This is a genomic window from Natrinema sp. 74, assembly GCF_046097095.1.
Lineage (GTDB): Archaea > Halobacteriota > Halobacteria > Halobacteriales > Natrialbaceae > Natrinema.
Genome location: NZ_CP175698.1, coordinates 447284 through 562626, shown reverse-complemented (window position 1 = coordinate 562626; position 115343 = coordinate 447284). Strand labels below are relative to the sequence as shown.

103 protein-coding genes and 1 tRNA gene (2 of these 104 running past the window's edge) are annotated in these 115343 nt (G+C 65.3%); 55 read left to right on the top strand and 49 right to left on the bottom strand.

The annotated features are described in order from the left end of the window. Window positions 1–164, bottom strand: the 5' portion of a protein-coding gene (locus tag ACJ70B_RS02735; protein WP_408958887.1) for a pyrroloquinoline quinone-dependent dehydrogenase. It extends 1546 nt beyond the left edge of the window; 164 of the gene's 1710 nt are visible here — the first part of the coding sequence; its start codon is at window positions 162–164; the stop codon falls past the left edge of the window. 6 nt (window positions 165–170) lie between these two features. Continuing rightward, complete coding sequence (locus ACJ70B_RS02730; protein WP_408958886.1) at window positions 171–1073, bottom strand: hypothetical protein; 903 nt, start codon at window positions 1071–1073, stop codon at window positions 171–173. A gap of 240 nt (window positions 1074–1313) precedes the next feature. Between ACJ70B_RS02730 and ACJ70B_RS02725 the strand changes: the two genes are divergently transcribed. Continuing rightward, window positions 1314–2171, top strand: a complete 858-nt coding sequence (locus tag ACJ70B_RS02725) for a hypothetical protein (RefSeq protein WP_408958885.1) — start codon at window positions 1314–1316, stop codon at window positions 2169–2171. Between the two features lie 15 nt (window positions 2172–2186). Here the strand turns inward: ACJ70B_RS02725 and fdhF are convergent, their stop codons facing one another. Next, window positions 2187–4334: a formate dehydrogenase subunit alpha gene (gene fdhF, locus ACJ70B_RS02720; protein WP_408958884.1), complete on the bottom strand. Its 2148-nt coding sequence runs from the start codon at window positions 4332–4334 to the stop codon at window positions 2187–2189. Between the two features lie 190 nt (window positions 4335–4524). Here fdhF and ACJ70B_RS02715 point away from each other — a divergent pair, with 190 nt between their 5' ends. Continuing rightward, window positions 4525–5079 (top strand): hypothetical protein, encoded by a 555-nt coding sequence (locus ACJ70B_RS02715; protein ID WP_408958883.1) that lies wholly within the window; start codon window positions 4525–4527, stop codon window positions 5077–5079. Between the two features lie 71 nt (window positions 5080–5150). Next, window positions 5151–5789: a molybdenum cofactor guanylyltransferase gene (locus ACJ70B_RS02710; protein ID WP_408958882.1), complete on the top strand. Its 639-nt coding sequence runs from the start codon at window positions 5151–5153 to the stop codon at window positions 5787–5789. 9 nt (window positions 5790–5798) lie between these two features. Here the strand turns inward: ACJ70B_RS02710 and yqeC are convergent, their stop codons facing one another. The 3 genes from yqeC to ACJ70B_RS02695 all read right to left on the bottom strand — a co-directional run bounded on the left by yqeC (window position 5799) and on the right by ACJ70B_RS02695 (window position 7688). Continuing rightward, window positions 5799–6545, bottom strand: a complete 747-nt coding sequence (yqeC, locus tag ACJ70B_RS02705) for a selenium cofactor biosynthesis protein YqeC (RefSeq protein ID WP_408958881.1) — start codon at window positions 6543–6545, stop codon at window positions 5799–5801. Between the two features lie 67 nt (window positions 6546–6612). Continuing rightward, complete coding sequence (locus ACJ70B_RS02700) at window positions 6613–7455, bottom strand: 3-keto-5-aminohexanoate cleavage protein (RefSeq protein ID WP_408958880.1); 843 nt, start codon at window positions 7453–7455, stop codon at window positions 6613–6615. Then, window positions 7452–7688, bottom strand: coding sequence for a hypothetical protein (locus tag ACJ70B_RS02695; RefSeq protein ID WP_408958879.1), 237 nt, complete (start codon window positions 7686–7688; stop codon window positions 7452–7454). The genes ACJ70B_RS02700 and ACJ70B_RS02695 overlap by 4 nt, the downstream gene beginning before the upstream one ends. 165 nt (window positions 7689–7853) lie before the next feature. On the opposite strand from ACJ70B_RS02695, the gene ACJ70B_RS02690 reads away from it, so the two are divergent. From ACJ70B_RS02690 to ACJ70B_RS02675, 4 genes are all read left to right on the top strand, one after another. After that, window positions 7854–8813 (top strand): ring-cleaving dioxygenase, encoded by a 960-nt coding sequence (locus tag ACJ70B_RS02690; protein WP_408958878.1) that lies wholly within the window; start codon window positions 7854–7856, stop codon window positions 8811–8813. Window positions 8814–8963: 150 nt separating this feature from the next. Beyond that, window positions 8964–12002 (top strand): PAS domain S-box protein, encoded by a 3039-nt coding sequence (locus ACJ70B_RS02685; protein ID WP_408958877.1) that lies wholly within the window; start codon window positions 8964–8966, stop codon window positions 12000–12002. A gap of 53 nt (window positions 12003–12055) precedes the next feature. Next, entirely contained in the window at window positions 12056–13282 is a 1227-nt protein-coding gene (locus tag ACJ70B_RS02680) for an iron-containing alcohol dehydrogenase family protein (RefSeq protein WP_408958876.1), read from the top strand. 188 nt (window positions 13283–13470) lie between these two features. Continuing rightward, the gene (locus ACJ70B_RS02675; protein WP_408958875.1) at window positions 13471–14832 is read left to right on the top strand and encodes a PQQ-binding-like beta-propeller repeat protein; all 1362 of its coding nucleotides are present in this window, start codon (window positions 13471–13473) and stop codon (window positions 14830–14832) included. Window positions 14833–14963: 131 nt separating this feature from the next. Here ACJ70B_RS02675 and queC read toward each other — a convergent pair whose 3' ends face one another. From queC to ACJ70B_RS02660, 3 genes are read right to left on the bottom strand one after another with little or no spacing between them, the layout of a single operon-like run. Beyond that, entirely contained in the window at window positions 14964–15710 is a 747-nt protein-coding gene (queC, locus tag ACJ70B_RS02670) for a 7-cyano-7-deazaguanine synthase QueC (protein ID WP_408958874.1), read from the bottom strand. A gap of 14 nt (window positions 15711–15724) precedes the next feature. Continuing rightward, on the bottom strand, window positions 15725–16507 hold the full coding sequence (locus tag ACJ70B_RS02665; RefSeq protein WP_408958873.1) for a 7-carboxy-7-deazaguanine synthase QueE: 783 nt from the start codon (window positions 16505–16507) through the stop codon (window positions 15725–15727). Continuing rightward, a complete protein-coding gene (locus tag ACJ70B_RS02660) occupies window positions 16507–16995 on the bottom strand; it encodes a 6-pyruvoyl trahydropterin synthase family protein (RefSeq protein ID WP_408958872.1) in 489 nt (162 codons plus the stop codon). The genes ACJ70B_RS02665 and ACJ70B_RS02660 overlap by 1 nt, the downstream gene beginning before the upstream one ends. Before the next feature lie 116 nt (window positions 16996–17111). Here ACJ70B_RS02660 and ACJ70B_RS02655 point away from each other — a divergent pair, with 116 nt between their 5' ends. Beyond that, window positions 17112–18011 (top strand): hypothetical protein, encoded by a 900-nt coding sequence (locus ACJ70B_RS02655; RefSeq protein WP_408958871.1) that lies wholly within the window; start codon window positions 17112–17114, stop codon window positions 18009–18011. A 30-nt stretch (window positions 18012–18041) separates the two neighbouring features. On the opposite strand, the gene ACJ70B_RS02650 is transcribed toward ACJ70B_RS02655, so the two are convergent. Continuing rightward, window positions 18042–19160: a WD40/YVTN/BNR-like repeat-containing protein gene (locus ACJ70B_RS02650; RefSeq protein ID WP_408958870.1), complete on the bottom strand. Its 1119-nt coding sequence runs from the start codon at window positions 19158–19160 to the stop codon at window positions 18042–18044. Window positions 19161–19280: 120 nt separating this feature from the next. Continuing rightward, on the bottom strand, window positions 19281–19637 hold the full coding sequence (locus tag ACJ70B_RS02645) for a helix-turn-helix domain-containing protein (protein WP_408958869.1): 357 nt from the start codon (window positions 19635–19637) through the stop codon (window positions 19281–19283). 388 nt (window positions 19638–20025) lie between these two features. Between ACJ70B_RS02645 and ACJ70B_RS02640 the strand changes: the two genes are divergently transcribed. After that, on the top strand, window positions 20026–20721 hold the full coding sequence (locus ACJ70B_RS02640; protein WP_408958868.1) for a competence/damage-inducible protein A: 696 nt from the start codon (window positions 20026–20028) through the stop codon (window positions 20719–20721). On the opposite strand, the gene ACJ70B_RS02635 is transcribed toward ACJ70B_RS02640, so the two are convergent. After that, window positions 20718–20843, bottom strand: coding sequence for a hypothetical protein (locus ACJ70B_RS02635; protein ID WP_408958867.1), 126 nt, complete (start codon window positions 20841–20843; stop codon window positions 20718–20720). The genes ACJ70B_RS02640 and ACJ70B_RS02635 overlap by 4 nt on opposite strands. Window positions 20844–21042: 199 nt before the next feature. On the opposite strand from ACJ70B_RS02635, the gene ACJ70B_RS02630 reads away from it, so the two are divergent. From ACJ70B_RS02630 to ACJ70B_RS02605, 6 genes are all read left to right on the top strand, one after another. Further along, window positions 21043–22242, top strand: a complete 1200-nt coding sequence (locus ACJ70B_RS02630) for an ATP-NAD kinase family protein (RefSeq protein ID WP_408958866.1) — start codon at window positions 21043–21045, stop codon at window positions 22240–22242. Window positions 22243–22372: 130 nt separating this feature from the next. Then, window positions 22373–23404, top strand: coding sequence for a PhoU domain-containing protein (locus ACJ70B_RS02625; RefSeq protein WP_408958865.1), 1032 nt, complete (start codon window positions 22373–22375; stop codon window positions 23402–23404). A gap of 130 nt (window positions 23405–23534) precedes the next feature. Continuing rightward, window positions 23535–23720 (top strand): hypothetical protein, encoded by a 186-nt coding sequence (locus ACJ70B_RS02620; protein WP_408958864.1) that lies wholly within the window; start codon window positions 23535–23537, stop codon window positions 23718–23720. A gap of 107 nt (window positions 23721–23827) precedes the next feature. Then, entirely contained in the window at window positions 23828–24052 is a 225-nt protein-coding gene (locus ACJ70B_RS02615; protein WP_408958863.1) for a hypothetical protein, read from the top strand. Between the two features lie 72 nt (window positions 24053–24124). Then, window positions 24125–24559, top strand: a complete 435-nt coding sequence (locus ACJ70B_RS02610) for an SRPBCC family protein (RefSeq protein WP_408958862.1) — start codon at window positions 24125–24127, stop codon at window positions 24557–24559. A 27-nt stretch (window positions 24560–24586) separates the two neighbouring features. After that, entirely contained in the window at window positions 24587–25447 is an 861-nt protein-coding gene (locus ACJ70B_RS02605; RefSeq protein ID WP_408958861.1) for a carbon-nitrogen family hydrolase, read from the top strand. 321 nt (window positions 25448–25768) lie between these two features. Here the strand turns inward: ACJ70B_RS02605 and glmU are convergent, their stop codons facing one another. Together glmU and ACJ70B_RS02595 are read right to left on the bottom strand one after the other, a co-directional pair. Continuing rightward, a complete protein-coding gene (gene glmU / locus ACJ70B_RS02600; RefSeq protein ID WP_408958860.1) occupies window positions 25769–26968 on the bottom strand; it encodes a bifunctional sugar-1-phosphate nucleotidylyltransferase/acetyltransferase in 1200 nt (399 codons plus the stop codon). Between the two features lie 108 nt (window positions 26969–27076). Further along, window positions 27077–31300, bottom strand: a complete 4224-nt coding sequence (locus tag ACJ70B_RS02595) for a sister chromatid cohesion protein PDS5 (RefSeq protein WP_408958859.1) — start codon at window positions 31298–31300, stop codon at window positions 27077–27079. A gap of 237 nt (window positions 31301–31537) precedes the next feature. On the opposite strand from ACJ70B_RS02595, the gene ACJ70B_RS02590 reads away from it, so the two are divergent. Next, window positions 31538–33133, top strand: a complete 1596-nt coding sequence (locus ACJ70B_RS02590; RefSeq protein WP_408958858.1) for an ABC transporter substrate-binding protein — start codon at window positions 31538–31540, stop codon at window positions 33131–33133. Then, entirely contained in the window at window positions 33130–34518 is a 1389-nt protein-coding gene (locus tag ACJ70B_RS02585) for an APC family permease (protein WP_408958857.1), read from the top strand. The genes ACJ70B_RS02590 and ACJ70B_RS02585 overlap by 4 nt, the downstream gene beginning before the upstream one ends. 21 nt (window positions 34519–34539) lie before the next feature. Here ACJ70B_RS02585 and ACJ70B_RS02580 read toward each other — a convergent pair whose 3' ends face one another. The 4 genes from ACJ70B_RS02580 to ACJ70B_RS02565 all read right to left on the bottom strand — a co-directional run bounded on the left by ACJ70B_RS02580 (window position 34540) and on the right by ACJ70B_RS02565 (window position 39258). Then, a complete protein-coding gene (locus ACJ70B_RS02580) occupies window positions 34540–37020 on the bottom strand; it encodes a DNA topoisomerase I (RefSeq protein ID WP_408958856.1) in 2481 nt (826 codons plus the stop codon). Between the two features lie 418 nt (window positions 37021–37438). Continuing rightward, window positions 37439–37636, bottom strand: coding sequence for a hypothetical protein (locus ACJ70B_RS02575; RefSeq protein WP_408958855.1), 198 nt, complete (start codon window positions 37634–37636; stop codon window positions 37439–37441). Beyond that, a complete protein-coding gene (locus ACJ70B_RS02570) occupies window positions 37633–38244 on the bottom strand; it encodes a hypothetical protein (RefSeq protein WP_408958854.1) in 612 nt (203 codons plus the stop codon). The genes ACJ70B_RS02575 and ACJ70B_RS02570 overlap by 4 nt, the downstream gene beginning before the upstream one ends. Window positions 38245–38322: 78 nt before the next feature. Continuing rightward, window positions 38323–39258 (bottom strand): hypothetical protein, encoded by a 936-nt coding sequence (locus ACJ70B_RS02565; protein ID WP_408958853.1) that lies wholly within the window; start codon window positions 39256–39258, stop codon window positions 38323–38325. Between the two features lie 324 nt (window positions 39259–39582). On the opposite strand from ACJ70B_RS02565, the gene ACJ70B_RS02560 reads away from it, so the two are divergent. After that, window positions 39583–40512, top strand: coding sequence for a sulfide-dependent adenosine diphosphate thiazole synthase (locus tag ACJ70B_RS02560; protein WP_408958852.1), 930 nt, complete (start codon window positions 39583–39585; stop codon window positions 40510–40512). A 40-nt stretch (window positions 40513–40552) separates the two neighbouring features. On the opposite strand, the gene ACJ70B_RS02555 is transcribed toward ACJ70B_RS02560, so the two are convergent. Continuing rightward, the gene (locus ACJ70B_RS02555) at window positions 40553–42301 is read right to left on the bottom strand and encodes a histidine kinase N-terminal 7TM domain-containing protein (protein WP_408958851.1); all 1749 of its coding nucleotides are present in this window, start codon (window positions 42299–42301) and stop codon (window positions 40553–40555) included. Between the two features lie 152 nt (window positions 42302–42453). Here ACJ70B_RS02555 and ACJ70B_RS02550 point away from each other — a divergent pair, with 152 nt between their 5' ends. The 3 genes from ACJ70B_RS02550 to ACJ70B_RS02540 all read left to right on the top strand — a co-directional run bounded on the left by ACJ70B_RS02550 (window position 42454) and on the right by ACJ70B_RS02540 (window position 45331). Then, window positions 42454–43218, top strand: coding sequence for a DUF7001 family protein (locus tag ACJ70B_RS02550; protein ID WP_408958850.1), 765 nt, complete (start codon window positions 42454–42456; stop codon window positions 43216–43218). A 160-nt stretch (window positions 43219–43378) separates the two neighbouring features. Next, window positions 43379–44722, top strand: coding sequence for a Trk system potassium transporter TrkA (gene trkA / locus ACJ70B_RS02545; RefSeq protein WP_408958849.1), 1344 nt, complete (start codon window positions 43379–43381; stop codon window positions 44720–44722). A gap of 198 nt (window positions 44723–44920) precedes the next feature. Continuing rightward, entirely contained in the window at window positions 44921–45331 is a 411-nt protein-coding gene (locus tag ACJ70B_RS02540; protein WP_408958848.1) for an acyl-CoA thioesterase, read from the top strand. A 28-nt stretch (window positions 45332–45359) separates the two neighbouring features. On the opposite strand, the gene ACJ70B_RS02535 is transcribed toward ACJ70B_RS02540, so the two are convergent. The 6 genes from ACJ70B_RS02535 to leuS all read right to left on the bottom strand — a co-directional run bounded on the left by ACJ70B_RS02535 (window position 45360) and on the right by leuS (window position 51739). Continuing rightward, window positions 45360–46064 (bottom strand): class I SAM-dependent methyltransferase, encoded by a 705-nt coding sequence (locus tag ACJ70B_RS02535; RefSeq protein ID WP_408958847.1) that lies wholly within the window; start codon window positions 46062–46064, stop codon window positions 45360–45362. Window positions 46065–46076: 12 nt separating this feature from the next. Next, window positions 46077–46976: a thiamine-phosphate synthase family protein gene (locus ACJ70B_RS02530; protein ID WP_408958846.1), complete on the bottom strand. Its 900-nt coding sequence runs from the start codon at window positions 46974–46976 to the stop codon at window positions 46077–46079. Window positions 46977–47022: 46 nt separating this feature from the next. Next, window positions 47023–47625, bottom strand: a complete 603-nt coding sequence (locus ACJ70B_RS02525) for a DUF420 domain-containing protein (protein WP_408958845.1) — start codon at window positions 47623–47625, stop codon at window positions 47023–47025. 119 nt (window positions 47626–47744) lie between these two features. Then, window positions 47745–48497 carry a DnaJ domain-containing protein gene (locus tag ACJ70B_RS02520; protein WP_408958844.1) on the bottom strand — a complete coding sequence of 251 codons (753 nt, stop codon included), beginning with the start codon at window positions 48495–48497 and terminating at the stop codon, window positions 47745–47747. Between the two features lie 58 nt (window positions 48498–48555). Beyond that, window positions 48556–48849, bottom strand: a complete 294-nt coding sequence (locus ACJ70B_RS02515; RefSeq protein ID WP_408958843.1) for a HalOD1 output domain-containing protein — start codon at window positions 48847–48849, stop codon at window positions 48556–48558. A 115-nt stretch (window positions 48850–48964) separates the two neighbouring features. Beyond that, on the bottom strand, window positions 48965–51739 hold the full coding sequence (gene leuS / locus ACJ70B_RS02510) for a leucine--tRNA ligase (protein WP_408958842.1): 2775 nt from the start codon (window positions 51737–51739) through the stop codon (window positions 48965–48967). 119 nt (window positions 51740–51858) lie between these two features. Here leuS and ACJ70B_RS02505 point away from each other — a divergent pair, with 119 nt between their 5' ends. After that, a complete protein-coding gene (locus ACJ70B_RS02505) occupies window positions 51859–52473 on the top strand; it encodes a hypothetical protein (RefSeq protein ID WP_408958841.1) in 615 nt (204 codons plus the stop codon). 99 nt (window positions 52474–52572) lie between these two features. Further along, window positions 52573–53544 carry an SDR family NAD(P)-dependent oxidoreductase gene (locus ACJ70B_RS02500; protein ID WP_408958840.1) on the top strand — a complete coding sequence of 324 codons (972 nt, stop codon included), beginning with the start codon at window positions 52573–52575 and terminating at the stop codon, window positions 53542–53544. Between the two features lie 32 nt (window positions 53545–53576). Here ACJ70B_RS02500 and ACJ70B_RS02495 read toward each other — a convergent pair whose 3' ends face one another. Beyond that, on the bottom strand, window positions 53577–54035 hold the full coding sequence (locus tag ACJ70B_RS02495) for an SPW repeat protein (protein ID WP_408958839.1): 459 nt from the start codon (window positions 54033–54035) through the stop codon (window positions 53577–53579). A 684-nt stretch (window positions 54036–54719) separates the two neighbouring features. Between ACJ70B_RS02495 and ACJ70B_RS02490 the strand changes: the two genes are divergently transcribed. Continuing rightward, a complete protein-coding gene (locus tag ACJ70B_RS02490) occupies window positions 54720–55661 on the top strand; it encodes a carboxypeptidase-like regulatory domain-containing protein (protein WP_408958838.1) in 942 nt (313 codons plus the stop codon). 515 nt (window positions 55662–56176) lie between these two features. Here the strand turns inward: ACJ70B_RS02490 and glmS are convergent. Both glmS and ACJ70B_RS02480 read right to left on the bottom strand, forming a co-directional pair. Further along, window positions 56177–57985 (bottom strand): glutamine--fructose-6-phosphate transaminase (isomerizing), encoded by a 1809-nt coding sequence (gene glmS / locus ACJ70B_RS02485; protein WP_408958837.1) that lies wholly within the window; start codon window positions 57983–57985, stop codon window positions 56177–56179. Window positions 57986–58549: 564 nt separating this feature from the next. Next, window positions 58550–59053, bottom strand: coding sequence for a helix-turn-helix transcriptional regulator (locus ACJ70B_RS02480; protein WP_408958836.1), 504 nt, complete (start codon window positions 59051–59053; stop codon window positions 58550–58552). 504 nt (window positions 59054–59557) lie between these two features. Here ACJ70B_RS02480 and ACJ70B_RS02475 point away from each other — a divergent pair. From ACJ70B_RS02475 to ACJ70B_RS02455, 5 genes are read left to right on the top strand one after another with little or no spacing between them, the layout of a single operon-like run. Next, a complete protein-coding gene (locus ACJ70B_RS02475; RefSeq protein WP_408958835.1) occupies window positions 59558–60955 on the top strand; it encodes a nucleotide sugar dehydrogenase in 1398 nt (465 codons plus the stop codon). Next, window positions 60955–62001 carry a glycosyltransferase family 2 protein gene (locus tag ACJ70B_RS02470; RefSeq protein WP_408958834.1) on the top strand — a complete coding sequence of 349 codons (1047 nt, stop codon included), beginning with the start codon at window positions 60955–60957 and terminating at the stop codon, window positions 61999–62001. The genes ACJ70B_RS02475 and ACJ70B_RS02470 overlap by 1 nt, the downstream gene beginning before the upstream one ends. Further along, window positions 62001–63071 carry a DUF354 domain-containing protein gene (locus ACJ70B_RS02465; protein ID WP_408958833.1) on the top strand — a complete coding sequence of 357 codons (1071 nt, stop codon included), beginning with the start codon at window positions 62001–62003 and terminating at the stop codon, window positions 63069–63071. Before ACJ70B_RS02470 ends, ACJ70B_RS02465 begins: the two co-directional genes overlap by 1 nt. Window positions 63072–63073: 2 nt before the next feature. Further along, complete coding sequence (locus ACJ70B_RS02460; RefSeq protein ID WP_408958832.1) at window positions 63074–64036, top strand: glycosyltransferase; 963 nt, start codon at window positions 63074–63076, stop codon at window positions 64034–64036. Beyond that, window positions 64026–66014, top strand: coding sequence for a hypothetical protein (locus ACJ70B_RS02455; RefSeq protein WP_408958831.1), 1989 nt, complete (start codon window positions 64026–64028; stop codon window positions 66012–66014). Before ACJ70B_RS02460 ends, ACJ70B_RS02455 begins: the two co-directional genes overlap by 11 nt. Before the next feature lie 399 nt (window positions 66015–66413). Here the strand turns inward: ACJ70B_RS02455 and ACJ70B_RS02450 are convergent, their stop codons facing one another. Together ACJ70B_RS02450 and ACJ70B_RS02445 are read right to left on the bottom strand one after the other, a co-directional pair. Next, window positions 66414–66992: a metal-dependent hydrolase gene (locus tag ACJ70B_RS02450; protein ID WP_408958830.1), complete on the bottom strand. Its 579-nt coding sequence runs from the start codon at window positions 66990–66992 to the stop codon at window positions 66414–66416. Between the two features lie 4 nt (window positions 66993–66996). Further along, window positions 66997–67986 carry a DUF1616 domain-containing protein gene (locus tag ACJ70B_RS02445; RefSeq protein ID WP_408958829.1) on the bottom strand — a complete coding sequence of 330 codons (990 nt, stop codon included), beginning with the start codon at window positions 67984–67986 and terminating at the stop codon, window positions 66997–66999. 390 nt (window positions 67987–68376) lie between these two features. Between ACJ70B_RS02445 and ACJ70B_RS02440 the strand changes: the two genes are divergently transcribed. Next, window positions 68377–68988: a hypothetical protein gene (locus ACJ70B_RS02440; protein ID WP_408958828.1), complete on the top strand. Its 612-nt coding sequence runs from the start codon at window positions 68377–68379 to the stop codon at window positions 68986–68988. Between the two features lie 81 nt (window positions 68989–69069). Here the strand turns inward: ACJ70B_RS02440 and ACJ70B_RS02435 are convergent, their stop codons facing one another. Then, window positions 69070–69468 (bottom strand): hypothetical protein, encoded by a 399-nt coding sequence (locus ACJ70B_RS02435; RefSeq protein WP_408958827.1) that lies wholly within the window; start codon window positions 69466–69468, stop codon window positions 69070–69072. A 196-nt stretch (window positions 69469–69664) separates the two neighbouring features. Continuing rightward, window positions 69665–71398: a hypothetical protein gene (locus ACJ70B_RS02430; protein WP_408958826.1), complete on the bottom strand. Its 1734-nt coding sequence runs from the start codon at window positions 71396–71398 to the stop codon at window positions 69665–69667. A gap of 225 nt (window positions 71399–71623) precedes the next feature. Here ACJ70B_RS02430 and ACJ70B_RS02425 point away from each other — a divergent pair, with 225 nt between their 5' ends. Next, a complete protein-coding gene (locus tag ACJ70B_RS02425) occupies window positions 71624–72967 on the top strand; it encodes a polysaccharide deacetylase family protein (RefSeq protein ID WP_408958825.1) in 1344 nt (447 codons plus the stop codon). Between the two features lie 61 nt (window positions 72968–73028). Here the strand turns inward: ACJ70B_RS02425 and ACJ70B_RS02420 are convergent, their stop codons facing one another. Beyond that, entirely contained in the window at window positions 73029–74237 is a 1209-nt protein-coding gene (locus ACJ70B_RS02420) for a succinylglutamate desuccinylase/aspartoacylase family protein (protein ID WP_408958824.1), read from the bottom strand. A gap of 152 nt (window positions 74238–74389) precedes the next feature. After that, window positions 74390–75364 carry a glycosyltransferase family 2 protein gene (locus ACJ70B_RS02415; RefSeq protein ID WP_408958823.1) on the bottom strand — a complete coding sequence of 325 codons (975 nt, stop codon included), beginning with the start codon at window positions 75362–75364 and terminating at the stop codon, window positions 74390–74392. A 177-nt stretch (window positions 75365–75541) separates the two neighbouring features. On the opposite strand from ACJ70B_RS02415, the gene ACJ70B_RS02410 reads away from it, so the two are divergent. After that, window positions 75542–76816, top strand: coding sequence for a polysaccharide deacetylase family protein (locus ACJ70B_RS02410; RefSeq protein WP_408958822.1), 1275 nt, complete (start codon window positions 75542–75544; stop codon window positions 76814–76816). A 65-nt stretch (window positions 76817–76881) separates the two neighbouring features. Here the strand turns inward: ACJ70B_RS02410 and ACJ70B_RS02405 are convergent, their stop codons facing one another. The 5 genes from ACJ70B_RS02405 to glmM form a co-directional block, all read right to left on the bottom strand. Then, the gene (locus ACJ70B_RS02405) at window positions 76882–78519 is read right to left on the bottom strand and encodes a flippase (RefSeq protein ID WP_408958821.1); all 1638 of its coding nucleotides are present in this window, start codon (window positions 78517–78519) and stop codon (window positions 76882–76884) included. 197 nt (window positions 78520–78716) lie between these two features. After that, complete coding sequence (locus tag ACJ70B_RS02400; protein WP_408958820.1) at window positions 78717–80204, bottom strand: right-handed parallel beta-helix repeat-containing protein; 1488 nt, start codon at window positions 80202–80204, stop codon at window positions 78717–78719. A 451-nt stretch (window positions 80205–80655) separates the two neighbouring features. Further along, complete coding sequence (locus tag ACJ70B_RS02395; protein WP_408958819.1) at window positions 80656–81318, bottom strand: helix-turn-helix domain-containing protein; 663 nt, start codon at window positions 81316–81318, stop codon at window positions 80656–80658. A gap of 99 nt (window positions 81319–81417) precedes the next feature. Next, complete coding sequence (locus ACJ70B_RS02390) at window positions 81418–83100, bottom strand: alkaline phosphatase family protein (RefSeq protein WP_408958818.1); 1683 nt, start codon at window positions 83098–83100, stop codon at window positions 81418–81420. Between the two features lie 215 nt (window positions 83101–83315). Next, window positions 83316–84707 (bottom strand): phosphoglucosamine mutase, encoded by a 1392-nt coding sequence (gene glmM / locus ACJ70B_RS02385; RefSeq protein WP_408958817.1) that lies wholly within the window; start codon window positions 84705–84707, stop codon window positions 83316–83318. A gap of 243 nt (window positions 84708–84950) precedes the next feature. Here glmM and ACJ70B_RS02380 point away from each other — a divergent pair, with 243 nt between their 5' ends. Both ACJ70B_RS02380 and ACJ70B_RS02375 read left to right on the top strand, forming a co-directional pair. Continuing rightward, on the top strand, window positions 84951–85088 hold the full coding sequence (locus ACJ70B_RS02380) for a hypothetical protein (protein WP_408958816.1): 138 nt from the start codon (window positions 84951–84953) through the stop codon (window positions 85086–85088). 99 nt (window positions 85089–85187) lie between these two features. Further along, a complete protein-coding gene (locus ACJ70B_RS02375; RefSeq protein ID WP_408958815.1) occupies window positions 85188–85748 on the top strand; it encodes a hypothetical protein in 561 nt (186 codons plus the stop codon). A gap of 50 nt (window positions 85749–85798) precedes the next feature. Here the strand turns inward: ACJ70B_RS02375 and ACJ70B_RS02370 are convergent, their stop codons facing one another. Next, a complete protein-coding gene (locus tag ACJ70B_RS02370) occupies window positions 85799–86248 on the bottom strand; it encodes an acyl-CoA thioesterase (RefSeq protein WP_408958814.1) in 450 nt (149 codons plus the stop codon). Between the two features lie 175 nt (window positions 86249–86423). On the opposite strand from ACJ70B_RS02370, the gene ACJ70B_RS02365 reads away from it, so the two are divergent. From ACJ70B_RS02365 to purM, 3 genes are read left to right on the top strand one after another with little or no spacing between them, the layout of a single operon-like run. Continuing rightward, window positions 86424–88193: a TraB/GumN family protein gene (locus ACJ70B_RS02365; protein ID WP_408958813.1), complete on the top strand. Its 1770-nt coding sequence runs from the start codon at window positions 86424–86426 to the stop codon at window positions 88191–88193. Continuing rightward, entirely contained in the window at window positions 88190–88822 is a 633-nt protein-coding gene (locus tag ACJ70B_RS02360) for a metalloprotease (RefSeq protein ID WP_408958812.1), read from the top strand. Before ACJ70B_RS02365 ends, ACJ70B_RS02360 begins: the two co-directional genes overlap by 4 nt. A gap of 55 nt (window positions 88823–88877) precedes the next feature. Beyond that, window positions 88878–89858, top strand: a complete 981-nt coding sequence (purM, locus tag ACJ70B_RS02355; protein ID WP_408958811.1) for a phosphoribosylformylglycinamidine cyclo-ligase — start codon at window positions 88878–88880, stop codon at window positions 89856–89858. Between the two features lie 210 nt (window positions 89859–90068). Here the strand turns inward: purM and ACJ70B_RS02350 are convergent, their stop codons facing one another. Continuing rightward, window positions 90069–90395 (bottom strand): hypothetical protein, encoded by a 327-nt coding sequence (locus tag ACJ70B_RS02350; RefSeq protein ID WP_408958810.1) that lies wholly within the window; start codon window positions 90393–90395, stop codon window positions 90069–90071. A gap of 227 nt (window positions 90396–90622) precedes the next feature. Here ACJ70B_RS02350 and ACJ70B_RS02345 point away from each other — a divergent pair, with 227 nt between their 5' ends. Then, the gene (locus ACJ70B_RS02345) at window positions 90623–90790 is read left to right on the top strand and encodes a hypothetical protein (protein WP_408958809.1); all 168 of its coding nucleotides are present in this window, start codon (window positions 90623–90625) and stop codon (window positions 90788–90790) included. Window positions 90791–90940: 150 nt separating this feature from the next. Here ACJ70B_RS02345 and dpsA read toward each other — a convergent pair whose 3' ends face one another. After that, window positions 90941–91486, bottom strand: coding sequence for a DNA starvation/stationary phase protection protein DpsA (gene dpsA, locus ACJ70B_RS02340; protein ID WP_408958808.1), 546 nt, complete (start codon window positions 91484–91486; stop codon window positions 90941–90943). Between the two features lie 204 nt (window positions 91487–91690). Here dpsA and ACJ70B_RS02335 point away from each other — a divergent pair, with 204 nt between their 5' ends. After that, entirely contained in the window at window positions 91691–93160 is a 1470-nt protein-coding gene (locus ACJ70B_RS02335; protein ID WP_408958807.1) for an aldehyde dehydrogenase family protein, read from the top strand. 6 nt (window positions 93161–93166) lie between these two features. Here the strand turns inward: ACJ70B_RS02335 and ACJ70B_RS02330 are convergent, their stop codons facing one another. Next, window positions 93167–94318 (bottom strand): hypothetical protein, encoded by a 1152-nt coding sequence (locus tag ACJ70B_RS02330; RefSeq protein ID WP_408958806.1) that lies wholly within the window; start codon window positions 94316–94318, stop codon window positions 93167–93169. Between the two features lie 112 nt (window positions 94319–94430). On the opposite strand from ACJ70B_RS02330, the gene ACJ70B_RS02325 reads away from it, so the two are divergent. From ACJ70B_RS02325 to ACJ70B_RS02285, 9 genes are all read left to right on the top strand, one after another. After that, entirely contained in the window at window positions 94431–95399 is a 969-nt protein-coding gene (locus ACJ70B_RS02325) for a carbohydrate kinase family protein (RefSeq protein ID WP_408958805.1), read from the top strand. A gap of 53 nt (window positions 95400–95452) precedes the next feature. Next, the gene (locus ACJ70B_RS02320; RefSeq protein WP_408958804.1) at window positions 95453–96625 is read left to right on the top strand and encodes a YhjD/YihY/BrkB family envelope integrity protein; all 1173 of its coding nucleotides are present in this window, start codon (window positions 95453–95455) and stop codon (window positions 96623–96625) included. A 45-nt stretch (window positions 96626–96670) separates the two neighbouring features. Then, the gene (locus tag ACJ70B_RS02315; RefSeq protein ID WP_408958803.1) at window positions 96671–97099 is read left to right on the top strand and encodes a hypothetical protein; all 429 of its coding nucleotides are present in this window, start codon (window positions 96671–96673) and stop codon (window positions 97097–97099) included. 123 nt (window positions 97100–97222) lie between these two features. Then, window positions 97223–98254: a metal ABC transporter substrate-binding protein gene (locus tag ACJ70B_RS02310; protein WP_408958802.1), complete on the top strand. Its 1032-nt coding sequence runs from the start codon at window positions 97223–97225 to the stop codon at window positions 98252–98254. Next, window positions 98251–98988, top strand: coding sequence for a metal ABC transporter ATP-binding protein (locus ACJ70B_RS02305; protein ID WP_408958801.1), 738 nt, complete (start codon window positions 98251–98253; stop codon window positions 98986–98988). The genes ACJ70B_RS02310 and ACJ70B_RS02305 overlap by 4 nt, the downstream gene beginning before the upstream one ends. Before the next feature lie 3 nt (window positions 98989–98991). Continuing rightward, window positions 98992–100011: a metal ABC transporter permease gene (locus tag ACJ70B_RS02300; protein ID WP_408958800.1), complete on the top strand. Its 1020-nt coding sequence runs from the start codon at window positions 98992–98994 to the stop codon at window positions 100009–100011. A 91-nt stretch (window positions 100012–100102) separates the two neighbouring features. Further along, window positions 100103–102214 carry an acetate--CoA ligase family protein gene (locus ACJ70B_RS02295; protein ID WP_408958799.1) on the top strand — a complete coding sequence of 704 codons (2112 nt, stop codon included), beginning with the start codon at window positions 100103–100105 and terminating at the stop codon, window positions 102212–102214. Next, window positions 102211–103347, top strand: coding sequence for a phosphotransacetylase family protein (locus ACJ70B_RS02290; RefSeq protein ID WP_408958798.1), 1137 nt, complete (start codon window positions 102211–102213; stop codon window positions 103345–103347). Before ACJ70B_RS02295 ends, ACJ70B_RS02290 begins: the two co-directional genes overlap by 4 nt. Window positions 103348–103643: 296 nt before the next feature. Continuing rightward, window positions 103644–103937 carry a PRC-barrel domain-containing protein gene (locus tag ACJ70B_RS02285; protein ID WP_408958797.1) on the top strand — a complete coding sequence of 98 codons (294 nt, stop codon included), beginning with the start codon at window positions 103644–103646 and terminating at the stop codon, window positions 103935–103937. A gap of 6 nt (window positions 103938–103943) precedes the next feature. On the opposite strand, the gene ACJ70B_RS02280 is transcribed toward ACJ70B_RS02285, so the two are convergent. Next, a complete protein-coding gene (locus tag ACJ70B_RS02280) occupies window positions 103944–105401 on the bottom strand; it encodes a DHH family phosphoesterase (protein ID WP_408958796.1) in 1458 nt (485 codons plus the stop codon). Window positions 105402–105565: 164 nt separating this feature from the next. Here ACJ70B_RS02280 and ACJ70B_RS02275 point away from each other — a divergent pair. From ACJ70B_RS02275 to ACJ70B_RS02250, 6 genes are all read left to right on the top strand, one after another. Then, window positions 105566–105639, top strand: a tRNA-Lys gene (locus ACJ70B_RS02275). A gap of 153 nt (window positions 105640–105792) precedes the next feature. Further along, window positions 105793–106458 carry an MBL fold metallo-hydrolase gene (locus ACJ70B_RS02270; RefSeq protein ID WP_408958795.1) on the top strand — a complete coding sequence of 222 codons (666 nt, stop codon included), beginning with the start codon at window positions 105793–105795 and terminating at the stop codon, window positions 106456–106458. Window positions 106459–106581: 123 nt separating this feature from the next. After that, window positions 106582–107535 carry an extracellular solute-binding protein gene (locus ACJ70B_RS02265; protein ID WP_408958794.1) on the top strand — a complete coding sequence of 318 codons (954 nt, stop codon included), beginning with the start codon at window positions 106582–106584 and terminating at the stop codon, window positions 107533–107535. Further along, complete coding sequence (locus ACJ70B_RS02260) at window positions 107532–108410, top strand: ABC transporter permease (protein WP_408958793.1); 879 nt, start codon at window positions 107532–107534, stop codon at window positions 108408–108410. Before ACJ70B_RS02265 ends, ACJ70B_RS02260 begins: the two co-directional genes overlap by 4 nt. 159 nt (window positions 108411–108569) lie before the next feature. Continuing rightward, entirely contained in the window at window positions 108570–109238 is a 669-nt protein-coding gene (locus ACJ70B_RS02255; protein ID WP_408958792.1) for a helix-turn-helix domain-containing protein, read from the top strand. Window positions 109239–109271: 33 nt separating this feature from the next. Next, the gene (locus tag ACJ70B_RS02250; protein ID WP_408958791.1) at window positions 109272–109940 is read left to right on the top strand and encodes a hypothetical protein; all 669 of its coding nucleotides are present in this window, start codon (window positions 109272–109274) and stop codon (window positions 109938–109940) included. 140 nt (window positions 109941–110080) lie between these two features. On the opposite strand, the gene ACJ70B_RS02245 is transcribed toward ACJ70B_RS02250, so the two are convergent. The 4 genes from ACJ70B_RS02245 to pyrB form a co-directional block, all read right to left on the bottom strand. Further along, window positions 110081–111268, bottom strand: a complete 1188-nt coding sequence (locus ACJ70B_RS02245; RefSeq protein WP_408958790.1) for a hypothetical protein — start codon at window positions 111266–111268, stop codon at window positions 110081–110083. A gap of 264 nt (window positions 111269–111532) precedes the next feature. Beyond that, entirely contained in the window at window positions 111533–112378 is an 846-nt protein-coding gene (locus tag ACJ70B_RS02240) for a hypothetical protein (RefSeq protein WP_408958789.1), read from the bottom strand. Between the two features lie 241 nt (window positions 112379–112619). Further along, window positions 112620–113108, bottom strand: coding sequence for an aspartate carbamoyltransferase regulatory subunit (gene pyrI, locus ACJ70B_RS02235; RefSeq protein ID WP_408958788.1), 489 nt, complete (start codon window positions 113106–113108; stop codon window positions 112620–112622). Continuing rightward, window positions 113101–114045 (bottom strand): aspartate carbamoyltransferase, encoded by a 945-nt coding sequence (gene pyrB / locus ACJ70B_RS02230; RefSeq protein ID WP_408958787.1) that lies wholly within the window; start codon window positions 114043–114045, stop codon window positions 113101–113103. The genes pyrI and pyrB overlap by 8 nt, the downstream gene beginning before the upstream one ends. A gap of 157 nt (window positions 114046–114202) precedes the next feature. On the opposite strand from pyrB, the gene ACJ70B_RS02225 reads away from it, so the two are divergent. Then, window positions 114203–114826 carry an RAD55 family ATPase gene (locus tag ACJ70B_RS02225; RefSeq protein WP_408958786.1) on the top strand — a complete coding sequence of 208 codons (624 nt, stop codon included), beginning with the start codon at window positions 114203–114205 and terminating at the stop codon, window positions 114824–114826. A 267-nt stretch (window positions 114827–115093) separates the two neighbouring features. Here ACJ70B_RS02225 and ACJ70B_RS02220 read toward each other — a convergent pair whose 3' ends face one another. Then, a protein-coding gene (locus ACJ70B_RS02220) for a peptidylprolyl isomerase (protein WP_408958785.1) crosses the window boundary here: on the bottom strand, window positions 115094–115343 show its 3' portion. 707 nt of this gene lie beyond the right edge of the window; the window shows 250 of its 957 coding nt (coding positions 708–957); its start codon lies off the right edge, out of view; its stop codon occupies window positions 115094–115096.

Below are 115343 nucleotides of genomic sequence, written 5' to 3'. Positions count from 1 at the left end.
TTGCTCAGCATCTCCTGGGTCACGTCGTTGTCCTGAATGCGACCGATGTCGTGTTGTTCGGTCACCGAGTCTTCAGGCCCACCGACCAGCGTATAGCCGTCCTCGATCTCTCGGAGTTCGATATCGCGTGCGGCTCGTACCGCTCTGTCGTTGCGTAGTGCCATGCGTGATCACCTCAGTTCGCTCGGCGCGCGCACGTCGTCCATGATGTAGAAGACGTCGTGCAGAATGTCTTCCTGGCTGACGATCTGCACCGCCGTTCCTGCGGTGAGCGCGGCCGTCAGTTGTTCGTCCGTGAATCGGCCGTCCGCGGCCAGGTCGCAGGCCGCCGTCGCCGACACGAACAGCCCGCCCAGCATCGCCTTGACGTCCCTGACCGCGTCGTCGAGGAGCGCGTCGGTGAGCAACACCTCGTTCTGCCAGAGGTGTCTGTCGAGTCCCCGAATCCACAGCAGCGCTCCACCCATCGCGCGTCGGTGCAGCGGCGGGACGTTCTCGGTGTCGAACTCGACGCCGCCGGGGATCTGATTCGACGGCACCCACCGAGCGAGTCGCTCGTCGTTGTTCGCGACGTCGATCAGCAGCGCCGTCTTCTCTGATTCGTCGAACCCAACATCGTCGAGCGCCGACGACAGCGGCTCCGCCAGAACGAGTTCACGCGCCGTCTCCTCGATGTGTTCGGCCGTGAACCGGGGAAGGTTCTCGTCGAGGCTCTCGAAAAAGCCTACGTCGACCAGGTGGTCGTAGAGTCGCCACCCCGGTTCCGCGACCGCCGTGTACAGTCCGTGTGGCTCGTCCGGAACGCCCACAGCCCGTACGTCCGGCAATCGGTCGATCTGCTCCGCGACGTTCTCCCGTTCGCGCTCGAGCACCGTCGGATCGAGTCGTCCCTTGAGGTCGGCCCGAATCGCCTCGCCTCGAGAGGCGAACGACGAATCGGACCGCGGTTCGATCTGTCCCGCCAGTCGCGTCCATGTCACGTCCCCGTCCCCGGGGGCGTCGACACCGAGCGCCGTCGCCAGATCGCGTCGTTCCGCGACCGTCGTGTCTACCGCAGTCGATATATGTGGCATGATACCACGGCACATAAAACGTCACCGAGAGTCGGGTTAATACTTCTCAATGGATGCTCGGAACTCGAGCGATGTGTGAATGAACATCAGTTAGTGAAGTAATACGCTATTACCTGGCTTCCGTGGCGTCACGGACGGAGTCGCATCCGGTCGGGCGTCGACACTGTCTCAGGACCGCCGGGCGATCGTCGCAGCGCGATTTTTGCTCGTCCGGGACGTACCATCCGAGAGTGATCGCCGGTGATCGATTTGCCCGACGCGCTCGCGCGACTCGAGCAACCGGAGTACACCGGTGCAAACCGGTGCTATCCGTGTACCGTGGTGAACGTCGCGCTCTCGATTGTGCTTGCGGCCGCAGTCGGTGCGGCAGCGTCCGTCGCAGTCGGCGCGCTTGCACTCGCCGTCTCGCTGGCTCTCGTCCGCTTCCGGGGCTATCTGGTGCCGGGGACGCCGACGCTTACCCGTCGGTACCTCCCCGAGCGCGTCCTCGAGCAATTTGGAAAACCGCCCGCGAGCGCGCCGACGGTCGAGACGGTGACGCCCGCCGAACTCGCGCGCGTCCTGACCGCCGCCGACATTGCGACCGACGGACCGGAGGGGCTCGGGCTGACCTCGTCGTTCCGCGCCCGGTGGGCCGACCGACTCTCGAGCGCCGACGCGACGGCACCGGGGAGGGACGCGGTGCGGTCCGCCCTCGGCGTCGAGGAGGTCGATCGACTCGGCGACGCGTCGTTCGAACTCGAGGGCCGGCGGCTCGTCCGGTGGGAATCGACCGCGGCGCTCGCAGCCGACGCTGCCGCGGCGGCCGAACTCGAGGGCCGGCTCGACGGCTGGGACCGCCTCGAGGCCGACGAGCGCCGCGACCTGCTGATTGGGCTTCGACTGCTCCGAGACCGCTGTCCGGTCTGTGGCGGGCCGGTGGCCGCGACGACGGAGCGCCTCGAACACTGCTGTCGGCGACCCCGGATCGCCGTTCGGGCCGGCTGCGACGCGTGCGACCGGCCGCTGGCCGAGCTCGTCGTCGCCGAGTCGAACGCGACACCGTGGCTCGAGCTGGCAGGGGCGGGGACTCCGGACGGCTCGAGCGCGGCCGGGTGAGAGCCGGGCCGGATCTCAGTCGTCGGCCGCCGGGTCGGCGCTCGTGTCGGCGAGTTCGATCCCGACGTCGATCTCCGCGGCGGCGGCCTTGTACTCGGGGATCTTCGCCCGCTCGTCGAGGACGTGGTTCGTGAGCCGGTTGGCCGAAGCGGCGGCGAAGTGCGGCGTCGTCCAGACGACGCCCTCCTTGGTGTCTTCGGTGACGTGGGCCTCGAGCGTGATCTCGCCACGTCTCGAGCGCAGCTGGACCGTCTCGCCGTCCTCGATGCCGTAGCGCTCGGCGTCGGCGGGGTGGACGTCGACGAAGTTCTCCGGGTGCTGGCGGTTGAGCGTCGGCGAGCGCGTGCTCATCGTCCCGGTGTTGTAGTGTTCCTCGAGGCGCGCGGTCGTGAGGATCAGCGGGTACTCATCGTCGGGGGTTTCCGCGGGCGGCGTATGCTGGACGCCCTCGATGTGACCCAGCCCGCTCTCGGTGTCGAACGACTCCTCGTAGAGGAACGGGTCGCCCTCGTCGCCGGGCTCGTAGCAGGGCCAGTGGAGTCCCTCCTCTCCCAGCAAGTCATAGGTCATCCCGTGGTAGCTCGGACAGACCTGCCGGAGTTCCTCGAAGACGGCTTCGGGATCGTCGAAACCGAACTGTTCGTCGCCATCGTCGAACAGCCGTCGTCCGACCTCTCCGACGATCTCGAGGTCGTGTTTCGTCTTCTCGTGGACGTTCTCGACGCCGCGCATGCGCTGGACGCGCCGGTCGGTGTTGGTGACGGTGCCGCCGCGCTCGGCCCAGGTCGTCGCTGGCAAGAGTACGTCGGCGAACTCCGCGGTCTCGGTCGGGAAGATGTCCTGCACGACCACGAACTCGAGGTCCGCGAGGCGCTCGGCGACGCTGTTGGCGTCGGGCTCGCTCATCACGGGGTTCTCGCCCATGACGTACAGCCCCTTGATCGAGTCGCCGGCCGCGTAGGAGATCTCGACGTTCGTCAGGCCCGGTTCGTCCGGAATCTCGAAACCCCATACGTCCTCGACGGACTCGCGAGCGTCGTCGTCGTCGACCAGTTGGTACCCCGGCAACACGTTCGGCATCGCGCCGACGTCGCAGGTCCCCTGGACGTTGTTCTGGCCGCGCAGCGGGTTGACGCCCGTTCCGGGCCGCCCGAGGTTGCCCGTGATCAGCGCCAGGTTGATCTCGTTTTGCACGTTGTCGACGCCGCAGGCATGCTGGCTCATCCCCATTCCGGTGAAGATAGCCGCGTTGTCGGCTTCCGCGTACTTCTCGGCCGCGAGTTCGATCGCCTCGAGTTCGAGTCCACACTCTTCAGCGGCCGCCTCCTTGTCGAAGTCCTCGAGCGTTTCCTTCAGGTGGTCGAACCCCTCCGTGCGCGCCTCGACGAACTCCTCGTCGATCCAGCCGTCCTCCGGGTGGTCCTCGTGGTGCTCGAGAATCGTCTTCAGGACGATGTTCAACAGCGGGATGTCGGTCCCCGGATTCAGTTGCAGGTGCTGATGGCGCTCGGTGTCGTCGATCTGGAACGACCGCGTCGTCTTGTTCGCGTGCGGGTCGACCTGGATGACCGTCGCGCCCTCGAGGACGGCCTGCCGGAAGTACTGGCTGTTGGCGATCGGGTGCTGTTCGCCCGGGTTCGCCCCCTGAATCCAGAAGAGGTCGGCCTCCTCGCGGAGATCCCGCATGCTGTTGGTCATCGCGCCCGCGCCGAGGCTGGTCCGTAACGCCCAGACCGTCGAGGCGTGGCACATCCGCGTGCAGTTGTCGACGTTATTCGTCCCGTACCGGCGGGCCAGCTTCTGGAGGAGATAGTTCTCCTCGTTCATCGTCTTCGAGGAACCGAAGAAACCCATCGCGTCTGGGCCGTGTTCCTCGCGGATGCGCTCGAGTTCGCCGACGACGTACTTGTAGGCCTCTTCCCAGGTGGCCTCGCGGAACTTCCCGTCTTCCTTGATCCGGGGCTCGGTGAGCCGGTCCTCGTGGTCGACGACCTCGGTCGCCGCCCCGCCTTTGATGCAGACGCGGCCCTCGTTGACCGGCGCGTCGCCCCAGGGCATGAATCGGACATCGCCTGGCTCTTCGCCCTGCCGTACCTGGATGCCACAGCCGACGCCGCAGTACGGACAGATCGTCTTGACTGGGTCTCGCTGATCACTGGACATTTTCCCGTCTCACCCGTTATCTCGAACCCACCACCTGACCGTGCATGAGGTTTTCTAACACACAAACGGTATGTGGGTGCGAGCGACGGGTCGGTTCTCAACTCGAGCCCGGCCGCAACGCCTCACAGCCGGCAGGCTGGACTCTCCGACGGGGAAACGCTGACGGTCGACCGTGTGAAACGGTTCCACGATGGAGCTCACTCGTTCGCTCGTCGAGTCCGAGGCCCGCGAGTACCGGGAGCGAGAGCCCCTCTACGGCGTCGAGCGGGAGAACCTCGAGACGCTCCCGACGGCGTTCGCGTCGGGCGAGTACGGCCGACGGGACGCGGCCTGGGTCGTCAGGTGGTACTACCGACGGTTCCTCGGCGACTACCCCGACGCCGAGCGGCGGGCCGCGGAGGAGGCCTTCTGGGACACCGACTTCGAGGCCGTCCGGAGCGCCATCGCCGACGCCGTCGTGGCGACCGACGCCGCCACGGGAATCGACCGGCTGACTGACCTCGAGGCCGTCGGCGTACCCGTCGCCTCGGGGGTCCTCATGTTCGTCGACCCTGACGCGTACGTCGTCGTCGGCCCCCGCGAGTGGGCGGCGCTCCGCGAGACGGGAGCGCTCTCCGAGCCGTACCCCGATCCCCCGTCGATCCGGGAGTACGAGACCTACCTCGAGCGGTGTCGCGCGCTTGCCGATCGATTCGACTGCGACCTGTGGACGCTGTACCGGGCGCTCTGGCGGCTGTCGAAGTAAACGCCCGCGGCCGGCGTCGTCCGCGGACGTGATCGGGTGTGCTTTTGTTCCCACTCGGCGAATGCCTGTCTATGTCCCCCGACTCTGATCGGGACGAACGCACGGGGCTCATCGTCGCCGGCGGCCACTCGACCCGCTTCGGCGAGGCCGACAAGGCCGTCGCCGACCTCGCCGGAACGCCGATGATCCGCCGCGTCGTCGACCGACTCGAGCCCGTCGTCGACGCATTCGTGATCAACTGCCGCGAGGAGCAGGTGCCGGTGATCCGCGAGGCGCTCGCGGGCGGGCCCGAGGCTTCGTTCGCCGTCGACCCCATACCCGACCGCGGCCCGATGGCGGGGATCATGACGGGACTGCGCGCGACCGAGACGGCCTATGCCGCCGTCGTCGCCTGCGACATGCCGTTCGTCGACTCCGAACTGGTCGCTCACCTCTTCGAGCGGGCCGCCGGTCGCGAAGCCGCGGTGCCGAAACTCGCCGACGGGTGGTTCCAGACCACGCAGGCAGTCTACCGCACTGTGCCGATGGCCGAGGCCTGCGAGCGCGCCATCGAGCGCGACGAACGGCGGATCGTCGAACCACTGCTGGAACTCGACCACGTCGTCGTCGACGAAGACGAGGCCCGCGACTACGCCTCCCTCGAGACCTTCGAGAACGTCAACACCCGCGAGGAGTTCGCGGCGGCCGAAGCACGTCTCGAGGGCGAGTGAGCCGCCGCGTTACCCCTCGAGGACGTCGACCACCGGCTCGTCGGCGATCATCCGCGCCAGCACGACGCGCTCGACGGCGGGCGCTCGCTCGAGCAGTTCCCGTCCGATCTCTTCGGCGACGGCCCGCCGCTCGGCGTCGTCGACCTTGTTGAGCAGCGGGACGGCCGTCGCTCCGTCCGGGATTCCCTTCAGTCCGCCGCGCTCGCTCGCGAGCACGCGAGCCACGTCGGTGGGTCGGATCGCGTCGCCGCGGTCGCGTCCGGTGATCGCCGCCACTCGTTCCGGCCGATGGACGTGCTCGCTCGAGAGCGGTTCGCCGACGGCTCCGACGCTCGCGATCGGGAGCACGGTGTCGGCACTCTGCGGGAGTTGGGGCTCGCGCTCGTTCGGGGCCTTGAGCTCCCGCGTCCGCGCGCCGTCGGCCTTGACGAGTACGAGATCGGCGATATCGGCCGCAGCGATATCGTCGATCACGGCGCGGTCGTAACCCAGATATCGGTCCCCCTCGCGCTCCGGGACGACCCCGACGGGCCACGAATCCGCTCGCTCGAGGGCCACGATCGGATCGTCGGTCACGGACACCGATTCGACCTCCCGATCGAAGACGGGAATTCGGACCGTCGCCGTTACGACCGCTCGTCGGGAGCGCTCGCGGGCGGCCCGCCGGGCCAGCGCGTACAGCGTCGTCTTCTTGCCGCCCGCGCCGACGACGGCGACGACGCCTGAGTCGGCTCGGAGCGCGTCGAAGATAGTCATACGGGCGCTTCTACCGGGAGGGGCTAACCGTTTGGGTCCGGAGTCCGGTCGTCTCCCGAGGGGACGGTCACAGCTCGAGTATCTCCCGCGCCTGCGACGGCGTCGCGACCTCACGGCCGAGTTCCTCTGCGACGCGGACGACGCGTTCGACTAACTGCGCGCTGCTCTGGGCGAGTTCGCCCTGCCGGTAGTAGATGTTGTCCTCGAGGCCGACGCGGACGTGGCCGCCAAAGAGCAGCCCCATCGTCGCGAACGGCAACTGGTGGCGGCCGAAGCCGAGCGTGTTGAACAGCGCCCCCTCGGGCAGGTTATCGATCGCGTTCAGGAAGTTCCGCGGCCGCGGCGGGGTCAGCGTGCCAGGACCGAAGATCAGCGTCGCGTAGACCGGTTCCGCGAGGTCGCGGCGCTCGAGCAACCCGTGGGTCTCGTTCAGGTGCCCATCGTTGAACACCTCGAGTTCGGGCTTGATACCGCGGTCAACCATCTCCGCGTGGAGCGAGTCGACCAGCCCGCGGGTGTTCTCGCTGGTGAGGTGCTCGTATCGGTTCAACGGACCCATGTCGAGCGAGGCCATCTCCGGCGGCGGGTCGGTCCGCAGGGGGAGGTGGCGATCTGCGTCCGGCGCGCCCGTCCCGCCGGTGGAGTGTTGGACGATCACGTCGTCGGCGTACCGGCGGATCGCATCGTCGATCTCCTGGAAGCGCTCGGTCGCGAAGGTGCGCTCGCCGTTGGGCCGGCGCGCGTGGACGTGGACGACCGACGCGCCCGCGGCCTCCGCTTTCGCCGCCGCTTTGCCGATCTCCTCGGGCGTCTCCGGAAGGTGCGGCGTCGCCTCCTTGCCCTGTACGCCGCCGGTCAGCGCCGCCGTAAGTATGACCGGCTCACCGGCGAGGAAGTCCGCGTAGGTCACGCGTCGTCACCTCCCGCCGCCTGCGCGCCGCCGTCCTCGCCCCGGTCGTCGGCGTGTGCGCGATAGATCTCGCAGTCTCGGTCGTGGACGAGGTCGTAGCGGTCGTTACAGATGTCGGCTCGCATCGGCTGGACGAACCGGTCCGCGGCCGTACAGTAGGCTCGCGGCTCGTCGAACGGCTCTCGGTCGGGGTCGGCCGACCCGTCGCGGTACTCGAGATATGGACAGCCCATGTCACGCTGTTCTATCTGCTAGCTGTTAACAATCGTTGCCGTATCGATGCCGGTCGAGGGGGCAAATCGGGCTCGAGCCAGACCGATCGATCCCGATAACACTCGTGTCTCCCGGTGACGCGGACGCGAGCAAACGATTCAAGCGCCGCGCCGCTAGCGACTGCAATGACACCGGACACGCCCGGACTCCACCACGTGACGGCGATCGCCGGCGACCCACAGGACAACGCCGACTTCTACGTCGGCACGCTCGGCCTGCGGTTCGTCAAGCAGACCGTCAACCACGACGATACCAGCACCTATCACTTCTACTTCGGCGACGGGGAGGGATCGCCCGGCACGAACATCACCTTCTTCCCGTGGACCGACCGGGGCCGGGAGGGCCGGTTCGGAGCCGGCCAGACGAAGACGACTGCCTACGCAATCCCTCCCGAGTCGGTCGATTACTGGCGCGACCGCCTCGAGTCCGAGGGTGTCGCCTTCGAGGCGGAAGACCGGTTCGACGAGCGCGTCCTCCGATTTTCGGATCCGGACGGGATCGGACTCGAGTTAGTGGCGACCGACGCGGAGACTGCTGCCACTCCCTGGGAGGACGGCCCGGTTCCGGCCGAACACCAGCTCCGGGGCTTCTATAGCGTGACGTTGGCGGTCGACGAGTTCGGCCCGACCGAGACGATCTTGACCGACGTGCTCGGCTACGAACTCGAGGCCGAGGCCGACGGGCGACGGCGCTATCGCAGCGCGACCGGTGGCCCCGGCTCGATCGTCGACCTCGTCGAGACCGACGCCGGCCGCGGGCAGCTGGGCGTCGGCACGGTCCACCACGTCGCGTTCGCGGCCGAGAGCGTCGAGGAGCAAGAGCGCTGGCGGCAGGCGTTCGCCGACGCGGGCCTGTCGCCCTCGGAGGTGATCGACCGGAAGTACTTCCAATCGATCTACGTTCGCGAGCCGGGCGGCGTCCGCTTCGAGTTGGCGACGACCGGTCCCGGGTTCACCGAAGACGAGCACCTCGACGAACTCGGCGAACGGCTGGCGCTGCCCGCGTGGCTCGAAGACGAACGCGAGGCGATCGAGGCACGGTTGCCCGACTTCGACGGGCCGACCGTCGGCTCGAGCGGAGACTGACGCGGGCCGCGATCCGCCGGTCGCCCGCCGGTCATGCGGCGGGGCGCTGCGACGGAGATGCCGCGGTGAGGGCTTGAGTCGTGCCGTCACCGCTTCCTTGCGATCGCGATTGCCGAGCGTTTTATCCCCTTCAGCGGCCACCACCAGAGTATGAGCACACGATCGGACGCCACCGACGAGGGGTTCTGGGGGGACGCCGACGACGAGGTGGCGCTCGAGCGATACCGGACGCTGGTCGAGACCATCGACGACGGGCTCTACCAGCTCGATGCGGACGGGAACTTTGTTGCGGTCAACGACGCGCTCGTCGAGCTGACGGGCTACGACCGGAGCGAGCTCCGCGGCGAACACGTTTCGCTCCTGTTGGACGCGAGCGATATCGAGTCGATCGAACGCGACCTCCGCGACCACGTCGCGGCGGAAACGGGCGAGAGTTTGGCCTTCGAACTCGGCGTCCGAACCGCCGACGGCGACACGGTCACCTGCGAACTTCGACTCTCGGCGCTCACGGATGACGACGAGTTGCGAGGGACCATCGGCGTCGTGCGTCCCCGCTCGAAGACGACGCAATCGACCGCGCTCGCGTCGGCGCGGCCGTCCGACGCGTCGATCGACAGCGTGCTTGACGAAGCGAACGTCGGCATCCTCGTCTTGGACGAGCATTTCGACGTCAGGTGGCTCGACGAGACGGTCGAGGAGTTCCTCGGGCTCGACCGCGAGGCGGTCGTCGGCCGGGACAAGCGGACGGTGATCGACGAATCGCTCCGAGAGACGTTCGTCGAGCCCGATTCGTTCGCCGATACCGTTCGCTCGGCGTACGAGCACGGCGAGTACATCGACCGTCTCGAGTGTCGAGTCACCGGCACGTCGGACGGCGACCGCGAGGGACGGTGGCTCGAGTATCAGAGTAAACCGATCAGCGAGGGACAGTACGCCGGGGGCCGGATCGAGATCTACTACGATATCACCGACCGAAAGCGATCGGAGGACGCCCTACAGGAGCGCCAGGAGGCGTTTCAGTCGCTGGTCGACGCCGTCGAGGAGTACGCGATCTTCCGATTGGACCCCGACGGACGCATCATCAGCTGGAACAAGGGTGCCGAGCGGATCAAAGGCTACGACCGCGAGGAGATTCTCGGAGAGCACTTCTCGACGTTCTACACCGACGAGGACCGACGTGACGGCGTCCCCGAACGAAACCTCGAGATGGCGACCGAGAACGGCTCCGTCGAAGACGAAGGGTGGCGCGTCCGGCAGGACGGTACCCGGTTCTGGGCGAACGTCACGATCACGTCGGTGTGGGACGACGACGGGATACACCGCGGCTATCTGAAGGTGACTCGCGACATGACCGACCGGCGGAAACGCGAGCGGGAACTCGAGACCGAACTTCAGCGCATCCTCGGGCGGATCTCCGACGCGTTCTACGCGGTCGACGATCAGTTCCGGTTCACCCACGTCAACGAACGCGCCGAGGAACTCCTCCAGCGCTCCGAGGAGGAACTGCTCGGGGAGAACATCTGGGACATGTTTCCCTCCGCGGCCGAGATCGACGAAGTCTGGGACGCCTTCCACACGGCCCTGGAAACGCAGGAGCCGACGAACTACGAACTGTACTATGACACGCTCGACTTCCGGGTCGAAGCGAACCTCTATCCCTCGGAGACCGGTATCTCGGTGTACTTCCGGGACGTGACCGAGCGACGGGAGCGTGAACGCGAACTCGAGCGGACCGAGCGGCGGTTCGAAGCGATTTTCGAGGATCCGAACATCCTCGTCGGCTTACTCGAGCCCGATGGGACGGTCATCGACATCAACCAGACGGCGATGGAGTACATCGACGCCGATCTCGATGCAGTGACTGGCGAGCCGTTCTGGGAAACGCCCTGGTGGGGTGCCGGTGAGGAGGTCCGCGTCGACGTCAGGAAGTGGACCGAGCGGGCGGCGGCCGGCGAGTACGTCGACTTCGAAGCCGATCTCACCCGACCCGACGGCGAGCGGTACACGCTAAACGGTGTCTTCAGACCGGTCACGAACGACGACGGTGACGTCGTCTCGATCGTCGTCTCCGATCGAGACATCACCCAGCGCAAGCGCCGCGAGCGCGAACTCGAGGAGTCCGAACAGCGCTACCGGGCCATCTCGGAGTACTTCCCGAACGGGATCGTCACGCTGTTCGATCACGACCTCACGTACACGTTGGCGGCGGGCCAAGGCTTCGATCGGCTTCCCGTCGAACCCGCCGATCTCGAGGGTCGTAGTTTCTACGACGTATGGCCCGACGAGGCGGTCGACGAACTCGAACCCGTGCTTCAGGCCGCACTCGACGGCGAGGAGCGATCGGTCGAACTCGCGTACGCCGATCGGGAGTGGGTCGTCCACGCAGTCCCGGTCACCGACAACCGAGGCGACGTCTTCGCCGGCGTGACGATGGCCCAGGACATCACCCAGCGCAAGGCAAATCAGCGCAAACTCGAGGAGACGATCGCCCAACTCGAGGAGTCCAACGAACGGCTTGAGCAGTTCGCGTACGCGGCCTCACACGACCTCCAGGAGCCCCTCCGGATGGTCTCGAGCTACCTGCAACTGATCGAGCGCCGCTACGCCGACGACCTCGACGAGGACGGCGAGGAGTTCCTCGACTACGCGGTCGACGGCGCGAATCGGATGCGCGATATGATCGACGGGCTGCTCGAGTACTCCCGCGTCGAAACCCGCGGACAGCCACTCGAGCCGGTCGACCTCGATGCCGTCCTCGACGACGTGATCGAGGACTTGCAGTTCCAGATTCGGGAAACGAACGCCGAGATCACAACCGAGCGGCTGCCCTACGTCGAGGGCGACGCCAGCCAACTCCGCCAGGTCCTCCAGAACCTGCTGTCGAACGCACTCGAGTACAGCGGCGACGAGCCACCACGGGTCCACGTCGACGCCGAGCGACGCGGCGACGAATACGTAGTGTCGGTCCGCGACGAGGGCATCGGCATCGCGCCCGAGAACCATGACAGCGTCTTCGACGTGTTCCAGCGGCTGCACAGCCGCGAGGCGTACGACGGCACCGGGATCGGCCTCGCGCTCTGTGAACGCATCATCGAACGCCACGGCGGGGAGATCTGGGTCGACGCCGCGCCCGGCGAGGGGTCGACGTTCTCCGTTACGGTACCCGCCGCAGCGCCCGACGACGAATAACGCGAGCAGGCGGCGGGCTCGCTTTTAACAGCGGGCCGGCCGTACGGGATTTCATGCCATCATCCCGACCGGGGGAACGCGACGCGGCGTTTCGGTTCGAGTACCACCCGTCGACGATCCGGTTCGGCCCGAACTGCGTCGACGACCTCGAGAGCGAACTCGAGCGCCGGGGCCTCGAGCGCGCGCTGATCGTCTGTGGCTCGACCGTCGGCACCACGCCCGAGGTGATCAATCCGGTCAAGGAGGGACTGGGCGACCGGCTGGCCGGCATCTTCGACGAGACGACGCCGAAGAAGCGGCTCACGACGGCGATCGACGGCCGCGAGCGACTCCGGATGGCGGACGCCGATGTCCTCGTGAGCCTCGGCGGCGGGAGCAGCCTCGACGTCGCGACGGTGAGCAGCGTCCTTGCAGCGAGCGACCGGACGGCCCAAGACGTCGCCGCGGAGTTCGCCGAGACCGGGACAATCACCGTCCCCGACGAAGGGCTGCTCCCGATCGTGACGATCCCCACGACGCTGGCGGGTGCCGACCTCTCGATGGTCGCCGGTATCACCGCCACACCCGACGCGGGGCTGGTCGACGAGGAGCGCGGCGGCGGCATCTCCGATCCGGGGCTGATGCCCGCGGCCGCGTTCTACGATCCGAAACTGGTCGCGACCACGCCCGACGCGATCCTCGCGGGATCGGCGATGAACGGCTTCGATAAGGGCCTCGAGACGCTTTACGCGGCCAACGCGACGCCGATCACCGACGCGACTGCCCGCCACGGCCTCGAGAAATTCGCGGACGGCTTTCGCGCGTTCGGCGACGGCGACCGCGACCTCGGGACGTTCGAGACGATCCTCGAGGGGCTCGTCCTCGTCCAGTACGGGATTTCCCGGCCCGGCGAGACGACGGCCTCGATCGTCCACGCCTTCGGTCACGGATTGACGCGGACCAGCGACCTCCAGCAGGGGACCGCCCACGCCATCGTCGTCCCTCACGTCCTCGAGTACCTGTTCGGGCAGGACGACGTGGACGCGCGAGTGGGGGTGCTCGCGGATGCGCTGGGCGTCGGCGAGGCCGCGGATCAGCCGGCCGCGGTCGTCGACGCGGTCACGGAGCTCCGGGACGCGCTCGGGCTTCCGTCGCGGCTTCGGGACGTCGACGGTCCCGACAAACCCGAGTTCGCCGATGTGGCGGACGCGATCCTGGCCGACTCGTTTATGGCGAACGCACCGCCGGGGCTGGACCCGACCGACGAGGAAATCGAGGGCATCCTCGAGGCGGCGTGGTGAACCGCCGCTGGTGTCAGTCCGATAGCATCATCTTCGACCGCTCGCATAGACAGGCAAACAACCGGCTGACGGCCCGGTTCTCGGATACCGTTTCACTCGGCGAACCGATCGTTCTCTCGCGTTTTCGAGCCGAGACAGTATTTATCGAATCGGTAATAACGGTGGTCGACGGCTATCGGTCGACGAGCATGAGCGAGTATGCGAGACGAAACGTACTGCGGAACGCCGGACTCACGGTTGCGGTCGGGATGGGTGCGGTGACTGGGGTGGGTGCGGTCGCCGAACGTGCGGCCGCGGAATCGGCGACGGCGGACGGCTCCGGGGGCTGGTCGTCAGTCCGCGGCGATTCGGGAAACACGGGCTTCGTTTCGGACGCGCCCGGCCCGGAGTCGCCGGTCGCTATCGCCTGGACGCACGACCACGGTGGCCGGTTTGCCGTCGTCGACGGGACGGTTTACCTCGCGACCGACGACGGGCCGGTACACGCGATCAACGCAACGGACGGGTCACTCGAGTGGGAAACCGAGCTCACGACGGCGGATCAGGGGAAGGCAGTGACCGTCACGGGATCACCGGCGGTGGCCCACGAGACGGTGTACGTCACGACGAAGGAGCCGGATCCGGATCTGATCGCGCTCGACGCCGCGACCGGAGATCCCCGCTGGCGGGTGAGCGATCTCGGCTACGCGACGAATCAGACGCCCATCGTCGCGAACGAACTGGTGTTCGTCGTCGCCGACAAGGTCCTGTACGCGCTCGACGCGCACAGCGGCGAGCGACGGTGGCAGTTCGATCCGAAGCCGATGACGACCGAGGACGGAGGGACTCGAGGCGCACCCCTGCAACGAGAGCCCGTCGCCGTCGCGAATGGGACCGTCTTCGCCGTGAGTAACAATCGGCTGTTCGCCCGCGCCGTCGATACGGGGGACAAACGGTGGACGGATGCGGTCGATGACTGGCGATCGAGCACGTTCTCTGGCCGCCCGATCGCCGCTGACGGTGTCGTCGCCACCGTCAAAGACGACACCGTGACTCTCTACGACGCCGAAACCGGCGAGCGCAGATCGACGGTTCCCGCTCGCTCGCTCGACGTCCTCACCGACGACCGCGTGTACGCCGTGAGCGAGGGCGGTGACGACTCCCGGTCGACCGTCACCGGCTACGGGCCGGCCGGTGATTCCGTCTGGCAGCCGTCGGACGATGTCGATTCGATCGCGTCCGTGGTCGTCGGCTCCGAATCCGTCTACGCGGGCCTCGAGAACGCCGGTGGAGCGGCCGGCGTGGCCGCCCTCGACCGAGCCGACGGGACGCGCAAGTGGCGCGTCGACACCGACGTGACGCCGCGTCAGCTGGCGGTCGTCGGCGAAACCGTCTACGCGAGCGGTGACTCCCTCTCTGCGATTCGGGCCGAAAGCGATACGCGAGGTGACGGCGGTGGCGACGACAGCGATGACGGCGACACGATTCCCGGGTTCACCGCCGGGACGAGCGTCGCGGGCGGCGCACTTCTCCTCGAGTGGCTCCGCCGACAAGGGACCACAAAAGAGTAATCGACGGGCACGGGTCTCCGTCCCCGAACGCGATCGTCACCGGCTACTGTGCGCGTCCGTCGTCGTCTCGAAACCAGTATTACATCAGGAGTGGACCGTCGTCCGGTCGACGTATCGCCCCGCGAAGATCGCTATGACTCGCCGTCGGCGTACGACGGCCGCTCGGCGTACTCGATTGGGTCCCGGACGCCGACGTTCCGGAACGCCTGCAGCCGGAACGCACAGGCGTCGCAGGTACCGCAGGCGGGTTCGTTCTCGCGGTAGCAACTCCAGGTGTGCTCGTAGGGCACCTCGAGTTCGACGCCGCGCTCGGCGATATCGGTCTTCGACCAGTCGACGAACGGCGCTTCGATCGAAATCTCGGTCTCGGGTTTCGTCCCGACGTCGACGACCTGTTCGAAGGCCTCGAAGAATTCAGGTCGGCAGTCGGGATAGCCCGAGAAGTCCTCGCTGTGAGCGCCGATGAAGACCGCCTCGCAGTCGTTCGCTTCGGCGTAGGAGACCGCCATCGCGAGCAGGTTCGCGTTCCGGAAGGGAACGTACGAGGTCGGGATTTCGTCGCTCTCTAAGTCGGCGTCCGCGACGGGCATCTCGTCGTCGGTCAGACTCGAGGCCCCGATTGCCGCGAGGTGGCCGGTCTCGAGCCGCAGGAAGTCGGCCGCGTCGAACTCGTCTGCGAGCCGGCGAGCGCACTCGAGTTCGCGGTCCTCGGTGCGCTGGCCGTAGGAGGTGTGCAAGGCGTAGAGTTCGTACCCCCGGTCGCGGGCCTCGGCGGCGGCGGTGGCGCTGTCCATGCCGCCCGAGAGGAGGACGACGGCGCGTTTGGCGGTCGATTCGTCGATCGATTCGTCGGCGGGTGAGTCGGTTGGCGGTGTCATATGCAGCTACTGGGTCACGTCTCGGGCGCGTCGTTCCAGAGGTCGACATGCAGTCGCGGCGTGTATCGGAAGCCGTGTTCCATCGCGAGCTCGGCCACACGCGTCCGGGTCTCGGCGAGGCGTTGGCGGGTCGCCCCCTCGGGCATCAAGAGCACGTCGTCGTCGCGGATCGGCGCGTCGGCGGCCGCTCGCAGATCCGCGAGTAACTCGTGGATCTCCGGCATATCGTCGCCGTCGGTCACGACGAACTTCAGTTGGCAGTCGTAGTCCTCGACCAACCGGGCGAGCGTCTCGCGGTCGATTCGATCGTTCTCGTGGCGCTCGGCCCACTCGCCGTCTCCCGTGGGATCGCGCTCCGGCGTCGGCGTGCTGCTCTCGAGTTTCGGGCTGATCGAAGCCAGATCGATCGGCGCGTCGCGGTAGATCGTCCCGTTGGTCTCGACGGTGGTGTGATAGCCCCGGTCGTCGAGTTCCTCGAGCAAGGCGACGCTCTCCTCGTGGAGCAGCGGTTCGCCGCCGGTGAGGACGACGTGGTCGGCGTCGTAGGCTTCGATCTCGGCGACGATCTCCTCGAGGTCCAGCCACGCGTGGGTCGGTTCCCAGGAGGTGTGATAGGAGTCACAGAACCAACACCGGAGGTTACAGCCGCTCGTGCGGACGAACACGGATGGGACGCCGGCGAGCGTTCCTTCACCCTGCAGCGAGTGGAACAGTTCGTTGATCGGCAGGCCGTCGGGCGTGTCCTCGCTCCCGACGTCGCTTCCCGACTCGAGGTCGACGGAGTCGGAGACCGGCATCAGAACTCGCCGCCCCCACAGAGTTCGCTCGTCTCACTCACCTGGACGGCCACGTCGGTGACCGTCTCGGGGAGGGCCGACGCGAGTTTTCGCTCTAAGACGACGCTCATCACCTCGGCCGTCGGCGGGTGCTCGAGGACGACGACCCCGTCGTCGTCGCCGGCCGCCTCGAAGGCGTCGATCAGGGGGTCGCCGGCCTCGAGTAAGAACCTGTGGTCCCACTCGTCTATTACCTCGGTAATATCTCCCTTGTCGGCGATCCATCCCTCCTCAGTCAGGCGACCTGTGACGGAGACGGTGACCTCGTAGTTGTGGCCGTGGGGCCGCGAACACTTGCCGTCGTGGTGTTGGATTCGGTGGCCCGTACTGATCCTGATCGGCCGGTCCCGTCCGACGTGGAGGGTTCGCTGGGCACCGACGATGGAACCGTCGAGCGGTTCGTCGTCGACATCTCCCTCGGCCGGCCGGTCCTCTATGCGTTCAGTCACACCCGGATATTCCCTCGAGAATACTTAAAATCGCGGATCGCTGCTTCAGGGTGCGAGACACCTAGACGATCCGAGCGATCGCCGGGACTCTTGCGTGGGGCGTGCCAACGGACGGTATGTGGAACTTCGAGAGCGGAACCGACGACCCGCTCGCGTGGACGGCCAGCGACGCGCCGATCGAGGGGACCGTCTACGCTGTCACGGAGACGGCCAACGGCCCCTGCGCCGTCGGCGACGGCGGAACCGTCCTCGGCCGGGCCGGCGACGGCTCCTGGGGCGTCATCGTTTCGGACGGCCCCGGAGCACAGGGTGAGACGCTCCGCGCGGTCGCGGCCACCGACGACGGCCGCCGGATCTGGGTTTCCGGAACCGGCGGTGCAATGGGGTACTACGACCTCGAGCGCGGCCATCGAGTCGACTGCTCGAGACCCGACGGGATGGACGTCACGTTTCACGCGCTCGCAGTGGCCGGCGCTCGCGGGTCGGAAAAACTTCTGTTAGCCGACGGTAACGGGGTCGTTCTCCCCGGGACCGTCGACGGTGAGCGGCCGGCGTGGGATCGGCGGACAGTCCCCGCCGACGGCACCGCGATCACGGCGCTTGCGGCGGACGAATCGGGGTGTGGCTACGGCGTCGACGGCGACGGGACCGTCTGGCAGACGACACCGTCTGGCTGGGAACGGATCGGCATCGCCGACGCAGAGGGCAGCCTCTCTGCGGTCGCGGCGTCCGGCTCAACGCTCGTCGTCGGCGGGGGCAACGGTCGGTTCTACGACCGTACCGAGGGCGACGGCTGGACGCCGTATTCGGCGGGCGACGCCGGGATCGAGTGTCTGGACGCGGACGGGACGACGCGACTGGTCGGAGGCGAGAGCGGCCTCCTCCGCGTTCGGACACGCGACGCGTGGCGCGAGACGGACTGGAACGGTGAGGCGACGATTCACGGCGTGCTCGCCGGTTCGCCGCACGTCGCCGTCGGCGAAAACGGACTCGTCCTCGAGTCGACGGCCGACTGAGTCGGCCGACGGGCTAGTCGTTCGCGGTGGCTAGTCGTTCGCGGAGTCGCTCGAGTTACTCTCTGACGGGGAGTCACTCGACGGAGACGAGGACTCGCTCGAGCCGTCGGGAGAGCCGGCACTCGAGCCGTCGCTTGACTCCGCCCCTTGGCTCTCGGTGTCGGCGTCGCTCGGATCGTAGCTCTCGCCGCGGCCGTCGAAGGTGTCGCCGTCCGCGCTCGTTCGTGCGTCGCGAGGCTCGCCGCGGGGGCGTTCGATGACGAGCCCGCTCTTGCCGACCGCGACGTCCGGCGTGCCAAGCGCGACATCGTTGAGCACGCTCTCGGTCGGCGTGTGCCGTTGCTCCCAGCGCTCACCGCCGTCGATGCGCTGGTAGAAGGCACCGGCGTCGCCGAGCGCCACGAGTTGATCGCCGTACGTATCGAACGCGCGGAGGGACTTTTCGCCGACACGAATCGGCGTCCAGCCCTGATACGAGTCGTCGTACCGATAGACGCGCCCGTCACCGGCGGCGACGTAGACGCGTTCGTTCTCGCCCGCCCAGATGTCGTAGAACTTTACCTGCGAGTTGACGATGCCGATGTCCACCCAGCCGTCGTCTTTCGTCGTCTTGTACGCGTTTCCGCTCGTGTCGACGGCATAGCCGTAGCCGTCGGGCGAGGCCGCGAGCGCGGCGACTTTCGACCCCTGCTCGTTTGGCTTGCTCGTCACGCCCCAGTTCACGTCGAAGCCGTGGATCGTGACCGGGAGGATCTCGCCGGAGCCGTTCGCGACGAGGAGCTTCTCGTCGCCGGTCTCGCCCGACACGGCGAGGCCCTCCCACGTGCTCGTCATCTCCTTGGGATACGAGTAATCGAACTTCCGGCGCGTCTCGATGTCGTAGCAGCCGATCGCCCCGCTCGAGCCGGCGAACCAGATCCGACGGCCGTCGTCGGTGACGTCGAGGCCACGGAGCTGGTTACTTCTGACGTTCGGGCCGTCCTCGATGATCACCTCCCAGCCGTCGCCGCGGTCGGCGACGATGACGCCGCCGTCACCGATCGCGTAGGGGCCGGCGACGGTGCTTACGACCTCGAACAGATCGGTCGGGAAGGGCGTTTCGACGGACTGCCATTCAGGTTCGTCCGCATCGGGACCGAGTTCCCACATGCGTCCGACCGAAACGGTTCGGCAGGGATAAGTAGTATAGACGTTCTAATATGATGGAGTAACCGATGAGATGGCTCCCGAACCGACCGGCTGTGGCTCCGATACGCTGACGGTGGTCGATCAGTCCTCGAGTTGGTCCTGGAGCCTGTTTTTGGCCTCGGTGCGGCGCTTCCGCGAGAATGCGGGCGCGTCGTCCGAGAAGTCGATCTCGATCTCGTCGAGCGTTCGCCGGTAGATGTTCGTTCGTCGACCCTCGTCGGAAAGTCGCCGTCCTTCGCACGTCAACAGTCCTGCATCGACGAGTTCTTCGATACGACGGTAACAGGTCGCGATCGGGATTTCGATCGTTTCACTCAGTGCCTGCGCCGATTTCGGCGTCCCCGCGGCGCAGAGAATCTCCGCGCTGTACTTGCTCCCCAGCGCGGAGAGAACCGCGGCCGAATCCGCATCGTGGTCTTGTGTCCGACTCCGAGACATAGTCTCTCCGTTACCAATTACTGAAATTGAATCTTATGGTTATCGAGAGTACTCTTTATGAGTACCCCTCTGGTCGAGCGGTCCTGGCGTGAAACGCCGTCTCAGCGGTCATCAGGCCCTAGTGGCGCTGTCTGTGACAGTTGCTTCTCGTGAAACATGCTCTAGAGCGGCCGACTGTTCGACGTGCGCCTGTTATGTGTAACAGTTGACTTTTCACAGTCACTACCGCACCGTCATCGTCTCCCTGCCGTGCGATTGCTCTCGTCTATACGGTGACCCTGTCTGTGACGTACCGCGACGAATGTGGCCGGGAGCGCAAACCGGACCGAAGGGCGGCGGCGTCGACGCGAGCGAGACGCATTTGGGGACTCGGATCGAACGGTCGCGCATGAAAGTCGCGGTCGTGACGGTCGGCGACGAACTGCTCGCCGGACGAACGACGGACACGAACGCAACGTGGTTGTGCGAGCGACTCGACGATCGCGGCGTCAGCGTCGAGCGCGTCACGACGGTCCCCGACCGCGTCGGCGACATCGCCCGCGTCGTCAACGAGTACCGCGCCGAGTACGACGCCGTCATCGTCACCGGCGGACTCGGCCCGACCCACGACGATCTCACGATGGAAGGCGTCGCGGCCGCGCTCGGCCGCCCGGTCGAGGAACACGACGCCGCGCTGGCCTGGCTCGAGGAAAACGGTTACGCGCGCGACGACCTCGCTTCGGGGACCGCGGCACTCCCGGCCGGTGCGCGGGCGCTACACAACGAAGTTGGCGTCGCTCCCGGGGCGGTTCTCGAGGGTATCTACGTCCTTCCCGGCGTCCCGTCGGAGATGCAGGCGATGTTCGAGACCGTCGCTGACGAGTTCGCGGGAACGGCGACCTATCGGGAGACGGTGGTCGCGGACGAACCGGAAAGCGCGCTCCTCGATCGGATCGCCGATCTGCGAGACCGGTTCGACGTCGCCGTCGGGAGCTATCCGGGCGAGTCGGTCCGGCTCGAGCTCACGAGTACGGACGAAGCGACGGTCGAGAAAGCGGCCACGTGGCTCCGCGAGCGTGTCGAATCGCCGGACGGCGAGCGCTAGCGGTACAGGTACGCGACCCAGGCGATCGTCACCAAGAGGCCGAGGGCGAGCACGACCCAGCCGGCCGCGGGCAACAGCTGGTCCGCTTCCGTCGCGAGAACGGCGGCGTGTAGTGTGTTCATAGTCCGCGATCGGTCCCGATCCCCCTTAACTGTTCAGAAATGATGTCGATCACCGCTCGCTCGTCGGGCGCGCGGCCGTCACCGTCGGTCACTGCCGGTCACCGCCGATCACCGCCTGCCGCTCGAGCCCCGAGAACGGCGAGAGATCCGCTGACGGGACGCGACACGGCTTTCCGGCTGGCACGCCCAAGTAGTCGCCATGGAGTCTATCGGCGTCGTCGTCAACCCGATCGCGGGAATGGGCGGTCGGGTCGGGCTGAAGGGGACCGACGGGAAACTCGCGGAGGCGCGCCGCCGCGGTGCCGAGCCGCGAGCGCCGGAGCGGGCGCGCGAGGCGCTGCGATCGCTGCACCGACGCGACCCGACGCTCACCGTCTACACGGCCGCGGGCGTGATGGGCGAGCGCGCGGCCCGAGACGCCGGCTACGAACCCACAGTCGTCTACGATCCCGCGGACGCGACGGACGAGACGACGACCGAATCGGCGACGGACACCGATCCGGCGAGCGCCGAGACGACCGCGGCCGACACCCGCGCGGCCGTTCGGGCGCTGCTCGAGCGCGAGGTGGACCTCGTCCTGTTCGTCGGCGGCGACGGGACCGCCGTCGACGTTGCAGCGGAGCTCGAGGCCGAGGGAACGGACACGCCGATGCTCGGCGTACCGGCGGGCGTCAAGATCTATTCGTCGGTGTTCGGCGTGACGCCGGCCGACGCAGGCCGGATCGCCGCCGAGTTCGACCGCGTCGAGGACCGCGAGGTCAACGACATCGACGAGGACGCCTACCGCGAGGGCGAGGTGCGGACCGAACTGCAGGCCATCGTCCCGGTTCCCGTCGCGCCGGACGTCCAGTCTGGCAAGCAGGTCTCGAGTGGCAGCGTCGACTCGCTGGCGTCCGGCTTCGCTCGCGAGGTCGAGCCGGGACGGACCTACGTGTTCGGTCCCGGGAGCACCGTCGGCGCGATCGAGGCGGAACTGGGAATCGATCCGTCGCCGCTGGGCGTCGACGTCTGGCGCACGACTCGAGACGCCGACGGCGCGGCCGACGCTGCTGGCTCGGCCGAAAGGGGCAATGACGACGAGTCGGCCGGTCGCTCCGGGGAACTCCTCGCCAGCGACGCGTCGGAGTCGGAGATTCGCGAGGTCCTTTCGAAGCCGGTCACGATCGTCGTTTCGCCGATCGGCGGACAGGGGTTCATCTTCGGCCGGGGGAACCACCAGATTTCGCCGCCGGTGATCCGTCTGGCCGACGAGGTCGCGGTCGTCGCTTCCGGAGAGAAACTGGACGACATCGACTCGTTGCGCGTCGACACCGACGACAATGAGATCGACGAGCGGCTTCGTGGCTGGATGCACGTCCGGACGGGCCGGTTCACGACCCGGTTGGTGAAGGTCCAGTAGACGGACCCGCCGGCGCTCTCTTGTTTAAGGAGAATAGTGAGACGGGCGTAGAACTCAACCATATAACGATGCGGAGCTATATAATGACCGTATAGTCAAGATTAAGGTCGAGTCGATCGTAGGCGCTGCCATGGAAACGCGGAAAGTGCAACGACTCGGTCCGTCGACGCTCGCCATGACCCTCCCTGCCGAGTGGGCCTCCGAGCACGGCGTCGAGAAGGGCGACGAGGTGTCGTTACGGACGAGCGGCAAGGGCACGCTGACCGTGATGCCCGAGTCTGCGAGTACGGAGGAAACGGAAGCCATCGTTCACACCGACAATCTCGACGCCGACGCCGTCGAGCGCGCGATCGTCGCCCAGTACGTCCTCGGACGGCGCATCATCCGCATCGAACGCGAGGAGGGGGCTCTCGAGTCGGCCCACATCAACGCCGTCTACCAGGCCGAAACGCAACTGATGGGACTGGGCGTCATCGAGGAGACCCCCGAGAGCATCTCGATCCGCTGTTCGGTCGACCCCGAGGACTTCACGCTCGATAACCTGCTCGAGCGCTTAGAGCGCACCGGCCAGACGATGCGCGGTGAGGGGATCAAGGCGCTGGCCCACGGTAACCCCGATCTGGCCCAGCGCGCGTTAAACCGGGAACGACAAGCGAACAAGATCTTCGTCCTCCTGTTGCGCCTCATCTTTACGGCCTACCAGAATCCCAACCTCGCGCGAGCGGTCGGCCTGAACAGCGGGTTCCCGCTGATCGGCTACCGATCGATCGCGAAGAACCTCGAGTTGACCGCGGACAACGCCGAAGACATCGCCGAGATCGTCATCGAGACCGAAGGCCACTCACTACACGTCGATAGCTCGGTGATGCGTGACATCCGAGAGCTAAACGAGATCGTCGACGAGATCATGTCGCAGGCCGTCGCGGCGGCCGTCGATCGCGACTACGACAAGTGGTCCGAAGTCCAGCAGTTGTTCCACGACATCTCCGATCGCGAGAAAGAGATCCTCGACGAGCTACCGGAGATGGACAACGAAGACCTGTTGCGGGTCCGCGAAGTCCTCGTCAGTCTACAACAGACCGCCCAATACGCCATGCGAAACGCTGAGATCGCGGCCAACCTCGCGCTCAACGAGGAGTCCGAGCACACGACGATCAAGTGACGCCCCCGCGATCCGGCCCCGCCGTTCGGTCGGCTTCCCTGCTGCTCGCCGCCCACCGTCCGCCGCTTGCCGCTCGCCGGATCGCTCAGGAATGAGTGAAGTTAAGAGACCCCATACACAACGCCCGAGCATGGCTACGCAATCCGAATCGACGGACAAAGGCGTTGGAATGGCGCTCGCGCTGAGTGCACTCGCGGTGATCGGCGCGCTGGTGATGGTGACCGGCGCACCCGATGTCACGGCCGCCTGGGGTTTTGCTGCCGCCGTTCTCTTTAGCTCGCTGGCGGTCGTCGGCATCCACCTCTACTGGGACTGATACGGGTACCTGTCCTATCTCCGGACGCGTGTCTCGAGTGGCGACTGACCCGGACTAGTAGCCGTTAAGAGTTAAGACCGACGGTGCCCTAGCACGACGCACGGACGATGACCGACTACTCTGACGAAGAGCGACGGATCATCTCATACCTCCGCGAGAGCGCCGCCCGCGGCGAGCAGTACTTCCGGGCGAAGAACATCGCGGATGCGATCGGACTCTCGTCGAAACAGGTCGGCGCTCGCCTGCCACACCTCGCGGAGAAAGCGGACGAGGTCGACATCGAGAAGTGGGGACGCGCTCGGTCGACAACCTGGCGTGTCACGATCAGCTGACCATCGTCGCTCGAGCCGGCGATCGTCCGCCGGTCCACCGCATTTTTATCCGACAATCGCTCACGTACGGGCATGACTGTACGGGTCGACCGGTCGTTCGAAGTAGACGCGTCGCCAGATCGGGTCTGGGAGTTCATCGCCGACCCGTCGAACCGGGCCCGGGCGATCAGCGTCGTCGACGAGTACTCCGTGGACGATTCCGACGGTCGGCGGGCCACCTGGTACGTCGAACTCCCCATCCCGCTCGTGCGCAAGACGGTCAGCATCGACACCGAAGATGTCGCCCGGACGCCGCCGGAGTACGTCAAGTTCGTCGGGCGGTCGAAGGTGATGAACGTCACCGGTGAACACGAAATCGTCGACACCGACGACGGCGCGCGCCTCGAGAACCACTTCGTCGTCGACGGCAAACTCCCAGGCGTCGAGAAGTTCTTCAAGCGGAATTTAGATTCGGAACTCGATAACCTCCGGCGGGCGCTCGAGCGCGACCTCCGTACGACACAGTAACGGTGCTGGGGCGGCCACTGTCGGCACATGACACTGGAGACAGCCGGCGGAGACGGCGGCGACGCCAGCGGTGACGGCGACGCGCTCATGCTCGCGCTCGCCCAGATTCATGTCGAGGCCGGGGAGGTCGAGGCGAACGTCGAGCGGGCGTTGGCGGCGGTTTCCCGGGCCGCAGACCGGGGCGCGGACCTCGTGGCGCTGCCAGAACTGTTCAACGTGGGCTACTTCGCGTTCGACCGCTACGCGGACAACGCCGAGCCGTTCGACGGCGAGACGTTTACTGGCCTTCGGGAGGCCGCGGCCGAGCACGACATCGCCGTCCTCGCGGGCAGCATCGTCGAAGATCTGGCGGCGACCGAGACCGTCGACACGCCCGCCGACGAGGGGCTGGCCAACACCGCCGCGCTGTTCGACGCCGCCGGCGACTTGCGACTCGTCTACCGGAAACACCACCTGTTCGGGTACGAGTCGGCCGAATCCGAGCTGCTCGTCCCCGGCGAGCGCCTCGAGACGGCGACGATCGGCGGCCTCACCGTCGGCGTGACGACCTGTTACGACCTCCGGTTTCCGGAACTCTACCGGCGGCTGGTCGACGACGGCGTCGAACTGATCCTCGTCCCGAGCGCGTGGCCTTACCCTCGAATCGAACACTGGACGACGCTCTCGCAGGCTCGCGCGATCGAGAACCAGGCCTACGTCGCGACGATCAACGGGGCCGGTGACTTCGAGGACGCCACGCTGCTTGGCCGCTCGAGCGTCTACGATCCGTGGGGCGTCTCGTTGGCCTCGAGCGGCGACGAGTCGGCGCTGGTGACGACCGAGGTCGATCCGGCGACGGTCGCGGCGGTCCGCGCAGAGTTTCCGGCACTGCAAGATCGGCGGCTGTGAATCGCGGCTCCGGGGTCGCCACTCGGCGGGGTCGGTCCGCCTAGGACGTGATGACCGACCGCTGATTTTTTACCTCATCAGCCCTACGATTGGAGTGCCGGCACAGGCGCTTTTCACGTCTACACCGGCACTACGCGTCGCTCCGGCCCGTCGCACGCGCTCGGCTCCCGGGACCGAGCGCCACGCCCGCATCCGCCTCCTCGCCTCGTCCCACCTTTCGCCCCTTTCGTTTCCGACCGCTCGAGCGACAGCTTCCAGCAGCGCCGCGTCGGGTCGGCTCGAAATCGACTCGGAGCGATCAGCCGGTCCGGGCCTGCTATGTTACCGGTCCCGGTCGACGGTTTCGCCCGGATTCGTCGTCACGCCGGTGGTGAGCTTCAGTCCGGGCGAGAGACTCGCGTTGATGCCCGTCTTGACCTCGTCGCCGGCGACGACGCCGAACTTCCGGCGACCCGTCGAGACGCGCTCGCCCTTGACCGTAAACCGAATATCGGCATCGTCGTGGCGGAGATTCGCGACGTTCGTTCCCGCGCCGAAATTGACGTCGCGACCCAGCACGCTGTCGCCGACGTAGGAGAGGTGGCTGACCGAGGTGCCCCGCGAGATCACGCTGTTTTTCACCTCGACGGCGTGGCCGATTTCCGCGTCCGGACCGATCAGCGTCGCCCCGCGGACGTAGGCGTTAGGCCCGATCTCCGCCCCCTCGCGGATCAGGGCCGGTCCCTCGATCACGACGCCGGGTTCAACGGTCGCGCCCGCCTCGACGACCACGTCGCCCTCGAGGTGGGCGTCCTCGCTGACGTCGCCGTCGATCCGGCGCTCGAGTTCGGCGAGTTTCCACTCGTTGGCCTCGAGTAACTCCCAGGGACGGCCCACGTCGAGCCACCGCTCTAAGGTCACTGGCGTTACGTCGTACTCGTCGATGACGCGCGCGACGACGTCGGTGATTTCGTGCTCTCCCCGTTCGCTTTCGGGCACCTCGAGCCACTCGCGGGCCTCGGCGGGGAAGGCGTACGCGCCGGCGTTGGCGAGGTTCGTCGGCGGCTCGGCGGGCTTTTCGACGATTTCCGTCACGCGGTCGGCCCCGCCGTCAGCGCCGTCGGCCGTACTGAGCACGCCGTAGTTGCTCGGTTCGGCGACCTCGATCGCACAGACCGCCGGACACTCGGCGAACAGCCGGTCGATCGCGGCCGGATCGTAGAGGTTGTCGCCGTTCAGGACGGCGAAGGGACCGTCAATGTGGTCGCGAGCAGCGTTGACCGCGTCGGCGGTACCGGCCTGTTCTTCTTGGACGGCATAGGAGACCGGCACGCCGCGGTACGCAGAACCGAAGTACTCCCTGACGATTTCGGCCTCGTAGCCGATTACGAGGACGATCTCGTCGGCCCCCGCGTCGACGGCCGCGTCGACCGTGTGGGCGGCGAGCGGTCGGTCCGCGACCGGTAACATCGGCTTTGGCACCGATTCGGACAGCGGTCGCATTCGAGTTCCTTGTCCCGCCGCGAGAACGACAGCCTTCATGTACTCGGCCTTTCCACGAATCCGCGGATAAGCGATTCGCTCGCGAGCGAGCGGAGCCGACGGGAGCCGACTGCCACCGCCGATCGACGGACGTGCCGGTCGCCGGTGTCAGGGCGATCCGCTTCCGAAGCGCGCGAACAGGTCGGAGATCGACGCCGGCCAGGACGACGCGTCGCCGATCGCCGCGAGTCCGCCCGTCCCGCCGAGACAGAGCCGTCCGTTCGCGACCGCGATCGCCGTCGTCCGCCCGACGGCGGTCGACTCGAGGGCCCACCGCTCCGACCCGTCGGCACTCGAGAGTGCACGGACGCGGCCGTCGGCGGTGCCCAGACAGACGGTGTCGTCGACGACGACCGGACCGGCCACCGTCTCGCCGAGGGCGACGCGCCAGCGCTCGGCGGCCGTGGAGCCGTCGATCGCGTAGAGGCTGCCGTCCGCGCTGGCGGCGTAGACGACGCCGTCCGCGACGGCCGGCGACGCGGCGATTCGACCGCCCGTATCGAACCGAAACCGGCGCGAGCCGTCGGCAGCCGACAGCGCACGGAGCGCATCGCCAACGCCGACGTAGACGCGGTCGTCCCCGACCGCCGGCGGTGCGCGTATCTCACCTGCGCCCTCGCCCTCGAGCGCGGTCGTCCAGCGCCGGCGTCCGTCGGCGGCCGCGAGCGCGATCAGTCGATCCTCACAGGCGGCGTAGACGACGCCGTCGCTGACGGCCAGTCCGACCGGCGACGTCTCGATCGGGACCGTCCAGATCGGTCGCCCGGTCTCGGCGTCGGTCGCGTAAAGGGCGTCGCCGCCGACGTAGACCGTCCCGTCGGCGACGATCGGCGACGTTCGAACGGCCGCGTCGGTCTGAGAGCGCCAGACGTGCTCGCCCGTGTCGGCCTCGAGCGCGTCGACCGCCGTTCCGGCCGCGATGTAAACGGTATCGTCGACCACGGCCGGCGTCGTCTCGATGGGCACGTCCGTCTCGACGCTCCAGCGCTCATCTCCGTCCTCGAGCGCCAGCGCGGCGACGCGGCCGTCCTCGCTCGCGACGACAGTGTCGCCGACCAGTGCCGGTGGGGCCGCGACGGTCGCGGCCGTCTCGACGCACCACCGCGTCGTCGGCTGCCTGTCGAGCGGTTCGCCGTCGGCGACGTGGCCGGTTCGCGCGGGATCCGCACCGGCCATGGGCCAGTCGCGGTCGGGAGCCGCCTCACGATCGCGTACGCGCTCGAGGCGCGCCGTCGCGGTCGTCGCCGCGCCCGAGACCGACGGAACGGGGTCGTCGACTAACGGTCTGACCGCGGGCAGCGCGTCGACGGCCTCGATCGCCGTCAGCGTCCGGACCGCGGCCGCTCGGACGCGCGCATCGGGATCCGAGAGGCGCGGGCGAAGCGCCGCCGCGATCGCGTCGTGATCACCCTCGAGGCCGGCCACTTCGGCTACTTCGGCCAGCGCGGCTCCGGCGGTGGCGCGAACGTCGGCATCGGCGTCGGACAGCGCCGCACACAGGTCGTCCGTCACCGTGTCGAACCCGCTCGGTTCGTCGTCGGCCATCGTCGCGAGGGTCCGTCCGGCGGTGACTCGCACGACCGGGTTCTCGGCCGTGAGCCCGGCCGCAACCTGTGAGAGGGCGGTCGGGCGAAGGCGCTCAGATCGGTCGGCGAGGACCGAGAGCGCGAGCGCGGCCAGCCCCGCGACCCACGGCTCGTCGTCGGTGCCGTCCTCGAGTCGTCGTCCCAACCCGGTTAGCCGACTGGCGATCCCGTCGACGTCGCTCGGCGTCTCGCCGCCGGCGACGATCGATGCGGCGTCGGTCCACCGGTCGTCGACGGCCGCGAGCCCGTCGTCCAGCGCGGAGCCGTCGTCCCGGCCCGTGACCGCGAGCGTTCCGAGCGCGAGGGCCGCGTAGCCACGGACGACGCCGTCCTCGCCGTCCGCGACCAGGCCGGCCAGACGAGCTTGGGCCGCGACCGCGTCGTCCGGATCGGCGGCCGCGAGCCGTGCGATTTCGGCCGCGGTCGACGCCCGGTCGCCTCGACCGAGGTCGCCCGACTCGAGGGAATCGCACATCGTCTCGGTGACCGAGTGCCGGTCCGTCTCCGCGAGGGCGGTCGCCAGCGCGCGCGATAGCGCCCGCCGCTCGTCGCCGCTTGCCTTCTCCACCCGATCGCGCAGCAGCGGTTCGGCGTCGGCGATCAGCGGCGGGTCCGTCTTAGCGATGTCGGCCAGCGCCGCCGCCACCGCCGTCGCGCGCCCGCCACCGGCACGCAGAACGTCTCCCAGGACCACAAACGGCGTCGGCTCCGCGTCGTCGGCCGCGAGCACCGTCTCGAGCGCGCTTAGTGCCGCGGCGCGGACGGGCGGCGTCGGTTCGACGAGCGCGTCGCCGAGAGACTCGACGGCGGCCTCGGCCTCGCCCGCCGTCTCGATCTCGAGGACGCCGAGCGCTTCGCAGGCCGCAGCACGGATCGGCCCCTCGTCGGCATCGGTCTCGTCTACGGCCAGCGCGACCGCCGGCCGTCGATCGTCCGGCGCGCGCGGTGCGACCGAGACGAGCGCCTCGCGGACGGTTTCGCGGACGCTCCGATCCGGATCGTCGAGCGCCCCGAACAGTCCTGGAAGCGCCGATCGGACGTCGCCCGGTGCGCTCGCGGCGATCCGCTCGAGCGCGAGCGCCGCGTCGTTTCGGACGCTCGCGTCGTCGTCCGCCAGCCGGTCGCCGAGCGCCGGAACGACCTCGCGGACCGCCCGCGGCGTCTCGTCGGCGATCGGAATCAGATCGCGAGCGGCCGCCCGCCGCACCGCGGCGCTGTCGGCCTCGAGACGCCGTCCCAGTGCGCCGATCGCCGGATGGGCGTCTGCCGTCCGCGATACTGCGATCTCGGCCAGCCTGCGGGCCGCGTCCCCTCGGAGCCACTCGTCGTCGCCCTCGAGTCGGTCGATCAGTGCGGCGACGGGCTCCTCGCAGGGCGCTTCGAGCGCGATCGCGCCCAGGGCGTCGGCCGTGCGGCGGCGGACCGGCTCGTGCGGATCGTCGAGTCGGTCTGCCAACCGGGTAGCGACGGGGCGAACCGACGCCGAATCGGCCGCTGCGACGGCCGCGATGGCGCGGACGGCCTCAAGCCGAACGTCGGCGTCTTCGTCGTCGAGGACGGCGGCGAGGTCGGCCACGACGGGTGCGGCCGTGTCGGGCGTGGCCGCCGCGACGTCGGCGATGGCGGCGACGCTGCGGCTCCGAACGGCCGGCCCGTCGCGAGTCAGTCGGCGGGCGAGGGGTTCGACGGCGGGGTCGACCGCGCCGGGCTGCGCCGCCGCCAGCGTCGCGAGCGTCTCGGCCGCGCGTACTCGAACGCCCTCGAGCGGGTCCCCGAGGCGCTCGACGAGCGCCTCGACGGCCGGTACGACCGCGTCCGGGATCGCCTCGGCACAGTCTCGGAGCGCGCGGACGGTCTCGGTGCGAACCGCGGGCTCGTCCGCGAGGCTTGCGGCCAGCGAGTCGACGACGCCGCTGATGGCGTCGGGATCGGCCGTCGCGACGGCCGCCAGCGCCGCTGCGGCGTCGACCCGAACAGCATCTCGGTGATCCTCGAGGGCCACCGCGAGCGGGCCGACCGACGGTGCGACGGCCGACGGACGCTCGACCGCGACGGCGCGAATCGCTCGCGCGGCGTGTGCGCTGACGGCCGGTTCGTCCTCGAGTCGACCGACGAGCGAAGAGACAGCATCGACGATGGAGTCGGGCTCGTACGCCGCGACGGCCGCGAGGACCGCCGTCGCGTTCTCCCGGACCGTGACGGTCTCGTCATCGGTCGCCGCCGCCACTTCGCCGGTGACCGGGGCGACTCGCTCGGGCGCGGCGTCGGCGATCGACGCCAGCGCGTCCGTCGTCCGGATCCGGACGCGTTCCGCGTCGTCGGCGACGTGTTTCGCGAGGGCCGTCGCCGAATCGGCCACGGCGGTCGGCTCCTCCGCGGCGATTGATGCCAGCGCGTCGGCCGCCTCGATTCGCACCGCTGTCGACCCCTCGAGTCGCTCGGTCAGCGACGGCACCCCGTCTCGGGCTGACTCGGGGTAGACGGCCGCGATAGCCGACAGCGCCGCGACCGCGTGCGACCGGATTGCCGGCTCGTCGTCGAGGCGCTCGGTCAGCGACGGTACGGCCGAGCGCACGTCGGCCGGCCCGTTGGCGGCCTCGTCGGCCAGCGTCTCGGCCGCGTACTCCCTGACCGCGCGATCGTCGGCCGTCAGAAAGTCCTCGAGTCGATCGATCCCGACGGTGACCTCGAGTCCGTCATCGACTCGGTCCCCTGATCCGTCCATGGTCTCGTTCGATCCTGACATGGTGGTCGCACGACGCGTGATCGCAGCGCACGCTGTCGTATTGATACCTACACCTCGAGATACACTCAGTTAATCGTACACCCGGCAACGTCAGATCGGCCGGTGAACGGCGTGACACCCGCGTCCCCATCAGTTGCAGGCAAATCACCCAACCTTGTTCATCCCGACACTGTTCACGAGTTCGACCCGAACGCGGAGGGCATGCGAGAGAGCGGGGAAATGTAGATTGTGCTATATATGGTCGATGGAACGCACGCTCGAGCGGCCGAGGCGACGCGACGGCAACTGCTCGCGGCGATCTGCGGTGTGGGTTCGGGAGCGCTCGCGGGCTGTTCGACGACGCTCGGAACCGGCCCGTCTCCGACGTTTCGCGTCGGGACGCTGCGCCCGCCGATCACGCTCGATCCGATCGACGCGAAATCGATCGGTTCTGAACAGGCGATCGGACGGGTGTTCGACGGGCTCTACGAGTACGGCGAGGGGACCGATATCGTCCCGAAACTCGCGGCCGGCGAGCCCCGGTTCGGGACCGGCCGCCGCGACGTCGTCGTCGAACTCGGAGACGGTGTGCAGTTCCAGAACGGGCGCGAGGTGGTCGCCGACGACGTGGTCTACTCGTTTACTGCACCACTCGAGGAGGACGCGCCGACGGCGTGGCGGGTGAGCCCGTTCGACTCGGTCGAGGCCGTCGACGAGCGGACCGTTCGGTTCACGCTCGCACACCCGTATCCGGCCGTCGAGCACGCGCTGACGCAGCCGATCGTTCCGCGGCGGGAGCGAGAGGACGATCCGGCGGCGTTCGCGACCGACCCGATCGGTGCCGGTCCGTTCGAGGTGGCGTCGTTCAGCGAGGAGAAGAAGGTCACGCTGCGCCGCTGGGGCGACTATTGGGACGAGCCGATGCCCGCGATCGAGCGGGTCACGATGGCGTACGTCGAGTTCCCGATGACTCAGTTGACGAGCCTGCGGACGAACCGCAACGACGCGATCGAGCCGGTCTCGCCGACGATCGTCGATCACGTCGCCGAGGTAGCGAACGCGTCGGTAAAGCGCAACCGGGGATACACGTCGTTTTACTTCGGCTTCAACCTGAACGAGGGGCCGACGACCGATCCCACGGTACGGAGGGCGATCAGCCACTGTATCGACCTCGAGAAGGCGGTGTCAGAGTTCGTCGCGCCGATGGGGCAGCGCCAGTACGGGCCGTTGCCGCCACAGGTCGCCGACGAGTGGAATATGCCGACCGAGGAATGGGCGGCGCTCGCCACCGAGAAGAACTCCGAACGCGCCCGTCGGCTGTTCCGCGACGCCGACGAGACGAGCGGGCAACTTCGCATCCTCACCTCGATGGATCCGAAACACAAGGAGTTCGGCGAGGCGCTCGCCGGCGGTCTCAGAGAGGCCGGTCACGGTGCGCTCGTCGTCTCGAAGCCTGAGGCGACCTTTCTCGAGCGGTACGTCTCCGGTTCCGAGCGCGATTACTCGGTGTTCGTCGGCGAGATCAGCGGGACGTCCGATCCGGACTCGCACCTCTATCCGACGTTCCACGAGAACATGGCCGGATTCACGAACGGGACCTTCTACCGCGAGGACGCGGTCATGGAGCGGCTCACGTCGGCCCGCGAGACGGAGAACCGCGACCGGCGTCGCCGACTCTACGCGGAAGCGATCACGCGGCTGCTCGAGGATCGGGTCTGCCTGCCGATCTGTTCGTTCGAGAATAGCTTCGCCGTGGATTCGGGCGTTCGGAACTTCCGCGTGCATCCGATCGCGGAAGTCAATCCGCGGCTCGTATCGGAAGACGAGGTAGTGACAGTAGGATCGAAAGCATGAGCACGGACGGAACCGGTGGGCAGGATGGCGGTGGAAACGGCGGGCAGAACGGCGATAACGGCGGCGGAGATAACGGCGGCGAGTTCGGCGTCACGACGGCCGTCGCGCTCGGCGTAGGCGGCATCGTCGGCGGCGGTATCTACGCGGCGATCGGCATCGTCGTGGCCGCGGCAGGTATCCTGACGTGGTTCGCCTACAGCATCGCGACCGTCGTCGTCCTCTGTTGTGCATACTCATTCATCAAACTGAACGACGCAACCGAGAGCAGCGGTGGGTCGGTCTCGTACATCGAGGAACTCACGGGAAGATCGACGATCGCCGGCGTCGTCGGCTGGACGCTCGTCGTCGGCTATATCGGAACGATGGCGATGTACGCCTACGCGTTCGGGATGTACGGGCAGATGCTGATCGGCTTCGAATACGTCTGGGGCCTGCCGGTCCGACAGTTCATCTCGATCAGTGTCATCGCCGCGTTCGTCGGGGTGAACCTCCTCGGCGCAGGCTCGTCGGCGGCGGTCGAACGCTACCTCGTGTTCGTTCAGGCAGGGATCATCGCCGTCTTCGGCTTGATCGGCCTCTGGTTTGGCGCGGCGAACTATCAACTGCGACTCGGCTTCGCGGAACTCGGACTTAACCCGATCATCGCCGCGTCGGTCGGTTTCGTCTCGTTCGAGGGCTGGCAGTTGCTGTTCTACGATCAAGACCAGTTCGACGATCCGGACGAGACGCTCGCGAAGGGCGTGTTCGTCTCGATCCCGATCGCAGCGTCGATCTACATCCTCGTCGGATTCGTGATCACGACGCTGTTGCCCGAAGAAGTGATCGCCGCCCAGCCCGAACCGGCGCTGCTCTACGGTGCCTTGCTAATCTCGAAGTGGCTCGCGCTGGCGGTCGGCATCGCCGGCCTCGTCTCGACGGCCAGCGCGATCAACTCGACCATGTTCAGCGAGGCCATCTTCGCGAAGAACCTCATCAGCGACGATATCCTCCCCGACGAGATGGGCGACGCGGACGCCGCGGCCGCGCCCGAACGGACCGTAATCGTCATTGGCGTCCTGACGGCCGCCTTTACCGCTCTCGGCAGCCTCGAGGCCGTCGTGGAGTTCGCCTCGCTGGCCTTCATCGTCGTCTTCGGCGCGATGAGCGCGCTCGCGTTGACGGTCCGCGGCGAGGAGGACGTCGACGTCAACCCCATCCCCCCGCTGCTAGGGACGATCGGCTCGGCCGCGTTCTTCGTCATGCTGACGTGGTATCTTTACTCGCAGCTCCCGGCGGTCTTCTGGCTAGTCGTCGCCATCGCGGCGGCTGTCTTCGCCGTCGAGGGAATGTATTTCAAACGCGAAGAGCTGGCCGAAGGCGTTCAGCAGGTAGAAAAGCGGGTCTAAAGGACCGACATCGGTCTCGGCTCAGGCCTTGGCCTGCCAGCTTCGGACGCGATCGGCGCTGACTCCGTCGACGTCGTCCGCGACCGTGTCCGGGTCGGCATCGGTCAAGTCCTCGAGGTCCTCGATCCCCGCCTCGGCGAGCTTTGCGACGGTCTTGGCTCCGATGCCGTCGAGGGCCTCGAGGTCGGAGCCCGACTCGCTCTCGCGGGCCTGGAATTCCTGGTAGTTGCAGATCGGACAGCCCAGTTCCCAGGGCTCGTCGCCGCTGTGGACGACGAGTTCGGGTAGGTCGTGTTCGTCGCAGTGCTCGTCGGTGACCTCGATTTCGCCCCGGCGGGGGAGTGGTAGCGAGTACTCGCAGTCGGGATAGCGGGTACAGCCCACAAGCCGGGAGCCGCTCTGAAGGGTCTTGATCGCCAACTCTCCGCCATGGTCGTCCCCGCACTCGGGACAGTCGCCGATGATCGGGCCCTCGCCGGCGTCCTCGGCCTTACAGAGCGGACAGCCGTGGACGAACGTTTGCCGGCCCGCGAGCATCTTGACCTCGTGTAAGCCGTGTTCCTCGCACTCGCTCTCTAAGATCAGCGGCTTGCCCGTCGAGGGCAGCGGCAGGGTGTACTCGCAATCGGGGTAGCCGTCACAGCCGATGAAATAGGAGCCGTGGCGGCTCCGGCGCACGAGCAGGTCCTCGCCGCACTCCGGACACGGCCCCAGCCGCTTGTCGTCTTTCAGCGACTTCTTGAGGTGATCGCCGATCTCCTCGCGCGAATCGGCCAGGCTCGCGAAGATCTCCGCTAACATCTCGCGGGACTCGTCGGTGACTTCCGAGAGGTCGGCCTCGCCGCTGGCGATGGCGTCCATATCGGCCTCGAGTTGGGCGGTCATCTCCTCGCTGACGACGCGGTCGGCGTAGTTCTCGGCCGCGTCGACGACCGCCATCGCGAGCTTCGTCGGCCGCGGCGGGTCACTCTCGATGTAGCCCCGGTCGTAGAGCTTCTCCAGGGTGTTGTGACGGGTCGACTTCGTTCCGATCCCCATCTCCTCCATCGTCTCGATGAGCCGGGATTGACCGTATCGACGCGGCGGCTGGGTCTGTTTGGCCTCGAGTTCGACGTCGGAGAGCGCCAGTTCCTCGCCCTCGTCGACGTCGGGGACGTAGTTCTCCGTCGTGGAGAAGTACGGGTAGACGTCGTGGTAGCCGGGCTCGACCAGCCGCTTGCCGTTGGCCTTGAGCCGGTGGTCGTCGACCTCGGCGACGACCTTGAGGTGTTCCCACTTCGCGGCGTCGGCGACGGTCGCGTAGAACCGCCGGACGACGAGTTCGAAGATCTCCCACTCGTCGTCGCTCACGTCGCCCCGGCTCGGGATCTCGCCCGTCGGATGGATCGGCGGGTGGTCGGTCGTCTCCTCGTCGCCTTCTGTTGGACTGATCTCGTCGGCCTCGAGCAGCGACTCGGCCGACTCGCCGAGCGTATTGTGGCCGACGAAGTCGTCGAGCAGGTCATCGGGATCTAAGTCGTCGGGGTAGACGGTGTTGTCCGTCCGCGGATAGGTGATGTAGCCGGCGGTGTAGAGGTCCTCGGCGATCGACATCGCCCGCTTGGCCGAATAGCCGAGCGCGCTGGCCGCGCGGATAAACTGAGTCGTGTTAAAGGGTGTCGGCGGCGCGTCGGTGCGAGTTCGTCGGTTGACGTCGACGACGGTCGCGCTGTCGCGCTCGGTGAGCGTCTCGTAGACCTCCTCGGCGACCGCCTCCTCCCAGACGCGCTCGGCCTCGTTGTCGTCCTCGTCGCGGTAGAAGTACTGGGCCTCGAACGAGGTATCGTCCTTCGTCAGGTCGGCAAAGAGTTCCCAGTAGTCCTCGGGATCGAACGCCTCGATCTCGCGCTCGCGGTCGACGATCAGCTTCAGCGTCGGCGACTGGACTCGGCCGACGGAGATGAAGTCGTTGCCCAGCTGGCCCGCAGAGAGGGAGAGGAAACGGGTGAGCGCAGCGCCCCAGACGAGGTCGATGATCTGGCGGGCCTCGCCGGCGGCAGCGAGGTCGAAATCGAGGTCGTCGGGCTCGTCGAACGCGTTCTGGACCTCGTTTTCCGTGATCGAGGAAAAGCGCACCCGGCGAATGGGGACTTCCTCGTCCACGTCGCGGACGATGTCGTAGGCCTCCTTACCGATCAGTTCGCCCTCGCGGTCGTAGTCCGTCGCGATCGTCACGCGCTCGGCTCGGCGCGCGAGGAGTCGCAGCGTCGCGACGATGTTCTCCTTCGTCGCCGTCTTCTCGACGCTCGCGTCGATCAGTTCGACCGGCTCGACGTCGCGCCAGTCGGAGTACTCCGAGGGAAAGTCGACGCCGACGACGTGGCCCGACAGTCCCACGCAGCGCTTGCCGCCCCACTCGTAGACGTTCACCCCGTTTTCGCGACTCGAATCGTAGGTCCCGCCGCTCAGGATGTCCGCGATCCGGCGGGCCGCGTTGTCCTTCTCCGTGATTATCAGTTCCACCGCGGCTCACCTCCGGGCCCTCGAGCGTCGGGGCGCTGTCGAAACGGGCGCGTGTCGTTCATTGTGGCTCGGTACGACTGAGCATTTGATAACGCTTTCGCCGAAATCGGAAGAGGGCGCGGGTGTGCGTGCGGTCGCGGGTCCGCGCGGTCGTGCATACGCGAGGACCGGTTCCGGCGTCGGAGCCGGCAACCCGCGCTACCCTATTTACCGCGCCCTTGGAACGGGTTACATGTACACTGCCGCGGCTAATATCGCAGTCACGATGGCGAGAAATCGCCGACACCCTGGAATTTCAAATGTCTGTTGTGAGATTCGATCAGATATGGGAAGAACGCACTACTCTCGATCATAATATTACTCGAGCATGATACGTCGGTCCCGGCCCGGATATATCGGCGATCGGTCCGGTAGTCGACTACCGACTGCGGGTGAGCCATCGAACTGCGAGCGTCGTAACGACGAAGGCGGACCCAACCACGGTCGCGCTTCGGGCAGCTGTCGGGAACTGCTCGCTGGCGATGCCGAGACCGACTGCCAGATCGACGATGAATGCGGCAGCGCCGACTTTGAGTCCGAACGCGAGTTCCTCGCGCAGGACGAATTCATCGGTCATCGCGGTTGAGAGGAATGCCGATCGAATAGGGAGTTATACGTCGTCACCGCAGTAATACGGGCGTAATCGAACACTCCATCTGCATTCTCGCGGAGTCGCACGATGTCGCCGTCGCGACTCACGAAATTACGTTCCTCAAGAAACTCGACGGCAAACTCGATCCTCGATTCGGTGTGATCGAGTTCGCGCGACAGTTCGCCGACCGACCGCGGTCTATCTCTAAGTGCATTGAATACGCGACGAACGACCACTACATCAACATATGCCGCATCATTCGCACGCTGCTCGTCAATTCGATCCCGCATGAGTTGTCGGCTGCCGATCACAACTGCGATGAGACCGATGGTGACGAAGACGACGGCCCACAGTCTCTCTAGCGGTCTATAGAGCGATTGAGTGGCGTTCCAGAACGCGAATCCAGCGATGACCAGCGCAACCGGACCGCGGGTCTCAAACAGATCCTCAAGGAGGAACGCGACGAGCAATCCGGTGAAGAACACGTCGAACGACGGGGTATGATTCAGGGCGAGTACGTTGATGAGAATTGCGAGGGTGACGAGAATACCCTTCGCCACTGGGAGACGGCGATCGCTGGTATCTGAGAACATGAGTTATGATACCAGCTTAGTAATATTAACCGTTACGGGTATTGTTGGAAGCTGTACTAGATGTCAGACACCTTGTTATCAACAATCGTCGCTGATAACGGTGTCACAGACCTCGTCCACCTGGGTGGCACAGGCAGCCGTGCCGTACCAAGTAGTGATCGCCTGACAGAGCCCCCAGCAGGCACCACCCGCGAGGGGGTTCGAGACAGCGACTCGCCAGCACGCGCGAAGACACGCTCTATCATCGAGCTGAGAGACGCCCGCACACGCGATTGCGAGAATATCACGACACGTACCCTCACTGACCCAACATCCCTGTGTGGTAACGCCGCCGCTACTACCGACGCGCATGGTCTGCTGGTTCGGTGTGCTGGCAACCACCGTTCCGTTCTGTTCGCCGAACTGCCTGGTTACTACAGAACGAGCCTCTGTAGTTCCGAAGCCATCGGATTGCAGTGAATCTGTGGGCGAAGTAGTATTCGATTGATCCGGTTTCCCTCCTTCGCGTCGGCCTTGACCACGGCCCTGATGGGAGGTGGTCGCCGGTTCGGTGGTGACACCGACCCCCTGCGACGCGATACGGCCGTCATCATCATCAAATGTAAACGCGAAGAGGACACCCGAACGCATCGGATCAATATCTCCGTTATCGGCGGATTTGAAGAACTTGCTCACTAGGCGCGGGTTTCGATGGTTGATCGAGTCATTGTTCGTCTTGAGGGCCACTCCGAATGCATACGAATCGGTCGAGTCGAGGTTCACTTCTGACTCCATTGTCGACGCGAGACGATTTGGCCCCTCTTGGGAAGCAAGTACCCGTAGGTCGTCGATGAGCGTCTCACCTCCGACAAGTGCCGTGTCTGTGACCGTGAAGGGGAGACCGTTTCCGGTTTCAGTCGCACTGGCCGCGGTAGCGATATTCCCGAGTCCGACCCCGGCAACTGCACCGGACGTACCGAGTATCTTCAGTAGGTTTCTCCTATCTACTGCTTTATTATTGTGTTGGTCCTTCATATTGCAACCTAATATGCGCCACTAACTATTATAAATATAACGAATTTAATTAGTGGTGTAATAAAGTGAGATAGTAGAATAGTATAACTTCATTGGCTCGGAATCGCGGGAGAAGAGATCACTGCGAAGGAGCATCTTGGAGGTAGTCTGGCAAGACGATGGCGGTATAAGACCATTCAACCGGCACAGTCATATAGAGTAATCGACGCTAACGCCCGACCGCTCCCTCGAGCAGTCACTCGTCGGAACTGCTTCTGAAGGATGAGCGAAACTCAGCAGCCATCGCGATAGACTTTTCACCACAGGCTACTACTACCCGGTTGTATGAGCGACTTCGAGCAGTTCAGTCAGGTCGGTGAAGCAGACGTCACTCGCGCGATCGGACAGGAGTGGACCGAGGAGTTCATGGACTTCTCGGACTCGGACGTGATCATCGTCGGCGGCGGCCCCTCGGGGCTCACCGCGGCGAAGGAACTCTCCGAGCGCGGCGTGAAGGTAATGGTCGTCGAGAAGAACAACTACCTCGGCGGCGGCTTCTGGCTCGGGGGCTTCCTGATGAACAAGGTCACGGTCCGGGATCCCGCCCAGCAGGTTCTCGACGAACTCGAGGTATCGTACAAACAGTCCCAAGACAGCGAAGGCCTCTACATCGCGAACGGGCCCGAGGCCTGTTCCGGGTTGATCAAGGCCGCCTGCGACGCGGGGGCGAAGATGCAGAACATGACCGAGTTCACCGACATCGTCATCCGCGAGGACCACAAGGTCTCGGGGATCGTGATGAACTGGACGCCGGTCCACGCGCTGCCCCGCGAGATCACCTGCGTCGACCCGATCGCCGTCGAGGCCGATCTGGTCATCGACGCCACCGGCCACGACGCGATGGCGGTCAAGAAACTCGACGAGCGCGGCGTCTTGGACGCCCCCGGCATCGCCGACGCCGAGGAGTCCGCGACGGGGATGGACCAGACCGGCGACGACAGCTATGGCGCACCGGGCCACGACTCGCCGGGCCACGACTCGATGTGGGTCGGCAAGTCCGAGGACGCCGTCGTCGAACACACCGGCCTCGTCCACGAGGGCCTGATCGCCACCGGGATGGCGACCGCGACGACCTACGGCCTGCCGCGGATGGGCCCGACATTCGGTGCCATGCTCGTCTCGGGCAAGCGCGCCGCGCAGGTCGCGCTCGACGAACTCGAGGTCGACGCCGAGCCCGTCGAACTGACCTCGCGGGCCGCACCAGCCGACGACTGAGCGACCCGATCCGTCGGCGGTTTCGAGTCCGTCGCGTTACTTATCCGCTCGAACCGGTCGTCGTCTCTCCGCGAGGGAGACGCTCGTCGGACGAGACGCGTTCCGTCTCTTCGATATCGACTCGGGCACCGTCGGCGTCGCTCTCGCCGATCGACAGCGACCAGCCGTGGGCGTCGGCGATTGAGGCGACGATCGCCAGCCCCAGTCCCGTTCCTCCGTCCGACGAATACCCGTACTCGAACACGCGATCGCGTTCGTCCGCGGGGATGCCCGGCCCGTCGTCAGCGACGTAAAACCCAGTTCGTAACGGGCCGACCCGAACCGTTTCACCGCCGTGATCGACCGCGTTGCGAAACAGGTTCTCGAACAGCGTCTGCAACCGCGAGGGATCGGCACGGACCAGCGCGTCGGCCTCGAGTTCGTTCTCGAAAGCCGCCTCGCCGGTATCGCTGGTCGTCCACGCGTCCGCAGCGACATCGCGAAGCGCCACGGGCTCGAGCTCGTCGATCGATTCCCCCTCCTGCGAGAGCACCAGCAGATCGTCGATGGTGTCCTCGATGCGGTCGAGCGCGACGAGCACGTCGTCTATGTACTCGAGCTCGCCGGTCGACTGGGCCTGTTGGGCGTAGCCGATCGCGACCGCAACCGGGTTTCGGAGATCGTGTGACAGGACGCTGGCGAACTGCTCGAGTCGGTCCGTCTTCCGCTCGAGTTCGGCCGCATACGCCTCGAGTTCGGAGACGTCTCGCATGATCAGCGCGTATCCTCGCGGTTCCCCGCCGCTCGTGATCGCCGAGACGCCGATCCGCAGGGTGCGGGTTTCGCCGTCGGCGGAGACGCGTACCGTTCCCGCGAACGGCGAGTCGAGGGTCCCTTCGACACGCTCGACGATCGCCGCCGCGCCGCCGCCGTCGGCCGTCGGTGCGTCCGCCGGTTGCACCAACGACGGATAGACGTCGCCGAGCGTACAGCCGACGTAGTCGTCGAGGTCGGAGAAGAGATCACCGGCTCGGTCGTTGAAGTCGACGATCGTCCGCCTACCGTCGACGACCAGAATCGCGTCCTCGAGCGATTCGAAGATCGCGTCCCGGGCCAGCGGTGCCACCGCGAACATCCGAGTCCGAAACAGTCCCACGGCGATAATAATGCCGTAAACGCCACCGCCGAACAATCCGTACGGGAATCCGGGTGCCGGGACGAAGCTCACCTGGGAGAGTATCGTCGAAACGTAGATCGACAGCATCCCGGCCAACACCGCGGCTGCCTGCCACCGAGTGCTGCGCTCCGTGAACAGAAATAGCTGGAAGAAGAGGCCGGCCCCGAAGACCGTGTAGACGTTGATCAGGCCGACCATCCAGACGCTGGCGTCGGTGAACGCGGCCTGTACGTAGTAGAACGGTTCGGTGTGGACAACGAATTCGCTGACCATGAGTCCGCCGGGATTGGCGAACCACAGCGCGACGGGCGCGATCGGGCTTGCGAGCAACAGCGCCCACACTGGTTTCGTCAGCCAGTACTCCCGTCCCGTGTAGTAGATCGCCAACAGAAACCAGATAATGGGATTCACGAGGCCGACGGCGTACCACAGCCGATACCAGAACAGCTGGGCCGCGGGACTCGAACTCAGCAACTGGACCGTTGCGAGCATCGCTTGCAGCGCGTGTGCCGACAGCAGAACGATCATCACCGTTCCGGCGCGATCGTGCGTCTGTCGGTGCACCCACGACGCGACCGCCACTGAAACGACCGCCGTCAGAACCAGTCCCGCGAGATGCGCCAGATACCACATCAGATGTGATAGTCAAACTGGGCTGGGTTACTACTTTCGGCCGGAATGCCGTCGCGACCGTCCGTTCGACCGCCTCGATTTCGATGCGGTGCGTCGCGGCGTCCGTTCGAGGGACCGCAAGCGTTTCACCCGGTGGTACCACTTATTCACACATGGTCGATCGAGTCATCTGCTATCGCGCACCCACGACCGTCGTCGACGTCGCCGAATCGGCCGACTGGCTCGAGGAGCGCGTCGACGCGACGGTCTCGGTTCGCGACCGATTCCTCGAGGTCCATCGGACGGATGACCTCGCCGAGCGATTCGCCGAGGCTCGCGTACCCTCGCCATACGAGCGCGAGACCGGTAACACGATGCTGGGGACGATCCGCTACGAGGAACGCGCCCTCGAGGCTCCCGAGCGTGAGGGCGGCGTCCTCTACGACGGTGCGGCGGTCCAGCGGGCGCTCAACGCCGCGTTGCCCGCCGAAGAACGTGTCCTCGAGACGCTGCACGTGGCGCTCCTCGACCGAGCGATCGGAACCTGGGGCGACCACGACGGCCGGTGGCACAAGCGCGTGACCGTCCTCGGCCAGCCGGCGCTGCTTTCGGTGCCTGGGCTTTACGAGGCCCCTGCAAAGCCCGAGGAATACTACAAGGAAAAGCAGCGCCACGCCCTGCTGTCGGGCGACGCGCCGCCGCGAGAAGTCCTTGAGAATCAGGTCGAGGGCGACTTTCTGGTCGAGAACGACCCGCGAACCACCGACGCGCTGATGGGCTACGTGCTACAGGCGTACCACTACCTCGAGACCGGCGAGTCGTTCTGCGATCGAGCCGGCTGTCGGCTCTTTAATGCCCACTACCAGGAGGACCTGATCGACGCGCAACTCCGCGAGCCGGAATTCTGTGGCGAACACGCGCAGTTGTACGAGAGCTGAGACGGCTCGCGCGCCGATTTCGCGCTCTGCCGGACCGTTCGGCGCGACGCTCCTCGCAGCGTGTCGGTCGTCCCCGCCGGTCGTGACGGCGTTGTCGTTCGAACGGTGAGCAGCCTGCGAATACCTACAAGATTTACAACCGCAACGGTGGTTATGTACCGTGGGAACGCACATGATTCTCATTATCGGTGCCGGCGATGTCGGTTCCAACATCGCGCTCGACCTTGCGGCGGACTACGACGTGACGGTCATCGACCGAGATGCAGATCGGATCGATGATCTCACGACGCGACTCGACGTCTCAGGTATCGTCGGCGACGGCCGCTCGGTGTCCACGCTTCGCGAGGCCGGCATCGAGCGAGCGGAGATCGTCGTGGCGAGCACCGATAGCGACGCGGCCAACGTCATGGTCTGCAACGCGGCCAAACGCGCTGGCGACCCACACACCATCGCCCGCGTCAAGGACATCGGACTCTACCGGACCTGGCAATCGCTCGACGGTAGACTCAACGTCGATACGATGCTCTGTATCGACGTGCTCGCCGCCGAGGCCGTCGTCCAGACCGTCGCGCTCTCGGGTGCAGAGGGCGTCGAGACCTTCGCCGACGGGCGAGTGGAAGTCGCCGAGTTCGTGATCGACGACGACATGCCGGTGGCCGGCCAGCGCATCGCGGAGACGGACCACTATCCGTCGGCGACGTTCGTTGCACTCCTCCGTGGCGACGACATCCTCACACCCGAGGGAGACACCGTTATTCGAGCCGGCGACCGGCTCATCGTCATCGGCAGCCTTCACGGCGTTCGGCAGTTCGCAGAGGACATCACCCCGCGTCCCAGTCTCGACGCCGACAGTAACATCGTCATCGTCGGAGACGACGTGGTAGGATATCAGATCGCCCACCAGTTCGAAGCCCGCGGGTGGACGCCACAGGTCGTCGAGCGCGATCCGGATCAGGCGGTCGGACTCACGACGCAACTGCGCGGAGTGTCGTCTCGCAACGCCGACGCGACGGACCCCGGTCGGTTCGAGCCGGACGTTCTCACGAACGCCGACCTGGTCGTCGGCGCGGTCGACGACGATACGAACTACCTGCTCGCGCAGTTAGCCAGCGAACAGGCCGTCGCCAAGACGGCGGCCGTCGTCAACGACCCCACGGTCGTGGACCTCTTCGAGGAGACGGGACTCGACGTCGTCGTCCACCCCGAAGACATCATCGCCGGGAAGATACTTCAGGTGATCTACGGGTCCAGACCGGAGAACATCGGCATTTTCGAACACGACAACGCCGAAGTCCTCGAGGTCGTGATCGACGAAGAGAGCGAACTGACCGGTAAAACCCTCAAGACCGCGGCGTCCGAACTTCCGACCGGCGTCGTTATCGGCGCGATTATCCGCAACGGGCAACTCCAGACGCCGCGTGAAAGCAGGATCGTCCAGACCGGCGATCGGATCATCGCGTTCGTCAACGCCGAGGTGGCGTCCGAAGCCGCCGAACTGCTGTGAGCCGGCGTCGCGAGACGCTCGCCAATTGTCGGTAGTCATCAATCGCGCTCCGACGACCCACACGACTCGCTCGCGGATCGTCGGTGGCAAAGTCCACCGCCGACGACCGATCGGCGGCGCTTACGGTCGACGCGTTCGACGGCGTCGCCGTCTCGAACCGGTGCGTACTTTTGTCCCAGCCATCTCGGACAACGTACAATGAGTGTCGAGTTTACCGTCGACGTTCCCGTTCGCTACCGCGATTTAGATCCGATGAACCACGTCAACCACGCCGTCTACGCGAGCTACCTCGAGGCGGGTCGGACCGCCTATCTCCGGGACGTGGCCGGACTCGCAGACGAGGAGATTTCCTTCGTCATCGCCGCGCTCGAGATTTCCTACGAGCGCCCGATCACCGCAGACGACGAGCCCACGGTCGCACTCTCGGTGACCGAACTCGGCGACTCGAGTTGCACGATGGCCTACGAGATCCGCGTCGACGGCGACGTAGCGGCGACGGCCGAGACGACGATCGTCCACGTCGATCCCGAGACGAAGCGGCCGGGTCCGATTCCCGACGAGATGGCCCAGCGGATCCGGGAGTACGAGGGCCTCGAGGCCGTGGCATAGTGGGGGTCGGTAAGGCGGCTTACCGAAGCTACGTCTCTTGCTCGAGGACGCCACCGGTCACCCGAACGACGCCGAAGACGCGGGTTTCGTCCGCGACGGCGACGGCGCGCTCGCGGAGGCGGGCGTGGGCGGCGTCGATCTTCTCGTCGAGCCGAACGTAGGGCTCGTTCTCGTAGCGCAGTTGCGTCGTCGGCGGCGTCGAGAGGACGACGATCGCCCGGAAGACGGCATTTATCGGTGGCGCGTACCACTCGTCGCTGCGCGCCGCGTTGGCGAGGACGACGGTGCCGTCGGGACCGACGAGATCGCACCAGTCGTCGACCGCGTCGGCCGGATCTGCGAGCATGCCGACGACGAAGGTCGCGAGGACGGCGTCGATCTCGCCGTCCACACCCCCCACGCCCTTGAGCGCGGCCCCGATTGGCGGCTGCGTCGCGTCGCCCTGCAGGACGTGGACGTTGTCGTACGCGGCGGTGGCCGCGCGTGCTCGCTCGAGGACGGGGCGAGTGAAGTCGATCCCGATCACGGTCCCGTCCGGGCCGACCCGCTCGCGGAGGAAGGGGAGGTTTGCACCGGTTCCACACCCCATCTCGACGACGGTGTCGCCGGGCTCGAGGCGGCAGGCGGCGGCCGCTCGCCGGCGGAGACGAGCGATGCCGGGCGTTCGGCGCGCGATCAGATCGTAGAGGCGGGCCCAGCGGCCGTAGAACTCCTGGGCGGATTCGGTCGTCATCCGCCTGCGGGTTCAGATGAGTGCCCGAATCGTATCCGCGACCGACTGTGCGTCCCGGTCGAGGACGTAGATGAGCGGCTCGATGCCCATCCCGCCGGTCTGATACAGCACGGTCGCCGCTGGTTCCTCCTCGATCGCCGCGCCGACGCTCGAGGCCACGTCGCCCGACTCGTCGAACTCGGCGGCGACGTGGCCGGCCTCGGTCAGGTCGTCGATCAGGTCCGCGTCGTACCGGATGTTGATGGCCGCCGAGACGTCGGCCCCGTGGCGACGCGCGGCCAGCAGCACCCGCGCGACGTGTTCGGAGACGCCGAACTCGGGGGCCGCGGGAACGGTCGTCTGTCCCTTCACGTCGAAGATCCGGCCGGGGACGCCCGCGACGTCGTCGACGCCTCCGGCGTCCGGCGTGCAGGCGACCAGGTTCGAGCCGACCGCCGGGATCAGCCCCGAGAACCCGCTCGCGGTCTCGAGGCTGCTCAGCCCCTGGCGGACCGACGAGAGGACGCGTTCGCTGGCCCGTGGCTCGCTCTCGGGATCGTGAACCCGGAACCCGGAGCCGTGATCGGCGAGTTCCGGCACTGCTTCCTCGTGGAGCTGTGCGAGGAGGTCGCCGCCGGACTCTAGGTCGCGGATTAACACCTCGAGTTCGATCAGCGCCTGGACTGGCGAGATGTCACCGGCTGCGAGTCCTGCGCCGAGATCGTCGACGAGGTCGCAAACGCGGTCATCATCGGCGATGCGGTCGTTGACGGTCACGTCGCCGTGGGCGTACTTCGAGACGGCACTCTGGCTGATTCCGAGCACGTCGGCCACGTCGCTTTGGGTGAGCCCCCGGTCACGCAGGTTACTAGCGAGTAGCGACCGAACGGTCGGGAGAAACTCGTCCACGACGATTTCTTCGACGAATTGCATTCGTTAGACGGGAGTACGAGCGCCCGCGGGATAACTTATCGGGACACTACAGGACGGGCACGAGCAGTGTTGCGAACTCGTAGCTGTAGGCGTGGTTGAGCAAGACGTAGGTGATGACGCCGAGGGTCAGACTCAGGATCCATGCGCTCGCGGCGATCCGGCCGATCCGCGCGTGAGGCGTCGTCCGGAGTTCGGCAGGGGTGTGAGTCAGGCCGAGGACAAGCGCGTAGAGGACCACCGGGACGGAGACGACCGAGAGGATGATATGGATCGCCAGCATGATGAGGTACGGGTAGTAGACGATATCGGGGCCGACGAAGTGTTTCTCGCCGCCGCCGCCGACCTTGAACAGGTAGACGACCAGAAACAGCAAGATCAGGACGAACGCGCCGACCATCGATAGCTGGTGTTTCCGGATCTCGCCCGCGCGAATCCAGTACCAGCCGCTTGCGAGCAGGATCGTCGCCGTCGTGTTGATGACGGCGATCGCGTGGGTCAGCAGGTTGATCTGCCCGCGCGTGAGGTCGGGGTAGATCGGCACGTCCAGCAGGAACGTTCCGAGCACCAGCGCGTATCCGACGATCGAGAGGAGGATCGTTACGCCCATCGGCCGTTCGCGGAGCCGCCGTCTCATGTCAGCGGTTGCCATTATCGGACGTTAGGAGCACCGCCGTATCACGCTTGTTGTTCTGCCACGGTGACGGCGGCCTGCCTCGAGGGGGGTGTCGTTCGGAGCAAGAACTCGAGGATGCGGAAACGACCGGCGTCTCAGTCTCGCTCGAACGGCACGCGATTGAGCCGCTCGCGGACGAGCGGCTTCAGTTCGAAGAGGTACCGCTCGGTGTCTTCGGACCCGTTCGAATCCTCGTCGGGGACGTGCTGGGTGTACATGACCTGATCGATGGTGACGCCGTCGGGAATCTCCTGGGCGATGACGACGCCGTCGACCGCGTGGCCGGGCGGGACGTCGACGTCAGTGCCGGTCCACCGATCGGGGAGGTCAGTGGCGTGGGGCGCGACGATGCTCGAGCCCTCGTAGAGGAACCCGTCGTCGCCGAAAAAGTTCGTGTTCGTCTTCCCCTGCCAGGTGAGGGTGTGCTCGCTCGTATTACGGACACGGAAGAACGCGCCCGTCCGCGTCGTCGCGGCGGTGACGGGACTGTCGACCAGCGCCTCGAGATCGACGCCGTGGACGAGGCCGGCCAGCGTTAGCGTGAGATACTCGCCGCTGACCGTCAGTTCGCGGTCACCACCCAGATCACGGTCGTCGGGGTCGTAGGTCGGCCGAGACCGCTGTCGTGTCCCGCCGTTCCCCTGGGTGATCGCACTGCCGTCCGGTTCGCGCTCGTTCGGCGCTCGCTCGCCGATGATTTCCTCGTAGGCTTCCCGAATCTGCAGAAACCGTTCTCGAGAGCCGCCCTGATCCGGATGATGTTCCTTCAGCAGGGTCCGGTAGGCCCGCCGCACTGCCTGCTCGTCGGCGTCCGGCGACAGCCCGAGGGCCTCGTAGTGGCTCTCCATCGTGGCCGTAATCGGTGCTTTGCCGAAAAGAGTCTTTCCGTGTTCGATCTCCGAGCCGTCAGTCGACGGACTCGGTCAGCTCCTCAAGCGTGACCGTGCCGTCTCGGTCGACAGTGACGTCGTACCCGCAAAACGGGAACGAGACGGTTCCGTGCGGTCGCTTCGCTCCGTTCGATCGGTCTGCGAAGAGTTCGTCGAGCGCCGTCGGATTCACGACGGCGTGGAGCGATTCGTACTCCGGCGGGGATAGCGCCGCCGGCTGGACGTCTTCCGCGTTCGCGACCGCTTCAATCACCGCCTGACTCGGCGTTCGTCGCGACGACGCATCGATACTGCCGCCACCCTCCACCATCGTATTCGCCCCTTCCGAATCCGGTCGAATAAACCTGTCCTTCCGAGCTACCGGGTCCGCTGCCGGAGCGCGGACACGGCGTTTGCATCGGCGGCCGCGACCCCACGACGATCCGTCAGCCGATGTGAATCGCCGGTTTACCGGGGCGGGCCTTCGCCGCCAGTTCGTCGTCATCGGTCGCCCGGCGAACGGTCACGTCCGCGCCGAACTCGTCGATCACGAGCCAGGTCGCACGCTCGAGGAGCGCGAGTTCTCGGTCGGCCGGCAGTACCTGTCCGCCGGTTGCGCCGCCGTCGCGTTTCAAAAGCTCACCGACGAACGCCGCGACCGTCTCGCGGTCAGCGTCGGTGTCACCGTCCCCGACAACGCGGTCGACGACCGACTCGACGTCGACGGAACCGGTTTCGTCGGCGTCCTCGGTCGCCGCTCGGCCGACGAGTTCGGCGGCCCGGTACTTCCACTCGCGGGCGACGACCAGTTCGATCCGTTCTGGCTCGTCGATGTCGGCGACGTCGACGATGTCGCGAACGTCCTCGAGGGTGCGATCGACCAGTCGGCGCTCGCGCTGGTAGTTCGAGGCGTCGCGTTCGGATTCCGGCCAGTCGGCCGCGACGACGAGCCCCTCGCCGCGGAGCTTGTTCCACAGTTCCTCGCCGAGGTGGGGTGCCATCGGCGAGATCACCGCCGCGAGGGTCAGCAGGCCGCGCCGGTAGATCTCGCCGTGGGGCCGGTCGTACTCGCGGTACCGGCGCAGCAGGCGTGCGAGCTCCTGAATCTCGGTGGCAGCGCGGTGAAATCGGAACCGTTCGTACTCCGCCGTGACGGCGGCGATCGTCCGATCGATCTCGCGGTCGACGTACTCGTCGTGGGCCCGGCGCTCGATTCGGGTGTCGCCCTCCTCGACGAAGTCGGTCGCCATCCGATAGAGAGTCTGCTGGAGGTCGTACGCGCCGCGGACGTTGTTGGCGGTCCACTCGAAGTCCTGTTCGGGGTGGGCCGCCGAAAGGACGAACAGCCGGGTCGTCTCAGCCCCGTACTCCCGGGGTGCGACGACGTTGCCCTTCGAACTGGACATCTTCTCGCCGTCGTACAGCACCGTCCCCTGGCTCCGCAACTCCGCGATCGGCTCGCGGCGGTCGAGCAGCCCCAGATCGGCCAGCGCCCGCGTGAAAAAGCGGGTGTAGAGCAGGTGGAGGATGGCGTGTTCCTCGCCGCCGACGTAGACGTCGACCGGCAGCCACTCGTCGGCCAGATTGGTATCGAAGGGGGCATCCTCGAGGTGTGGCGAGAGAAAGCGCAGGAAGTACCACGAGGAGTCGACGAAGGTGTCCATCGTGTCGGTCTCTCGCTCGGCCGGACCACCACACTCCGGGCAGGTCGTTTGCTTCCACTCGTCGGCCGCATCGAGCGGGTTGCCGGTGGTCTGGACGAACTCCGGGAGTTCGACCGGCAACTCCTCTTCGGGAACGAGGACGCGCCCGCAGTCGTCGCAGTGGACGACCGGGATCGGCGTCCCCCAGTAGCGCTGCCGGGAGATGAGCCAGTCGCGCAGCCGGTAGGTGACGTCTTCTGCGAGCGAATCGTGGTCCGCGACGAGCCGCTCGCGGGCCGTCTCGCTATCGAGGCCGTCGTATTCGCCGCTGCCCTCGAGGATTCCCTCGCCGGTGTATGGCATCATTTCGTCGGTTTCGACGTCGCTACCGTCGCGGCTGGCATCGCCTTCGCTGCCGTCTGTGCCCTCGCCGTCGTCGGAAACGATCACGCGCTCGACCGGTAGGTCGTGCTCGAGCGCGAACGCGTGATCGCGCTCGTTGTGGCCGGGGACGCCCATCACGGCTCCCGTCCCGACGTCCTCGAGGACGTAGCCGGCGACGTAGACCGGGAGTTCGTCACCGGTCAGCGGGTGGATCGCGGTGGTATCGGTCTCGACGCCAGCGAAGCCGACTTCGTCGGGATCCTGTTCGCGGACGGCGTCGACGTACTCCGCGACCGCGTCGTCTTCGTCTGCCACGGTCCGCGCCAGGTCGTGGCCGGGCGAGACCGCGAGGAAGGTCGCGCCATAGACTGTCTCCGGTCGGGTGCTAAACACGTCGACGGTCGTGTCATCGCCCCCGCCCGCGTCGCCGTCAACAGCCACGTCGAAGCTGATTCGAGCACCCTCTTGGCGGCCGATCCAGTTGCGCTGGATCTCGCGGACGCCCTCGGGCCACCCCTCGAGGTCGTCAAGGCCGTCGGAGAGCTCCTCGGCGTAGTCGGTGATCGTGAAGAACCATTGGTCAAGTTCACGCCGGCCGACCGGCGTTTCGCAGCGCCAGCAGACCCGCTCACCGTCGCTGCTCGCGGCATCGCCACTCGCCTGATCCGAGGACTCGCGATCGACGACCTGCGCGTCGGCTAGCACCGTCTCGCAGTCGGGACACCAGTTGACCGTCGCCGCCTCGTACTCGACGAGCCCGGCCTCGTAGAGGCGCTCGAACAGCCACTGGTTCCACCGGTAGTACTCCGGCTCGCAGGTGGTGACCTCTCGAGACCAGTCGTAGCCAAAGCCCATGGTCTCGAGTTCCTCGCGCATGCGCCGGATACAGGCCTGCGTCCAGGACTCGGGATCGGTCTTGCGCTCGACGGCCGCGTTTTCGGCGGGGAGGCCGAACGCGTCCCATCCCATCGGATGGAGCACGTCGTCGCCTTGCATGCGACGATAGCGCGAGTAGGCGTCTGTGATCGCGTAGTTGCGGACGTGCCCCATGTGGAGCGTGCCGGACGTGTAGGGAAACATGCCGAGGACGTACGTTGGATTCTCGGCGTCGGGATCGAGCGCGTAGACATCGTCGCGCTCCCAGACGTACTGCCAAAACTCCTGTACCTGCGCGTGATCGTAGTGACTCGTCATTGTCGGCGAGGTCCGTTGTTCCCACTCGGTGGGCCGGCTATATCATTGTTCGGCCGCGCGACGCGGCCTGTGGGCCGCGATTAACAAAGCCGATCGGCCGTTTACGCTCGCAGCGTCAAATGTCTCGCGTTCGCGACGACCACCCATCGGCGGTTGCACTGCTCGTGACCATCGTTGCCGTCTTGCTCACATTCGGGGCGCTCGTGTCGATGTTCGCCCCAGAACTGACGGCCAGCGATCCCACCGCTTCCCCCATATCGGACGGAAATGAGACGTCGGTCAATCGATCGAATACGACGCCCGACGATCGCGCGACCGCTTCGGCCGGCGATGCCGGAACCAGCCTCGATGCGACATCGAACGGCGGTGATTCCGGCGAATCGACGGCCGAAACGGCCGCGGACGGCACTGACGCGACCGCAGTCGCTATCGGTGGCGAGCCGTCCAACAATCCTGAGGAGGCGGGCGACATGCCGGCCGAGGAAGCGGCCGCCGACGAGCCGTCCTTGACCGACGATGAAGACGACGTCGATCCCCTCGAGTGGGCGCTCGCGGAGGCCGGACTGGCAGACGACGAGGACGGATCGGCCGAGCGCAACCCGGACGATCCAGACGAGGGTGAAGACGAGGACGACGAACGTGGACCGCCCGAAGACGCAGGACCACCCGAAGACGCAGGGCCGCCCGAGGATACAGGGCCGTTCGACGATAACGACGGGCCGCTCAACAACTGAGAGCGAGTTCGATTCGGCACTCGAGACCTCGCCGATCGTGACCGTGTTCGAATCCGACGGACGGTGGTCTCCTTCTCCAATGGCGTCGAAGGCACATCCATGACGACCACTGCACTCGTAACCGGCTGTTCGTCCGGTATCGGCTACGAAACGGCTCGTGCGCTGTTGGCCGCGGACTGGCGCGTCTATGCGACCGCCCGCGACCGCGACCGAGATGGCCTCGAGAACCTCGCCGATCGCGGGGCTGACATCGCGGCGCTAGATCTGACCGAACCCGATGACATCGATCGCGTCGTCTCGCGGATCCGCGAGGAGGCCGGCGGCATCGACTGCCTCGTCAACAACGCGGGCTACGGCCAGTTCGGACCCGTCGGTGACGTACCGACGATCCTGCTCGAGCGCCAGTTTGCCGTCCACTGTTTCGGCCCACACCGGTTGATTCGGGCGGTGCTGCCGGGAATGCGCAGACGCGGACGTGGGCGAATCGTCACCGTCACCAGCGCCGCGGACCGGCTCGCACTGGCCGGCATCGGCGGCTACACCGCCTCGAAGTGGGCGATGGCGAGTCTGAGCGACGCGCTCAGACAGGAACTGTCCGATACCGACATCGAGGTCGTCGTCGTCCAACCCGGGATCGTGAACACGCCGTTTTACGACCGAGCCGTTCGAGCGGTCGACGACGCGGCCGCGACCGCGCGGGACGCGGCGCGATCAGATCCCGACGTGACCGCGGCGGAGCGGAACGTGACCGTCGTCCAACCCGATCACTACACCGACCTCTACCGCGTCCTCCGACGGCTCCGCGCCGTCGAGGGAAGCGGGCCGCTCGTCAACGAACCCGAACGGGTTGCGTCGACGGTCCGCGAGGCCGCAACCGCCCGGAATCCCGACACGCACTACCGCGTCGGTCCGATACCGCTCCTCGGCTCGCTGTACGGAACGCTCGTTCCCGCCGCGATCCGCGATCGCCTCACGCGCCTTGGAGTTCGGGTCGCTGCGAGCGAACCCGTTCTTGACCTGCTCGAGCGACGTATGGCCGACGCAGAGTCAGAGCGGTATCCGCGCCGGTGACACGGCACTGAAAAAATGCGACTCGATCGTGGCTACCGCGTGCCGGCAGCCGTTCCGGTACGAACGTCTCGACCGCCGGCATACGCGATGTACGCCGAGAGTACGGCGGCGACGAGCCCCGAGACGATGTTGCTCCAAATCAGTCCGATCCCGGCGGCCTCGAGGGCGTCCATCGCGAACTGGCCGTCGATGGCCCACTGTGAAACGGCGATCCACAGTGCGAGAAGGGCGACAAGCGACATGACGCCGGTGCTCGTCGGGTGAGCGTTGCTGATCCGGTAGTAGTTGTACCCCGCAAGCAGGAAGATCGCACCGCCGATCAGTACGTTGTTCCACAGCATGGCCGGTTCCTGCTCGTAGACGAATGGCGAGACGGCGATCCAGAGGCCGATCAGGGAAACGAACCCGCTCAGCCACTTTCGCCCCGCCGCGTCGTCGTCACGGGTGCGCGATTCACCGCTTACTGGCTCGTTCGTCGTGGACTCGCTCATGGGTCTCTCGGTTGTCGGTACCGTGCGAGGACGCAAAAAGCGAGACGACTGTTCCAGCCGTGCGCCGGAAATCCGCCGGGAAACCGGTCTGGACGGCGATCGGTCAACGGAGAGGTGGGGACGACCAAACTCCCGTTTCGGCGCTCCAATGGATGACTGGCGAATGGCCACCCGATCCGGTAATCGGACGTTACGACATAGACAGTCGAGGGAAAAACCATCCGGGTGTGACGGCGTACCGGAACCGCTTCGACCGACCGAGGACGCGTGATTGGCCGCCGCTCGCCCAGCCGCGTTCCGTCACTTCGTCACGGTCCTCGAGCGGAGAACGACGGACGGAATGCATCGCCCTCGGCCGTACTCGGTCCCGAACTCCCCGCAGTGATTTCACGCGTTGAAACGATTTTATCGTCCGTATAGTGAACCGCCGAACGACGAAATTATCGCGCAATGAAACTACTTGCAACGACCGTTCGGAGACAGTACGGCCCGCGGAGTCCCACTGTTCTCTGCCCGGAACCGTCTTTTCACGGCCCAGTAAGGGCGTCCGAGACAGCCACAATCGGGTGTACCGATCCGGTCGGCCGGTCTGCTACTGCTCGAGCGAATCCGGCGGTGGCGACCGACACCGAGATGACGAGCGCGTAACGATCAGCACGACGATCGATTCCGACTACTGATACAATGCGTCGCAATGTCCGACGACAGCAGACGAAAACGCGATCGATCCAACGGGGCGTCCAGCTTTTGCTCATCGTCAGCGGAGTCGCCTTCCTGCTGGCCGGGTTGGTACTCGCCGCAAGCGGTGCCTCCGTCAGCAGCGCGTTCGGGGCGGTTAACGACAGACTGGACGGTTCGGATCAACCGGCCGATGACGGTGCCGGATCGGCCGGCGGAGACACCGCAGGCGGCAACGAATCGGCCGGAACCGGCAATGGAACCGACAATAGCGGGGGAAACAGCGATACCGATAACGGTGGAACCGACAATGGCGGGGGAAACAGCGGTACCGATAGCGGCGGAACCGACAGCGGTGACACTGACAACGGCGACACGACCGACGATGAAACGCACACGCTGACGGCAGTCGTGGAAACCCAGGACGGCCAACCGCTTGACAACGCGACCGTCACCCTCGATCACGGGGACGGCTCGAGTCAACAGCAGGGCGTCGACGATGATGGTGAGGTCGAATTCGATCGCGAGAACGGCCAATATACGATCACCGCGACCGCGGACGGGTACAAAACCAGCGAGCAGACCGTCCAACTCGACGGGAACGACAAGACGGTCACGCTGACCCTGACGAAGCAAAGCAACACCGGCGGCGGTAACAACAGCGGTGGCAGTAACGACGATGGAACTCACTCGCTGGCGGTGACAGTGACGTCCCAAAACGGGTCGTCGCTCACCAACGCAACTGTCGAACTCCGGGACGAATCGGGTCTCTTCGGCTCGAGCGAGACGAAATCTGTCGGTCAAAACGGAACGGCCGTCTTCGAGCGAGAGAACGGTGAGTACACGGCCATCGCGAAAGCGGATGGATACGAGACCGAGCGACAGACCGTCCGCCTCGACGGATCGGACAAATCGATCACGCTGCAACTCAGCGCACGCAACGGGTGACGCCGGCCCGCCGCGAGGCTGACCGGTTTCTGTTTCTGTTCGGCTGACCGAGAGGCGGCCGTCTCGTCGCACCGTCTTGCAGTTCATTGCTGACTGTCTGAACCGGTGTGAGAAGATGCACTCCGACGGGATGATAGAGGAAAGTGCGCGCATGCGAGGGCTGTCAGTCACGGAGCGACCGACGGCACTGCCGGATGACAACGACGACTCCGCGCCGCTCGATCGGTATGACACTGTAGTAGATCCGGGAGACGCATCCGAGACGCGATGCGTCTCACTGATTGCACTCGGTGCAGGGATCGAGACGGGCATGCTGAGTACAGAGATGCGATACGCTTCTCGCAGCGCTCACCGGCCGAGAGCGGACGCCGTTGATCGACGGCCGATACGTGGTCGACGGACCGGTGACAGTACACTACTCGGACAACGGATGGACGTACTGACGCGGAACGAAGCACTCGCTCGCGGGAGGACAGACGACGCGTCGAAAAGGCGTTACGCGGTAGTCAGAACGCTCATTCGACCGTCACGCTTTTCGCGAGGTTGCGCGGCTTGTCGATCGGCCGCTCGAGCAACTTTGCGGCGTGGTAGGAGAGCAGTTGCAACTGGACGTTCGCGAGCAGGCCCGCCCAGACGGGATGGGTGTCGGGAATCGACAGATGCGCGTCGGCGACATCGACGAGGGAGTGCTCGTCCGGGCCGACGGCGACGATCGGTGCGCCGCGAGACTGGGCCTCGATTGCGTTCGTCTTCGTCTTTTCGTCGTCGCTGCTCGTGTAGACCGCAAACAGCGGCGTCTCCTCGGTGACGAGCGCGAGCGGGCCGTGTTTGAGCTCGCCGGCGGCAAAGCCCTCGGCGTGTTCGTAGGTGATTTCCTTGAACTTCAGCGCACCTTCGAGTGCGACCGAGCGGCCGAGCCCGTTCCCAATGAAGAAGAACGACTCGCTGTCGATCGTCTCGCGGGCGAGCGATTCGGCCGCGCTCGTCTCGAGGACGGTCTCGACGTGCTCCGGGAGGTCCGCGAGCGTCTCGAGCATCGCTTCCTGATCCTCGGCAGGAGTCGCATCGGGCGCGTCCCCGGCGATCCGCTGGGTGAGCAACGCGAGCGTGACCGCCTGCGAGGAGTAGGTCTTGGTCGCGGCGACGCCGACCTCGGGGCCGGCGCGGATGTAGACGGCGTCGTCGGCCTCGCGCGCCGCCGTCGAGCCGACGACGTTGGTGACGGCGAGTGTCCGTGCGCCGCGGTCTGCTGCCTCTCGGAGGGCGTCGAGGGTGTCGGCGGTCTCGCCGCTTTGCGTGACCGCAACGGTGAGCGTGTTCTCGTCGACCGGGCCGGACGTGTATCCGTACTCGCTCGCTCGGAGGACCTCCGTGCGAACGCCGGCGGCGCGCAGTAGCTGGCCGCCGTACAGCGCAGCGTGGTACGAAGTGCCACAGGCGACGAACTGGATCGATTCGACGTCCGTGAACGAACCGGCGGGGAGGGTATCGAAGGAGACGTCGCCGCCCTCGACGCGGCCCTCGATCGTGTTAGCGAGCGACGTCGGCTGGTTGTTGATCTCCTTGAGCATGTAGTGATCGTACTCGCCTTTCCCCGCGTCTTCCGGATCCCAGTCGACGGTATCGATCTGGCGCTCGAGTGGCGTCCCGTCGAGATCGGTGATCTGATAGGAGTCCGGCTCGAGGACGACCAGATCGCCGTCCTCGAGGTAGATCACTTCGTCGGTGTGATCGAGGAACGCCGGCACGTCGCTGGCGAGGAACCACTCTTCGTCGTCGATGCCGAGGACGAGCGGCGATCCCTTCCGGGCGGCGTAGACCGCCTCTTCGCCGTCGACGATGGCGGCGATCGCGTAGCTACCCTCGAGCGTGTCGACGGCCCGGCGGACCGCCAGTTCGGTGTCACCGGTCTCGTCCCGGAACTCGTCGATGAGGTGGGGGATGACTTCCGTATCGGTGTCGCTCTCGAACTCGTGACCCTTCGCCCGGAGGTCAGCCTTGAGCTCGTCGTAGTTGTCGATGACGCCGTTGTGGACGACGGCGACGTCACCCGCCGTGTCAGTATGTGGGTGAGCGTTCTCGTCGGTCGGCGGCCCGTGGGTGCTCCAGCGGGTGTGGCCGATCCCCATGTTGCCGTGTGGCTGGGCGGGCAGCGCCGACTTGAGTTCGGACACCTCGCCCGAACACTTGTGGACCTTGACGCCGGAGCCGTTCTGGACGGCGATCCCCGCCGAGTCGTAGCCTCGGTACTCGAGGTTCTCGAGACCGGAGAGGAGCGTCTCAGCCGCGTTTCCGTGCCCGATTCGAGCAATAATTCCACACATCAGCCGGTCACCTCCGTTCGACTGACTACCGTCGGCCGTCGGTCGCCGCGCAGTCGGCGTCCGATGGCGGAATCGAGCGTTACATCGGAGGTGTCGAGTCGGCACGAGACCGCTGCCAGGGCAGTGCTGTTCCGTATCATTGGTATCACCGACCCGATCCGTCATCGGTGCCGACGGACCGGCGTCACTCCAATCACATGCAACAGCAGGCATTACTATACGACGAGTAAGACGGTACCGGGAATACGACGGGCAATAGCGACTGTCTAAGTCGGTGTTCGTTGTCACAATACGGTCTGTCCGTCTCCGACGCCCGCTCGTCGGTCCGTCCAAACGGAACGGTTTCGTTCGACCGAACATTCCACAACCGTTTCGAAACGGGTGCCTACCGGACGTGTGCTGACGATATCGGTATCATCCGAGGCCACCGCATAACTCGGACGCTTCGCATTTCGTACGGACTGAGAAACGACGGCCGTCGTCGCTCGGCCGTGCCGCCTTCCGAGCCGTTCGGACGAGTGATAACAGACTCCCGAGCCGTTCGGACGGCTAGTGCCAACTGTGTCAGGAGTGGGTGCGTGATTGCGGGAGCGGATTCTCGATCTCGTCCGACTGCGCTTCGTCGGTGGGCGTTCGATCGGCCAGACTGATGACGTTCTCCCGGCCGACCGATTGCTTCTCGATCGTCCCGTCGGAGTGCATCTGCGAACAGATTCGGCTGACCTTCGATTTCGACCAGCCGGTCTCTTCGGCGATTCGATGCTGGCGGATACGACCGTGGTTCGCGACGAGTAGCCGGACCACCTTCCCTTCGTCGCTCAGCAGTGTCGGTGGTGTTTCGGGTGAGAGATACGACTCGTACGCTCGGTGATCGTCGGTGTGTTCGCGGTTCGATTCGCCGTCGTCACCTGCCGCAGTCACCAGCGGGAGCGACGAAAGCCCGACGTTACGGGTCGATGCGACCTCGGCCAGTCGGAACCCGACGAGCCCGCTGATTAGCAGGAAGAGAACCACGATCAGGGCTGCTTCCCAGAACGACGCCGTACGAAGCAGTTGTATGATGGACAACAGTCCACCGGAGCGATCGCCCATCCGCAGTACGAGCGCTTCCGATGTAGTCGCATGGACATCGTGATGAGCTAGCAAAGCCGGGCCGCCGCTCGAGCTGGTGGTGGAAATCGATGCGAGCTGGGCTCCGACTTCGATCTGGGGCGTGGACACCATGATTCGCGGTTCTTCTGCAGTCGGTGCGTGATCGAGCCACAAATCATCGTGGACTCGCCGACCGCATCGGAGATCAAACTCATGGGACCTTCATTATAGAGTCGTACAGGACCGTTTAGCGATGGTATAAGCGACCGCACCGTCGATACGTTTCTCGGCGGATATCTGCCAATAGCGCGCTCGACCGCCGGTTTCAGTCCGTTGACGCTCTCGCATTCGTTTATTCGCGGTATAGTAAACCCCGAACGGTGACTCGCGAATACCACGGCACGGCCGCGATTGCGGATATACCAATTCCGAACGGTCCCGTCGCACGCCGTGTGCGACAGACCAGCGACACTATCACCCATGACCTCGATAATCAGCGACACGGAGACGCGAGCGGACGACCGAGAGAGCGACCGCCACGTACGAGACGACCGCGGTGAGGGAACGGCCCTCGAGCGCACGGACGTCTCGACGCGTTCGGCGACGATCTGCGTCGTCGGACTCGGATACGTCGGACTCCCGCTCGCGGTCGGGTTCGCACAGTCGAGCTACCGCGTGATCGGATACGATATCGACGAGACGACGGTAGAGCGACTGCAGGCGGGCACCGACACGACCGGTGATCTCTCCGACGAGGCGGTTCGAAACGACGACATCTCGTACACGACAAACGCCGGCGCGATCGGCGAAGCGGATTACGTCATCATCACCGTTCCGACGCCGATCGACGACGACGACCGACCGAACCTCGAGTACGTCGAAAGTGCGGCGACCACCGTCGGTTCGAAGATGGACCCTGGGACGACGGTCGTCCTCGAGTCGACCGTCTATCCGGGTTCGACGCGGGAGGTCCTCGTGCCGGCGCTCGAGGAGGCATCCGATCTGACCGCGGGCGAGGACTTCTTCGTCGGCTACTCGCCGGAACGGGCCACGCCGGCCGACGAGCAACACGGCCTCGAAGACGTCGTCAAGGTCGTCAGCGCGCAAAACGAGACGGTACTCGAGGACGTGGCGACGCTGTACGAATCGGTCGTCGACGCGGGTGTCCACCGCGCTCCGTCGATCGAGGTCGCCGAAGCCTGTAAGGTCATCGAGAACATCCAGCGCGACGTCAACATCGCGCTCGTCAACGAGCTGTCGATGGCCTTCGAACGGATGGGACTGGACACCCAGGAGGTGCTCGAGGCGGCGGAAACGAAATGGAACTTCCACGGGTACCGGCCGGGACTCGTCGGCGGACACTGCATCCCGGTCGATCCGTACTTCTTCGCACACCAAGCGAAGCGAGCGGGTGCCGACCCGGACCTGATACGCACGAGTCGGAAGGTAAACGAGTCGATGCCGGGACACGTCGCCGAGTTGACGATAAAGGCGCTCAATCAGTGTCAGAAGACGCTGGGAGAGAGCCGTGTGCTCGTGCTCGGGCTGGCCTACAAGTCGGACGTCGGTGACATCCGAAGCTCGAAAGTCGCCGACGTTGTCGATCACCTCCGCGAGTTCGAAATCGACGTCGCGGGCTACGATCCGCACGCGGAAGACGACGCGATCCGGAGATCGTGCGATATCGACGTTCAGGAATCGCTCTCGTTCGACGGGTTCGACGCCGTCCTCCTCACGACCGCGCACTCGGCGTTCGAGGACATCGACCTCGACGACGTCGCAGTGGCCCTCGACGACGACGCCGCGCTGGTCGACGTCGCGGGCGCGTTCGAACCGGAAGACGCAGCCGACGCCGACCTCGTCTACCGCAGCTTATAATGTATCGACGACACACGATCGGCGTGATCGTTCCGGCGTACAACGAGGGCGGACGCATCGGTGACGTCCTCGCGACGATGCCGGACTTCGTCGACCGCATCTACGCCGTCGACGACCGCTCGACCGACGATACCTGGGAGATCATCCAATCCTACGCGGCCACCTCGACGCGGGCGACCGCCGAATCCGCCGCGGTCGATGCATCCCAAAGCGGCGGCGAGCGGATCCACGCGTCCCTTCCGGACGGCGGCGCAGTCGTCGGCTCGGAGATCGTCCCCATTCGCCACGCGGAAAATCAGGGTGCCGGCGGCGCACTCCGAACAGGGTACGTTCACGCACGCGACGACGGCGTCGATATCGCGGTCACGATGGACGCCGACGGCCAGATGGACCCCGATCAGCTGCCGAAACTGCTGGATCCGATCGTGGACGGCGACGCCGACTACACGAAGGGCAACCGGCTCGCCGATCGGCCCTCTCGCCGAGAGATGCCGCCGTTTCGGCTGTTCGGTAACTGGCTGCTGACTCAACTCACGAAGATCGCCAGCGGCTACTGGCGGCTACAGGATCCCCAAAACGGATACACCGCAATCTCACACGAGGCGCTGTCGGCGATCGACATCGAGTCGCTTCCGGACGATCACGATTACCCCAACGACCTGCTCGTTCGATTGAACGTCGCCGGAATGCGCGTCGCCGACGTCTCGATGCCGGCCGTCTACGACGACGAGGAGAGTACGATCCGGTATTCGACGTTCGTCCCAGCCACCTCGATCACGCTGCTCCGTGGCTTCTGTCGCCGGATGTGGGCGCGGTTCGCCGCCGACCGACTCCACCCCGCCGTGCTCTGTTATGCGGCGGGAATCGCCGCGCTAATCGGGGCCGCCTCGATCGCGGTCGTCGGCGGTGCAAACGCGATCAGCGGCGATCCGTCCGTGCGCGAACCGATCGCGGCCGCGTTCGCGTTCCTCGCCGGAGCCGGATTCCTGCTGGTCGCGATGCGCGTCGACGCACGAGACAACGCCGGACTGGGGGTGCGTCGCTGATGCGCGTTATCGTCACGATCCAGCACCCTGGCCACGTGCACTTCTTCAAGCACGCGATTCGCACGCTCGAGTCACAGGGCCACGACCTCCACGTCTTCGCGCGCGAGAACGAAGTGACGGTCGAGCTCCTCGAGCGCGCCGGGATCGACCACGAGGTACTGGCCGGCGAGTCGAGTTCGCTGGTTTCTCTGGCGGCGGTGCAGGCGACCTACGAGGCACGGCTTCTGCGTCGCGCGCGGCGGATCGATCCGGACGTGATCGCAGCAATCGGCGGCGTCGCCGCGGCCCACGTCGCGTCGGTCGTCGGCGCGACGAGCGTCGTCTTCTACGACACTGAACATGCCACGCTGATCAAGAAGCTCGCGTACCCGTTCGCCGACGTCGTCTGTACGCCGGAGTGCTATCAGGGAGACGTTGGCTCCAAGCAGATCACGTACCCTGGCTATCACGAGCTCGCGTACCTGCATCCCGATCGGTTCGAGCCCAATCCCAGCGTCCTCGACGACGCCGGCCTCGAGCCGGACGACACCATCGTCGTGATGCGACTGAGCAGCTGGGACTCCTCGCACGACGTCGGCCAGGGCGGATTCGATGACCCTGTCGACGTCGTCGGTCGGCTCGAAGACGCCGGCGCGACGGTCCTGCTTACGTCGGAAGTCGACCTTCCGCCCGAACTCGAGACCTACCGGTACACGCTGGCACCAGATCGGATGCACGATCTGCTCGCCTACGCCGACTGTTTCGTCGGCGAGGGGGCAACGATGGCCGCCGAAGCGGCGGTGCTCGGAACGCCGGCGGTGTACGTCAACTCACTCTCGCTTGGCTACGTGTCCGAACTCGCCGACGAGTACGGGCTCGTGTTCAGCTATAACGGCGACGATCGCCACGCCAAGTCGCTCGAACGAGCGGTCTCGATCGTCGAAACCGACGATCCATCGACGTGGCGACGGCGACGCGACCGACTGCTCGCCGATCGAGTCGACGTGACCGACGTCATCGTCCGCGAGGTCGAAACGGCCGGGTCCGATACCGATCCGGACCGGTCGGCACTCACGCCGAATCCAGGCTAACCATGCACGTCCTTCATCTCATCACTTCCACGCGATCGTTCTTCGAACAGCAAGTCGCGGTCCTCGAGGATCGCGGCGTCGAGTGTACCGTCATCGGCGTTCCCGGCGAGTACAGCGCCGATTCTCCGCGGACGCCGCTAGATTACCTGCGGTTTTACCCGCAAGTGCTCTCGCACGTGGTCTCGGACGACTACGACCTCGTCCACGGCCACTACGGTCTCGTCGCGCCATTTGCGCTCGCCCAGCCAACTCGTCCGGTCGTGTTGAGCCTGTGGGGGACGGACCTGATGAGCGATATGGGGTGGCTCCGCCGGATCAGCCGGTACGGCGCTCGGTTCGCGGACGCGACCGTCGTCCCGAGCCCGGCCATGTCCCGCGAACTCGACGCCGAGCACGTGGAGATTCCGTTCGGCGTCGACACGACGCAGTTCAGACCGATCCCCCGCGAGAAAGCCCGCGACCGGATCGGCTGGGACACCGACGCGCGGATCGCACTGTTCCCGTACGACCGAAGTCGATCCGTCAAGGACTTCCCGCGAGCCGAACGCGTCGTCGACCGTGCCGACACAGAGCTCGAGCTCCGGACGATCGACGACGTCCCCTACGACGAGATGCCCTATTACATGAACGCAAGCGACGTATTGCTCGTCACCTCGAGACGGGAGAGCGGGCCGATGGTCGTCAAAGAGGCCGCCGCCTGTAACGTCCCGATCGTCTCGACCGACGTCGGATTCGTCCGCGAGACGGTCGGCAACATCGACGACTGCATCGTCGGAACGACCGACGACGAGCTCGCCGCCGGCCTCGAGCGTATCCTCTGCGGCGATCGTCGGTCCGACGGGCGCGACGCGATCGACGGACTCGGGCTCGAGGCGATGGGCGATCGCCTGCTCGACGTGTATCGTCGCGTCCTCAACCGACCGAACGGAACGGTCCATCGCACGGGGGTCGGTCATGAAGTATAGCTCGCTGTCGGAGCTGCGGCCGCTGCGACTCGACACGGTCGCGGCGATCGGCGGGCTCTTGATTGCGCTGGTGTTGTTCCCGCTGCGATTGTTCGTCTCGCAGATCTATCTCAACACGGTGCCAATCGTCCTCGGCGTCGCGTGCGGACTGTACCTCCTTTCGCTGTATCAACAGGACCACGCGGAGGCGTTTCCGGCCTTACCTTCGCAAGTGACGATGGCCCTACCGGCCGTCGTACTGACCGGACTCGCCGGGCTCGTGGCGCTGACGGTGGTCCAGGGCGAGCGAACCCCGCTGTTCTTCGGAGCGGCGGGCATCGTGGGGACGCTCCTGCTCGCACAGATTCTCTTCGCGAGCGACCGCGACCTCCATCCCGGCCTTCTGGTGTTACAGATCGTCTGCTTCGCGATCGTCTTCCGGTTCACTGCACTGTACGCGACGCCCGGCTACGTCGGGATCGACATCTGGACTCACAGCGGGCTCGTAAAGTCGATCCTCTCCGAGCAGTCCCTCGGGGCGATTTCCCACGATAAGCACTACGGCTCGCCGTTCTATCACCTACTGGTCGCCGCCTCGTCGTTGCTGTACGATATCCCCGTTCGTGGCGCGTTGTACCTCTCGGTAGGGCTAGTGATGCCGCTCTCGGTGTTGCTCGTCTACGCGACCACGAACCTGCTCGTTTCGGCGCGGTGGGCCGTGCTGGCGACGGCGTTTTTCGCCTTTGCGGGCCACGTCACGCGGTGGGGAATGCACATCATCCCTACGAGCCTGGGACTGGTCTTTTTCCTCGGAGTGCTGTATGCATTACTCCGTGTGATGCGGATCGAGTACACGATACGTGACTTCTTCGTCCTCCTCTTGCTGAGCATCGCCGTCATCCTCACTCATCAGGTGTCGACGTTCATTATGCTCGTGTTGCTGCTCGCAGCGTTTCTTGCGCAGGTCACGTTCGTTTTCGGTCCGTTCGGACTTACACGGCTTGATACGAGCGTCTTCCGGACGAAGAAGCCGGTCAACCTCATCGGGCTCGTCGTCTTCAACTTCGGACTGACGATCTTCGTGTGGTCGCTGACACCGTACCAGCGGCAGTCGTTCCTGGCGACGGTGCTGAAATACTTCTCGGAAACGCTCAAGGAGAGCGCCGGGTTCCTCAACATCCAGAACAGTTCCTCGTCCGGAGGGGCGGCGGCAGCGGCCGAGAGCGCGATGACGCTGCTCGACCGAGTCGTCCCCTACGTGGACAAGGCCGGTTTCCTCTTGCTGCTCGGCGCGACGTTCGTCGGCTGCCTGTACGTCGTCCACAGGCGACGCGCCGAACAGTCGGTGTTTACGCTCCTGCTCGCGTCGGCCTTCATGCTCGTGTTCGTCCTCGCCTTGCCGATGTTCGGTATCCGGAATTTCATTCCGACGCGCTGGTTTGCCTTCCTGTATGCACCGATGGCCGTCCTCAGCGCGATCGGTCTGCGGACGCTTAGACGGAGCCTCACTCCACGGATCATCTTCGTCGTGCTGTTCTCGTTCATCCTCGTCTATCCCGGTGCGATGATGCTCACTGCTGAAAGCACCGCCGACAATCCGGTTTTCTCGGAGCACCACGAGCGCCTCGCGTACGACCAATCGGAGCTTGCGGCCGCGGACGCGGTCGGCGAACTGACCGGGTCGCCCAGCGGCTACGAGATTGGACGTGACCAGCATATCTACACCGATCACCCCTATCAGACGTTGATCGCCCGGACCGGGGCGTATCCGGCGACGGCGATGAATCCGGCGGTCGTTCCGCCCGACGGTCCTATGACGCACAACTACACGATCTATCGAACGAGGCAGTCGACCGTGGGATCGTACTTCAGAACCCCGTCCGGAAGCGCAGAGATGCAGAAGGTCTCTCGAGCACGGCTCTGTCGGCCCGAGCAAGCGACGGTCTATACGAACGGTGACGTGACGATGTGTACGCCCTCTCCGGCGACTATGACGTGATGACGTGGCCGTCCGCGTCGGAGTTTCGGTAGGAATGGATCGATCTCTGTCGTCACCGACGGTCTCGACTGATCGATTTTTCGACCCGCTGTGACCAACTCCGACAACAACAGTAGCAATTCGACGGTTCTTAGCTCCGGTCGCGTCTCCCCCGTCTCGAGACGACCGGCATCGATCGCTTTGGCCGACATTCCGTTCTACACGGGTGTCTCCCTCGTTTGGCAGCGGACGACATAGCGCCGCCTCGAGTCGACAAGGTGGCCTGCTCCGCTCCGCTCTCGAGTCTCGTACCGCCGCTAAGAAAACAGCGAGCCGCGTGCAGTCCCCCCAGCTCGAGCGAGCCGTCTCGCCGACCCTCCTGTCACTTCGGCCGCTCGAGTCCGTGCCGACGGCTCCCGGTCACTGTCGTCTCTGGTCGTAAGCTAGCCGCCAGATATCGGTGGCGACCGGTGCGCCGTCCGACAACCAGAGCGCCAGAACGGAAACGCCCAACAGCGCCTGAAACGCGACCTGTACCGTCAGCCCCTCCATCATGAGCAGATACACGTATCCGAGGAGGTATCGGACGACGTGGTCGGTGAAGCCACCGTCAGCGCCGGCCGGCGGCGATGCGATCGGCCAGAGAAGCATCCGGAAATCGATCACTTCGCCTCTGAGTATTCGACTGAGGACGTCAGCAGCAGGATGTGAGAGGTAAGCGATCGAGAAGGCACCGGCGAGCGATCGGGCGTCCCATCGATCGGCCACCGCGTACGCAACGAGGCAGATGACGGGCGCGACGATGATCGAATGGCCGATCGAGTAACCGGTCTCCGTGATCCCCAGGGACCAGGCGAGTGGCTTGTCGATCAGGTCGGGCAGCTGTGAGGCGATGGCGACGATGATCGTCTCGTGGGCCGACGGCGACCGTCGCAGGATCACGTTCGCCGTCAGCGAATACAGAACGTACGCGAACGCGAGGTGCTCCCACGGCCACATCTATCTATGACACCTCAATCGGGAGCCGAATGACGCGATAGGCGTTGTCGACGGTCGGCTCCGACGGCGGCTCGTCCTCGTAGAGCAACACTGCCAGCCGAAGGGATCCCCTGCGCATTGTCGGCGTGATGTTGAGTGACTGACGGTGTGAGCCACCGGCGGCAACCGTTGCCGTTTGTCTGGTCAGTTCGACCGACTCGTTGACGGTTGCAGTGTTACCGTCGTAGTTCACCCGCTGGAGCAAGACAACAGTCGTGTACGTCCGCTCTCCGTGCTCGCGGTTGGTAATCGTCAGCGGGAGTTGCTGGGACTCGCCCGCGGTGTAATTCGCGTCGTACATCGTTTCCATCCCGCCGGAGATATTCTGCGTGTCGACCGAGAGTTCCGTGAATCCGTCGTTCTGGGGTGGATTTGCGATGGCGAATCCGCCGCTTGCGAGCAACAGAACGACGCCGACTGTGATTGCCACGTTGTACGGTCGTGCGTTCGGTCGTCCGTACGGGCTCGGCCCTCGCTGAGCGAAGAACGGAGACACCGACGAAAGCGTAGGGACGAACCGTCTATCGGGCGAACAGCGGTATCGAGCCCCGGTCGCGACGAGCGCGAGGAGAATGGTGGCCACCGAGAGTCCGGAGAGTACCGGTTCGAGCGTCACTCCCCCAGGGGTTGCGCTCGCGAAAAGGGTGATCGCCGGAACGAGTGCAACACTAAAGACGACTGAGAGGATCGTCCGTTCGATCGCCTTGAGACCACCGCTGACCAGGAGAGGGTTACCGAGGCCGGTCTTCTCCTCGTCGAAGGAGCGATAGTCGTCGTTTGGCTCGTCCGGAAAGAGGGCGGAAACGAGCGCGTACCCCGGAAGAAAGAGGATGAGCGGAAGCGCGAGCGCGATCCGTCCAACGCCAGTCGCTCCGGATAGAATGCCGAAGGTGAGCGTGCCAGTCGCTGCGATGACGATCGCCAGGTCGAGAAACCACCAGTCGGTGTCGCTCATTCCGTCGATACTGGGTTCCCATGGCGGTTTATTATCGCCAGGATAAGCGCCCTGTCGAGTAGTCAGTCCGACGGTCGTCTGACGCCCATCTATAACGATCCCGACAACGGATTATCCCTTAGGGATTATCAACCGGCCAGGACCGTCACAGGAGCGTGAACGGTAGGAAATTCAGATTGAGTATTCAGAGTATAATGTTGGAGTTGTGGTGAAATAAACTTTGTATTGACTCCGGAGAAGGAGGCATAGAGGCCTCATAGATGGCGAAAATGCGGTATAAAAATGACTTGAAAACAAACCAACCTCCGTGAAAGGAGCGAAAAATCAGAATTAAGGGAATACACGGTTTCGATACTTTATTACCTCCTTCTGATTAGGGAAGACTGTGCAATGAACGCGGAATATATCAGCCCGGAAGAGAAGAATGAGCAGGCCGCGGACGACGATGCTCAGGACGCGGACACGGAAGCTGATTGCGCCTCCGAGGAGTCGGCGTTTTCGAAGGACGAAATCTTTCATCTCCTCCAAAACGAGCGCCGGCGGCTGGTGCTCCGCTATCTCCGGGGCACTGAAGGGCCCGTACGTATGCGCGATGTCGCAGAACAGGTCGCAGCGTGGGAACACAATACTACCGTCGAAGACCTCACGTCGACACAGCGCCAGCGCGTCTACATCCCGCTCTATCAGTCCCACCTCTCGAAGCTCGACGACGCGGGTCTGATCGAGTACCAGCAAAACCGCGGCATCGTCGAGCGAAAACCGCTCGCCGACCGCGTCGATCAGTACCTCGAGACGGATGTAGAGACCGAACCGACCGAGCAAGCGAGTTCGACCGACGCCGAGTGGGACGATTACTACGTCGCCACGATCGTCCTCTGTTATGCGATCCTGCTTGGCGCAGTGATCGAACTGCCGGTCGTCTCGTTCCTCTCTGGAATCAGTCTGAGCGCGGTCATCCTCTTCCTCTTTACCGTCCTCACCCTGAGCCGAGTCATCGACTAACGACGGACACCCACAGTAAATTCCGGCTCCGACCGACGGTACGAACGGATAGAACGTATTCTATCGTCAAACGATCGACGATCAGGCGATGAACACTGAAATCGTGACGAGTCCGACGGCGGCAAGCAGAAAGCCCAGGGAGAGTGCCGCTAACAGCGTACTCGAGAATCGATTGCCCTCGCTCGAGTGAGCGGGGCGTTCGACGAGGCCCTGTCCCTCATCGAATTCGATGGCCCCTGACGCGTCAAGCGCCGGAAGTCGGTCGCAGTGCAGTCGTTCGTGAACGGTTGCCCACGTTTCGATCGACGGTCGGGCCGGTTCGATCAGCGTATCGGTGACCTCATCGACGGTTACGGGCGTGTCCAGTTCGTCGATGACGGCCAGTAACCCAGCGTCCGATTCTGGAAGGAACGTCGCCGCCCGGCCATCGTCTTCGATGTCGTCCAGTGATTGTTCGTTCGGAGCGTGGATCAGCGTCACACCTGATCCGCTCTGTGATTCCTCGGACGACTCTTCAGTGGACCCGTCCGCTGAAGCGTGTAACCAGGACGGCGTCAGACGCATATTCCGCGCTAAAATCCGTTGGTATATAAGTATACTCATGGTTTACTCGTCGTAAACGGAATAAATTGCTGGTAATCGCTCGCTCGCTCGCAATAACCGCGGCCGGACCGCATTAACGATCCGTGACATCGGCCGAGATGAGTCGGTTACGCTGTGCAACAGCCGATTGCGGAGAACGCAACCAAGAAATCGGTCGCTCCCCCACGTCTGACCAGCGTTCGAGCCACCCGCGGAGGTCGACGAGACGAAGCTTGTGTCTGGCCGGCAGGTCGTGGACGTGCTCGAGGTCGCCCAGCAGACGGCGATCGAGGTCGTACCGGTCGAAGAGGGTCTTGCGGTCCGGCCACGGCGGTTCGAAGGAGGTGAGAAGTGGTGCCTTCCGGCGCACGAACCCCTCGATTTCGTTGAACAGCGTCGTATCGTACGGTCGATCCGGTGGCCTGTGTCGCAAGATGTCGGCGTCGATTCGCCGACACGCCCGGAGGAACGTGTCCGTCGTTCGGTATTCCGGAGGGGTTTGCAAGTGCCAATCGATCAGCTCGCGGTCCGTCGCCAGAAACGACGTCAGAAACCGATCCGAGAGGTGATCGTGAAACGGCATCGACGGCTGGTTCGCGATGCCACAGCAGGCGAGAGCGTTCTGGACCGTGTCCGCGCGCCACTGTCTCGCATCGAACTCGGCGGCGATCGCCTCCCTGACGAACCGCGCCGGATCCGCGTCGAACGACGTTCGATCGGTGAGTTCACGACTGGCCGCGGCGTCGTAGCCAAACTTCTTGAGGAGCACCTCGACGGGGTCCGGGTCGGACTCGAGTCGGCCGGTCGGGACGCGTTTGCCGAGGACGTCGACGGTCTTCCGCGCGGCGAAGTGGCCGCGAAAGAACGTATCACAGAGGAGTCCGTGGTACATCGTATCGACATCCATCTCGTCCGCGTAGCCGGCGTGGTGGATGTGCAGCGACTCCTTGATCCCGTGAGAGTGGCGCACCTTCGATTCGTCGGCGCGGAGGTAGCGCTCGTCCGGCTGAAAGGCCGTGTGGCCCATGTCGTACTGCTCGGCGAGACGTTTCGCGCCACGGACCTCTGCGGCGTCGGGTGCACCCACGGTGTAACTGTGGTCGATGTCGGTGAGTTGTGAAGGGATGATCCGCGAATCGTAGCCCGCCGAGAGCAACACACCCTTTCGGCCGGGCAGCACTGAGCGCCGTTGGAGCGCCCGCTCGAGCCGATCGGCGAGTTCGTCCACGACATCGAACTCTCGAGGGTCGTAGACGAACCGTTCGAGCGGATCGACTGCCGTCGGCGTGAGTCGGCTGTCGAGTGGCAACCGGTGTAGTTCGGTGACGGCCGTCTTTTCGCCGAGCGTCACCCCCAGGTGCATGAACTCGAGGATCGCGTCCCGGTGAAGTGTCGGGTCAGAAATCGTCCGTGCAATCGTCGCGGTATCGGTCCCGAAGACTCGGACCCCGGGCTCGTCGGTATAGAAACACTCGCGGGAGCGAACCGGGTCCGTGGCGACGAATGCGTCGCCGCCGGGCCCGGTGTCGAGAACGACCAGGTATGATCCGTTAAGTTCCTGCAGCGCCTCGCGTCCGTCAGCCTCGTACGACTCGAGAAGCCAGCGTGCGGCGTTCGACTCGTCGCCGGGAACGTACGATTCGCCCCATATCAGGCAACGGCCGTCGTCACCCGCGTAGGTGGCACTCCAGCCAGGAGTTCCGAGGTCCTCGTCTCTGATGCCGACCGTGACGGTCGATCCGGTAAGCACCGCGTCGAATTCATCGCGAGACCTGAACCGCTCGAACGTGTCGATACCGCCGAATACGCCAAATAATTCTCTGTTCATCGTCGACGACTTTCGCGGATGGCGTCCGCCCGTTCGTATCGAGCCGGCGAGCTCCGGACGGGCCCTCGTCTCACGGACGCCTCCGGTATCGTCCTCGGAGGTGCGTTCAATAACTATGCAACCGTTAAGCGTCAGCGCGGGCGTTACACGCCGTCTCGAGCCGCCGCCGCTGTGGCCTACCGTCTCCATAATAATAGGATCGCTGTCGGTAGCTTCGCCCCGCCAATGTCTCAGCAACGTGCTACGCGACGACGATTCCTCGCACTGGCGGGTGCGGCCGGACTCGTCGGTACGGCCGGTTGTACGGAACGACTCAAGTCTATGACCGGCCAGTCCGACGGGAATTCGTCGAACGACACGACAAACAATACGACGGACAAGCCAAACGGATCGTCAGTGCCGGGACTCGCAGACGGTGTTCCGGCGCTCGAGACCGAATTCGACAGCCGAGAGCGGTTTCGCCAGCCCGGCGAGTCCCTCGACAATTTCTCCGACCTTGAGCCCTGGACCGTCGAACAGGGAACGGGGGAGGCAGACACGGACGTCGTGTTCGACGGCAAGCAGAGTTTCCGACTGCAGTCGAACGGGAGCCAAAACATCCTCGCTCAACGGAACCTCGGAGGAAAGAGCCTCTCGGAGACGGACCTGTCGTTTGCGGTGCGGACGTCGACGCCAAACAGCATCGCAGTCAACCTGCGCATAGTCGACCAGTTCGGCAGCGATAAGATATACTCCCTCCGGCAGATCCGGTATCGGGATCCCGATATCGGCTGGTTCCGAGCGAGCCCCGGTGTCTTCCAGCAGAGCGAGTACGAACCCGCACTGGACCACCTCGATCGGCTCGAAGTTCACGTGCTCCACTCCATGCCGAAGGCGGAGGTCTGGATCGACGACCTGCGCACGCACGAAACGGCCGATCAGGGGTACGTCATGTTGAGTTGGGACGACGGAACGCTCGACTACTACGAGAAGGCCGCGCCGATGCACGACAAGTACGGGTTCTCGGCGGTGCAGGCCCCGGTGCCGCGATGGGTCGAACAAGGTCGCGACGGGAAAATGTCGCTCTCGGAACTCAAAGAACGCCAGAAGGCCGGCGATCAGATCGTCGTCCACGGGACCCACAACCCGATCGCCGAACTCGACGACGAATCGGCCATCGAGACCCGGCTGAAGCAGGACAAACGGTGGTTCATCGAGAACGGGTTTGAGGGCGCGAACTACATCGTCTATCCCCACAACAGCTTCGACAAGACGAGTCTCGAGCATACGACGAACTACCACTACTGCGGCGGCTTCAACCAGGCCGGTAACGTCAACACGACGAGCGTCTACGGCTTCGATCCGCTGGTGTTACCGCGGACGATCGGCCACGACCTCGAGATCGCGAAGCGAAGCGTCGATCTCGCCGCACAGCACAATCAGTGTACAATCCTGAATTTCCACTCCTTCGAGGTCAACAACACGATGCCCGAGGGCGACTACGAGACGCTGCTCGAGCACATCGACAGCGCCGATGTCAAGGTCATCACCTTCGACGACCTCTGGACGCTACGAGCGGGCGGCCGCTAAGTTCGGATCTCGAGACGTTCATTTCTCGGAGTTACTGTCTCTCCGTGGCCGTGGTCTCGTCTCAGCAGCCGGTCGAGAGCGTGGTCTCGTCGATGTCGGTCAACCCGGTATCATCGACGACGCGCAACGCGACCTGATACTCACCGCCGCCGTTCGGTCCAATCGTCACATCGATCGTCTCACCGGTCTTGTCGAACACGCCGTCCTTACCGACGCGCCACTCGTAGCGGACGATTTCGCCGTCCGGGTCACACGACCGCGACGCGTCGAGCGTGATCTGCCGGCCTGACTTGAGCGACGTCTTATCGATCCACGTCGGTAGCACCTGTAGGTTCGCGGTCGGTGCATTGCCGTCCGATGCATTACCGTCGGACGACTCGTCGCTGTCGTCGGCCCCGTTCTCATCGGTGGTGTTAGACTCGGGTTCCACCGGCTCCTCCGCGTCGACCGACTGCTGGGGCGGACTTCCGTTGAGCAAGAGTTCATCCTGAAAGAGCCGATCGACGATGGCCGTGTGCCATCGGACACGAGTCTCGAGGGCTACGTCGGAAAGGGTCTCCGCGAGGAACGCCTGGGCCCCCAGATCGCGAGCGGCCTTGTGCGTGAGCAGCCCGTTCGGCGCGGACTGCGGCGAGGAAAACGGCCCGAGCTGGAACGCGAGGTCGGGGTCATCGACGTAGTTTCTGGTGACGTAGTCGGCGGCGTCGGCGGCCGCGTCGGTGGCCGCTTCGCCCCCTGAGTGAAAGATCGCCTGTCCGACGCCGTCGACGGGATTGCCCGCATAGATCCCCGTCGATTCGTGGAGATCGATCAAGATATCGGGATCGTATTTCTCGACCACGTTCCAGATGGCGCGTGCAAGCGCCGTTCCCGGTGTCTCCCCCTCGGGGAACTGTCTGTTCAAGTTGTTGCCTGCTTCGTCGTTTCTGGTGCCCCGTTCGATTGCGACGGCGTTCGCCTTCGGTATCGTGACGAGCCTGCCGGCATCGATCGGCCAGTCGGCGATTTGCCCCGCGGCCGTATAGCCCGCGACCTCGTTCCCATGGACGCCACCGACGACAACGGCCGTCGGTCCTGCAGCGTCTGCAGTCGTCACGTACACCGTCGTCGCTTCGGCCGTCCCCTCGCGGATGACGAACGAATCCCGAGCGACGCTCCCATCGTCGCCTTGCGTCGATTCACCGACGACGCTGGTGGCACCAGCACCGGCAAGCGTCATCCCGGCTGTCCCGGCTAATACCGATCGTCGCGACAGTATATCGAGTCTCATTCCGTCCGTTCGGTCTGCGTCAGTCCGTTTTACTACAGATGTTATAACCGATGACAACGGAATCGTTTCGCTTCCGAAACGATCTATACCGACGCGACTCCAGCACTCAGATCGTTCCGAAGTAGAAATGGTTGAATTGTCTATGGGTCCGATCACCGAGCGAGCGCACGCCGGCCGACTAGGGTCGCGACGAGCGCGAACAGCAGCGTCCCGACGATCGGGCGAGGTCGCCGCCGAACGCCGACGCCCGCTACCCAACAAACGCCGGGGTACGCTCGCGGCGATACCGCGGCCGCTTGCAGATGCTGGAGCCCCTGTAGGAACCGTCCCTCCGCGAGATATCGCTTCGCGATAACCAGTTCGTGACTCGAGCGGATCTCGTACCCCGCGTTCTCGAAGCGCTCGACTTCGGAGTCGTACTCGGCGAGATACTGTTCGCTCGCGTTTTCAATCACGGCCGCTGGCGGGTAGCCGGTCTCGTCCCGGCGGACGAGCACCCCGTCGAGGTAGGCGAGCCGTCCGTGCTCGAGCACGCGGAGGCAGAACTCCGGATCCTGAAACCGGTCGAGATCCTCGTCGAAGCCACCGACGTCCCTGGCAACGGCCGTCCGGACGAGCAGCGTCGAGCCCGCCCCCGGCTGAACGTTGTCTGCGAGGATTTCGGCCATTAGTTCCTCGCCGCCCTCCCGCGTCGGCTCATCGTCTCGACTGGCGAGGACCGACGCGGCCGTCGTCCGGAGACGGCCGCTCGTGCCGGAGAGGTCGAACGCGGAATCACAATAGGCACCGACCCAATCGCTCGAGCGGCCCTCGAGGGCCGACAGTTGGCGCTCGAGCTTTTCGGGGTGCCACTCGTCGTCCGAGTCGAGAAAAGCGACGTACTCTCCGTTCGCGTGCTCGATACCGGTGTTCCGAGCGACGTTCGCACCCCGGTTGGTATCGTGCGTGATCGACCGGACTCGCGGATCCTCGTAGTCGGCCAGCACCGACTCGGTGTCGTCGGTCGAACCGTCGTCGACGACGACCACCTCGAGGTCGTCGATCGTCTGCTCGAGCGCGCTGTCGATCGCGCGCGGAAGCGTCGCAGCCCTGTTGTACGTCGGGATAATGACGCTGACCTGGGTCATGTCGCGAAGCTATCCGTCCGGACCGGATTATTATCGCGTGGGTAAGCGCCAGCGGCGACGACGCCGGCTGTGCCGGATCGACCGATCGATCGACGATGCGGTATCCGTGTGGCGAGCGGCGGCTCGGCAGGGCTAATAACTGTATAAGAAAGGTCGAATGGTTCATTGACGTGGCCGATGACGAAGCGAAATCGCCGATCGTTCGTGACCACAATTGCGACAGCCGGAACACTCGGACTCGCGGGCTGTTCTTCGAAAATGCGTAAGGGACGCGGTACGGACGGCGAACCGACTGCCTCTCAGACTCGGCCGCAGTCGAACGAGACCGACGACGGGACCAGTGCCGCAGCGCTTCCGTCTCTACCCGGGAAACAACTCGAGAACTTCGAATCCCTCGAGGAGTGGACCGCGATGATCGACGCCGGCAAACTGACGGCCGAGACCGACGACCCGTACGCGGGCTCGCAGTCGGCACACCTCTCGGCGGGCTCAAACACCGATTACACCGCCGCTTACACCGTCTCCGGTGAATGGGATCTCCGCGAGAAGAACCTCTCGATCGCGGTTCGGTTCACCGGTCGCGACCAGCTTCGTCTCACACTCGAGTTATACGCGCCGAACTCGCGCAACGTCTACGCCTTAGAGCGGACGCTAACCGGGCCGCGCGACCGATGGGTTCGCGTCGACTTTGGCACCGGCCAACTCGAGGGACAGCCCGATCTCGCGACCGTCAGCGGGCTTCGGGTGACTGCCCGCCGGCGCGGCGACAGATCCGGCGCGCTCAACTGCTCAGTCGACGACATCCGTGCCGTCGATCGGCCCAAGACGGGGAAGGTCATGTTCCTGTTCGACGGAACGCTCGAGAGCCACCGCGCGACCGCCTTCGAGCGGATGCAGTCGTACGGCTTCGCGGGCGTCGAGGCAGTCATCCCCGAAGCCGTCGGCGAGGGCGGGAGGCTCACGATCGACGAACTCACCGCACTCGACGACGCGGGCTGGGACATGGCGGCCCGGCCGCGGACCGGCGCGCACTTCCTCCACGAGTTCCCACCCGCTAGACAGAAAGGGATGATTCGGCAAACGAAGGCCTACCTCGAGAGCCGCGGCTTCGAGGACGGCGCGAAGCACTTCGTTACGCCCCGAAACATCCTCAGTCCGACCGCTCACGACCTTCTCGAGGAGTACCACGAGCAGGCGTTTAGATTCGGCGGCGGTCCGAACGCACTACCGCTTACGGACCCGTATAACGTGGGCTTCTTCTCCGGTGCCGCCGGGGACGTGACGAAGCGGTACGTCGACTACGCCGCCGACTACGGCCAGCTCGCGGTGTTGAAGTTCGATTACTTCGGCGGCGAAAACGGCATCAGCGAGCGCGCGTTCGACGACGTTCTCGAGTACGTCGCGGAACGGGACGTCAATGTCGTGACCGCGACGGAGTTGTTAAACGGCTAGCGCGATACAGGACAATTTCAGCGGCCCATCGTCCGAACACCGACCCACGTGGACTCGAGTATCCGTTACGGCGTGACCGTCTGTATCTCGGGACGCAAGAGCCCGAACGCGAGCCCCGAAAGCAGCAGCGATAGGCCGGCGACAAACAGGAGGTGCTGTAACCAGTTACGGGACGGACCGCCGCGTTCCCCGCCGACGAGCCACGCGTAAACCACGTCCGCTTTCGCGCCGATCGGATCGGGAAACGCCGACAGCACCTCGAACAGTTCCGCCGGGTCGATCACACCGACGAGCAGGGCAAACGCCACGAAGATCACGAAGCCGGCGGGCGGGACGACTGCGAGTGCGAGCCACGAGTTCGAGATCGCAGTCGAGAGCGCGACGATCGGGACGGCTGCGAGGAGCGTCGTCAGGGCCGCACGCCCGAGTCGCGCGTCCGCAAGCGGATCGAAGCCGACGCGACGAGCGCTCCAGCAGTGGCAGACGAACATCGAGCCGTAGCCGACGCTGGTTGCGATGGCCGCACCGCCCATTCCGAATCGCGGGATGAGGGTGAGATTGAGCGCCAGGTTGACCACTGCCGCGACGCCGGTCGCGGCCACCGGATAGCGGAGCGCTCCCTTCCCCTGCGAAATCGCGAGGATCGGCCGCGCAAGCGAGAATCCGAGTGCTCCCGGAAGCAACAACAGCAGGGGCGTGATCGCCGGCTTTGCCTCAGCACCGAAGTAGATCGGGACGGCGACGTCCGCAAGCGCCGCGAGCCCGACCGCCATGACGGCGGTCAATAAGAACGTATAGCGCGTCGTCCGGGATGCGAGGTCCGAGATTTCTCTGAACCGGTTTTGCGACCACAGCTCCGACGTCGAGTGGACGAACACCGTCTGGATCGCCATCGGGACGAACCAGAGGAACTCGGCGATGGCCAGTGCCGCCCGATAGTTACCGACCACCGTGTCCGACCGGAAATGTTGGAGCATGATGATGTCGATATGGTACAGCGACATCATCAGGAACACTAACACGATGCTCATCGAGTTGAACGTGAGCAGTTGCGTCCGGGGAAACTGCTTCGGCGGGCGGCGAACCATAGACGACAGCGGTATCCGGCGGTGGACGAGCGTAAGTCCGATGACGGCGACGAGCACGCTCGCGACCAGCTGGCCCGCGAGCGCACCCATGACGCCGACGCCAGCGTAGGTCAGCGGAATCGCGACCACGACGAAGCCGACCTTTTGGACGATCTTCAGCGGTTCCGAATAGCGCTCGAGACCGAACCCCATGAGCGTCTTCCGGGCGTAGTCGCGAAACTGCGCCGTCACGACGAGTGCGGCGAGCACATAGAAATAGCCCGTCAGATTGGGTCCGAACGCGCGATCGACGAGTCCGAGCCACGTCGCGAGCACCAGCAGGAACGCGCCGAGGACGGCGAGGAGGACCGCCAGTCGGAAATAGAAGCCGACGACGTGTTCGCTCCAGTTCGCCGCGGTACGGTCCTCCGCGAGGAACTTCCGGACGCCGTCGGTGATCCCCGAACTAACGAAGATCATGTAGATCGCGAAGACCGAAAGCAGGAACGCATACTCACCGAACGCCGATGCGCCGAGGAATCGGTACAGCAGCGGCTTCGAGAGAATGGTGACGAAGAGCACGACGATTTTCGCGCTCACGACCGAGACGACACCGCTCGTGATACTCCTGTTCACGGTTTTCCCCTGATACGTTCGGGTCGACGATCGACGAACCCCATCGCCGACGCTCGCTCACCATCCGGCGGACTCACTGTACCGACACAGTGACATCCACAAGGCGTTATTATACGGAGATTAAACGGCTGAAGGTGAATTCCGGTGGAGGAGGGAGCGACCAGCGGGAAACCTCACTCGTAACCGCTCGAAGAAGATTACTCGTACGTGTTCGACCAGGTGGTGACGTCGCTCGCGCCGAAATCGCGGATGCCCTCGACCAGACGGTTCTCCTTGAAGGCCGGACTCGTCGACGAGGCGTACAGGCAGACGGCCTCCTGACCGCCAGTGGACTGGAGCACCGAATTGCGAACGAGCGTATTGGTGCCGATATCGAGGAACGGATACTGGCTAGCGCGCAGGTCGCTCTTGTAGACCGTCACCTCACTCGCCGTATTGACGATGGCGTTCCGATCGACGCCGCTGCGGCCGGGTTGTGCGACATCGATGTTGTTGAACCGGCAGTTGTCGCGTTCGCAGCGAATCCCATCGCGGAAGCCCTCCGCGTCGCCCGACTGGCCCGTGATCGTGAGGCCTTCGGCGAGGATCTGTTCGGTATTATCGCTGTCCTGAATCCAGAACGGATAGCCGCCCGCGGTCTCGTGGGTGACCGTTGTGTCGACGACCGTCACCCCCCCGCAGTTGGGCGAGAGCACGATCCCGTGGTTCACGTCGTCGCCGCGGAGTTCGATGCGAGTGTCCTCGATCCACGCACTCTCGCAGGTGTTCATCACCGAAACCGCGTGACTAGTCGCTTCGGGCGAGGAGTTCTCGACCGCCGCACCGTGGATCGTGATGTTCCGGCCGTTCTCGATCCGAATACCGCGTTGAGACCGGTCTTCCGGCCGCGTCGAATCGATCTCGACCGTCGGCCATCTGATCTCACTACCACGACCGCCGATCCGGACGTTCGCGCCGTTGCTGTTCTGATAGAGGCCGCCGTAGACGATTATCTTCCCACTCCCGGTGGCCGCATAGAGTCCGTTGTCCGGGAACGCGCCGAGCCAGCAGTGTTTGAACTCGAGGGTCCCCACGTTCTGATTCGCCACGATGCCGCTCGGCCCGCGCCAGCGGTCGCCCGCGGTCGGCGTGTCGTTGATCCACGCACCGCCATCCGGGGCGCGGAAGCGTTCGACGATCCCAGTGCCGTCTGAGTCGGTGATGTTGAACAGCCCCGGCCCCCAGGTACCGCTGTCGTGTTGCCCGTGGATCGTGATGTCCCGTACCTCGAGTCGGTCGGAGACGTTGGCCTCGATCGTCCTGATACCCGTATTGGAGGCCGTCTGATCGACGTCGAATCCCTCGAATCGGAGGCGGCCTCCGGGACTGTACGAGACGCCGAGACGAAAGAGTCGGTAGTTCGGTCCGGAGAAGTCGTAATAGTTTGCCGGGACCAGCGTCGCATTTTCCCCGACGACGCCGAAGTTTTCGAAGCCGGTGAACCGGAACTGCTCGTCCATGTAGTACCGACCCTCGGGAAAAACGAGTAGGGTGTCGTCGTCCCTAATTTCGTCGAGAACGGGCGTAATCGATTCGTCGCCGGAGTTATCTGCTCCCGCCTCGGTCACGTCCACGACGGTCGAATACTCGTCGTAGTACTGTCCATACGGTTCCGACGCCGCGCTCGCAGTCGATGTCAGCCCCATGCCGACGGCACACGCTGCGACGGTACCTTGTAAGAACCTGCGTCTCGATCCCGTTCCACTAGACGAATCGTCGAGCGGAGGCTGGCCGTCTCCCCTTCCGGCCGGCCGAGAGCCGCGAGAATCGCCTCGATTTGAGTGTTTCATACCACTTCGTTCCGACATTGAAATTCAATTTGTTTTGAGTAATGAGGAGGCCCAGTATCTATGGATTCGGATGGCAAGCTTTTAAGAGTGAACGTTGATCGCACCGTTCGAGTGTTCGTCAGTAGTAGTGAAAGTTATACTATTCTAATGAATATAGGATGATATCACGAAGTAGACGTGAGACGTATCACTACCCGGGAGCACGGAATTTGGTTCTGGAGACGCGCTAGTTTAGCGCCGGTGTGAATGATCAATGCCGAACAGGTCCGATGTTACATCAGATAACATGAGTCATCTCCGGCCGGAGCTATCCATGTTTAGCCGGCAGTCGATCGTTCTCGAGCGTCGCGGCGATCAGTTCGGAGATGGCGCGGCGGAGCCGCTGGGAGACCGCCGAATCGGAGACGCCGAGTCGGTCGGCGAGATCGTCTTGCGTGGCGTTCCGCGGGACCTGAAAGTAGCCCGCGTAGTACGCCATCGTGAGGATCTCGTGTTGCCGGTCGGTCAGGAAGTACGTCTGATCGTCCGACACCGATGAGTCGTATAGCTGCGTGATGCGAAACGAGATGTCACGGTCACGACAGTTGATCCGAAATGCAGAGAGCGCGTCGCGATCCGGGAGGTGGAGTCGCGTCACCCAGCCGTCGTCGTCGCTGGTGATCGTGAAGATGAACAACCCGTGTTCGGCACACCGAGCGGGGATGAGCTCGAGGTCAGTATCGACGACAACGCGGTAGATCACCCGGTTGTCGAACGTAGCGATGCGAGTCGGATCCGAAACGGTCGGATCAGCCGCCATCGCGGCCTCGAGCGTCGGGTAGTCATCGCCAAACGCCGAGACGAACTGTAGGCGTCGGTCGCCGTGTGTCGTCCCGTACTCGTACCTGAGGGTCACGTCGGACGAGCGCTCGATGGTCGGTACCAGCGGCAAGTCGTCGTGAGCCAGGTGAACTTCTGCGATGAATCCCATGCGATGTCGGACGTACCGTTCTCTCGGTGCGATCGGCCCATACTTATAGCGCGGCTAAGCGATGGTTGCAGCGACGCGAATCGGCCTCGTAACGGCGACTCAGTTCATATAGCCGAGATCGGCTAGCCGGTCTGTCACCGCCTCGTCGGTCGCCGGCCGCTGCTTGTCGTCGCCGTCGTACGCCGAATAGGAGATCGGGTCGATCGGATCGACGACGGGAACGACGCTGCCGTCCATGCGGTCGCTGTAGGGAATCCCCATCGCAGCCATGACCGTGGGGGCGACGTCGAAGAGGTGTGCCCGTTCGAGCGAGGCGTCCTCATCGATTCCCGCGCCCGTCGCGACGAAGACCCCGTCGAGTTTGTGGTTCCAAGGCTCGGTCGGGCCGAAGTAGTCGCCGTCGCCCAACTGCTCGGTGAGGGTGTGTTCGAAGTCAGCGGGGATCGTGACGATGTCGACGGTTGCGTCGATCTTATCGCCGTGGAAGTACTGTTCGCGCGGCGCGACCGTCTCGAAGAACGGCTCGCCGTCGGGCGTTTCGACGGCCTGAAGCCGTCGGATGAGGTCCTCGCGGAGCTGTTCGTACGCGTCCTGTCGAACGACGCCGTTCGGGTCGCGCCCCTCGAGGTTGATCCGGACCCCGAGTTCGGTCCGCGCGCGAACGTAGGCCGCCGACTCGGCGAAGTCGACCTGTTCGTTCGCCGTGCGTGTGACACCGCCCGGCGCGTACTTCCTCGCGAGCCCCGCCAGCCCGATCCGCTCGAGGGCCTTCCGAAGGCGGCGAGCGGTGATGCCGAACCGCGCCGCGACCGACGCCGCGCGTGCGACCGCACCCGGTTCCCAGGTGTCGACCTCTTCCCCTTCGCGGAGCCGCCGGCGCATCGGCGTCCACGACGGCATTCCTTTGCCGCCGGTCGTCGTCTCGAGGTAGCCCTCGTCGCGGAGGAACTCGTTGATTCGGAACTCGTAGCCGTCGTACGGCCCCATTCCGTGGTCGCTGACGAGGAAGACTCGGTCCGGATCACAGGCCTCGAGAATCTCACCGATCTGTTCGTCGGTCGCCTCGTAGACGCTGTCGACGTGTCGTTGCTCGCCGCTGAACTCGTGAAAGACGGTGTCCGTCTTCTGGAACTGGACGAACCCGAAGTCGGGCCGGAACTCGTCGACGAGGTAGCGAAACGCCTCGCCGCGCATCCGGACGAGATTCTCGTACTCCTCGATCTTCGCGTCGTCGGAGAGCGAGTCGTCGCCGCGCGTGTATCTCGGGTAGACGCGGTACTCACCGATCGCGTCGCGGACCTCGTCGAGCAGTCCCTTGGGATGGCACGGCGGGTCCTCCGGTCCGAGGAATCCTGGGATGACGGCACCGTCGAACTCGTCCGGCGGGTGGGTGACCGGCGCGTTAACGACGACGCTCGAGCGATCGTGTCGATCCAGCAGCGTCCACAGCGAGTGTTCGCGGACGTCGTCGTTGCTCGTCACGTGCCAGTCGTAGCCGTCGTAGCCGACGAAGCCGACGACGCCGTGTTTCCCGGGGTTGACGCCGGTGTAGATCGACGGCCAGGCGCTCGGCGTCCACGGCGGAATCTGTGACTCGAGCGGTGCGCTCACGCCTTCCGAGCAGAGCCGCTCGATGGTCGGAATCCGATCGGCATCGAACAGCCGCTCGAAAACGGGCAGACAGCCCGCGTCGATACCGATGAGAAGCGTGTCCAGTCCGTCCCCGTCACTCGCGGTCCGTTCGGTCAATTCAGTGTCATCACGGCGAAACGTCCGAGTCATCGTTTCATTGGTTCACGTATATCAGTCGATGGTCCCGTTCCGCTGTCGACGATTCGCGACAGCGGTGCGTTCGTTGCACCACGCTCTACGTCCGCCGAGCGCAACGAAACACTTCATTATCGATCCGTTAAACCGTCGTATCGTTCGGAATCGGCGGCCTTGGAGACTAACGGCCGAACGATCGGGAGCGTGTCGACGCCGCCCGTCGAACCCGATCACGGCCGATCCGGTGTGATCGTGTCGGCCTCCCGGCCGCCATCGTGGTCGGATTGGCGGCCCGCGTCCGATGCCGCTTCGATCGCTTGCTCGAGGACATCGACGGCCGCTGCTTCCAGTCGCTCGGCTCGCGACTCGTCTCGCGCCTCTGCCGTGACGCGGACGAGCGGTTCGGTGCCGCTTGCACGCACGAGGAACCAGCCGTCGTCGAGGTCGACGTAGACACCGTCGAGCGCGTCGACGTCGTCGTACCGTTTGCGGACCCGATCGTCGACCCGGTCCATCACGGCGGTTTTGTCCGCGACCTCGAGTGAGGTGCGGCGAATGGGATACGTTTCAACCCGTTCGACGAGCGCGGACAGCGGCCCCCGGTCGGCGACGAGTTCGACCAGCTTGCACGCGGCCAGCGGCCCGTCCGGACACGGGGTTTCGGTCGGCCAGATCCAGGCTCCGCTGGGTTCGCCCCCGAAGACGACGTCCGGGCGCGTAGTGCGGTCGGCCACGAAGCCGTCGCCGACCCGCGTTCGCGTCACCGACGCGCCGACGGCCGCCAGCGCGTCGTCGACGGCCATGCTGGTCCCGACCGGCGCGGCGACGGCGTCGCCGTCGCTTGCGGCCTCCCGGGCGAACAGCGCGAGTAGGACGTCTTTCGGGACGAACGTACCGGTCTCGTCGACGGCCTGCATCCGGTCGGCGTCGCCGTCGTGTGCGACCCCCAGGTCGGCGTCCGTCGCCGCGACGAGCGCCGAGAGCTCGGCGAGCGTCTCCCGCGTCGGCTCGCTCGGCCGACCGGGAAAGCTCCCGTCCTGTTGCCCGTTCAGCGTCGTGACATCGCAGCCGAGTTCCGAGAGGACGCGCGCGGTGATCCCGCCGGTCCCGTTGCCGATATCGACGACGACGCTCGGCGACTCCTGGAGCGACACTGACTCGCGCAGCGCCGCCGCGTGGCGATCCGTCGCGTCCGCAAGCGACTCGCTCGAGCCCTGGCCGTCCCATGCCTGCGGATCGTACTCGTCGCCGTCGATCCGCATGGCAATCGCCTCGAGTTGCTCGGGATCGAACGCTTTGCCCGACGCGTCCCAGAGTTTGATCCCGTTGTCCGGTGCGGGGTTGTGCGAGGCCGTGACGACGATTCCTGCGTCCGCGTTCGTCCGGGAAACGGTTCGCGCGATCGTCGGCGTCGCCGCGACGCCAGCCTCGAGCACGTCCGCACCGCACTCTCGGAGGCCGGCAGTGAGCGCGTCTATCAGCACCGCACCGCTCTCTCGAACGTCGCGTCCGACAACGACACGATCGTAGCCGTCCGACGCGACGGCGCGTCCGACCGAGAGCGCGAGAGCAGCCGTTACCTCCTCTCCGACGGGGCCGCGGATACCGCTGGTTCCGAACATAGCGACTATGGGCGATGACGCGGGGATTACTATGAAGTCATTAGAACGGAGACAACGGCGCGTTCTCGGAACACGGTCTCGAGCCAAAAACCGGCCGCAGAGTCGTCGACGAGCCTCGATCCGGTCGTCGAGCCCGTCCGAACTCGATCCAAGATAGCGGCATGGTTGTCCGACAGGCGTGAGTACGGGTACGTGTTGCTCGCTATCGAGTTTTTATGCGGGTACCGATCATTGCATCCACCGATGACAGACGCAGTCGAAGACTATCGGGAGACGACCGAGTCGGACGAGACGCGAGACGACGCCCACCTGGACGATATCGAGGAAGGTGCCGGTTGCACGGAGATCTGGGAGCACCTCGCCGAGAACCGATCTGAATAACGAGTACGCCATCGCGGCTATCTCGGTTCGAGCGATCACCCTCGCGGCCGTTCGACGAGGGGTTTATACCCGAAACGCCGGCATCTATCAGGGAGAGTCATGCAGACGACCGTCGGACGGGAGGCCGAGCGCGGGATTCGATACGCTATCGTCGCCGTGTTCGTCGTCGGCGTTCGCCGACGGAATCCGGGAGCCGTCGCGAACGCGGTCGTCGCCCTCGTCGCGACGTATCTACCCGGGATCGCTGAACGGCAGTACGACGTCGAGTTCCGGAACTGGCAGCGCATCTATCTCGAGAGCGCGATGCTTACACACGCCGTCGGCATGCTCGGCCCCTACGACGACGTCTGGTGGTGGGACCACCTCACGCACACCCACTCGGCGACGCTGCTCGGCGGGGCCGTCTTCGCCGTCGCTCGTCGTCGCGGCCGCGATCCCCGCCCGCGGGTCGTCGCGGTCGTCGCCTGTGGCGGCGTCTGCTGGGAGATCGGGGAGTACATCGTCCACACGGTCGCCGACCGGCTCGGCCTCGAGCCGCTGCTCGTCACCTACGGGCGGGTCGATACGCTGTTCGACCTCGTCTTCGATCTCGTCGGCGCGCTGTTAGTCCTCATGTTCGGCGACCGCGTCCTCGGCGACCTCGAGCCGGCCAATCGGTGACTGGCCACACCCGGTCGCGTCGAACCGGCGACGCTCGCCTCCGTTCGCGCTCAGTCGGATCGCCGGTCTTCGTCCGCGAGCGCGGCCCGTCGAAGCCGTTCACCTTTCTCGGTGCTGACCGTCAGGTCGGGCACCGTCGTCGGCTCGTCATCGTCGTCGATCGCGACGTAGACGAAGTACGATTCCGTCGTCCGCTCGCGCTCTCGCGTCCGCAGGTCCTCGCGCTCGGTAACCAACCTCACCTTCACGCTCGAGGTCCCCGCGTCATAGACGTAGGCAGTGATGTAGGCCGTATCGCCGACGGCGATCGATCGCTCGAAGTTCATGCTGTCGACGCGTGCGGTGACGCAGGTCTCGCCGGAAAAGCGCATCGCCGACATCGCCCCCACCTCGTCCATCCACTTCATGACGTTCCCGCCGTGGGCCGTCTCGAGCATGTTGGCATGGTTTGGCTGAACCAGTTCGCGGTTCTCGACGATCGTCTCCGTGAGATCCGTCATCGAGCGGTCTTTCCGCACGCCGGCAATCAGTCTTGCTTTCAGCGCCCGGTTTGGTGGCAATTCGGAGGCTCGAGCACTGAATCGGCTCGTCTGCCGACATCGGTTCGAACCGGTGCTCGTATCCAACGGTTCGTGGTCCGATACTGGTAAAAGTCGCCGCCGAGTTGATCGGGTAATGAGCGATGCAGGCGAGGCCGACGTGCCGGAGCCGCCAGCACCACCCGATCGCGACCGCGGCTCCGTCGAAGTCCTCGGAACGGCACACGTCTCGCAGGCGAGCGTCAACGAAGTGCGCAACACGATCGAACAGGAGCAACCGGACGTCGTCGCCGTCGAACTCGACGAAGGGCGCTACCGGCAGATGAAAGGCGGGACGCCCGACGACATCGAGGCAGAGGATCTCCTCTCGGGGAACACGGTCTTCCAGTTTCTGGCCTACTGGATGCTGTCGTACGTCCAGTCTCGGCTCGGCGATCAGTTCGATATCGAGCCCGGTGCCGACATGCGCGCCGGCATCGAGGCCGCCGAACAACACGGCAGCGGCGTCGCCCTGGTTGATCGCGACATTCAGGTGACGATCCAGCGGTTCTGGCGGCGGCTCTCGCTGACCGAGAAACTGAAGATGGTCGGCGGACTCGCGCTGGGAATCACCGACCCGCGGACGATCGGGGTCACCTTCGGCGCGATCGGCGGGATGGTCGTCGGCTTCCTCATCGGCGCGTTCATCGCCCCGCTGCTTGGCTTCGGCGACCTCCTGCTCGTCGGGCTCACCAACCCCACGACGCTGCAGTACGTCGGCGGCGGCGCGATCGGCGCACTCGTCGGCGCGTTCGCCGGCCTCCTCTTCTTGCCGCCTCTCGAGTCCACCGGGCGGTCCAACGGCGGCTACCTCTCCGGGTTTTCGAGACGGATACTCGCCGGATTGGTCCTCGGGATCGGCGGCTGTCTCGCACTGGTCGCGACCGACACCTTCGTCGGACCGGTCTCGGCAGCGGCCGCCGAGAGCGCCGGCGTCTACGCGATTCGGGGGACGACCGGCGTTCTCGCGGGACTCGGCGTCGGCGTCGCGGTCGGCGCTGTCGTCGGGCTCGCCCTTGACGCCGTCGGCGGCGATGTCGAGGAGATCGACGAGATCGATATCGAAGAAATGACCGACGGCGACGTCGTCGCCGCGATGATGGAGGAGTTCCGGCGCTTTAGCCCGCGCGGTGCGAACGCACTGATCGACGAGCGCGACGCCTATATCGCACACAACCTCCACGAGCTCCGCGAGCAGGGGTACGACGTCCTCGCCGTCGTCGGAGCGGGCCACAAGGCCGGGATCGAACGCCACCTGCTGAACCCCGAGGAAATCCCGTCGCTCGAGTCGTTGTCGGGAACCGCCTCCGGCAGCAGGTTCTCGCCACTGAAGATCGTCGGCTACCTGATCATGGTTGGCTTCCTGGCCTTCTTCTTCCTGCTGATCATGGCCGGGGTCAGGAACGCCTTCCTGCTGAAGCTGTTCGTCGCCTGGTTCCTGTTTAACGGGATTTTCGCATTCACGCTGGCGCGGCTTGCCGGCGCGCGCTGGATTAGCGCGGGCGTCGGTGGCGCAATCGCCTGGCTGACGAGCATCAATCCGCTGCTCGCGCCCGGGTGGTTCGCCGGGTACGTCGAGCTCAAACACCGGCCGGTCAACGTCCGCGACATCCAGACGCTCAACGAGATCATCGGCGACACCGAGCGGCCGATCGACGAGGCCATCGGGGCGATGTTCGACGTGCCGCTGTTCCGGCTCATCATGATCGTCGCGCTGACCAACATCGGGAGCATGATCGCGACGGGACTGTTCCCGTTCGTCGTGTTGCCGTGGCTGGCACCCGAAATCGGCGGCGTCGACGTGCTAATGGGCGAACTGCTCCACGGAGCGAAAAACAGCCTCGAGCTACTCCGGGGGCTGCTATGAGCTATCGACCCCAGCAAAAGCCCGAGGCGGAACTACAGTTCAGCGACCGAGAGCTTCGCGATCTGGCCGTCGCGTGGCTCACGCTCAGCGTCGCGTTCGCGCTCATGTTCGCGCCGGTCCACCGGGGGAGAAGCGTCGGCGTCTTCCTGACGATGGTGGCGTTGAGCCTCGTCACCGTCGGCGTCGCCTTCCTGCTCCACGAGATCGCACACAAAATGGTCGCGATCGAACACGGACAACTCGCCGAATTCCGGGCGGACTATCAGATGCTCTTTCTGGCGATCATGGGGGCGCTCATCGGCTTCCTCGTCGCCGCACCGGGGGCCGTCTACCACCGGGGCCAGATCACGACACGGGAAAATGGACTGATCGCGCTCGCGGGGCCGGTCACGAACCTCGCCCTCGCATTGCTCTTTCTCCCGCTAGTGATCCTGCCCGAGCCGTTGAGGACGATCGGACAGATGGGGATCTGGATCAACCTCTTCCTCGCGGCGTTCAACATGATCCCCTTCGGCCCGCTGGACGGCAAGTCCGTCATTCGGTGGCACAAGGGCGTCTTCGCCGTCGTCTTCGTCCCGAGTATAGTGCTCGCGGCGTACGTAGTCTTCTTTGTCGGGCCGTTTGGCTAAGGCCCGCCTCGAGCGGACCGGTGGCCTTTTGCTCGCTCCGCGAGGTCCTTCGAGTATGACCGACACGGGCGACGAACGGCTCACCTACGCCGATACCGGCGTCGACATCGAGGCCAGCGAGGACGCGACCGCGGCGCTGCTCGAGGCCTTCGGCAGCGACCTACGGACCGAGTACGCAGGCCTGATCGACATTGGCGACCGATACCTGGCGCTGGCGACCGACGGCGTCGGCACGAAGCTGCTAGTGGCCGAAGCCGTCGCGGACTTCTCGACGATCGGTATCGACTGCATCGCGATGAACGTCAACGACCTCGTCGCGGCCGGCGTCGAACCGGTCGCGTTCGTCGACTACTTGGCGATCGACGAGCCCGACGAGGCGCTCACCAACGAGATCGGCGAGGGGCTCGCGGTGGGGTTAGAGCAGGCCGACCTCACGATGCTCGGCGGCGAGACGGCGGTGATGCCCGAGGTCGTGAAGGGCTTCGATCTCGCCGGCACCTGCGCCGGGCTGGCGACGAACGACGAGATTCTCGAGGGTGAGGCGCAGGCCGGCGACGCGCTCGTCGGCTTCCCCTCGAACGGGATCCACTCGAACGGGCTGACGCTGGCCCGCGAGGCCGTCACTCGCGACCACGAGTATACCGACGAGTTCCCGCTCGATCCCGAGCGCACGATCGGCGAGGAACTGCTGCGACCGACTCGAATCTACACCGATCTGCTCGAGCCGATGCGCGACCACGGCGTCCGTGCTGCGGCCCACGTCACCGGCGGCGGCTGGACGAATCTGCTGCGGATGGGCGAGTGCGAGTACGTCATCGAGGACCCGCTGCCGGCCCAGCCGGTCTTCGAGTTCGTCCAGCAGGAGGGGAACGTCACCGACGAGGAGATGCACCGGACGTTCAACATGGGGACCGGCTTCGTCGTCGCCGTCCCCGAAGACCGAGCTGAGGATCTCGTCGCGGAGACCGACGGGCAGGTTATCGGCCGCGTCGAGGACGGAGAGTCGGTCGAGATCCGCGGCCTCTCGCTGTCCTGATCGGCGGCTGATCGAGCGGTTCTAATCCGTATCTATTTGTCGACCCGGCAGGTGGTTTCTCGCATGGCTACATTGAAATCCGCCGTGGCAATCGCGTTTTTGTTCTCGCTGGCCTATTCTGCGCTCCGATTACTCTGGGACGAGGATATGCCGAACCTAATCGGATGAGCGCGTAGCAGTCGGGCCTGTCGGCGACGCATCGGCGGCGAGTCAGTCGGCGCGAGCCCACTCGTCGCTCGCAGGAGGAGTTGCGATATCGGCGTTTGCCACGCCGTAGAATTTCTCGCGACCGATCGGGGTCCGGAGTCGCAAGACACTGGTGTAGTCGGTTACCCCGAACGCGGTCACCGTGCGCATGGAGCGGCGATGTGCGAGTTCGAAGAGGTGCGTCGCGTCCGCTTCGACGGTGACGCGGTTGCCGAGTGGCCAACTCAGCGATTCGATGCGGTTGGCATCGAGGTCGAACAGTTGTGCGATCAGTTTCCGCCCCCGTCGCCGACCGTTCGCTCCCTGTGACCGATTCTCGTGAGAACCCATATGATGATTATCTCGGTCGGTCCGGAAAAATGATGCTATCTTCGCGAACCGATCGCTCGCAGGAACTCCTCGCCCGGTGTGATCGAACGCCGTGGGCGGGCGACCGCCGGACGCCGACTCGTCGGTGGCCCGAGCCAGTTCCGTTCCGAACGCCGTTCGAGCGACCAGTCTCACGATCTTAGGTCGACCAAAACCTTTTTAGATTTAGGCTCGCCTAACTCAGCGTGATGGAAGCACCCGCTCGCAGGGAGGACCGCGGACTCGACGAGGAACTCGAGGAGCCGGCAATGGTCGTGACGAGCCACGAAACTCGGCCCGGAAAAATCGTTTTCACCGAGCAAGACAACAGCGACGGCTGGATCGCGACGGATCTGACCGTCGACCTCGAGCGCTGAGCACCCGGCCAATCGACCGAACGCCACCGCTACTCGACCGTGACGTAGCGATCAGCCTTCTCCGCCGAAAAAAACCGTCTCCGGTATTCGGCAGCCGTCGTTTGCTTTCGGTGCTACCACGCGGCGTCGAGCCGATCAAACGCGTTGCGGTCAGTGCGTCGCTTCCTCGAGGACCAGCGTGTCGTCCTCGAGGTAGTGTTCGAAGTGATGGCCGTCTTCCTCGAGCGTGACGAGGATCTCGCGCAGGATTTCGGCGGTCGCATGATCGCCGAGGTTCTCCGCGAGTTCGATGCTATCGCGCATCGACTCGATGATGTCGCCATACATCTCGAGGTCGTTTTCGAACATCGTGCGAACGTCGTAGACGTCTTCGCCCTCGAACTCGACGGTCGAACGCTCCTCCTGATTCGCGGGTCCGGAGACCGGGACGCCGCCCAGCGCCTGAGCGCGCTCGGCGATGATGTCCGCGCCCTCCTCGACGTGTTCGTACGCCTCCTCGAGGAACTCGTGGAGCGGCAGGAACTCCGCGCCCTCGACGACCCAGTGATGCTTTTTCAGCTGGTGGTAGAGGACGTACGAGTTCGCCAGTTCGGTGTTGAGCGCCTCGACGATCTGCTCGGCTTTGTCCTGCTCGAGTCGGAGCGCGTTCTCCTCGACGGTGCCGGCCTGTTGACGGACAGTCTTCTGAGTGCTCATCTCGATTTCCGATACACGCGCTATTCACTTAAAGATTTCCCATGGGAGAACATTTCTTTGGTGTACCTAAAGAATTGTTCTGGTTAGTGTGTGGTGTATTTTCTATCGGACGGATTGAACGTGTTACCGAAGGGCACCGTCAATATACTCTTTGTTTTTTCGGCCCTGAGTAAACATTTTCAGTATGGGGACCAAAGGGCCGATATGGCAACCGGAATCGCCCAGCGGAGAGAACGGCTGTACGTCGACGGTGAGTGGCTCGAGACCGAGAACGCGTTGTCGGTCTCGGATCTCGCCGAGGGCGGGACCTTCGCGCAGGTCGCCGCAGCGGAACCGGCGGAGGCGCGGAGCGCGCTCGCGGCCGCCCACGAAGTCAAACCCACGATGCGCGAGACGACGGTCGTCGAGCGCGCCGAATGGTGTGAGGCGATCGCCGAGGGACTTCGCGAGCGCGAGGAGGAACTCGCGGAGGTCATCGTCCGCGAGGCCGGGAAGCCGATCTCCTCGGCCCGCGGCGAGGTCGGGCAGGCAGCCGAGCGATTCGATCGGGCGGCCGAGGAGGCCCGCAACATCGTCAGTAAGGGCGAGTACCGCGAGGGCTCGACGGCGGGCCACGAGGGCTGGCAGGCCATCGTCAAACACGAGCCCATCGGTGCCGTCCTCTGTATCACCCCCTACAACTATCCGCTGGCGACGACGGCCCTGCAGGTCGCACCCGCGCTCGCGGCCGGCAACAGCGTGCTGCTCAAGCCCGCGAGCAAGACGCCAATCTCGGCGGCGATCCTCGCCGACGTCATCGCCGACGTCGACGGGATTCCAGACGGCGCGTTCAACTTCGTCCCCGGAGAGGCCAGCGAGATCGGCGACGTGCTGTCCGGCGACGACCGCGTCAACGCCATCGCCATGACCGGCTCCTCGGGCGCGGGCAAACACGTCGCTCGCGAGAGCGGCATGGTCAACCTCCATATGGAACTCGGCGGCAACGCCCCCGCGGTCGTCTTCGATGATGCGGATCTCTCGGACGTGGCTGGCAGCTGCGCCAAAGGCTCGTTCAAGTACGCTGGCCAGCGCTGTTCGGCCGTCTCGCGCGTGCTCGCCCACGAATCGGTCCACGATGACCTCGTCGACCTGCTCGACGGCCAGATGGACGCCTGGCAGGCCGGCGATCTCTTCGACGAGAACACTGCCTTCGGCCCGCTCATCAGCGAAGACCAGGCTGACTGGGTCGAGGAACTCGTCGAGGACGCCGTGGAGAAGGGCGCGGAGATCGTCCGCGGCGGTGAGCGGCGCGCTCCCGACGGCGTCCCGGACGAACTCGGCGATCAGTTCTTCGAGCCGACGCTGCTCGCGAACGTCCCCCACGACGCCCGCATCGTCGACGAGGAGCAGTTCGGCCCCATCGCCGCAATCACTACCTTCGAGGACGAGGATGAGGCCTTAGAGATCGCGAACGGGTCCGACCTCGCGCTCGACGCCGCCGTCTTCACCAGCGACTACAAGCGCGCGATGCGGGTCGCCGAGCGCATCGACGCGGGTGCGGTCCGGATCAACGGCGCGCCCAGCCACGGCCTCGGCGACGTGCCCTTCGGCGGCAACAAGGACTCGGGGATCGGCCGCGAGGGCCTCGACGCCTCGATTCACGCCATGATGCGCGAGAAGAGTATCGTCCTTTGAATCCGGTCAGAACTCGACCGCTTTGGTGAGGAGCACCCTCTCCTCGTCGCCGTCGACGGCGACCACGGAAATCGTCTCTGATTCGCCGACTTCGTACTCGAGCGTCGCTTCCTCGCCTTCTTCAGTCAACGTCGCCCGCGTCCCACTGCTATCGCGAACCTCGACGCGGCTGGCCCCGATCGACGTGAGTACCACGGTAACCGACTGCGTCGCCGTCTCGACGCCGACGGAGACGGTCGCACGGACCGGTCCGCTGGTGCCGGCCTGATGTTTCGAGACCGAGTCGGCGTACTGGAACTCGCTCGTCGGGACGGTCCCGGTGGCGAGGAGGGTGTTGCCCTCGATATCGAGCGAAAACTCGTCGAGTTCGGTGAACGGAGACTGGGTGGCGAGTTCTGATTCTAACCGATTTTCGTCGACGTTGGACGTGTCCATACCGTGTATGACCTGCGTGTACGTCGCTGTCTCGGCGGCGACCGACCACGATCGTCCGACGGTGGTTCCGTCGGCGGATTCGGGCACGATCCCGAACGCGAGCGTGCCGTCGCCCACGTGCTCGAGGACCGTCTCGAACGACTCACTACCATCTATCCGCCGATCCGTCCCGTCGAGTCCCGCCGCCAGTACGTCGTCGATGCTGCCGATTTCGGGATCGACGACGATCAACGTCTCGCTCGAGGCGGCGATTTCGGTTCCCGCGGCCTCGTAGCGTTCGAATTCGCCGACCGTTTCGACGGGGTCGCCGAGACCCAGTCCGGTGAGGTCGAACTCGCCGCGCATCACGTAGTGGCCGCCCTCGCCTTCCGGACCGAACTCGAGGACGTACTCGAACGTCGGGTCCGTTTCCATGCGGCCGACGATGCGACCGCCGGCACCGTGGGGCACGAACGGGATTTCCGCGAGCGTCTCGGCGGAAAGCTCGTCTTCGTGGCTCCGAACGGTCTCGAGGTCCGTATACGAGAAGTACAGCCGCGATCCGGCCGACGCTGATATCCATCGCGCTGGCGGCGTGAGGGACTCTCCGTCGCCGTTTTGGTCCGCAGCGTTCTCAGATCCGTTTCCGTCTGACTCCGAGTCGCCGTTCAGACACCCAGCACCGCCGAGGACGAGCCCGGTTGCACCCATCGCGAGAAGCATCCGTCGCGGAACATCAGTCATGATCGCTGATAGTTCTGAAATGATACTATTTGGTTGTTCCTATAGCCGGCGGCGACGAACCACAGTCTCGACACCGAACGGACTACCGTCGTGGGCGTAGACGACGTGAACCATGTCCCGGACCGTCCTCGTTGCCGGCGAGACGCTCGTCGATTTCATTCCCGATCGATCCGGCCCGCTCGAGGCAGTCGCCGGCTTCGAGCGCCGCCCCGGTGGTGCGCCGGCGAACGTCGCCGTCGCGCTCGCCAGGCTCGAGCGGCCGCCGCTGTTCTGGACCCGCGTCGGCGACGATCCGTTCGGCCGCTACCTCGCACGGACGCTTTCCGAATACGGCCTCGCCGACCGGTTTGTCGAGCGCGACGCCGACGCGAAGACGACGCTCGCGTTCGTCACCCACGACGAGACCGGCGACCGCGAGTTCAGTTTCTATCGCGACGGGACCGCCGATACGCGCCTCGAGCCCGGTCGGATCGACGACGAGACGCTGGCCGACTGCGAGTGGGTCCACGCCGGCGGCGTCGCGCTCGCAAGCGGCACCTCGCGGGCGGCAATGCTCGATCTGCTCGAGCGCGCGGCGGCCGCGAACTGTCTCGTCTCGTTCGATCCGAACTTGCGACCCGAACTCTGGGCCGACGAGGACGCGTTCGCGAGTGCGATCGGCGACGCGCTCGCCCACGTCGACGTCTGTTTAGCGACGGTGGCCGAACTCGAGGCGCTCGGCTGTGCAGGCGAATCGCCGCGGGCACTCGCTCGAGCCGCCAGCGACCGCTGGGCGATCCACACCGTCTTCGTGACACGCGGGAACGAGGGAACGGTCGCCGTCGCGAGAGCGGACGCGCCGTGGCCCGCGGACGCGGTCGAGCATCGGGGGTTCGACGTCGACACCGTCGACACCACGGGAGCCGGCGACGCGTTTGTCGCCGGCGCGATCGATGCTCTGCAGGCGGGTCGCGGCCTCGAGGCCACTGCGGCGTTCGCGAACGCGGTCGCGGCGACGGCGACCACCGAATCCGGTGCGATGACGGCGCTCCCGACGCGAGACGAGGTTGCGACGCTGCTCGAAGAGGCGCGCTCGAACTGACACGCGTGGTTGCAAGCCGGGCCGCTATCAGCGTCTGTGCTGGACGATACCGTATGAGCATCAGTGAACGCGGAGCAGTTCCCTTCGCGAAGTCGGTCGTGACGGGAATCAAAGAGAAGAACGTGACGTTCATGGCGGCGAGCATCGCGTATCAGGCGTTCGTCTCGCTGATCCCGCTGCTCGTTCTCCTCTTTTTCCTCGTCTCGTTCGTCGGCGACCAGGCGCTTGCGACGAAGGTATCGTCGATGACCGAGGGATTCCTTCCTGAGAGCGGTCAGATGCTACTCAAGGAGGCGATTGGCGGCTCTGCGGGCAGCGTCGGAACGTCGATCATCGGCATCGTCGCCCTCCTGTGGGGGTCGCTGAAGATCTTCCGGGGGCTCGACACCGCGTTCTCGGAGATCTATGCGACGACGGCGGACAACTCCATCACCGACCAACTGCGCGACGGAGCCATCGTCTTTGGGGCGATCGGGATCGCGCTGGTCGCCGCGGCGGTGACAACCATCGTGTTCGCGTTCTTCCCCAACATTCCCTTTATCGGACTGTTGAATCCGCTGTTGCTCGTCGTCGGACTGACGATCGCCTTCCTGCCGATGTACTACTTCTTCCCGGACGTCGACGTCTCCGTCCGGCAGGTGCTGCCGGGCGTGATCGTCGCTGCCGTCGGCTGGGCGGCCCTCCAGTCGTTGTTCCAGATCTACGTCGCCCTCTCGAGTAGCTCCGAGTCGGCCGGGCCGGTCGGGGCGATTCTCCTCCTGTTGACATGGCTCTACTTCGGCGGGCTGATACTGCTCGTCGGGGCCGTCGTCAACGCCACCAACACCGACCACATCGAACTCGAGTCCGACGAGGCGGGCGCGGAGAATGAATCGCTCACGGGGATTCCCGAAGATCCGGACCGCGATCCGTTCGTCGACTCGACGGCGCGCGAGCGCGACCGACTCGAGGCGCGCATCACCGCGCTCCGACGGGATCGCGACCGACTGCAAAACGACCGAAAGGCGCAGCGAGCGCGTCGGTACCGCCTCGAAGATAGGGTCGACGAACTGGAGGAACGGATCGACCGGCTCGAGACCGAGAACGGCACTCTCGAGGCCGAGAACGAACGGCTCAGGCGCGAACTCGAGACCCGTCGGAGACCGCCGTGGCAACGGCGGCTCCGCGACACGTTAGACCGGGCGCGGACGCTGACGGTCGGCGTGGTCGGGAACCGGGACAAGTAGCCTCGAGTCGGGACACATTAGTGAGTTCCCGTCCCAGCGAAAATCGTGTCCCATCCAGTCCGGGCCGCCCGGCGTCGCATCCAGACCGAGCACGCGTCGGTCGTCGACGGGATCGACGCCTGCGCCGATGCGATCGCCGATCCCTGGGATACCGCTCGCACGACGGACAATCGGGCGGTGGCCGACGGGTTTCAACGAACCCTCGAGGAGACCGGCGTGCTCGCAGCGTTGCCCGGTGTCCTCGCTGACGCGGTCGACGCGGCCGGGTACGAACTCCGTGCTGCGCCCGTGCCGGCACCGCCGTACGTCGTCATAACGAGCCAGGGGCCCGTTCTCCGTGCGACGATCGATCCCGGACGGCTGGTGATCCGATTCAACGCCTTCGAGGTCGTTCGCGACCCCGACCCCGAACAGCCGCCGGCATACCGCCGGCTCGACGGGGTGGCGGTACTGGTCTCGCTCGAGCGCGAGTGAGCTAATAACTCGACCCACTATAGCGCCAGATATTGTTAACAGGCACTGCCATCAGGCGAGTTAGTTAACAATATCCTCCTTCTGGATAATAACTCTTATAGTCTGGAGCGGCCACGTCCGACTATGAAGCTGACACGACGCGCGCTGGTCGCGGGGGGAGCCGGCGCAGTCGCCACCGGAACCCTCTCCGGCTGTCTTGACGACATCGATACCGCAGACCGGTCCCTCGACGGCGGCTACGCCGCCTTCTTCACCCTCTGGGACTGGGCACAGCAGGTGAGCGGCGACGCCATCGACTTCGAGAACCCGGTCGGTACCGGGCAAGCCGGCCACGGCTGGTCGCCGAGCGGGGACCTCACCCGCGATATCGCCGACGCCGGCGCGTTCGTCTACTTCGACACGCCCGAGTTCTCGTGGGCACAGGATATCGCGGCGACGCTCGAGGCTGACTACGACGCCGTTGCCGTGATCGACGGATTGGAAGGGCTCGAAGACCAGTTACTCGGGTGGGATCACGAGGTCGATATCGGCGAACAAAACGGTCACAACAGCACCGACGGCCACGGGAACCACAGCGACGGTGGACACGGCCACGACGAGTCATCGATCGATCCCCACGTCTGGCTCGACCCCGTGCTCGCACAGGACATCGTCGGGACGATCGCCGACGGCCTCGCCGACGCCGACCCGGACAACGCCGAGACCTACGAGGAAAACGCCGCCGCGTATACGAGCGACCTCGAGGCCCTCGATCGGCAGTTCGAGGACCTGATCGACGCCGCGAACCGCCGGACCGCCGTCTACGCCGGTCACGACTCGTTTACCTATCTGCAAGAGCGGTACGGGTTCAAACTCCACACGCCGGCCGGCGTCTCCGCGCAGGCCAAAACCAGCAATAGCGATATCTCGGCAACGATCGATCTGGTCGACGACGAAGGGATCGAGACGATCCTCTACAGCCCCTTCGAGGCGGTCGACGGGCAGTACCCGCCGCTCGTCAACACCCTCCTTCGAGACACCGACGCAACCGACGCGATGCCCATCACCCACCTCTCGGGGACGCTCGCGAAGTGGCAGGACGAGGGCTGGGGCTACGTAGAGCAGATGCAAGAGATAAACGTTCCCGCGTTCAGGGAGGTACTAGACGCACAGTGACCGTGGCCGATCTCGAGAACGTGACCTTCGCCTACGGCGAGCAGCCGGCGGTGAAGGACGTCTCGCTGACGGTCGAGGACGGCGATTTTCTGGGACTAATCGGTCCCAACGGCTCGGGCAAGACGACGCTGTTGCACCTCATGCTCGGCCTGCGCAGCCCTGACAGCGGCTCGATCGAACTGTTCGGCGAGCCCGTCGACGACTTCGACGACGGCGAGCGGATCGGCTACGTCTCCCAGCAGGCGACCAGCGGCGGCGGCTCGATGCCGGTCACCGTCCGCGAGGCCGTCACCATGGGCCGGTTCGCCCACGCAGGCCACGGGCGACTGACCGACGAGGACCGCGCAGCCGTCGATAGCGCCCTCGAGACGGTCGACATCACTGAACTCGCGGATCGGCAGCTGAACCAGCTCTCGGGCGGCCAACGCCAGCGCGCCTACATCGCGCGGGCGCTGGCCTCCGAGGCCGACCTGCTGGCGTTAGACGAGCCCACCGTCGGAGTCGACGCCGAATCGCGTGATGCCTTTTATCAGCTCCTCGAGTCGCTCAACGAGGACGGAATCGCGATCGTCCTGATCGAGCACGACATCGGCGTTGTCACGGATCGGGCAACCCGGATCGCCTGCATCAACACGGAGCTGTACCACCACGGCGACACCGAATCGTTCGTCGAAAGCGACGCCTTGACCGAGGCCTACGGCGCGACGGGCCAGGTCGTCCATCACCACCACTAAGCGATGACCGGGAATCACACGCTTCGGCGACGGCTCGAGCACGTCGGCATCGGTCTGACCGCGCTCCTCGCGGTCGCGATGATCGGCCTGCTCGCGATCGACGCGCTGCGCGAGGCCCCGGTCGTCGGCGTCATATACGAACAGGCCCGGATCGCGGGCTGGTGGGCCGATCACTACCTCGGAACGAACGTCTTCTACCACCCGTTCATGTGGCGCTCGATCGCGACGGGAATCCTGATCGGGGTCGTCGCGCCGCTGGTCGGTACCTACCTCGTCCACCGCGAGATGGCCCTGATCGGCGAGACGCTGGCGCATACGGCCTTCGCCGGGGTCGCGGTCGGCCTACTGGTCCGTGGAGTGACCGGCTGGGAGGGGTCGCTGATGGTCATCGCGCTGGTCGTCGGGATCCTCGGTGCGCTGGGCGTCCAGTGGCTCGCCGAGCGGACCGACACCTACGGTGACGTGCCGATCGCGATCATGCTGACCGGCAGTTTCGCCGTTGGGACGCTGGTCATCAGCTACGGCCGCGGGATGACCGGTATCAACATCGAGGAGTACATCTTCGGTAGCATCTCCGTCGTCACGCCGTCGGGCGCACGACTAATGGCCGTCATCACCGTCCTCGTCGTCGCTGCCGTCGTCGCGACCTACAAGCAACTGCTCTTTATCACCTTCGACGAACAGGCCGCCCGCGTCGCACGCCTCGACGTGACCTGGTACAACACCTTGCTGATCGTACTGACCGCGGTGGTCGTCGTCGGCGCGATGCAAATCCTCGGCGTGATCCTCGTCGCCGCGATGCTCGTCGTCCCCGTCGCCGCCGCGACCCAGATCGCTCACAGTTTCCGCGAGACGCTGTTCCTGTCGATCCTGTTCGGCCAGGCCGCCGTCATCGGCGGTTTCGTCCTCGCGATCTCGCAGGAACTGCCGACCGGCGGCTCGATCGTCGTCGTCGCCATCGCCTGCTACCTGCTTGCGGTCGCGGCCTCGAGTCGCTCGACGGCGGCGATTTCGACGCATTAGCCGGTCTTCGTTCCCGTCTCCCCTGTTCCCGTGGCCATTCGGCGGGAACACGCCACACGCTTAACACCCTCCTCGGCGAACCCCTCGAGCGATGGGACGGTTATCCGCACTTTTCGATCCCGAGACCGTCGCCGTGGTCGGCGCGACCGACCGCGAGGGCGCGGTCGGCCGGGCGATCCTCGAGAATCTGCGCGATGAGTTCGCGGGCGAGGTCGTGCCGATCAACCCCTCACATGACGAGGTGCTCGGGCTCGAGTGCTATCCGGACGCGCAGAGCGCACCGCCGATCGAGCTGGCGGTGGTCGTCGTCCCGCCCGATATCGTACTCGAGTCGATCCGCGAACTCGCCGCGGCGGGCACCGAAAACGTCGTCGTCATCACCGCCGGTTTCTCGGAGACGGGCAGCGAGGGGGCCACACGCGAGCGACGGCTCCGCGAACTCGCCGCGGAACACGACCTCAACGTCGTCGGCCCCAACAGCTTGGGAATTATGTCGACGCCGACGGGATTGAACGCCACGTTCGGCCCCGAGAGCGCGCTCGAGGGCTCGATCTCCTTTATGAGTCAGTCGGGGGCGTTCATCACCGCCGTCCTCGACTGGGCCAACGACCAGGAGATCGGCTTTCGGGACGTGGTCTCGCTTGGCAACAAGTCCGTCTTAGACGAGACGGACTTCGTCCGCGAGTGGGGCGACGATCCCGCCACCGACGTGATCATCGGCTACCTCGAGGACATCGAGGATGGGCAGGAATTCCTCGAAGCCGCCCGCGAGGTGACGACCGACACGCCGATCGTCCTCGTCAAGTCCGGTCGGACCGACGCCGGCGCGCAGGCGGCTTCCTCGCATACCGGCGCGATCGCGGGCAGCGAGCGGGCCTACGAGGCGGGCCTCGAGCAGGCCGGCGTCGTCCGCGCGCGCTCGGTTCAGGAGTTGTTCGATTACGCGCGTGCACTCTCGGGGCTACCCGAACCTGAAACCGACGGCGTCGCCGTCGTCACCAACGCGGGCGGCCCCGGCGTGCTCACGACCGACGCCGTCGGCGACTCGCGCCTCGAGATGGCCTCTTTCACCGACGAGACGATCGACCGGCTCGCCGAGGCGATGCCAGACGAGGCCAACGTCTACAATCCGATCGACGCGATCGGCGACGCCGACGTCGAGCGCTTCGGCGAGGCCCTCGAGATCGCGCTCGACGACCCCAACGTCGGCAGCGCGATCGTCGTCGCCGCGCCGACGGCGGTGCTGTCCTACGACGACCTCGCCGAGACGGTCATCGACGAACTCGAGGTCCACGAGACGCCGGTCGTCACCTGCCTGATGGGCGGCGAACGGGCGCGCGAGGCCGAGGACCGGCTGCGCGACTCGGGGATTCCGAACTACTTCGATCCCTCGCGGGCGGTGGCCGGACTCGACGCGTTGGCGCGGTTCCGAGACATCCGCGAGCGAACGGTCGCCGAACCGACGACGTTCGACGTCGACCGCGAACGCGCTCGTGAGATTCTAGCGCGGACGAAGCGCCGGGACGACAACCGGCTCGGCGTCGAGTCGATGGCCCTGCTCGAGGCCTACGGGATTCCGACGCCCGCGGGCGAGATCGTCGACGATCCCGACCGCGCCCGCGAGGTGGCGGCGGGGATCGACGGCGACGTCGTCCTCAAGATCGTCAGCCCCGATATCTCGCATAAGTCCGACATCGGCGGGGTCAAGGTCGGCGTGGCCGACGAGGACGTCTACGACGCCTACGAGGACGTCGTCGCCCGAGCGCGCAACTACCAGCCCGACGCGACGATCGTCGGTGTCCAAGTGCAGGCACTGCTCGACCTCGAGTCGGCCACCGAGACCATCGTCGGGATGAACCGCGACCCGCAGTTCGGCCCGCTGTTGCTGTTCGGCCTCGGCGGCATCTTCGTCGAGATTCTGGAGGACACGGCGGTCCGCGTGGCCCCGATCGGCGAAGGCGAGGCCCGCGCAATGGTCGACGAGGTCAAAGCCGCGCCGCTGTTGCGCGGTGCTCGCGGCCGCGAACCGGCCGACGTCGAGGGCGTCGTGGAGACCATCCAGCGACTCTCTCAGCTGGTGACCGACTTCCCGGCGATCCTCGAGCTTGACGTGAACCCGCTCGTGGCCGGCCCGGACGGCGTACAGGCGGTCGACCTGCGACTCACCGTCGACCCGGACGAACTCGACACGGAGGAACCATGACCGACACCGACTCAGCCCCCGACCCGACCGACGCCGACACAGAGAACGACACCGAGACGACCGCGGCGGACCGCGACGCCGACACGCTGCTCGTCGCCTCGCTCGCCGAAAGCACCGGCAAGACCGCGATCGCGCTGGCGCTCGCCCGGCTCGCACAGGAGGCGGGCGACAACGTCGGCTACATGAAACCCAAGGGGACCCGGCTGCAGAGCAACGTCGGGAAGACCTTAGACGAGGATCCGCTGCTCGCCCGTGAGGTGCTCGGGCTCGAGGCCGAGATGCACGACTTAGAGCCCGTCGTCTACTCGCCGACGTTCATCGAGCAGGCGATCCGCGGCCGCGAGGAGCCGGACGACCTCCGCGAGCGCGTCCGGGAGGCCTTCGAGACGCTCGCGGCGGACCGCGATCGCATGTTCGTCGAGGGCGGCGGACGATACGATGTCGGCGGCATCGTCGATCTGGCAGACGCCGATATCGCCGACCTCTTCGATGCGCGCGTGCTGCTGATCGCGCCCTACGAGGTCCCCGCGGACGTCGACGACGTCATCGCCGCCGCCGACAGATTCGGTGCTCGGCTCGCGGGCGTCGTCTTCAACGACGTCTCCGACGCGGCCTTCGACGGCCTTGAGACGGACGCGATTCCGTTCCTCGAGGATCGCGGAATTCCGGTCCGCGGCGTCCTCCCGAACGAACGCGAACTCTCGGGTGTGACGGTCGCCGAACTCGCGGACGAACTCGGTGCCGAAACCCTCGTCGACGAGGGACAAGACGCCTACGTCGAGCGGTTCGCCGTCGGCGCGATGGGTGCCGACAGCGCCCTGCGACGCTTCCGTCGGACGAAAAACGCCGCCGTGATCACCGGCGGCGACCGCGCCGAAATCCACACCGCCGCGCTCGAGGCCCCCGGTGTCCGCTGTCTCATCCTCACCGGTGGCCACCGGCCCTCGGGGGCGATCCTCGGCCAGGCCAGTGAGAAGGGCGTGCCAATCCTCGCGGTCCGGACGGACACGCTCGCGACCGTCGAGCGCGCCGAAGACGTGATTCGAAGCGGCCGGACGCGGGACGCCGAAACCGTCGACCGGATGCGGCGGCTGTTGGCCGACCACGCCGCGGTCGACGCGATTCTCGAGTAGACTCGGGGTCGAGACGGTCGCCGATACCGACCTGCTCGGCCGCGTCGTCGCGCCCAGTCGACTCGACGACGCGGTCTGCGATGTCGCGAGTCGGATCGCCGTCCGGGATCCGAACGCGGTCGCGCAAACGAATCGGACGATGGGCAGCCATCGGGCCGACGAGATCGCTCGCGGTGGTTCTCGGGGGGCAGGCTCCCGGATACGAGTGGCCGCGCTCGAGTCGACGCCACCACGTTCGTCGACGTGACTGTCACGTCTGACCAAGAATTAAGAGTCCACCACGCATGGGGCCAGACATGGACGACATTTCCCAGGAGATCACGTCGCTCGTCGGCCGCGAGGTGTACTCGAACAACGGCGTCTTCGTCGGCGAAGTCGAGGACCTCCGGCTGAACGTCGACGACGAGGCCGTCACCGGACTCGCGCTCTCGAATCTCAACAGCGAACTGTTCGCGGACGAAGCCCGCAGCGGGCAGGGCATCATCGTTCCTTACCGCTGGGTGCGATCGGTCGGCGACATCATCCTCATCAACGACGTGGTCGAGCGCGTCCGCGAACCCGACGAAGAAGAAGACGAACTGCTGGCCTAGCTTTCTTCAGCCGCCGTTCGAGCCTTCGCTACTTCCCTCGACACCCATCGCATCGAACAGCGTCCGCTTGACCGCTTCTTCGGTCAGTTCGAGTAGCGTCTCTCGTGTGTCTTCCGAAATTTCGATGCCGGTGAAGATGCCGAGCGGGATCTCCGCGCTGGCCTGCGTGGAGTGGCCCGCCGTCTCGCCGATCTCGCCGTAGGCGTCGTCTAAGACTTTCCCGATGTTGATGCGGATGTCCTTCGAGCGGCCGGCGAGGAAGATCGTCTCGTCGGCGATGCCGAAGACGGCGGTCGTGGTGACGCCCTCGAGGTTCAGCAGGTGGCTCGCGGCCTGAGTCAGCGCCTCGCGGTCGCGGACGAAGCCGGCGTTAGAGACGAGGTGACTCCCCTGGACGTCGCGGTTCGTGATGGCCTCCGCGAGCACGTCGAGCGTCTCGGGGGACATCGACGGGGATTCGACCTGTTCTAAGGTGTCGTGGTTCGCGAACGGATAGAGGTAGGCAGCGGCGGTCAGATCGGCGGGGGTAGTGTCGCGTTTGAAATCCAGCGTCTCCGCGCGAATCCCGTAGAGTAAGGCGGTGGCGACCTCTTCGGAGACGTTCATGTCGAATTCCTGAATGTACTTCGTCATGATCGTCGACGTCGAGGACATGTTCGGCCGAATATCGACGAATTCGGGTTCGACCCCGTCCTCGAACTCCGCCTCGTGGTGGTCGATGACGATGTCCACCGGGAGTTCCATCTCGCTCGAGGTGGCGTGATCGACCAGCGCTACGGTGTCGTAGATCGAGTGGTCCTCGATCTCGTCCCACTGGACGAGGTCGATCCCGAGTAAATTGACGAACGCGCGGTTTTCCTGGTGTCCGACATCGCCCAGATAGATGATATCGGACTCGACGCCGAGATGGTCGGCGATCGCTTGTAGGGCCGCCGCGCTGGCGATCGAGTCCGGATCGGGGCTGTCCTGGGTGACGATCGCCAGCCGCGTCGCGGTCTCCTCGACGATCCCGGCAAGCTTGCCCGCGTTGTACTCGAGTTCGCCCGACTCGAGGGCCCGCAGCGCGGACTCGGCGATGACCGAGGAGGGGTTGATGACGACATCGGCGCCGAGTTCGGAGAGTTCGTCGCCGGAGACGGGGTCGCTCGCACGGGCGACGATAAACTGGTTCTCGCTGCCGTTGCGGATGTGTTCAACGGCGCGCTTGTTGGATTCGACATCCGAGGCGAGAATGAGAACGACGTCCCGGTCGACCACCAGTTCCGCGACCTCGGGTTCTCGGATATCGGCCGCTCGAGCGTCTAGGTCCTGATCCCGGAGGGATTCGACGCGGCTCTCGTCGCGATCGATAATCGAGACGTCCTTGCCCTGTTCGACGAGTTCCTCCGCGACGGCATACCCCACGCTGCCACAGCCCAAGATAGCGTAGTCAGAGATCGACGAGATCGTAACCCCCGTACTCATATGCCCGAGTGGTCGGACCGACCGCACTTAACGCTCCCGAAGAATGGCACGGACTGACTGTGGAACTGGACGACTCGAGGCAGATGCCAGTCGTTCGTGGACCACTGCCACGGTGCCCGCCAAGGGAAACGTATTTCAACGACCGAGGGAAAGTCGCAGGTACAGGGCCGGTAGCTCAGTCCGGCAGAGCGTCTGACTCTTAATCAGACGGTCGCGTGTTCAAATCGCGCCCGGCCCGCTTTCTGACGGCGAACAAATTCGTGAGGTGCAATTCCGTGAGCGAGGGCCATTCCTGTGGTGGCCACGTTCGTCTCCGCGTCGCCGACAACCGCTTTCTCGAGCCGCGAACGGCCGACCTATAAGACGACCCATAGCGTACGCTCGAGCCACAATGCCTGTCGACGACGAGGGACTCACGTTCGAGCGCATCGGCCACGCGAGCGTCCGACTCGAGACCGAGAACGGAACCGTCATCTACGTCGATCCGTGGGGCGAGGTGCTCGAGGGCGCTCCGGGCGACGGCGACGTGGTGTTCGTCACGCACGACGATTACGATCACTACGATCCGGACGCCATCGAGGCCGTCGCCGGATCGGACGCGACCGTCGCCGTCTACGAGGGGGTCGACACCACGGCTCTCGCGTTCGACGTCGTCGACCTGCCCCTCGAGGGGGAAACGACCGTCGCGGGAATCGACGTGCGGACGGTGCCGGCCTATAACGATCCCGAGGGCGAGCACGTCGACGACGACGAGAATCCGTTCCACGCCGAGGGCGAGGTGATCGGCCTGCTGTTGCCGATCGACGGGACGACCGTCTTCTTCCCGTCGGACACGGACTTTCTCGCCCATCACGAGTCGATCTCGGCGGACGTGTTCGTCCCGCCGATCGGCGGCCACTTCACGATGGACCGTCAGGAGGCCGCGGACTTCGCCCGGAGCGTCGATCCCGATCTCGTGTTGCCCGAACACTACGACACCTTCGAGCCGATCGAGACCGACGCCGAGGCGTTCGCCGACGACCTCGAGGCGGACGGGATTCGCGTCGAACTGTTCTGACGACGCGGTGCTCGAACGTCGAACGCAGGGACAGGGGTTGCGGGACGAAACCAATTATGGTTACTCATCCACAATATTGGAACCGATACAAGTTATATTTATACTGGCGATCGAACGGGATGTATGCGCAGTTGCGACGGCCGTATCGGCGCGTTCGCGACGGGCCGTCGAACGGTCCTCGCCGCGACCGGCGGGCTGACGGCCGGCCTGCTCGGCACGGCGGGCTGTCTCGAGAGCGGTAACGCCGTTCACGTGCTCGCCGCGGGCAGCTTGGCCGTCCCCCTCGAGGAGGGCGTCGGGACGGCCTTCGAGTCCGAAACTGACGCCCACTACGAAGGCGAGTACTACGGGACCAACGCCGTGTTGCGGTTCGTCGAAGACGGAACGAAGCATCCGGACGTGGTGATCGGGGCCGATGTCGAACTCCTGCGCGAGCGGCTCTATCCGGACCGCGTCGACTGGGACGCCGAATTCGCGGCCAACGAGGTCGTCGTCGCCTACGCACCGGCGACGGAACTCGGTCGACGGCTCGCGGCCGGCGAGCCGTGGTACGAGGTCTTCGCCGACGCCGATACAGGCGAGATCGCCATCAGCGATCCGAACCTCGATCCGCTTGGCTACCGGGCGATCCTCCTGTTTGAACTCGCCGAGCGCGAACACGGCCTCGAGGGCTTTCGCGACGCGATGGCCGACACGGTCTACCGCGAACCCGACGAGCCGCGACTGCTCGCCGGCGTCGAGAACGGAAATCGGGCCTGCGCGGTCGCCTACAGTAACATGGCCGCCGAACGCGACGTCGCGGTCCGCAAACTATCCGACGCCTATAACTTCGGAAATCCAGCGTACGCCGAGCGCTACGCCCGGGTGAGCTACACGACCGAGAGCGGCCACACCGTCCGCGGGTCGCCGGTGGTCTACGACGCGACGGTCTTGACCGACGCACGCAACCCGGGCGCGGGCCGAGAGTTCGTCTCGTTCCTGCTTGAGCGCGACGATCTGCTCGCCAACCACGGGCTACGCGTCGGCGACTCGATGCCGCGGTTCCACGGCGATCCTCCGGAGGCGATCCAGCCGTGAGCCGCTCGAATCGTCGTCGCGACGGGGTATCGAGCGGCGACGATTCGATCGATGACGCTGCGTCCGACGATACCGCGAGTCGGTTCGGCGGCCTCGAGCGGTCGCCCGTCGAGATCGCCGTGCCGGCGCTGCTCGGCGGCGTCTTGCTCGCGTACTTCATCGTTCCCGTCGCCGTCTTTCTGTCGCAGGCCAGCGAGGTGGACGTCGTCGCCGCGATCGCCGATCCGGCGATTCGGGACGCCATCGCGACCTCGCTGCTGACGGCACCGATTTCGACGGCCATCGCGACCATCTTCGGCGTCCCGCTGGCGTACGTCCTCTCGCGGGCCTCGTTTCGCGGCAAGGGGCTGCTCGAGGCCGCCGTCTTGCTCCCACTGGTCGTGCCGCCGATCGTCGGCGGCGTGATGCTGTTGACCGTCGTCGGCCGCTATACGCCGATCGGTGCGGCCGCGGCGGCGCTGGGCGTGTCGTTGACCGGCAGTTACCTCGGCGTAATCCTCGCCCAAACGTTCGTCGCCGCACCGTTTCTCGTTGTCACCGCTCGCGCTGGCTTCGACGGCGTCGATCCCCGACTCGAGGAGGCCGCCCGGACGCTTGGCTACGGCCGCCTGCGGACGATTCAGCTCGTCTCGCTGCCGTTGGCGCGTGATGCCATCGCCGCCGGTATCGTCCTGACGTTCGTTCGGGCGATCGGCGAGTTCGGCGCGACGATGATGGTCGCGTACACGCCGCGAACGATGCCAACCCAGATCCGCGTCTCGTTTATCGCTCGCGGCGTCGATGCGATCGTGCCGATCGCACTCGCCTTGCTCGCGATCGCGGTGATCGTCGTCGTCGCCGTCCAGGTACTAATCGGCACACCGCGTCGGCAGTGAACTACCCTACCCTACTCGCTCACTAATCCGGCGTGTTGACGTCGCCACGTTCGGCTTCGATCGAAGAATGATAAGCTATCGTGTAATTCACTCTGACCGCCTCTAAGCACTTTGGAAACGGGGTTATGGATACTGTCGTCCTATCCCTGAGTGAGACCCATGACATCCATCGCAGACATCGAGATTTCGGCCGACGGAACCGGAACCGGGCAGCTGTTCGAGGCCGTCCCCACGCTTTCCTGTGAAATGGAGCGGGTGATCGCCTCGAGCGGCCACGGACTCTGGTTATCGGGTCCGTCGCAGTCGGAGATCGAGGACGCGCTCGTGGAGGCGGGCGCGATCGGGACCCACTCGCGGATCAGCAGCGACGAGGACCGCTGGCTCTACGATATCGAATTCGAGCCGGACACGGTCGACCCCTTCGAGATCGTCCTCGAGGAAGGCGGCACGGTGCTGAGCGCCTCGGCCTCGAACGGAACGTGGCTGCTGAGCGTTCGCGTCGTCGACCGCGAGAGCGTCAGTTCGTTGTACGACCGCCTCGACGACAACGACGTGACGCCGACGATCGTCCGACTGTTCGATCTCGCCGAAGAGACCCACTCCCAGTGTGGCCTCACCACCCGCCAGTACGAGACGCTGGTCGCCGCGATCGATCACGGCTACTTCGAAATCCCCCGCGAGGTCTCGATGCAGGAGCTCTCCGAGGAACTCGGCATCTCCCATCAAGCGCTCTCCGAGCGTCTTCGCCGGGCCTACCGCGCACTGGTCACATCGGAACTCGACGTGACCGAAGAGGACGCTGCCGTATCGCCCGTCCCGTCGAACTGAGCCGACTGACCTACCGGCCGTTGTGCCGACTCGATGCGTTCCACCGGTCGTGAAGCCAGCGGCACCCTCGAGCCGCTGGCCGAGACGCCCGCTCGCGAGGACGTGGTCACCCCCCATTCTCGATGGCCGAAGTCCGAACGCCGAATAACCGAGCCCGACGCGCGGGCGCTCGAGCCGTCTGCGTTTGCAAGCACTACGTCCTTGCGCGAATCCGTCGACGGCACTGTTGCCATGTCTCCTCAATTTAACGACGACGACGTCGGCAAGCGCGTCGTCAACGCCGACGGCGACGAAATCGGAATCATCGGCGATGTCGAACACGGAACGGCCCACGTCGAACCCGATCCCGGAATCACCGATACGATCAAAGCGAAACTCGGCTGGAGCGGAACCGACGACGACGCCTATCCGCTACAGGAGGAAGCGGTCGCCCGAGTGACGGACGACGAGGTCCGTCTCGAGCGCGACCTCGAAGGGAGCGGCTCCGGAACGACGACATCGGGTACGGCCACCGGCGTAGGCGAGACGAGTTCGGAACCGACGACCGGGACCGACACCGGTGCTGGAACGACCGAGACCGATCGAGATCGAGGAATCGACCGCGACGAAGACGATATCAGCGGCACCGACGACGTAGAACAGGTCCGCGAGGACGAAGACGACGAACTCCTCGGCGACGATGACGGCGACCGGCGTCGGTGACGACGACCTCCGATCGGCTCCCGTATATCGGCGCTGAGATCGACGGCGAGCCCGCCGGCCGTCGGTTCCGACGGAAACCGCCGCGGTGGCTCACCGACCGTCGCCCCTAGACGAGGGCGTCCCGGAACGGCCGTGCCGGCTCACTCTCGCTCGGCGTTGCGCTCTTCACTGCGGTTCCCAGCGGGCCGTTGCTGTGTCCCCTCGGTCGAGATGTCCACCTCTTCCATCTCGCCCATCTCGTCGGTGCGGCGTCGCTCGCCACGGTCGCGCTCGTTGGCCCGCTCCGATTCGGGACCGCGCGCGGCCGACTGGCCAGTGTGTTCCCGTCCCTGCGGACTCGGTCGGCCCCGCTCGCTCCGTTCGCGGCGGTCGGTATCGAGCCGCTGGGAGTAGCCTTCCGGCGGTCGACCCTGCTCGGACTGGGGCTGTGGCGGCTGCTGCTGTGTCGCCCGGTCTCCCCCTTGCTCACCGCCTCGAGCCGGTGTGCCGGGCTGCATCTCCTGTGGCTGCCGTGACCGCGACTGCTGCGGGGGCTGTGCTTGCTCTCGTTGCCGCTCGGCGGAACCCGTCGGCGGTGCGCGACCGGGCTCCTGTCGCGATCGGTCGGGGCCGCCCTGCTGGGACCGGTCCTCGAACTGGTCGGTCGACTGAGGCTGGCGCTCGATGCCGGACGCGCCGGCCGGTTCGCCGCCGTATTCGCCCGGCGAGACCCACTCGCCGGTTTCTGGATACTGCTCTCGAGATCGACCGGTCGGCCCGCCCTGTCCGGTCGTCTGCGCCTGCGGTTGGGGCTGTGTCTGCGGTCGCTGCCCGCTCGTCGGTCCGGTCATCGCCTGGCTCTCGGTCTGCTGGTCACCGAACTGCTGGCCCCCAGCGCGGCCTGTCGACGGCTGCTGATCCATGCCGTGTTCGCTCATCCGTCCGCGGCCCGGCTGCTGTCCCGTCTCCTGCATCTGGCCCGGCTGCTGTCCCATCTCCTGCATCCGGCTCTCCATCTGCTCCATCTGGGCCATCTGGGGCTGTGCTGCGGCCTCGAAGCCTTCTTCCATCACCTGCTCCATCTCCGGCATCATTTCCTCCATACCCTGCAGATAGCTCTCCATCATCGACTCCGTAAACTGCGGACCCGGTGTGTTCTCGAGCATCGACTTCGTCATCTCGAGGCCCTGTTGCTGGGCGATCTCCTGCCATCTGATCGCGCTCAGCGTCATCTGTGCCATGTTACGCTGGAGGTCGATGAGTTGCTCGAACGCCTGCCGGCTCTGGTTCATCGTCGATTCCGCCATCCGTTCGGTGTCCGTCGACTGCTGGGATCGGTGTTGTCTCATAGTACTCACCCCAGGTCGCATCCGGCAACGACCCTGGTTCACGATTGCGCGCGACCGAGACGCAAATAAAGGGCGGCGTCAGTTCCGTTCAGAAGCACGCGTCCAATCGCTCGTAAACGGCCAGCCCCCGGACCGCTCGGGGTGTCGCGAGACCACCAGCCGTCTCGCGGGTCCGTCGTAGTAATCGAGTTCTACGGTGCGGAAATATCGTCTTGAGACCGAAACCAGCGGTCGACGCGAAGCGCCCGACCGACGGGTCGGCGATCAGGTGTCTCCGCCGGCGTTCGGGTCACCGTGGGTAACTCCCTCACGCTCGTCGGCGCGCCGCCGCCGCAACGCCGCCCGCCCGTTGCTCGCCTCGTAACCGAAGAGGACACCCTCGGCGTACTCCTCGGCGACCTCGGTCGCGTGAATCAGGTTGTCGATATCGACGTTCACCGCGTACAGCTCGATAGTAAACGGCGTCTCGAGGGTGCTCTGGAACCCTTTTGCGATCGTCTCGAGCCAGTAGGTCGTCCCGTAAGCCGTGTCGTACAGCGGGACGACGAACTCGTCGACGTACTCCTCGATCGCCTCGAGGTCGATACCGGCGCGCTCGTAGAGGTGACCGGGATACGGATCGGGATAGAGCGTCATGTAAACCTTCCCGGGGATGCGCTCGGCGGCTTCTTCGACGAAGTCGGTGATGACGCCGGCGCGCCACGCCATGCGGTCGTCGTACTCGCTTTCGTCGAACGCGCGCTCACAGACGCCACAGCGACAGTACTCCGCGCGGGGGAAGCCGATGTCGTCGAGGCGAACGTCCTCGTTTTCGGCGACGCAGTCGTCGATGACCTCGAACAGGCCCTCGCGGTAGTCCGCCCGCGAGGGACAGATGTAGGCCCAGTCGAAGTACGAGCGCTGCCGGTCGGCCGGCCGGCCCATATCGTCGACGGGAACAAGCGACGGGTCGGCGTCGGCGGCGGCGTTGTCGCCGAAACAGGAGACCATGTTTACCCCGTCTGCGATCGGTTCGGCAGACCGGCCGGTCACGTCTTTGACTTCGTAGAAGCCGCGGTCGAACTCCGGCCACCGTACTTCTTCGGCGTTACGGGTGACGACGCCGTACATAGCCTAGGGTACGACCCCGTCTCCGTAAGCCGTTCGGATCGGGCGTTACGCTTCGGTCGGTTCGTAGTCGACTTCGACGTCCGACGAGCCGCTGAAGGCGACCTTATAGAGGACGGCGATGACGAACAGGGCGAGTACGATCTTGACGGTACGTGACATGTACGCCCGCAGATTCGGCCGGCGAACACTTAGGTATTCTGGATAGTTGTCTGGCCGTGAAAACGCAGACGCAGTGGGGCGCTTATGTGTCGATCAGCGACGCGATCTCGTCGCGGACGATCGTCTCACAGTACGAGCAGCGAACGCCGTCCTCGAGGACGGTAAACCGCGACGTGACGGGTTCGTTGCCGGTCGTGATACAGCCCGGGTTCGGACAGGAGAGAACGCCTTCGACGACATCGGGGCGTTCGACCCGGTGTTTCTCGACGACGTCGTAGTCGCGGACGATATTGATCGTCGCGTCGGGCGCGATCAGCGAGAGGACGTCGACCTCGTCCTGACTCAGTTCGCGATCCTCGACCTTGACGATGTCCTTGCGCGCGAGGCGATCCGAAGGGACGTTCACCCCGATCGATAGCTCCTCGCCCTCGCTTCCGTCGATGCCGAGGATCGCGAGGACGTTCAGCGCCTGGCCGCCGCGGACGTGGTCGATGACGGTCCCGTCGCGGATCTTGCTGACGCGCAGTTCGTGGTCGCCGTCACCGTCGTGGCGGTCGCGGTCGTTACTCATCGCCGTCACCTCCGATACCGAGGTCGTCGCTCAACAGCAGGTCCAGCAGCGCCATTCGGACCGGGACGCCGTTGTGCGCCTGCTCGAAATACGCCGCGTAGTCGGTCTCGTCGATCTCGGGCGCGATCTCGTCGACTCGAGGCAGCGGATGCATGATCGTCAGATCGTCGCTTGCAGCCTCGAGCGTCTCGGGGTCGATCTGGTACTCGCCGGCGACTTTCTGATACTCGTTCTCGTCGGGGAACCGCTCGCGCTGGATGCGCGTGACGTAGAGCACGTCGAGCGAGGGCAGGACCTCCGCCAAGGACTCGTGTTCGCGAACGCCCGTGGTTCCCCCTTGCTGATGGAGGTCGTAGACGACCTCGCGGGGCAGGCGGAGACTCTCCGGGCTGATGAAGTGCTGGCGCGCGTCGAAATTCGTCAGCGCGGCGGCCAGCGAGTGAACGGTCCGACCGTACTTGAGATCGCCCATGATGCCGATCGTAAGATCCTCAAGGCCGGCGTTTTCTCGGATCGTATAAAGGTCGAGCAACGTCTGAGACGGATGGTGGCCCGCGCCGTCGCCCGCGTTCACTAACGGTACGTCGACGAACTCGCTGGCCATCGTCGCCGACCCCTGTTTGGGATGGCGCAAGACGAGCGCGTCGGCATAGCCCTCGATGACTCGGACGGTATCGGCGAGCGTCTCCCCCTTCTTCACGCTCGAGGACTCGACCGAACCCATGTCGACGACGTCGCCCCCGAGGCGCTTCATGGCGGTTTCGAAACTCATCTTCGTCCGCGTGCTCGGCTCGAAAAAGAGCAGTCCGAGCAACGCCCCGGCGTGGCGGTCGGCGACGGCCGACGGGTCGGCGTCGATCTCGGCCGCACGGTCGAGAACGGTCTCGATGTCCCCCCGTGAGAGTTGTTTGCTCGTGATGAGGTGATCGTGGCGCATTCGTTCATGTAGGCTGTTGCGTGCCCCTTGAATCTCTCCATTCGGCGGTGCCGTCGGCCCGCGGCGACGGCTTGAGGACGGTGCGGGTCGCCGCTTCGAGACGCGTCCGCCTAAGGCAAAGAGTTATACAGATACTGCAGTAAGTGACCACAACTGTATGGTCGGTCGGCTGGATACCGGAATCGACGTGCTCGATCGGAAACTTGACGGCGGACTCCCCCCAGGGTGTATCGTCGCCTACACCGCCGAGCCGGCCAGTCAGTCCGAACTGCTTCTCTACGAACTCACGGCCGCTCGCGGGACGCTCTACCTCTCGACCGAGCGCTCGGACGACGCCGTCCGCCACGCCATCGAGACGTCGCCGTCCTCGGTCGGCAGCCCGACGGTCAGACACGTCACCAGCGATACGCCCCTCGAAGAGGCAACGCGGCTCATCGGCGCGCTCCCCGACGGTGCGAACCTTATCATCGACACGATGGACGTCCTTGAGCGCTGTGACACCGACGAGTACATCACGTTCTGTAACGATCTCAAATCGCAGATGCTCGAGACCGGCAGCATCGCCGTCCTCCACTGTCTTCGGGGCGACGAACCCGCGAACCGGTCGCGGACCTTCCACGCCGCCGACGCCGTCTTCGACCTGCGAACCGAAATCGCCGGCACCGAACTCGAGAACCACCTGACGGTCCCCAAGTTCCGCGGCGGTAGCCAGCCCACCGACGCGATCAAACTCGAGTTGACCGAGGAAGTGGCGATCGACACAAGTCGGGACATCGCGTAATCGACACGGCTGGCGCGTCTCCACGGTTATAGTAGCAACTGAGCTACTATAGTGCGACTCGGTTCGTGACCGCCTCGTCCTCTGACTCGAGGCTATCCGGCGTTGTCCGTCCTACGAGAGAACTGCTCGCCCGAGGCGATGGCGGTAATCGTCGCCACGGCTCGATAGCAATCCGCTGAACGCATAAAATGGACGTTGTGTTCTGCAAGAGACACGACAGCGGCGCTCGTCACCGGCCGATCGACGATCCGCGGGTGTGACGCCGCGTTACTCGTCGGCGTCTTCGAGTTCTTCGACGATCTCGTCGGCGTCGACGTCGGCGTCCTCGAGGGCCTCCTCGATGTCGCCGCCGCCCATGCCGCCCATACCGCCCATCATGCCGCCCATGCCCATGCCACCCATGCCGTCGATGACCTCCTGGACGATAACACGATCGACGCCGATCTGGTCGATGATCTGCTGGCCGATCTGCTGTTTGCCCATCATCCACTGCTGGTTCATCGTCATCTGGGGCGTT

Bases quoted from the DNA above. Each gene is read 5' to 3' on its own strand.
- ACJ70B_RS02730 (WP_408958886.1), bottom strand. From the start codon at position 1,073: ATGCCACATATATCGACTGCGGTAGACACGACGGTCGCGGAACGACGC.
- fdhF (WP_408958884.1), bottom strand. From the start codon at position 4,334: ATGTCCAGTGATCAGCGAGACCCAGTCAAGACGATCTGTCCGTACTGC.
- ACJ70B_RS02715 (WP_408958883.1), top strand. From the start codon at position 4,525: ATGGAGCTCACTCGTTCGCTCGTCGAGTCCGAGGCCCGCGAGTACCGG.
- ACJ70B_RS02710 (WP_408958882.1), top strand. From the start codon at position 5,151: ATGTCCCCCGACTCTGATCGGGACGAACGCACGGGGCTCATCGTCGCC.
- yqeC (WP_408958881.1), bottom strand. From the start codon at position 6,545: ATGACTATCTTCGACGCGCTCCGAGCCGACTCAGGCGTCGTCGCCGTC.
- ACJ70B_RS02695 (WP_408958879.1), bottom strand. From the start codon at position 7,688: ATGGGCTGTCCATATCTCGAGTACCGCGACGGGTCGGCCGACCCCGAC.
- ACJ70B_RS02690 (WP_408958878.1), top strand. From the start codon at position 7,854: ATGACACCGGACACGCCCGGACTCCACCACGTGACGGCGATCGCCGGC.
- ACJ70B_RS02685 (WP_408958877.1), top strand. From the start codon at position 8,964: ATGAGCACACGATCGGACGCCACCGACGAGGGGTTCTGGGGGGACGCC.
- ACJ70B_RS02680 (WP_408958876.1), top strand. From the start codon at position 12,056: ATGCCATCATCCCGACCGGGGGAACGCGACGCGGCGTTTCGGTTCGAG.
- ACJ70B_RS02675 (WP_408958875.1), top strand. From the start codon at position 13,471: ATGAGCGAGTATGCGAGACGAAACGTACTGCGGAACGCCGGACTCACG.
- queC (WP_408958874.1), bottom strand. From the start codon at position 15,710: ATGACACCGCCAACCGACTCACCCGCCGACGAATCGATCGACGAATCG.
- ACJ70B_RS02665 (WP_408958873.1), bottom strand. From the start codon at position 16,507: ATGCCGGTCTCCGACTCCGTCGACCTCGAGTCGGGAAGCGACGTCGGG.
- ACJ70B_RS02655 (WP_408958871.1), top strand. From the start codon at position 17,112: ATGTGGAACTTCGAGAGCGGAACCGACGACCCGCTCGCGTGGACGGCC.
- ACJ70B_RS02650 (WP_408958870.1), bottom strand. From the start codon at position 19,160: ATGTGGGAACTCGGTCCCGATGCGGACGAACCTGAATGGCAGTCCGTC.
- ACJ70B_RS02645 (WP_408958869.1), bottom strand. From the start codon at position 19,637: ATGTCTCGGAGTCGGACACAAGACCACGATGCGGATTCGGCCGCGGTT.
- ACJ70B_RS02640 (WP_408958868.1), top strand. From the start codon at position 20,026: ATGAAAGTCGCGGTCGTGACGGTCGGCGACGAACTGCTCGCCGGACGA.
- ACJ70B_RS02635 (WP_408958867.1), bottom strand. From the start codon at position 20,843: ATGAACACACTACACGCCGCCGTTCTCGCGACGGAAGCGGACCAGCTG.
- ACJ70B_RS02630 (WP_408958866.1), top strand. From the start codon at position 21,043: ATGGAGTCTATCGGCGTCGTCGTCAACCCGATCGCGGGAATGGGCGGT.
- ACJ70B_RS02625 (WP_408958865.1), top strand. From the start codon at position 22,373: ATGGAAACGCGGAAAGTGCAACGACTCGGTCCGTCGACGCTCGCCATG.
- ACJ70B_RS02620 (WP_408958864.1), top strand. From the start codon at position 23,535: ATGGCTACGCAATCCGAATCGACGGACAAAGGCGTTGGAATGGCGCTC.
- ACJ70B_RS02615 (WP_408958863.1), top strand. From the start codon at position 23,828: ATGACCGACTACTCTGACGAAGAGCGACGGATCATCTCATACCTCCGC.
- ACJ70B_RS02610 (WP_408958862.1), top strand. From the start codon at position 24,125: ATGACTGTACGGGTCGACCGGTCGTTCGAAGTAGACGCGTCGCCAGAT.
- ACJ70B_RS02605 (WP_408958861.1), top strand. From the start codon at position 24,587: ATGACACTGGAGACAGCCGGCGGAGACGGCGGCGACGCCAGCGGTGAC.
- glmU (WP_408958860.1), bottom strand. From the start codon at position 26,968: ATGAAGGCTGTCGTTCTCGCGGCGGGACAAGGAACTCGAATGCGACCG.
- ACJ70B_RS02595 (WP_408958859.1), bottom strand. From the start codon at position 31,300: ATGTCAGGATCGAACGAGACCATGGACGGATCAGGGGACCGAGTCGAT.
- ACJ70B_RS02590 (WP_408958858.1), top strand. From the start codon at position 31,538: ATGGTCGATGGAACGCACGCTCGAGCGGCCGAGGCGACGCGACGGCAA.
- ACJ70B_RS02585 (WP_408958857.1), top strand. From the start codon at position 33,130: ATGAGCACGGACGGAACCGGTGGGCAGGATGGCGGTGGAAACGGCGGG.
- ACJ70B_RS02575 (WP_408958855.1), bottom strand. From the start codon at position 37,636: ATGACCGATGAATTCGTCCTGCGCGAGGAACTCGCGTTCGGACTCAAA.
- ACJ70B_RS02570 (WP_408958854.1), bottom strand. From the start codon at position 38,244: ATGTTCTCAGATACCAGCGATCGCCGTCTCCCAGTGGCGAAGGGTATT.
- ACJ70B_RS02565 (WP_408958853.1), bottom strand. From the start codon at position 39,258: ATGAAGGACCAACACAATAATAAAGCAGTAGATAGGAGAAACCTACTG.
- ACJ70B_RS02560 (WP_408958852.1), top strand. From the start codon at position 39,583: ATGAGCGACTTCGAGCAGTTCAGTCAGGTCGGTGAAGCAGACGTCACT.
- ACJ70B_RS02555 (WP_408958851.1), bottom strand. From the start codon at position 42,301: ATGTGGTATCTGGCGCATCTCGCGGGACTGGTTCTGACGGCGGTCGTT.
- ACJ70B_RS02550 (WP_408958850.1), top strand. From the start codon at position 42,454: ATGGTCGATCGAGTCATCTGCTATCGCGCACCCACGACCGTCGTCGAC.
- ACJ70B_RS02540 (WP_408958848.1), top strand. From the start codon at position 44,921: ATGAGTGTCGAGTTTACCGTCGACGTTCCCGTTCGCTACCGCGATTTA.
- ACJ70B_RS02535 (WP_408958847.1), bottom strand. From the start codon at position 46,064: ATGACGACCGAATCCGCCCAGGAGTTCTACGGCCGCTGGGCCCGCCTC.
- ACJ70B_RS02530 (WP_408958846.1), bottom strand. From the start codon at position 46,976: ATGCAATTCGTCGAAGAAATCGTCGTGGACGAGTTTCTCCCGACCGTT.
- ACJ70B_RS02525 (WP_408958845.1), bottom strand. From the start codon at position 47,625: ATGGCAACCGCTGACATGAGACGGCGGCTCCGCGAACGGCCGATGGGC.
- ACJ70B_RS02520 (WP_408958844.1), bottom strand. From the start codon at position 48,497: ATGGAGAGCCACTACGAGGCCCTCGGGCTGTCGCCGGACGCCGACGAG.
- ACJ70B_RS02515 (WP_408958843.1), bottom strand. From the start codon at position 48,849: ATGGTGGAGGGTGGCGGCAGTATCGATGCGTCGTCGCGACGAACGCCG.
- leuS (WP_408958842.1), bottom strand. From the start codon at position 51,739: ATGACGAGTCACTACGATCACGCGCAGGTACAGGAGTTTTGGCAGTAC.
- ACJ70B_RS02505 (WP_408958841.1), top strand. From the start codon at position 51,859: ATGTCTCGCGTTCGCGACGACCACCCATCGGCGGTTGCACTGCTCGTG.
- ACJ70B_RS02500 (WP_408958840.1), top strand. From the start codon at position 52,573: ATGACGACCACTGCACTCGTAACCGGCTGTTCGTCCGGTATCGGCTAC.
- ACJ70B_RS02495 (WP_408958839.1), bottom strand. From the start codon at position 54,035: ATGAGCGAGTCCACGACGAACGAGCCAGTAAGCGGTGAATCGCGCACC.
- ACJ70B_RS02490 (WP_408958838.1), top strand. From the start codon at position 54,720: ATGCGTCGCAATGTCCGACGACAGCAGACGAAAACGCGATCGATCCAA.
- glmS (WP_408958837.1), bottom strand. From the start codon at position 57,985: ATGTGTGGAATTATTGCTCGAATCGGGCACGGAAACGCGGCTGAGACG.
- ACJ70B_RS02475 (WP_408958835.1), top strand. From the start codon at position 59,558: ATGACCTCGATAATCAGCGACACGGAGACGCGAGCGGACGACCGAGAG.
- ACJ70B_RS02470 (WP_408958834.1), top strand. From the start codon at position 60,955: ATGTATCGACGACACACGATCGGCGTGATCGTTCCGGCGTACAACGAG.
- ACJ70B_RS02465 (WP_408958833.1), top strand. From the start codon at position 62,001: ATGCGCGTTATCGTCACGATCCAGCACCCTGGCCACGTGCACTTCTTC.
- ACJ70B_RS02460 (WP_408958832.1), top strand. From the start codon at position 63,074: ATGCACGTCCTTCATCTCATCACTTCCACGCGATCGTTCTTCGAACAG.
- ACJ70B_RS02455 (WP_408958831.1), top strand. From the start codon at position 64,026: ATGAAGTATAGCTCGCTGTCGGAGCTGCGGCCGCTGCGACTCGACACG.
- ACJ70B_RS02450 (WP_408958830.1), bottom strand. From the start codon at position 66,992: ATGTGGCCGTGGGAGCACCTCGCGTTCGCGTACGTTCTGTATTCGCTG.
- ACJ70B_RS02445 (WP_408958829.1), bottom strand. From the start codon at position 67,986: ATGAGCGACACCGACTGGTGGTTTCTCGACCTGGCGATCGTCATCGCA.
- ACJ70B_RS02440 (WP_408958828.1), top strand. From the start codon at position 68,377: ATGAACGCGGAATATATCAGCCCGGAAGAGAAGAATGAGCAGGCCGCG.
- ACJ70B_RS02430 (WP_408958826.1), bottom strand. From the start codon at position 71,398: ATGAACAGAGAATTATTTGGCGTATTCGGCGGTATCGACACGTTCGAG.
- ACJ70B_RS02425 (WP_408958825.1), top strand. From the start codon at position 71,624: ATGTCTCAGCAACGTGCTACGCGACGACGATTCCTCGCACTGGCGGGT.
- ACJ70B_RS02420 (WP_408958824.1), bottom strand. From the start codon at position 74,237: ATGAGACTCGATATACTGTCGCGACGATCGGTATTAGCCGGGACAGCC.
- ACJ70B_RS02415 (WP_408958823.1), bottom strand. From the start codon at position 75,364: ATGACCCAGGTCAGCGTCATTATCCCGACGTACAACAGGGCTGCGACG.
- ACJ70B_RS02410 (WP_408958822.1), top strand. From the start codon at position 75,542: ATGACGAAGCGAAATCGCCGATCGTTCGTGACCACAATTGCGACAGCC.
- ACJ70B_RS02400 (WP_408958820.1), bottom strand. From the start codon at position 80,204: ATGGGGCTGACATCGACTGCGAGCGCGGCGTCGGAACCGTATGGACAG.
- ACJ70B_RS02395 (WP_408958819.1), bottom strand. From the start codon at position 81,318: ATGGGATTCATCGCAGAAGTTCACCTGGCTCACGACGACTTGCCGCTG.
- ACJ70B_RS02390 (WP_408958818.1), bottom strand. From the start codon at position 83,100: ATGACTCGGACGTTTCGCCGTGATGACACTGAATTGACCGAACGGACC.
- glmM (WP_408958817.1), bottom strand. From the start codon at position 84,707: ATGTTCGGAACCAGCGGTATCCGCGGCCCCGTCGGAGAGGAGGTAACG.
- ACJ70B_RS02380 (WP_408958816.1), top strand. From the start codon at position 84,951: ATGACAGACGCAGTCGAAGACTATCGGGAGACGACCGAGTCGGACGAG.
- ACJ70B_RS02375 (WP_408958815.1), top strand. From the start codon at position 85,188: ATGCAGACGACCGTCGGACGGGAGGCCGAGCGCGGGATTCGATACGCT.
- ACJ70B_RS02370 (WP_408958814.1), bottom strand. From the start codon at position 86,248: ATGACGGATCTCACGGAGACGATCGTCGAGAACCGCGAACTGGTTCAG.
- ACJ70B_RS02365 (WP_408958813.1), top strand. From the start codon at position 86,424: ATGAGCGATGCAGGCGAGGCCGACGTGCCGGAGCCGCCAGCACCACCC.
- ACJ70B_RS02360 (WP_408958812.1), top strand. From the start codon at position 88,190: ATGAGCTATCGACCCCAGCAAAAGCCCGAGGCGGAACTACAGTTCAGC.
- purM (WP_408958811.1), top strand. From the start codon at position 88,878: ATGACCGACACGGGCGACGAACGGCTCACCTACGCCGATACCGGCGTC.
- ACJ70B_RS02350 (WP_408958810.1), bottom strand. From the start codon at position 90,395: ATGGGTTCTCACGAGAATCGGTCACAGGGAGCGAACGGTCGGCGACGG.
- ACJ70B_RS02345 (WP_408958809.1), top strand. From the start codon at position 90,623: ATGGAAGCACCCGCTCGCAGGGAGGACCGCGGACTCGACGAGGAACTC.
- dpsA (WP_408958808.1), bottom strand. From the start codon at position 91,486: ATGAGCACTCAGAAGACTGTCCGTCAACAGGCCGGCACCGTCGAGGAG.
- ACJ70B_RS02335 (WP_408958807.1), top strand. From the start codon at position 91,691: ATGGCAACCGGAATCGCCCAGCGGAGAGAACGGCTGTACGTCGACGGT.
- ACJ70B_RS02330 (WP_408958806.1), bottom strand. From the start codon at position 94,318: ATGACTGATGTTCCGCGACGGATGCTTCTCGCGATGGGTGCAACCGGG.
- ACJ70B_RS02325 (WP_408958805.1), top strand. From the start codon at position 94,431: ATGTCCCGGACCGTCCTCGTTGCCGGCGAGACGCTCGTCGATTTCATT.
- ACJ70B_RS02320 (WP_408958804.1), top strand. From the start codon at position 95,453: ATGAGCATCAGTGAACGCGGAGCAGTTCCCTTCGCGAAGTCGGTCGTG.
- ACJ70B_RS02310 (WP_408958802.1), top strand. From the start codon at position 97,223: ATGAAGCTGACACGACGCGCGCTGGTCGCGGGGGGAGCCGGCGCAGTC.
- ACJ70B_RS02300 (WP_408958800.1), top strand. From the start codon at position 98,992: ATGACCGGGAATCACACGCTTCGGCGACGGCTCGAGCACGTCGGCATC.
- ACJ70B_RS02295 (WP_408958799.1), top strand. From the start codon at position 100,103: ATGGGACGGTTATCCGCACTTTTCGATCCCGAGACCGTCGCCGTGGTC.
- ACJ70B_RS02290 (WP_408958798.1), top strand. From the start codon at position 102,211: ATGACCGACACCGACTCAGCCCCCGACCCGACCGACGCCGACACAGAG.
- ACJ70B_RS02285 (WP_408958797.1), top strand. From the start codon at position 103,644: ATGGACGACATTTCCCAGGAGATCACGTCGCTCGTCGGCCGCGAGGTG.
- ACJ70B_RS02280 (WP_408958796.1), bottom strand. From the start codon at position 105,401: ATGAGTACGGGGGTTACGATCTCGTCGATCTCTGACTACGCTATCTTG.
- ACJ70B_RS02270 (WP_408958795.1), top strand. From the start codon at position 105,793: ATGCCTGTCGACGACGAGGGACTCACGTTCGAGCGCATCGGCCACGCG.
- ACJ70B_RS02265 (WP_408958794.1), top strand. From the start codon at position 106,582: ATGCGCAGTTGCGACGGCCGTATCGGCGCGTTCGCGACGGGCCGTCGA.
- ACJ70B_RS02255 (WP_408958792.1), top strand. From the start codon at position 108,570: ATGACATCCATCGCAGACATCGAGATTTCGGCCGACGGAACCGGAACC.
- ACJ70B_RS02250 (WP_408958791.1), top strand. From the start codon at position 109,272: ATGCGTTCCACCGGTCGTGAAGCCAGCGGCACCCTCGAGCCGCTGGCC.
- ACJ70B_RS02245 (WP_408958790.1), bottom strand. From the start codon at position 111,268: ATGAGACAACACCGATCCCAGCAGTCGACGGACACCGAACGGATGGCG.
- ACJ70B_RS02240 (WP_408958789.1), bottom strand. From the start codon at position 112,378: ATGTACGGCGTCGTCACCCGTAACGCCGAAGAAGTACGGTGGCCGGAG.
- pyrI (WP_408958788.1), bottom strand. From the start codon at position 113,108: ATGAGTAACGACCGCGACCGCCACGACGGTGACGGCGACCACGAACTG.
- pyrB (WP_408958787.1), bottom strand. From the start codon at position 114,045: ATGCGCCACGATCACCTCATCACGAGCAAACAACTCTCACGGGGGGAC.
- ACJ70B_RS02225 (WP_408958786.1), top strand. From the start codon at position 114,203: ATGGTCGGTCGGCTGGATACCGGAATCGACGTGCTCGATCGGAAACTT.